Below are 113,315 nucleotides of genomic sequence, written 5' to 3'. Positions count from 1 at the left end.
CATGATGTCGGCGCCTGCCAAGACCTTGGTCGCGAAGAAGCCCGAACCGGCTCCCGTGGCCGATCCGAAGGCCGGCATCAAGGGCACGCTGCACAAGCCTGCCGGCACGCCCGGCAAACCCGCCACCACCGCAGCTGGCGCCGCCACGGCCGGTGTGGCCGGCAAAAAAGAGATCAAGTCCGAGAACCTGTCTTCCACCTGGAAAGACGACGCGGCCAAGAAGAAAGAAATCAAGACGCGTGGCGATACCAGTGCCGGGCGTTCCAACTGGCGCGGAGGCCCGCGTGGTCGCCGCGACTCGCGCGATTCCCGAGACACCGGCGCCAGCAATTTCGTGGCACCGACCGAAGTCAAGGTCATTGAAGTGCACGTGCCGGAGACCATCACGGTGGCCGAGCTCGCACACAAGATGAGCCTGAAGTCGTCCGAGGTCATCAAGCAGTTGATGAAGCTCGGTCAGATGGTCACCATCAACCAGCCGCTGGACCAGGACACCGCCATGATCGTGGTGGAAGAACTCGGCCACAAGGCTGTGGTGGCGGCGCTGGATGATCCGGAAGCTTTTGCCGACGACGAAACCTCGCAGCAGGAACACGAGTTGCTGCCGCGTGCACCGGTGGTCACCGTCATGGGCCACGTGGACCATGGCAAGACCTCGCTGCTGGATTACATCCGCCGTGCCAAGGTGGCTGCGGGCGAAGCCGGCGGCATCACGCAGCACATCGGGGCGTACCACGTCGAGACCGAGCGCGGCATGATTTCATTCCTCGACACCCCCGGTCACGAGGCCTTCACCGCCATGCGTGCCCGTGGTGCCCAGGCCACCGACATCGTCATCCTCGTCTGCGCGGCAGACGACGGCGTGATGCCGCAGACCAAGGAAGCCATCAAACACGCCAAGGCGGCGGGCGTTCCCATCGTCGTGGCGTTGACCAAGATCGACAAGCCCGGCATCAACCTGGAGAAGGTTCGCTCCGAACTCGTGGCCGAAGAAGTCGTGCCCGAAGAGTTCGGTGGTGACGTGCCCTTCGTGGGTGTGTCCGCCAAGACCGGCCAGGGCATCGACGCGCTGCTGGAGCAGGTGTTGTTGCAGGCCGAAGTGCTGGAACTGAAGGCGCCTGTGGATGCCATGGCCAAGGGCCTGGTGATCGAAGCCCGTCTGGACAAAGGCCGCGGTGCCGTGGCCACGGTGCTGGTGCAGAGCGGCACGCTCAAGACCGGTGACGTGGTGCTGGTCGGACAGACCTCTGGTCGTGTGCGTGCCATGCTGGACGAAAACGGCAAGCCGATCAAGGCCGCCGGGCCGTCCATCCCGGTTGAAATTCAAGGTCTGTCGGAAGTGCCCCAGGCCGGCGACGACTTCATGGTGATGACCGACGAGCGCCGTGCGCGCGAGATCGCCACCTACCGTGCCGGCAAGTTCCGCAACACCAAGCTGGCGCGCCAGCAGGCCGCCAAGCTGGAGAACATGTTCTCCGACATGTCGGCTGGCGAAGTCAAGCTGCTGCCCATCATTGTCAAGTCCGACGTGCAGGGTTCGCAGGAAGCGCTGGCCCAGTCGCTGCTCAAGCTCTCGACCGACGAGGTCAAGGTGCAACTGGTGTTCGCCGGGGTCGGCGGCATCAGCGAGTCCGACGTGAACCTGGCCATTGCCTCCAAGGCGGTGATCATCGGCTTCAACGTGCGTGCCGACGTGGGAGCCCGCAAGCTCGCCGAAGGCAACGACGTGGACCTGCGCTACTACAACATCATTTACGACGCCGTCGATGAGTTGAAAGCGGCCATGTCCGGCATGCTGGCGCCCGAGAAGCGCGAAGAAGTCATCGGCTCGGCCGAGATCCGCACCGTGTTCGTGGCCACCAAGATCGGCACCATTGCCGGTTGTATGGTCACGGCTGGCCAGGTCACCCGCAGCGCGCATTTCCGCCTGCTGCGCGACAACGTGGTCATCTACACCGGCGAGATCGACACCCTCAAGCGCCTCAAGGACGACGTGCGCGAAGTCAAGGAAGGCTTCGAGTGCGGTATCAAGCTGAAGAACTACAACGACATCAAGGAAGGCGACCAGCTCGAATTCTTCGAGGTCAAGGAAGTCGCGCGGACGCTGTAAACCATGCCTCGCAAAGCTTCATCCGTCCCCAACCGCGGTTTCCGCGTGGCCGACCAGATCCAGCGCGATCTGGCCGAGCTGATCGCGCGCGAGTTGAAAGATCGGCGGGTGGGCATGGTCACGATCAATGCGGTCGAGGTCACGCCCGACTACGCGCACGCCAAGGTGTTCTTCAGCCTGCTCACGGGTGATCCTGCGGAAACGCTGGAAGGCCTCAATGCCGCGGCGGGTTTCCTGCGCAGCGGTTTGTTCAAGCGGCTGCACATCCACACCGTGCCCACGCTGCACTTCGTGTTCGACCGCACCACCGAGCGCGCGGCCGACATGAACGCCTTGATTTCCAAGGCTGTCTCTTCTCGGTCAAAGGAAGAATAACGATGCACGCGCCACGCACGAGGGTGCAGCGGCGCCCTGTGCATGGGGTGCTGTTGCTCGACAAACCGCTGGGTCTCTCCAGCAACCAGGCTTTGCAGAAAGCCAAATGGTTGCTGCGAGCCGAGAAAGCAGGCCACACCGGCACGCTCGATCCGCTGGCCAGCGGTGTGTTGCCGTTGTGCTTTGGCGCGGCCACGAAATTCAGCCAGATCCACCTCGACGCCGACAAGACCTATGAGACCGTGGTGCGCCTGGGCGTGAAAACCAGCACTGGCGACGCAGAAGGCGAGGTGATCCTGACCCGCGACGTGGTTTGCACGCCGGGCCAGGTGGTTGAAGCGCTCGACGGTTTCATGGGTCCGATCGCCCAGGTGCCGCCGATGCACAGCGCCTTGAAGAAGGACGGCAAGCCGCTCTACGAATACGCGCGCCAGGGTGAGACGGTGGAGCGCGAGGCGCGCCACGTCACCATCCACGACCTCGACCTGCTGGACATGCAACTGCAGGGCGACGCGCCGTTTCTTCATCTGCGCGTGCGCTGCAGCAAGGGCACCTACATCCGCACCTTGGGTGAAGACATCGCCGAGGCCCTGGGCTGTGGCGGGCACCTGAGCATGTTGCGCCGCATCGAAACCGGCCCGTTCAACGCCTCGCAGTGCATCACGCTTGACGCCCTCGAAGCGCTGGACGAAAGCGAACGCATGGCGCTGTTGTTGCCGGTGCAGACCCTGCTGGAAGGCCACGAGGCCGTCACGCTGGACGCTGATGATGCGGGGCGTTTCCTCAGCGGCCTGCGCCGCCGTGGCGCCTGGGCCGACCAGGAAAGTGTGGCCGTGTTCGGTCCTGTTTCCACCGGCGATGAATCGTTTTCACAAGAAGCCGTGCTGCTGGGCAGCGCGCACACCCAAGCGGGTGAACTGATCCCGGGGCGGCTGCTGAGCCCCATCGAAATACAGCAAATCCTGGAAACCTCACCGGAACTCGCATCATGAGCAAACAAATCCGCAACATCGCCATCATTGCCCACGTTGACCATGGCAAAACCACCATGGTGGACCAGCTGCTTCGCCAGTCGGGCACCTTCGCCGAACACGAAAAGATCGTGGACACGGTGATGGACAACAACGCCATCGAACGCGAGCGCGGCATCACCATCCTGGCCAAGAACTGCGCCGTGAGCTGGGAAGGCACGCACATCAACATCGTCGACACCCCCGGCCACGCGGACTTCGGCGGTGAAGTCGAGCGCGCCCTGTCCATGGTGGACGGTGTGGTGCTTCTGATCGACGCGCAGGAAGGCCCGATGCCGCAGACGCGCTTCGTGACCAAGAAGGCGCTGGCCCTGGGTCTGAAGCCCATCGTGGTGGTTAACAAGGTCGACAAGCCGGGCGCGCGCCCGGACGCCGTGATCAACGCCGCGTTCGATCTGTTCGACAAGCTCGGTGCCAACGACGAACAGCTCGACTTCCCCGTGGTGTACGCCTCGGGCATCAACGGCTGGACCTCGCTGGTCGAAGGCGCACCGGGCGAGCAGTGGGGACCCGACATGTCGGCCCTGTTCAACACCGTGCTCAAGCACGTGAAGCCGCAGGACGGTGACCCGGCAGCGCCACTGCAGTTGCAGGTTTCCGCACTCGACTTTTCCACCTTCGTTGGCCGCATCGGCGTGGGCCGCATCAGCCAGGGCACGATCAAGCCCAACATGGACGTGGTCGTGATGGAAGGCGTGGACGGCAAGGTCGTCAAGGGTCGCGTCAACCAGGTGCTGAAGTTCCAGGGCCTGGACCGCGTGCAGGTGACCGAAGCCGGCCCGGGCGACATCGTGCTGATCAACGGCATTCCCGACATCGGCATCGGCGTGACCGTGACCGATCCGCTGACCCCCGCTCCGTTGCCCATGCTCAAGATCGACGAGCCGACGCTGACCATGAACTTCTGCGTGAACACCAGTCCGCTGGCCGGCCGCGAAGGCAAGTACGTGACCAGCCGCCAGATCTGGGACCGCCTGCAGAAAGAGCTGCAGCACAACGTGGCCCTGCGCGTGAAGGAAACCGACGAAGACGGCATCTTCGAAGTGATGGGCCGCGGTGAATTGCACCTGACCATCCTGCTGGAAAACATGCGCCGCGAAGGCTACGAACTCGCGGTGTCCAAGCCACGCGTGGTGTTCCGCGACATCGACGGTGTGCGCCACGAGCCCATCGAGATGGTGACGGCCGACATCGAAGAACAGCACCAGGGCGGCGTGATGCAGGCACTGGGCGAGCGCAAGGGCGAACTGGCCAACATGGAACCCGATGGCCGTGGCCGCGTGCGTCTGGAGTACCGCATTCCGGCGCGTGGCCTGATCGGTTTCACCAACGAGTTCCTGAACCTGACGCGCGGTTCCGGCCTGATCGCCAACATCTTCGACGGCTACGAGCCGCACAAGGGCGACATCGCCAGTCGCAAGAACGGCGTGCTGATCTCCATGGACGACGGTGAAATCTTCACCTACGCCCTGGGCAAGCTCGACGACCGCGGCCGCATGTTCGTGCGCGCCGGCGACCCGGTGTACGAAGGCATGATCGTCGGCATCCACAACCGCGACAACGACCTGATCGTCAACGCCACCCGCACCAAGCAGCTGACCAACTTCCGCGTCAGCGGCAAGGAAGACGCTATCAAGATCACGCCGCCCGTTGACCTCAACCTCGAGTACGGTGTGGAATTCATCGAAGACGACGAACTGGTCGAAATCACGCCCAAGAGCGTGCGTCTGCGCAAGCGCTTCCTGAAGGAAAGCGACCGCAAGCGAGCCTCCAAAAGCTGAGCCGGGCGGGCCGCGGCTCTGTGCTGCGGCTGCTGCGACCTGAACTGGCCATGCCTTTTCAAGCCCTCAACCGCCTGACGCACACCCAGGCGGTTTTTCTCATGCTGGCGGTCACACTGATGTGGTCGATCGCCGGTGTGGTGTCGCGCCAGCTGGAATCGGCGGCGCGGTTCGAGGTCACGTTCTGGCGCAGCGCCTTCACCGCGCTGTCCTTGCTGGTCATCCTGCCCGTCTGGCGGCAGGCCGACCGACGCCAAGGTCACCTGGTTGCGTCAACAGACGCACCCTCGCTGCGGATTTGGCTCAAACACCATTGGGGCCTGATTCCCGAATCGTCGGCCTTCTGGATCTCGGGCGTGTGCTGGTCGGTGATGTTCACCGCCTTCATGCTGGCCCTGACCTTCACCAGCGTGGCCAACGTGCTGGTGATCATGTCGGTGGGGCCGCTCTTCACCGCGCTGGTGGCGCGTATCTTCATCGGCCAACAGCTGGCCGCGCGCACCTGGTTGGCCATCCTGGCCGCCGGCGCCGGCATCGCCTACATGTACGGCAGCCAGTTCGTGCAGGCGCTGGCCCATCCCGAGATCGACACCGGTGGACTGGTGCTGGGTTCGCTCACCGCCTTGTGCGTGCCCGTCGCCGGCGCCATCAACTGGACGGTGGTGCAACGCAGCCAGACCCACGGCGAAAAGATCGATCTCGTGCCCTCGGTGCTGCTCGGTGCCGTGATCTCCTCCCTGCTCACGCTGCCGTTCGCGCTGCCTTTTGCAGCCACCGCGAGTGACGTGGCGTGGCTGGCCATGTTGGGTCTCGTGCAACTGGCGATTCCCTGCGCGCTGTCGGTGGTGTGCGCGCGCGTGCTCAAGGCGCCTGAAGTTTCGCTGCTGGCCCTGCTGGAAGTGATCTTCGGCATCCTGCTGGCCTGGATCTGGGCCAACGAAGTGCCGGGCGACGAGGTGCTGCGCGGCGGCAGCCTGGTGATCGGCGCCCTGGTGATCAACGAGTTGCTGGGCTGGCGTTCTCGGGCGGGGACGCCCCGCATCCAGACGGTCGACCAGCAACCCCAATGAACGATTTTTCGGAAGAACAACGATGAACGTCCCTGCGCCTGAAACCCTTGTCATCGCCGAAGTGCTGGGCCGCGTCGGCTGCATCACGCTCAACCGGCCCAAGGCCCTCAACGCCTTGTCGCTCGACATGATCCGCAGCATCACGCGGGCACTCGAGCGTTGGAGGGACGACGACGAGGTGCTGGCCGTTGCGATCCGCGGTGTCAACAAGGAAGGCCCGTTCGGCAGCTTCTGCGCCGGCGGCGACATCCGCTACTTCCACCAGGCCGCGCTCTCGGGCGACGCGTCGCTGGAGGCATTCTTCACCGAAGAGTACGCGCTCAACCACCTGATCCACACGTACCGCAAGCCCTACATCGCGTTCATGGACGGCATCGTCATGGGCGGCGGCATGGGCATCAGCCAGGGCGCGAGCCTGCGCATCGTCACCGAACGCAGCAAGCTCGCCATGCCCGAGACCCACATCGGCCTGTTTCCCGATGTGGGCGGCGGCTACTTCCTGAGCCGCTGCCCGGGCCGCCTGGGCGAGTACCTCGCACTCACCGGCCAGGTGCTCGGCGGGCGCGACGCCATGGCCGCTGGCCTGGCCGACGGCTTCATCGATTCGGGCCGCCTGGTCGGCTTGTGGAATTCACTGGCTCAAACGCCGTTCGAGAACGGGGCAGCGGTGGAGCGCTGGTGCGCCAGCCACCTGAGCATCACGGTGGCCGCGGGCAGTTGGCCTGCCAAAGAGATCGACCGGGTGTTCGGTTTGCCCGACGTGCACGCCATCATTTCCACGCTGGAGTCGGACGACAGCGAATGGGCCAAGGCCACGGCCGCCACGCTGCGCCACCGCTCACCGCTGATGCTGCATGTGGTGCTGGAGCAGGTGCGCCGTGCGCGTGGACTCGGCCTGGCCGACAACCTGCGCATGGAGCGCGGCATGGTGTACCGCTGCTTCCACCTGCGCCCGGGCGCGGCCAGCGAAACCGTGGAAGGCATCCGCGCGCTGGCGGTGGACAAGGACCACCAGCCGCGATGGAACCCCGAACGCATTGAAGAAGTGGGAAGAGGGCAGGTGGCCGCGTTCTTCGAGAGCCCGTGGGCTGCGGAGGTTCACCCGCTCGCGCACCTTCGCTGAACACGCCCGCGCAGAAGACGCTGCTGCGCCTCAGCGGTTGCGTGACTTCATGGCGCGATCGACCTCGCGCTTGCCTTCGCGGTCCTTGATGGTGTCGCGCTTGTCGTGTTCGGCCTTGCCCTTGGCGAGCGCCAGTTCACATTTGACCTTGCCGTTCTTCCAGTGCAGGTTGAGTGGCACCAGCGTGTAGCCCTTCTGCTCGACCTTGCCGATGAGACGGCGTATCTCGTCCTTGTGCAGCAGCAGTTTCTTGGTGCGCACCGAGTCCGGGCTGACATGGGTGGAGGCGGTGTACAGCGCGTTGATCTGGCAGCCGATCAGGAACAATTCGCCGCTGCGGATGACCACATAACCGTCGGTGAGCTGCACCTTGCCTTCGCGCAGGGCCTTCACCTCCCACCCTTCGAGCACCATGCCGGCTTCAAAACGTTCCTCGATGGCGTAATTGAAGAACGCCTTCTTGTTGTCGGCGATGCGGCTGTCGAGGCCTTTGGTGGGGGTTGCTTTGCTGTTTTTGGTGGCCATGACGCGCGAGGTGCGGCCGTTTCAGGCCAATACAATGAGTTCGATTGTATGAAAACGATTCACAAGTCTGTCTTGCTCTCCCACAGCGCCCATGAAATGTTCGCGCTGGTCACCAACATCGAGCACTACCCTCAGTTCCTCCCGTGGTGCGACCACGGCGAAGTGCTGGAACTCAACGACGACGGCATGCTGGCTCGCGTGGGCATGGCCATCAGTGGCCTGCGCCAGAGCTTCACCACCCGCAACACCCACGAGACCGACCGCAAGGTGCTCATGGAGCTGGTCGATGGACCCTTCTCACAGCTGGATGGCGTCTGGGCATTCACGCCTCTTGGTGACGGCACGCTGCGTGCCTGCAAGGTGGAGTTCACACTGAGCTACGGTTTCTCCAGTTCTGCCCTGGCCGCGCTGGTCGGCCCGGTGTTTGACAAGATCGCCGGCAACCTGGTGGATGCGTTCGTCAAACGTGCCGACCAGGTCTACGGCGCGGACTGAGCCCGGCATGCACATCACCCTGATGTTTTCGCCGGCACCGCGTGAGGTGCTGGAGCTAGATCTGCACGTGCCGGAGGGATGCACGGCCCATGGGGCGCTGGAACTGGCGGGATGGCTCAAGGCTTTCCCCGAACTCGCAACGCCCGCACTCACGCTGGGCGTGTGGGGTCGGCGTGTGGGTCGTGAACATGCTCTGCGCAATGGCGATCGGCTGGAGGTCTACCGGGCGTTGCGCGTGGACCCGAAGGTGGCTCGCCGGGAGCGTTTTGTGGGGCAGGGCGCGCGGGGAACAGGCTTGTTCGCGCGAAGAAAAGCCGGCTCCAAGGCCGGCTACTGAAGACTTGCCGCGCTGAGGCGGATCACTGTTTGGGCAGGGGCCCGCAGTCGTTGCGGATGATGCCTTCCATGCGCTGGGTCTCAGCGGCCTTGGCCTTGTCGTCCATGATCTCGCGCTCGCCCTTGGCGTTCGTGGTCGCCAGACGCACGCCGGAGTCCATCGTGATCTTGGCTTTGCGCGCACGTTCGCAGTTGTCGGCGCGCGCTTTGGCCACGTGCTCTGCTTCGGCCTTCTTCCTGGCCTCTTCGGCCTGCTCGGCCTGCTTCTTCTTCGCTTCGAGTTCGGTGTCGCGGGCGGGGATCTGTGGAGCGGCCGGTGCGGCGGTGGCCGCGGCGGTTGCAGCCGGCTCTGCGGTCACTGCCGGCGGGGCCATGCCCGAACCGGGCTTCTTGAGGATGCTCTTGTCCGGGATGCTGGCTGGTGGCGGGGTGTCGCTGAACACCTTGCGCCCGGTGCTGTCGACCCATTGCCACTGCGCCATGGCAACAGAGCTGCAGGCGAGCAGCAAGACCGTCAACAGGGGCGCGCGCCAGGGCAGTTGGGAGGTGGTGACTTGTGACATTTCGCGAGTTTAGCCCTGAGTTCCCAGGCTGCCTCACTCCATGCACGCAGGGCGGCGCACCAGCAGACGCAGCGGTGGTTTTTCCGCACTGAGCGGTCAAACCGGTGCGTTCCCACCTGCGGGTTTGCCCGCAGGGCGGGCGGCTACAATCGACGCTTTTGGAGCTTTCCCATGCGCCTACTCGGCAAAGCGCTCACCTTCGACGACGTGTTGCTGGTGCCAGCGTACTCCCAGGTCCTGCCCAAGGACACCTCTCTCGCCACCCAGTTTTCCCGCAACATCCAGCTCAACCTGCCCTTGGTCTCCGCGGCCATGGACACGGTCACTGAAGCCCGTCTGGCGATCGCCATCGCCCAGGAAGGCGGCATCGGCATCATCCACAAGAACCTCACACCGCAAGAGCAGGCGGCCCAGGTGGCCAAGGTCAAGCGCTACGAATCGGGCGTGCTGCGCGACCCGGTGGTGATCTCGCCGCAGACCACCATCCGCCAGGTCATGAAGCTCTCGGACGAGCTGGGCATCTCCGGCTTCCCGGTGGTCGAAGCAGGCCGCGTGGTCGGCATCGTCACCGGGCGCGACCTGCGCTTCGAGACCCGCTACGACCTGCCGGTCAGCGAGATCATGACGCCGCGCGAGCGCCTGATCACCATGCCCGACGGCACCACGCCGGCCGAAGCCAAGACCTTGCTGAACAAGCACAAGCTGGAGCGCCTGCTGCTGGTCAACGACGGTTTTGAGCTCAAGGGCCTGATCACGGTGAAAGACATCACCAAGCAGTTGAACTTTCCCAACGCCGCACGCGATCCGTCGGGCCGCTTGCGCGTGGGCGCCGCGGTGGGCGTGGGCGAAGGCACCGAAGAGCGCGTGGAGGCCCTGGTCAAGGCCGGCGTGGACGCCATCGTGGTCGACACCGCACACGGTCACAGCAAGGGCGTGATCGACCGCGTGCGCTGGGTCAAACAGAATTACCCGCAGATCGACGTGATCGGCGGCAACATCGCCACCGGTGGCGCGGCCATGGCGCTGGTGGAAGCCGGCGCGGACGCGGTCAAGGTCGGCATTGGCCCGGGCTCCATCTGCACCACCCGCATCGTGGCCGGTGTGGGCGTGCCGCAGATCATGGCCATCGACAGCGTGGCCACCGCGTTGCAAGGCACGGGCGTGCCCATGATCGCCGACGGCGGCATCCGCTACAGCGGCGACATCGCCAAGGCCATCGCCGCTGGCGCCAACACCGTGATGATGGGCGGCATGTTCGCCGGCACCGAAGAGTCGCCGGGCGAGATCGTGCTGTACCAGGGCCGCAGCTACAAGGGTTACCGCGGCATGGGCTCCATCGGTGCCATGCAGCAGGGCAGCGCCGACCGCTATTTCCAGGAAAGCAGCACCGGCAACCCCAACGCCGACAAGCTGGTGCCCGAAGGCATTGAAGGCCGTGTGCCCTACAAAGGTTCGGTCGTCTCCATCATTTTCCAGATGGCCGGCGGCCTGCGCGCGGCCATGGGCTACTGCGGCTGCCCGAGCATCGAGCACATGCGCCACAAGGCGGAGTTCGTCGAGATCACCTCGGCCGGCATCCGCGAGAGCCATGTGCACGACGTGCAGATCACCAAGGAAGCCCCGAACTACAGAGCTGAATAAGCGCCCATGCGCCAGTGGCCGTCCTGATGGACGGCCTTTTTGCTTTCTGAACAGTCCCGCCAGACAACGCCATGCAACACCAGAAAATCCTCATCCTCGATTTCGGTTCACAGGTCACCCAGCTGATTGCCCGCCGCGTGCGCGAAGCGCATGTGTACTGCGAAGTGCATCCGTGCGATGTCAGCAGCGACTGGATTCGTGAGTTCGCCGCCGATGGCCAGCTCAAGGGCGTGATCCTGTCCGGCAGCCACGCCAGCGTGTACGAGGTGGACGACAAGGCGCCTGATGTGGTCTACGAGTTGGGCATTCCGGTTCTGGGCATTTGCTACGGCATGCAGACCATGGCACAGCATCTTGGCGGCAAGGTCGAAGGTTCGAACTCGCGCGAGTTCGGCTACGCCGAGGTGCGCGCGCGCGGTCACACCGCGCTGCTCAAGGACATTGCCGACTTCCACACACCCGAAGGCCACGGCATGCTCAAGGTCTGGATGAGCCACGGCGACAAGGTCACCGAGCTGCCGCCCGGCTTCAAGCTCATGGCCAGCACCGACAGCTGCCCCATCGCCGGCATGGCCGACGAAGCGCGCCATTTCTACGCGGTGCAGTTCCACCCAGAGGTCACGCACACCGTGCAGGGCCGGGCGATGCTGGAGCGTTTCGTGCTCGACATCTGCGCGACCCGGGCCGACTGGGTGATGCGCGACCACATCGAAGAAGCGGTGCAGAAGATCCGCGAGCAGGTGGGCGACGAAGAAGTCATCCTCGGCCTGTCCGGTGGTGTCGATTCGTCGGTGGCCGCGGCTCTGATCCACCGCGCCATCGGCGACCAGCTGACCTGTGTGTTCGTCGACCATGGCCTGCTGCGCCTGAACGAAGGCGACATGGTGATGGACATGTTTGTCGGCAAGCTGCACGCCAAGGTGATCCGGGTGGACGCGGCCGACCAGTTCCTCGGTCACCTGGCCGGTGTGAACGAGCCGGAGGCCAAGCGCAAGATCATCGGCCGCGAATTCGTCGAGGTTTTCAAGGCCGAAGCCGCCAAGCTCATCTCAAGTGGTGCATCAACAAAAGGCGCCAAGTGGTTGGCACAAGGCACTATTTATCCGGACGTGATCGAATCGGGCGGCGCCAAGAGCAAGAAGGCCGTGACCATCAAGAGCCACCACAACGTGGGTGGCCTGCCTGAGCAACTGGGCCTGAAGCTGCTGGAGCCGCTGCGCGATCTGTTCAAGGACGAGGTGCGCGAACTTGGTGTTGCGCTCGGCCTGCCGCACGACATGGTCTACCGCCACCCGTTCCCGGGCCCGGGTCTGGGCGTGCGGATTCTGGGCGAGGTGAAGAAGGAATACGCCGATCTGCTGCGCCGGGCCGACGCCATCTTCATCGAAGAACTGCGCTCCACCATCGACCACCCCAGCGGCAAGAGCTGGTACGACCTCACCAGCCAGGCCTTCACCGTGTTCCTGCCGGTCAAAAGCGTGGGCGTGATGGGCGACGGCCGCACTTACGACTATGTGGTGGCCCTGCGTGCGGTGCAGACCAGCGACTTCATGACCGCCGACTGGGCCGAGCTGCCTTACGCGCTGCTCAAGAAGGTCAGCAGCCGCATCATCAACGAAGTGCGCGGCATCAACCGCGTGACCTACGACGTGAGCTCCAAGCCCCCCGCCACCATCGAGTGGGAATGAAAGAAGATCGGTTTGCACCATTCAAGTACGTTCTGCAAACCGGCGATTCTTCAAAAGAATCAACAACTTATCTGTCTGTGTCGATCAAGATCGTTCAACAGGTACAAAATTAGGCTGACGGTAAAACAGTCGGTAAATTTGCGGCGCCTCGACACCGCCCGAGAAAGTACCGTCAGGCTGTTCTGACGGTATCGGGCGTGCGCAAAAAGGAGCCGTCATGCTGTTTGAAACCACCACCGACGTCGCAGAATCCACTTCCGCAGTCAGGTCCCCGAACTTCATCTTCCATGTGTAGTACGTCGCCTCGGACACTCCGATTTGGCGGCACACGTCGACCACCGGTGTGCCTGACCCAGCCAGTCGCAGCGCGTAGGCGATTTGTTCCTCAGAAAATCTCGACCTCTTCATTGCTTCTCCTTGCGCCCCTTCGGGCTTGCCGGAAAGCAACCGTACCCCCTAGTTTTGAAAAGTCCGGAATTCGGGGGAGACGTCACGACTTACTGAGACAGTCGGACGTTGCTATGCGCTTTGATGACCGTAAGTCTTTTGCGCCGGGAGCAAAAGACCATCGAGCCAAGGCCGGTCAGCAGCAGCGCGAGTGTCTCGGGTTCTGAGACAGGTGTTGACGCATCAACGTTCAACCCGTCGAAAAACACAGAACCTGCGAGCGATGTGGTTGTCGTGCCCGTCCGAACGAAGTCGAGCGCCATCCTTCCGTCAAAAGTTGGCAGTGTGGCTGGAAGGGCTTCGTTGTCGAGGAAATCCGTAATTAGGTCGGGCACACTCTGATCCTCCAGCCAAAACAATCTCACATTCACCAGCGTGTAGTCCCCAATTGTGAATCCGACGAGGTTACGTGGACTGGTGCTGGTGAGTGAAGGGTCGGCAGAAAGCGCCAATGAATCAACGGGAACCGCGCCGGGAGCGGGTGATCTGTCATTGCCCACGATGACAACGCCTCGTTTGTCCGAGAAGGACAAGCCTGATACGGAACCGGACAGTTCACTAAAGCTAGCGGCATTGCCGGTTGTGGCGTTATGGCCGCCGTAAGAAAGTCCGGTTCCAACATCTTGTATGAAAGGAGCGGCTGAATCGAAGTCGAATGTTCCTGAGATTACCGCGTCGGAGCTAAAAAGACCTGCAATTGAAGTTGTCCCAAATGGGCTTGCACTCGTGGAAAAGCTGTAAGTCACTGGTGCCGCAGCGACACCACCACCGACGCAATGGAGCACCGCGATAAAGACAAATTTGCCAGCAAGTCGCCACATAAAGCCTCCGGTATCTAATATTGATGCGAATTGATTTTTGCAGGACAAACAAGTGAAGCGTTGAGAATAGTCAATTCGAGAGCGGAAGCGAGCCAGAACAGCGCCCAAAAGCTTTAGTCCATCGGCTGGGTGTCGCTCCTCGGGGCCGGCTTCGACGACGCCCAGCAAGATCTTCTGCGCGAGGGGTTGCTGAACCACATGTCGCCGGGCCGCTTCGCCCAGTACATCGAGTCGATGGCGCAGATGATCCCCGCCGAGCGCCCATCCTCGTGCTCGAAGAACCCGGCCAAACGGCCGTCCCAGCCGAGGAGCAGTCCACATTTACCGTCACTTCCAGCCAGATCGCCCCAGTTTTTACCGTCAGCTGATGCTTGCAGGCACCTGCAGTAGAGTCAACCGCATTGAGCGCGCTGCGCCCGGCGACCCACAACACGAGACTTCTAGAAATGGCGGTAAACATGACAGTATTCGCGTTCGCCGAGGCTCGGTTTTCTCCTCTGTACAGAGCGAAGAGCGCTGAGTTATTGACAATCGAGTTGGAGTGAGGTGTCCGCCTCATGGGCGAGCAGTTCGATCGCCAGTTCGGCCTGCTGCGCTCGCTGCTGGTCTACCGCGGCATTCCCTGGCGGGGCGCACAGCTGCGGCGCTTTTACCGGCGCTTCGTGCCCGCTGGCGGGCTCGCGTTTGATGTCGGCGCGCACGCCGGCAACCGGACGGCGGCATTTCGCCAGTTGGGGGCACGGGTGGTGGCGCTGGAGCCCCAACCTGCTTTCATTCGGCTGCTGCAACGCCGCTTCGGTGCAGATGCTCAAGTGACCTTGCTGCCTCAGGCGCTCGGTCGCGCACCGGGACAGGCGCGTTTGATGTCCAGCCCACGCACGCCCACGGTCGCCACGCTCTCGACCGACTTTGTCCAGCGCGCCGGCGCGGCGCCTTCGTTTCGCGGCGTGCATTGGCAAGACGGCCCGCTGGTGGACGTGACCACGCTGGACGCCTTGATCGCCGCGCACGGCAAGCCCGACTTCGTGAAGATCGATGTGGAGGGCTTCGAACTGGAGGTGCTCATGGGCCTGAGCCAGCCGGTTGGCGCCGTGTCGTTCGAGTTCCTGCCGGCCGTGCGCGATGTGGCCCTGGGCTGCATCGACCGGCTGGAAGTCCTGGCCGGGGAAGGGCGCTACCGCTACGCCGTGTCGCTGGGCGAACGGCTGAGTTTGTTGAAACCGGACGGTGAGTCGGCCGACGCCATGCGCGCCTGGCTGCGGGCCATGCCGCCCGATGGCCCGTCGGGCGACGTGCACGCGTGGTTGACACGCTGAGTTCAGGAGCCCGGCGGCGTTCGATGGTGTGAGCCGGCCGGATCGGGAGGGGTGACGACATGCGCTTCGCCCAGCGTCTCATGAGCACCCGGCGCGTCGAAGGCGTTGAGCAACACCGAGGTCAGTGCAGGCATGCTGCCCAGCGTTTTTGAGGTCGGCGTGAGGCCGGGGACAAAGCCGCTGCCCAGCAACCGTTGCAACAGCGCGGGATCGTCGCTGACCACATGCACGGGCACCTCCCAGGTCGCACCGCTGCCACTCACCAAGCCGGGCGGCTGGTGGTCGCCCACCACGATCATCACCACGGGCCGGGACGCCTGGCGCCGCAGGTGGTCGGTCATCCACGCATGCTGGTAGCGCATGCCTTCGAGGTACTGCGGGATGGCCTGTGCCAACGACCTGTCGGTGTGAGCTGTGGCGACCCCTGCATACGCGTGGGGGCCTGTCAACGAAGCCCAGTCGCTCACGAACGGCGCGATCGGGTGAAAGGGCGCATGGGTGCTGGTGGTGGCAAACACGGCAAAGCGCGGTGCTCGGGCGCGTGTCCGATCAAGCTCCTGCGCCTGCAGCAGCGCCATGGCGGCCTGGTCGGGAATGCGCCAGTAGCCGAAGTCCGGACCCTGGTAACCGATGCCGGCGTCGTCGGCCAGGCGGTCGAAGCCGTAGAACGCACCTTCGGGCCAGGGACGTTTGAGACCGGGCATCCAGCCCACCGTGCGGTAGCCGTGGCGCGCGAAGTGGCGCACCAGCGTGGGCCGGTCACTGGCCAGCAGCAGGTCGTGGTCGGCCGGGTCGCGGGTGTCCACGCCGGCGAGCAGCGCAGCGTGTGAGAGCCACGACGAGCCGCCGAAGGTGGGGGCGGTCACGCGCGCCGACACCACGAACCGGCCACCGTTTTCGATGGCCTGTGCCAGTTCGGCGCGTGGCCCGGCCAGAGCGGCGGCTTGCGCCGGGTCGTCGAAGGTGATGCTTCCGTAGGACTCGGCGAACACCAGCAGCACATCGGCTGGACCGTTGACGCCCACCAGACCTGACAGGTCGCCGTTGAAACCCGGGCCAGCACCAAGCGCCGCACGCGACTCACCGGGCAGCCACACACGCGCCAGCAGCTGACCCTGCAGCAGCAGGGTGGGCGTGATCGGCAGCGAGAAAAACCAGCGTGTGTCGCGCTGGTCCGGCACGTAGGCGGCGAAGCTCAAGGTGCAGGCGCCTGCGCCCGCCAGCAACCAGGGGCGGGGGGCTGGCCAGGCCACGGACAGCGCGAGCGCACCGACGACCCAGCGGACGAGCAGCGTGAGCAGCAGCACGCCGACCACCGCAGCGCCGATCGCTGCAGCCAGCTGCCAGCCCGGCATGGCCTGCACCGCGACCTTGAACAATTCCCCCGCATGGCGCCCGTCCCAATACACATTGACCGGTCGACCCATCACGGCGGGCGCGGTGACGTTGGCGTAGCGCACCACCACCAGGACCAGGAAGCCCGCGGTCCACGCCCAGGCTCCCCGCCGGGAAAGGCCGCCTCGCCACGCCACCCAGGCCATCAACGCCACCACGGCCAGGCAGAGCTCGAACGACAGACGCGGCATGTAGGCCACGCCGAAACCGGGCCAGCGGTTCTCAAACGTCAGCAGCGTGTTGAGCAGCCCGAAGGCCAGGACAAACCGCAGCAGCCAGCCCAGCGCCGGTGGCGGCGCCGACCTCACTTGCGCACGGCCTCGAATTCAATGATGAGCGGCACCTCGTCGCCGACCCAGCCGTTGGCCACTGCGTAGTTCATGCCGTAGGTGCTGCGCTTGAAGCTGCCGCGCGCCGACACGCCCATCACATAGGGCTTGCCCAGCGGGCCGCCCAGCGGGGACTCGGCACTCTTGTTCCAGGTGGCCTGCAGCGTGAGCGGCTGCGACTTGCCCAGCAGTTCCAGCTGGCCGCTGATGTCGAACGTCTTGTCGCCCGTGCGTTTGGCACCGCTGGCAGTGAACACCATCCGGGGAAACTCGCCGCTGTTCAGAAAATCCGGTCCCTTGAGGTGGTCATCGCGCTTGCGCTGGTTGGTGAACACGCTGCCCGTTTCCACCTCGATGCGCACCTCGGAGAGCGTGGCCGTGGCTTCGTCAAAACGGTAGCTGCCGCGCGCCGAGCGGAACATCCCGAGCACCTTGGCGTAGCCGATGTGGTCGACCAGAAAGGCCACGGTGATGTGGTCGGGGTCGAGTTCGTAGCGCGCGGCCTGGGCGTGGGCCGTGCTCATCCACAGTGGGGAACTGGCCGCGATGGCGGCCCAGACGAGGGCGGTTTTCAGGGGGTTGGCACGCATGGTTCACGTCTCCAGTGGGGTGGGGCGCTGCCGCGCCAGGGTTCGCACATCGGTGGCGAAAGACAGGGTCAACAAGGCCAGGCTGGCCGCGGCCAGGCCGGTGGCCAACATCGGCGGCACGGTGGGCCCGAGGCAGACGATGAGCGTCGTGATCTGAACCACGCACACGGTCTGGCGGCGTTTGCTCGGCGGCAAGGGTCCGTCCAACCAGGGCCAGGCCGAGGCCGCCGCCACGAAGCCATAGCGCATGAGTCCGCTGGCCAGGATCCACGGACCGGCCTGACCCGCCTGCACCACCAGCGCACACAGCACCAGGGTGAAAGCGGCGTCGGTCTCCATGTCGAATCGCGCGCCGAAGGCGCTCGCCATGCCGCTGCGCCGCGCCAGTGCGCCGTCCACCGCGTCGAGCAGCGCCGTCAACGTGGCTGCGACCACCAGCCACCACGCGGCAGTGGGCATGGCGCCCAGCGGCGCGCGGGGCAGGGCTTCACCGACCAGCGCGGCCATCAAGGCCATGGCCCCCAAGCGGACGAGCGTCACCCGGTTGGCGGGGCCAAAGCGCGCATGCGGATGGGCGCCAAGGCCACGCCAGAGCAGCCATGCAGCCGCCGCAAGCACCAACAGTGCCTTGGCGGTGTAGTCGAGACCCAGGCCCGCCACACCGGCCAAACCCAGGGCCGCAAGCAGCACCAGCGCAGCCACCGCCGCGAGGTCGCGCGCGGCGTCGCGTGCGAGGCCCTGGCGGTCTGCGATGTCCTGACGGGGCTGGGGCGTAAAGGGTGGGCTGCCTGCGGTTTTCATCGTCTGCAACATAAGATGGCCGTGCGGTCGCGGTGATCATGGCACGCACTCACCCTCTGACACGGCATATCCCTTTTCGTTCATGGCATCTCCTCCTTCCCCACCGAACACACCGGCCCAGGCCTGCTGGACCGTGGCGCCCGGCCGGGCCGAGGTCCGCAACCAAGCCTTGCCGGCCCTGGCCGATGGCGAGGTGCGCGTGCGCACCCTGCACACCGGCGTGAGCCGGGGCACCGAGGGACTGGTGTTTCGCGGTGAGGTGCCGGCCAGCGAGGCGCAGCGCATGCGCGCGCCGTTCCAGCAAGGCGACTTTCCAGGCCCGGTGAAATACGGCTACGTGAACGTGGGCGTGGTCGAGGCAGGGCCCGCCGAGCTATTGGGGCGGACTGTGTTCTGCCTGTACCCGCACCAGACCGTGTTCCAGGTGCCGGCCGACGCCGTGCTGCCGCTGCCGGCCGGGGTTCCACCCGCTCGCGCCGTGCTCGCCGCCAACCTGGAAACCGCCATCAACGCGCTGTGGGACGCATCACCGCGCCTGGGCGAGCGCATCGCGGTGGTGGGCGGCGGAACACTGGGCCTGCTGGTGGCCTGGCTCGCGGCGCGGCTGCCGGGCTGCGAGGTGCAGGTGGTCGACACCGAAGCGGGCCGCGCCGACGTGGCCCAGGCTCTCGGCGCCAGCTTCGCGCTGCCGGCGGATGCGCGACCTGACGCCGACCTGGTGGTGCACACTAGCGGGCAGGGCGCGGGACTGGCGACCGCGCTGCGGCTCGCCGCCTTCGAGGCCACCGTGCTGGAACTCAGCTGGTACGGCAACCGCGCGGTGAGCGTGCCGCTGGGCGAGGCGTTCCACTCGCAGCGCCTCACGCTCAAGAGTTCGCAGGTCGGGCATGTGGCCACAGCGCAGCGCGGTCGCTGGAGCCACCGCCGCCGCCTTGAGCTCGCGCTGTCGCTGCTCACCGATCCGGCGCTGGACTGCCTCATCACGCACAGTGCACCGTTTCACGAATTGCCGACCGTGCTGGAGCGCCTGGCCACCGGGGGTGGCGACACCCTCTGCCACCGCATCGATTACCCCGCTTGAAGAAAAGAGAACCCACCCATGTACGCCGTCAACGTCAGAGACCATTTCATGATCGCCCACAGCTTCCAGGGTGCCGTGTTCGGCCCCGCGCAGCGCATGCACGGCGCCACCTACGTGGTGGACCTGGAGCTGCGCCGCGAGGCGCTGGACGCCGACGGCATCGTGGTCGACATCGGCCTGGCCACCCAGGTGCTGCGTGAAGAGCTCGCTGCGCTCAATTTCCGCAACCTCGACGAAGAGCCCCAGTTCAATGGCCGCAACACCACCACCGAGTTTCTGGCCCGCCTGATCTTCGACCGCGTGGCCGCGCGCATGGCCGCGGGCGCGCTGGGCGCCAACGCCTTGCCGTCCGCCGGTTCGGCGGGTGTGCAACACATCCGCGTGACGCTCAACGAATCGCACGTGGCCTGGGCCTCGTACGAAGGTGCCGTGCCCGTGCGCGCCACCGCGTGAGCGCCATGCCCGGCCCGCGCGCCTGTTGCTTTCTGATCCCGGGCGACTGGAACCTGCCCACCGGCGGCTACACCTACGACCGCCGGCTGGTGCTGGCCTTGCGCGAGAGTGGCTGGTGGGTCGACGTGCTGTCGCTCACCGGCACCTGGCCGCACCCGGACCCGGCCGCGCTGGCGGCGGCCGGCGAGATGGTCGCCTCGCTGCCCGATGACACGCTGGTGGTGGCCGATGGCCTGGGCTTCGGTGCGCTCCATGAGCTGGCTGCGCAACACGCCGAGCGCCTGCGCTGGGTGGCGCTGGTGCACCACCCCCTGCACCTGGAAACCGGCTTGTCCGACAGCGTTCGCCAGCACCTGCTCGCTGGCGAAACGCAAGCGCTCAGGCATGTGCGTCGGGTCGTGGTGACCAGCACCAGCACCGCGGCCGACGTGGCGGCCATGGGCGTGCCGCAGGCCAGGATCGACGTGGTTCAACCCGGCACCGATCCCGTCCCGCTGCCCTCGACAAGGTCGCACAAGCCAGGTCCGGTGCGCCTGCTGTGCGTGGCCACGCTCACCGCCCGCAAAGGCCACGCGCTGCTGCTGCAGGCGCTGGCAGGATTGACGCATCTGGACTGGACGCTGCACAACGTGGGCAGCGCCACGCGCGACCCCGACACCGCGACCCAACTGCAGGCCCAGGCCGCGCCACTGGGTGAACGCGTGCAGTGGCACGGCGAGTTGGACGCGCGGGCACTGAGCGAACAATTTGCCGCGGCCGACGTGTTCGTCCTGGCCTCCTTGCACGAGGGCTTCGGCATGGTGGTCACCGAGGCCCTCGCGCACGGGCTGCCGGTGGTGGCCAGCGACGCCGGGGCTCTGGCGCAAACGCTGCCGGTCGACGCCGGCTTGCACGTGCCGGCCGGGGAGGTGGCTCCGCTGCAGGCCGCGCTGGCGCAGGTGCTGTCCGACGCCGCGCTGCGAGCGCGCCTGGCTGCCGGTGCACGCGCCGCTGCCGCAGGCTTGCCGACCTGGCCCATGCAGGCCGCGCAATTCGCAACCGTGCTGGAGGGCGTGGAATGAACGCAGCGCCGGGCCGTTCCCAATCAGGCGAGCACCACAGCCCGCAGGGCGAAGCTACGCCGGTGTGCACCGCCACCTTCAGCGCCGACTGGCTGCAACTGCGCGAGCCGTTTGACGCAACAGCGCGCGATGCAGCCGCGGATGAGCTCCAGTTGGTGCGTCGGCTGGCCTCGTTGCGGGCGGGTGCGTCACAACCCCTGCGTGTGATCGACCTGGCCTGTGGCACCGGCGCCAACCTGCGCTGGCTCGCGCCCCGGCTGGGCGGTGCACAGCAGTGGCTGGTGGTGGACCACGATGCGGATCTGCTGCGCTGCTGGCCCGAACGCTTGAACGCGGTGGAGGGCACACACACGGGCCCCGACAAGGGCCTGCATCAACCGCTTTCCTTTTCCGGTCCGGGGTTTGACGCCGACATCGTGCGGCAACAGATCGACCTGATGGCTCGGCTTGAAAGCTTGCCCTGGCACGCGGCCGACCTCGTCACCGCCTCGGCCTTGTTGGACCTGGTGGGCTCCACCTGGCTGCACCGGCTGGTGTCGGCCAGTGCCGCATCCGGCGTGGCCTTGCTCATGAGCTTGAATGTGGACGGCCGCCACGTGTGGGCGCCCGAGGACCCGGCGGACGCGACGGTGGATCGTTTGTTTGGCGAGCACCAGCGGCAAGACAAGGGCCTGGGTCCGGCGCTGGGCGCCGGAGCGGTGGCCGCACTGAAGCAGTCCCTGGAGGCGGCGGGCTACCGCGTGTTCACGGCCGCCAGCGACTGGTGGGTGGATGGCCGCACTTGCCCGCAGGCGCTGTCCATGCAATGCGCTTTGATCGAAGGCCTGGCGGCGGCCTGCGAGCAGAGCCCTGCAACGACAGCTTCCATCGAAGCCTGGCGTAAACGCCGCCTCGCCATCGCAGCCCACAGCCAACTGCGCGTGGGTCACCTCGACCTGCTGGCGCTGCCCGCTTAGGCAACAGGCGAACGCAACTCCAGATCCCAGAGCATGTCCTGCCCGAGAGGCAGGGTGTGCACCGTGGGGCGCGGGCAGTCGGCCATCACCGCGTGGGCGGGTGCCTGCAGGCCCCGGCGCCCGTTGCCGATCAGCACCGGTGCGACCACGAGGTGCAGGCGGTCCAGCGCGCCGGCGGTGAAAAAACGCGAGACGGTGATGCCGCCGCCCTCGACGAACAGGAGGTTCAATCCGCGTGCGGCCAGCGCAGCCACGGCACGTTGCGGGTGGTAACACGCGGTGGGCTCGGTGGCCAGCAAGCCGTCCACCGCCAGCACCTCGGCGCGCGCAGGCGATGACCCCAGGCGCGAGCGGGCCTGCGCCGCGTGGCGGCTGTCGCAGACCCACAGCGTGGATGCCTGGCCGTCGCGGAACACACGAGAAAGGCCGTCCAGCCGCGCAGCGGGGTCCATCACCACGCGCACCGGTTGCGGCCCGGGCACGCGCCGTGTGGTGAGCTGCGGGTTGTCGGTGGCCACCGTGCCGGCACCCACCAGCACCGCGTCACACAGCGCGCGCAGGCGGTGCAGGTGCAGGAGGCAGTGCGCGCCGTTGACGTAGTAGGAGTCGCCGGTGAGCGTGGCAACAAAACCGTCCAGGCTCTGGCCGAGCTGGGCCACCACCCAGGGGTTCGGACTGCGTACCCCGCGCTGGCGCGCACGTGCATCGAGCAGGGGTTTGTACAGGCCGAACAGGGCCGAGGCGCGCGCGCCGATGGATCCATCGATCGCCCAGCCGTGCTCGGGGCTGTGGGTCAGTTGCGGGGAGGGTGCACCGTCGCGTGCCCGCAGCAGCTGCAGCCACAAGCCCGGCCAGTCCTGCGGAACGTCCAGGACAAGATCACTGGCCGTTGAGGTGGGGTTTTGCACGGTGGTCAGCATCGAAACATCATCGCATCGAGCCCCCGCCAAGGCGCCAGAATCCGGCCAAAGCCCGGAATAGCCCTCGACTTGACGCCGCGCCCGTGCGAGGTCTACTTCCAGCTGGGCGTGTAGTACGGATCGTCGGCATCGACCCCTTCCGAAGCAGCAGCGCCTCCCACCGGCAGCCAGGCCAGGCACAGCGCGATGCCGAAGCCGGTGAGCAACAAGGGCAGCAACGACACAGGCGAAACGGAAGCCGCGCGCCAGGCCCACAACACCGCCACGGCGCAAACGGAGGCCAGCATCAAGGCCAGCTGGGCCAGCAGCAGCGAGCCACCCAGTGCACCCCAGCCGGCCAGCGCCATCGCAGCGAGCGTGAGCAGCACGGTGACCACCAGACCATGGCGACGTCCGACGGCGCGGGTGCCCGGCGCCTTCAGCGCAATGGCCAGGGCGGCCAGCAGCGTGCTGGCGAGGGCAAGCCAGGGCAGCATCTGCACGCGCGAAGTGGCTGGCCAGTCGAACCCGGGCCAGGCGGCCATGGTCAGCACGAGGCCGATCGCTGCACCCAGCGCGGCCCAGCGCAGGCCCAGGGGACGCATCAGCGCGCTGATGGCCAGCGCCAGCACGAAGGGCAGCACCAGGCTCTGGAACGCGGGGTGGTACAGGAATGACATGCGCGCATCATCCCACCGCGGCACGGCTTTGCAGTGCGGGAATACACTGCGGCTCCGCCAGAAACTTGTCCGTCCACCGCCCGAAAGAGGCCGCCATGTACCTGCCCCCGCAGTTCGCCGCCAAAGACCCCGCCATTGCCCGCGAACTCATGCGCGCGCACCCCTTCGCCAGCCTGGTGTCCACCGACGACGAGGGGTTCCCGTTCGTCACGCCACTGCCGCTGCACCTGGTGGAAGAAGACGCTGGCCTGACCTTGTTGGGGCATGTGGCGCGTCCCAATCCACACGCGGGCTTTCTGCGCCAGCGCAGCACCGCCCTGGTGGTGTTCCAGGGCCCGCAGGCCTACATGACACCGCGCGTCTACCCCGACCTCATCCGCGTGCCGACCTGGAGCTACCTGGCGGTGCATGCCCGGGTGCAGGTGAGCTTCATTGAGTCGTTCGAGGACAAGGATCGCTTGCTCAAGCACCTCATCCACGACCACGACCCGGCCTACGCCGCGCAGTGGCGCGCGCTGCCCGAGGACTGGCAGCACAAGATGATGGGCGGCATCCACGCATTCGAACTGCGCGTGGTCGATCTGCAGTGCAAGGTCAAGCTCAACCAGCACCGGCCGGAGTCTCATGCCGCGATGGTCGCGGCCTACGAAGCCGGCCATGAAAACGAGCGTGCCCTGGCCGGCTGGATGCGCCGCCTGGGCCTGACAGGGCAGGGCGCGTGAAACGCCGTGCATTGCTGCTGGCGGCGGCGCTGCTGCCGGCGTCGTTGTGGGCCCAGAGCTCGGCGACCGAACAGCGCTGGAAAAAGGAACTTGACGCCTTTGCCGCGGCAGACCGCCAGCAGATGCCGCCGCCCGGTGGCGTGTTGTTTGTCGGCAGCTCGTCGATCCGTTTCTGGACCGCTCTGGAAACCACCTTCGCCGACCAGGCCGTGGTGATCAAGCGCGGCTTTGGTGGCTCGCGCCTGTCCGAGAGTGCCGACCTGGTGCACCGGCTGGTGTTGCCCTACCAGCCTCGCCTGGTGGTGCTGTACGCGGGGGAAAACGACATTCACGAGGGCAGCACGCCACTGGAACTGCTGGGGCACTTCCAGCGTTTCGTGCAGCAGGTGCAAGGCGCCTTGCCGTCCACGCGCGTGGCCTTCATGGCGATCAAACCCAGCCCTTCACGCGTGGCGTTCATGGCCACCATGCGCGAAGCCAACCTGCTCATCCAGACCCATGTGCTGCAGCACGACAACCTGGACTACATCGACGTGCACACCGCCATGCTGGACAACGACGGCCGTCCCCGGCCCGAATTGTTCGTGCGCGACCAGCTGCACCTGAGCGCCGAGGGCTACGGCCTGTGGCGCCAGATCGTCTCAGCGCACCTGCGGCCCTGAACGCCGCGCGAGCACCTGGCGCCAACCGCTTTGCGCCTGTGCTTCCAGCGCCATCGCCACGGCAAAGAGCCCGGCGAATGCACCGGCCAACAGCGCCACGTCGGCGCTCCAGGGTCGCACCACCTGGGTGGAGCCGAAAAAGGCCAGCGTGAACAAGGCGATCACGATGTGGGCGCAGAACACCGACAGCGAATGCCGGCCCAGCAGCTCCAGCGGCAGAGGCCGCGGAAGCACCTGTTTCAACCACGGGCCAAATGTCACCAGCAGCACGAAGACACTGGCGAAATTGAGCACGCGCAACGGGCCCAGTGTCCATTTGTCGAGCAACATCGCAATCGCCGGCACGCCGGGCATCGGGTCCTGGCCCACGGTCTGACGCCACAGCAGCATGCCCGCCGCGTACACCGCGGCCGGGATCACCACCCACAGCGGGAAACGCGGCAACGGTTTGTCGCGGGCGCCCAGCCACAGGCCCGCCACCCACAGCGCCTGCCAGGCCAGCCAATGGAAAGCGCCCATGTCCTTGTAGGGGATGGGCAGGCCGGTGGCGCTCACGGCAAGTTCGTACAACACCTGGCCCAGGCCCCACTGCTCGGCCAGCCAGAGCAGGGCGCTGACCATGAGCACGCCTTGCCAACCCGTGCGCAAACCACGGCGCAACAGCCAGGGGCTCAGCAGCATCAGGGCGATGTACAGCGGCAGGATGTCCAGCAGCGGCGGGTTGTAGAGCAGCAGCGCCGCTCCCACCACCGCGGCTTGTGGATCGATGAAGAAGAACTCGAGCAGGCCCGTCACACCGCCCTGGCGGTTGTGCACGCCCAGCCAGGCGATCACCGTGAAGGCGAGCAGCAACAAGGCCAGCTGGCACAGGTAGAGCTTGAGCGCACGCTCATGGAACGCGCTCTGCATGGCCACCACACCGTCGCGCCGGGCGCGCTTGCCATAGACACGACCGGCCATGTAGGCGGAGAGGAACACAAACCCTTCAGCCGCCGATACGAAGCCGAAGGGCTGGCCCGACGGCAACGAGAAACTCGTCGGCATGTGGGTCAGCGTCATCAGCACGAGCATCAAACCCCGCAGGGCGTCGAGCTCCCAGCGGCGGTTGGAGGGGTGGAGGAGGGGCGTGGACATAGGGAAAACCAGAACAACCCGCGATGATGCCAGAGGGACGGCCGTCTCCAGGTGCAAAGGGGCGCTGTCCTACACTCGCCGGCATGCCCGCACTCACGCCGACCGACGAAGATTTCATGCGCCTGGCGCTGGCCCAGGCCAAGGCGGCAGCGGCCGACGGTGAGGTGCCGGTGGGTGCGGTGGTGGTGAAAGACGGTCAGGTGATCGCCATCGGCCGCAACGCCCCGATCGAAGGCCATGACCCCACGGCGCACGCCGAAGTCGTGGCCCTGCGCTCTGCAGCGCAGGCACTGGGCAATTACAGGCTGGAAGGTTGCACCCTGTATGTGACGCTGGAGCCCTGCGCCATGTGCAGTGGCGCCATGCTGCATGCGCGGCTGGCGCGCGTGGTGTTCGGCGCGGCGGACCCCAAGACCGGGGCCGCGGGTTCGGTGCTCAACCTCTTTGCACACGAACAACTCAACCACCAGACCGTTGTGCAAGGCGGCGTGCTCGCCGACGAGGCAGCGGAACTGCTGCGCGGATTTTTCAAGGAGCGACGTGTGAACCAGCATCCCCTGCGCGAAGACGCGCTGCGCGCGCCGGACGCCTGCTTTCAGGATCTCCCCGGCTACCCCTGGCAACCCCATTACCTGAGCGATCTGCCGACGTTGAACGGCTGGCGCATGCACTACCTGGACGAAGGTCCACCAGACGCGCCGCTGACCTGGCTGTGCCTGCACGGCAACCCGGCCTGGAGTTACCTCTACCGCAAGATGATCCCGGTGCTGCTGGCCAGCGGCGGCCGTGTGGTGGCGCCCGACATGATCGGTTTTGGTCGCAGCGACAAACCCAAGAAGGAGAGCGCACACAGCTTCAGCTGGCACCGGCAGGTGCTGCTCGAATTCATCGCACGGCTTGACCTGCGCAACGTGGTGCTGGTGGTGCAGGACTGGGGTGGCCTGCTGGGCCTCACGCTGCCCATGGAAGCACCCGAGCGCTACCGCGGCCTGCTGGTGATGAACACCACCCTGGCCACTGGCGAGACGCCTTTGTCGCCAGGTTTTCTGGCCTGGCGAACCATGTGCGCGCAGAACCCGGCGTTCGACGTGGCACGCCTGTTCGCGCGTGGCAATCCGCAGATGGGCGCTGACGAATGCGCCGCCTACAACGCACCGTTTCCCGACAAAGGGCACCGCGCGGCCCTGCGGGCATTTCCCGCCTTGGTTCCCGAGCACCTGGACGACGACGGTGCGGCCATCAGCCGCCAGGCGCAGGACTTCTGGTCCAGCCAGTGGACGGGGCAGAGTTTCATGGCCATCGGTCAGCAAGACCCGGTGCTGGGAGAGCCGGTGATGCGCGCCTTGCAACGGTCGATCCGCCACTGCCCCGAGCCGATGTTGCTGCCGCAGGCCGGGCATTTTTTGCAGGAACACGGCGAAGCCATTGCACAGGCCGCCGTGCGCCATTTCGGCGCCGCAGCGCCTCGATAATCGAGCTCTTTTGTCGCACCCGAACCCATGAGCCACATCTACATCTACTCCCCCTCCAGCGCTGTGCGCGACAAGGCCGCGTACCGCCGAGGTGTGGCGCGGCTCAAGGCCCTGGGGCACGAAGTCGAAATCGACGAAGCGGCGCTCACCAGCCACATGCGTTTTGCCGGTGACGACGAGACCCGGCTCGCGGCCATCGGCCGTGCCGCAGCCAGTGGCGCCCATGTGGCGCTCATTTCGCGCGGTGGTTACGGGCTCACCCGCATCCTGGGCGAGCTGCCATTCAAGAAGCTCACCAAAGCCATTGAGGGTGGCACGCAGTTCGTGGGTCTGAGCGACTTCACCGCCTTGCAGATGGCCCTGCTGGCCAAGACCGGCGCCTGCACCTGGGCGGGGCCGGCCTTGGGCGAAGACTTCGGTGCCGAGGCGCCGGACGACATCATGGAAGCGTGTTTTGACGACTTGCTGGCCGGGCATGGCGAAGGCGCGGGCTGGCGGCTGCCGGCTTCCGACCTGCCGTTCATGAAGCCTGCCAAAGCAGACGCGCAGCCCGAGCTGCGGGTGCGTTCGGCAACCCTGTGGGGTGGCAACCTCAACGTGATCTGCTCGCTGGTCGGAACGCCCCACCTGCCCGCCATCACCGGCGGCATCCTGTTTCTCGAAGACACCCACGAGCACCCCTACCGCATCGAGCGCCAGCTCACGCAGCTGCTCAACGCGGGCATCCTCGGGCGCCAGAAGGCGGTGCTGCTGGGATCGTTCAACCGCTTCAAGCTGGTGCCCGGTTACGACCGTGGCTTCAAACTGCAAACGGTGGTGGACTGGTTGCGCACGAAGACCAGGACCCCGGTGTTCACCGGCCTGCCGTTCGGGCATGTGGCCACCAAGGTGCTGTTGCCCGTGGGGCAAAAGGTCGACCTGATGGTGGAAGGGCGCGACGCCCTGATTTACTGGGGTTGAGGCAATCCGGGCGGCACGGCGCCGCCGGGTTGCCGGGTGCGGCTCAGCGGGTGCGCAGGCGCGAAGAGTCGATCAGGCTTTTGGGCACCAGGCCGGCAAACACGGGGGAAAGGCTTTGAACCCGGTGCACCGCGAGCGCTTCGCCATGCAACTGGCTCAACACGGCGACCATCTCGGCACGTGCGAACCACAGGGCGTGGGGGTCGTGCAGGTATTTGAGGCGACGCACCAATTGAGGATTGATCTGGGCGCCGTCGTCGCCAAGCACATCCAGCATCGCTTTTCGCACAGGCTCCAAGGCCTGACCGGGGTCCTTGTGAACCTCCGGACTGAGCAAAGCGGAAATGCTGTTTCGAATACTCGGTTTGAACCAGCGCATGGTGTGTCCTCAACGACTTTTTATGAATCCAGGCAAAGGATACGTTCTCTTACCGTGACCGTGCAATCCCGCACGTCGTTTGAGCGTGGAAAAACAACAAAGAAATCAAAGGTTTACGGCGGTGTTTTTATCTCATGCTTGAGGTATGTAATACCTTTGAGTCCATTTTTGGTGTCCGGAGGTGTCGGGGATTAATACCCGATCGGCGGCGGGTTGACGCGCGTGCGACACCCGGCAACCGGGTCATTGCAGCCGTGTTTTCTGGTGACAAAGAGCACCCTGGACCGTGTGCTCTAATCCAGCCGATATTCATCAGCTTTATGGCCGAACTGACAATTGCTTTCGTGGATCTGACCGGCAGCGTCTCGGTGTTTGAAACACTGGGTAACGACCGCGCCACGATGGTGGTGACCAAGCTCACCCAGTGGATCGGGGCCACCGGCATGGAGCACGGCGGGGTCGTCGTCAAGATGTTGGGCGACGGGGTGTTGCTCTCGTTCACCAGCAACCGCCTTGCCGTGGAAGCCATGGTCCAGATCCAGCAGGAGCACGCCAAACGGGTGGTCCAGTGGCCCAACCGCCTCAAGCTCATGATGCAGATCGGCATGGCCCGCGGCCAGGTCGTGGTGGTCGACGGCGACTGCTTTGGTGACGCTGTCAATCTGGCTTCTCGCCTGAGCGATCTGGCCGGTGGCGAACAGATCCTGGCCACCGACAACGTCGTGCGGGAGCTCGGTCCCCGCACCCCGGTTCGCAGCCGCAGCCTGGGTCCCATCCGCATCAAGGGCCGCACCGAGCCTTGCGAGGTGTTCCGCATCGAATGGCAGCAGGAAATGCTCTCCGAGTTCCTCACGCTGCCTGCCGACCTGCATTCGCTGACGCCACCGAAAGACGTGGGCATGGGTGGCATCGAACTGGCCTGGCTCGACAGCACCCGCAGCTTTGGCCTGACCGAACTTCCCCTGAAGATCGGCCGGGTGCCCGAGGCCGACTTTGTGGTGAGCGACCCGCGCGTCTCGCGCATGCACACCCGCATCGACATGCGCTCGGGCAATTACGTGCTCGAAGACATCAGCAGCTACGGCACCTGGGTGCGTTTTGCCGGTGGCGACAACGTGATTGCGCTGCGCCGCCAGGAGTGCATGTTGCACAGCGATGGTGAGATCGCGTTGGGTGCGCCCTTCACCGATTTCAGCGCGCCCACCGTGAGCTTCAAGCTGGTCAACGGCAACATGGTGCTGGGGCGCACGCCGCTTCGAAACTGACGGCGTCCCGCCGCGCCGCCGCGCTGTCAACGCGGGCGATGAACCGCTTTCCCAAAACACGCAGGAGACGCCATGCGCTGGATCAAACGTTTTTTCAAGCTGCTGGTGGTGTTGCTCGTGGCGGCCGTGGCCGCCGCTGCGTTTTACGCACAACGCAGCCTGCCGAAGATGGACGGGCGGTTGCAGCTCGGCGGCCTGGCCGCGCCTGTGGCGGTGCACCGGGATGCCAGCGACGTCACGCACATCCTGGCCAGCCGTGCAACCGATGCCTGGAAAGCCCTGGGCCATGTGCATGCGCAGGAGCGTGGCTGGCAACTGGAGTTCAATCGCCGCGTGATGCGCGGCGCTCTCTCGGAAGTGCTGGGTCCGGCCACGCTGGAGACCGACAAGCTCATGCGCACACTGGGCATCCGCGAAGCCGCCAGACGGCAGTGGGAGGGACTGCCGCCCGATGCGCGCCTGGCCCTGCAGGCGTACAGCGACGGGATCAACGCCTTCTTTGCCCACAGCTCGCAAGCGCTGTCGCCCGAGTTCGTGTTGCTCGGCACTGACCCGGGGCCCGAGGCCCGCGCCGGGCGCTACTGGGATCCGCTGGACAGCGTAGGCTGGTCCATCATGATGGCGCTGGACCTGGGCGGCAACTGGGGCAACGAGTTTGCGCGCCTCACGGCGCTGCAATCCATCGACACGCCGGCACTGTGGGAACTGTTCCCGCCGTACCCCGGCGAAACACCCGCGGCCACGGCCGACCTGGCCGGTCTTTACCGCGGCCTCGGCCTGTACCGGCCGGCGCCGGTGAGCACATCCAGCCACACACCCGAACCCAAGACCATGGCCGCGCTGATCGGCCGCGACATGGAGCGCTGGACCCGGGAGCTGGGCAACATCGAAGGCAAAGGATCGAACAACTGGGTGGTGTCGGGCGCGCGCAGCAAGACCGGCATGCCCTTGCTGGCCAACGACCCGCACCTGGGTTTGAGCGCACCCGCCATCTGGTACTTCGCGCGCTTGCAGGCGCCCGACGCAGACGGCGTCAAGGGCATGGACGTGATCGGCGCCACGCTGCCGGGCACGCCATTCGTGGTGCTGGGCCGCACTGCGCAGGTGGCCTGGGGTTTCACCAACACCGGCCCCGACGTGCAGGACCTTTACATCGAACAGATCAACCCGGCCAACCCGGCGCAGTACCGTGTGCCGGGCAGCACTGCCGAGCCTGTCTGGGCCGACTTCAGCCTGCGCATGGAAACCATCCGCGTGAAGAACCAGCCCGACGTGAGCCACATGGTGCGCAGCACGCGCCACGGCCCGGTGATCAGCGACGCGCAGGCGCGCCATGGCGAGGTCATCGACACCGGCAAGTTTGTGCTGGCCTTGCGCTGGACGGCCCTGGACGCCGACAACCGCAACGTGGTGGCCACGCTCGAATCGAACCGCGCGCAGTCGGTGGCCGATCTCACCAAAGCCTTTGCCGATTTCCACTCGCCCATGCAGAACGTGCTGATGGCCGACCGCAGTGGCGTGATTGCCTACAAGGCGGTGGGCCGGGTGCCGCTGCGATTGGCCGACAACGACATCCGCGGCGTGGCGCCTGCGCCGGGCTGGGAAGCGCGCTACGACTGGGTGGGCTGGCTCCCCTATGAAGACACGCCGCAGGACGCGGGCGAACGCGGCTGGATCGCCACCGCCAACCAGCGCATCCACGCCGCCGACTACCCCCACTTCATCACGCAGGACTGGGCCGCGCCGTACCGCCAGGAACGCATCGAAGCGTTGCTGGAAGCCACGCCGCAACACACGGTGGCGTCGTTCCAGGCCATGCACGGCGACCTGCAATCGGCCGCCACCGTGCGCCTGCTGCCGTACCTGCGGAAGACACCGTCGAGCCATGCGCTCGCTGCGGCCGCGCAAGCACAGCTCAAGGACTTCAGCGGCGAGATGCGGGGCAGCCTGGCGGCTCCATTGATCTACACGGCCTGGGTCGATGCCTTCACGCGCCAGGTGGTGGGCGAGCGCCTGGGGCAGGCGCGCTTCGAGACGCTGTACGGCAAACGGCTGTTTCGCAACGCGGTCGAAGGCATCCTGGAGCGCAACGACGCATCGTGGTGCGGTGCTGCCGGCTGCGAGGCAGCCAGCACGCGGGCCTTGGACCGTGCACTCGACCAATTGAGGCAGAAGCACGGCGACGACGTGACCGCCTGGCGCTGGGCCGAGGCCCACCCGGCGATCTCCATCCACCGGCCCCTGAGCAATGTGAAAGCGCTGGCGCCGTTCTTTGAGGTGCGCACGCCCACAGGCGGCGATCCGTTCACGGTCAACGTAGGCCAGTACCACCTGGACAAGGCCGATGCGCCATTCGCCAACCGGCATGCGGCCAGCCTGCGCGCCATCTACGACCTGGCCGACATGGACAACTCGCGCTTCATCTACCAGACCGGGCAGAGCGGCAACGTGTTTTCAGGCCGCTACCGCGACATGAGCAAGACCTGGGGCGCGGTGGAATACCGCGCCCTCTCGATGAAGCCCGGCGAGTGGGCCTCGACGCTGGAGCTCGTGCCCTGAGGGGCTTACTTCAGGTTGCCTGAGAGGAACTGGGCCAGGCGCTCGCTCTTGGGACGGGCCAGCACCTCGGCGGGCACACCTTGTTCTTCGATGCAGCCCTTGTGCAGGAAGATCAGGTGCGATGACACCTCGCGCGCAAAGCCCATTTCGTGCGTGACCACCACCATGGTGCGGCCTTCTTCGGCCAGCAGCTTCATCACGCGCAGCACCTCGCCCACCAGTTCCGGGTCGAGCGCGCTGGTGGGTTCGTCGAACAGCATCACGTCGGGTTCCACGGCCAACGCGCGGGCGATGGCCACACGCTGCTGCTGACCGCCACTCATGTGCGAGGGGTAGCGGTCTTCCACACCGCGCAGGCCCACGCGCTCCAGATAGCGCCGCGCGGTCTCCACCGCCTTGTCTTTCGGGATGCCCAACACATTCACCGGCGCTTCGATGATGTTCTGCAGCACCGTCATGTGGGCCCAGAGGTTGAAGTGCTGGAACACCATGGCGAGTTTGGTGCGCAGGCGCTGCAGTTGCGCGGCGTTGACCGCCCGCAACTCGCCGTGTTTGTCCGCCTTGAGCTGCAGCTCCTCGCCGTCCAGGACGATGCGACCGGTGTTGGGGTTCTCCAGCAGGTTGATGCAGCGCAGCAGCGTGCTCTTGCCCGAGCCGGAACTGCCGATGAGGCTGATCACGTCGCCGGCGCGCGCCTGCAGCGACACACCCTTGAGCACTTCGTTGGCGCCAAAGCGCTTGTGGATGTCGTGCACCTCCAGCAAGGGGCGGCCGGGCGTTCGGGTGGCGGTGGTTTCTGCAGTCATGGTCGATGCCCGATGGAATGAAAACTCAGGCGCCCAGCAGGTCGCCGGAGCGGAACGGTGTGGCGCCGGCGATCTTGCCGACCTCGCCGCCTGCAACGATGTAGCGTTCGCGCACGGTGGCGTACAGCACGCCCGGAACCTCGGCGCGCACCTCATGCACCCGGGCCTGCCCCGCGGCTGTGGGGTCGATCACCTCGGCCACCACGTCACCCACGTCCACACGACCGCCGGGTCTCACCAGAAACACCAGCACACCCGGCACCGGCGAGCGCAAGGTCTGCGAACCCGCCAGCGGCGTGGGCTTGCAGGCCAAGGGGGGCAAAGAGGGTGTTGCGGCAGCGGCCAGGGCGCCTGCATGTTCCAGGAACGAGAAGATGGCTTGGGCGTCTTTGCGCGCCAGGTCGTGCGACACATCGCCCTCGCCACGCAGTTCCACCGTGGCACTGGCGCAGCCTTGGGGCAGGGGAGCGTTGACACCCGATGCGCGCAGGGCGGCGGCCAACTGCCACCACAGGCCCGAGAGGCGTTCGTCAAAAGGCCCGCCACCCGACTCGCGCGCCAGCAGCACGGCCTGGCAGCCCAGCAGGCGCGCCAGCGGTTCAAGCGGAGGCCAGCAGGCGTCTTCGCTGTAGAGGTGCATCACCGCGTCGTTGTCGCAATGCAGGTCAAGCACGAGGTCAGCGTCGTGCGAGAGCAGCAGCAACTGCCGGCGCAGGCTGTCGAGTTCGCTGGCCGGTTGCCACTGGGTCAGCCACTGGCCGACCAGTTGGCGCACCGTGGCCAGATTGGCTTGGGCGTCGGGACCCAGCCGGGAGCGGGCATCGGCCAGCACCGCTTCAGCCATGTCCGGGTAGTGGCGGTTGAAGTTTTGTGCGGTGTCGAATTCGAACCGGCCCATGGCGCGGTGGTCCAGGCGTTGGCTCAGACCGATCGGATTGGCCGCAGGCACCAGGATCACCTCGCCGCGCAGCAGGCCTGCGGCGTCGGCCGCCTCCAGCCGCTGACGCAGGTGGTGCGCGACCAGCATGCCGGGCAACTCTTCGGCGTGCAGGCTGGCCTGGATGTAGACCTTGGGCCGTGCGCCGGGCGTACCGAAGTGAAAAGCCACCAGGGCTTTCTGGCTGCCCAGGCTCGGGCTCAGCAGAGGGTATTCGGTGCGTTGCATGGTTCGACGGAAGCCACGCGCCTCAATGGCCGCGCGGTGCCAGATGGGCCAGGAAACGCCGCTCGGCGAGCTTGAACAAGCCCACCAGGCTGAAGGTGATGGTCAGGTAGATCGCGGCGGCAAAGATGTAGGCCTCGAAGGGCAGGTAGAAGTCGGAATAGATGCGGCTGGCCGCAGCGGTCACGTCCAGCATGGCGGGCACGGTGCTGGCCAGGCTGGTGGCGTGCAGCATCATCACCACCTCGTTGCTGTAGGCCGGCAGCGTGCGGCGGATGGCGCTGGGCAGCACGATGCGGCGCATGGCGGTGGCCGGGCTCATGCCCATGGCCTGAGCCGCTTCAATTTCACCGGCCGAGGTTTCGCGGATCGCTCCCGCCAGCATCTCGGCGGTGTAGCCCGCGGTGTTCAGGCTGAAGGCCAGCAGCGCGCAGAAAAACGGCTCTTTGAAATGCGTCCAGGGCCACACATCGTTCCAGCGGTCCTGGATCCAGTCCAGTTGCGCCAGGCCGTAGTAAATGAGGTAGAGCTGGATCAGCAGTGGCGTGCCGCGGATGACGTAGGTGTAGGCGCCGACGAGCCAGCGCAGGGGTTTGATCGGGCTCGTCAAGGCCAGCGCAAACAGCACGGCGAGCACCGTACCCACGCCCAGCGACGAGAGCAGAAGCCACAAGGTGGTGATTAGCCCTTCGCCGTACATGGCCAAGGTGCTGGGGCGAAAAATGACTTCCCACTTCATGTGCAGCGGCTCAGGCGTTGGCGCGTTTCACGCCGAGGCTGAAGCGTCGGTCCAGCCAGCGCAGCGCCCACAGCGACACCGAGGTGTAGACCAGGAACAGCGCCGCGGCGAAGAGGAAGAAGGTGAAGGGCTCGCGCGTGGCAGCACTCGCCTGCTTGGCCAGGTAGGTCATTTCCTGCAGGCCGATCAGGCTGACGAGCGCGGTGGCCTTGATCAGGACCAGCCAGTTGTTGGTGAAGCCGGGGAGGGCATAACGGACCATCTGCGGTGCGGTGATGCGCAGAAACGTGCGCACAGGTCCCATGCCGAAGGCCCAGGCTGCTTCCATCTGGCCTTTGGGGATCGAGAGGATGGCGCCGCGGAAAGTCTCGGTCATGTAGGCGCCATAAATGAAGCCGATGGTGAGCACGCCGGCGAGAAACGGGTTGATGTCGACCGAAGCCTTGCTGCCCATCGCTTCGAGCAGGTTGTTCAGGCCGATCGTGCCGCCGTAATAGATGAGCAGCATGAGCACCAGCTCGGGCACACCCCGCACCAGCGTGGTGTAAACCGTGGCCAGCCCCACCAGGATGGGGCGGCCGGACAGTTTGGCCACAGCACCCAGCAGACCCAGCAGCACGGCCACCATCAAGGCGGCCAGTGATACGCCCACCGTGAGGAGGGCGCCCTGCAGGATCGAGCTGAAGTAGCCGGACAAAACGCGGCAGCTCAGTTGCCGTACACGTCGAAGTCGAAGTACTTCTTGCTGACCGTCTCGTAAACGCCGTTGGAGCGGATGGCCTTGATGGCCGCGTTCAGCTGTTCCTTGAGCGCCGTTTCGTCCTTGCGCAACGCCACACCCACGCCCGTGCCGAAGTACTTGGCATCGGCCAGCACCGGGCCTACGAAGCCGTAGCCAGCGCCTTCGGGCTTGCTCAGAAAGCCACCGTTGACTTCGACCTGGTCGGCCACAGTGCCGTCCAGACGGCCCGATTTGATGTCCAGATAAACCTGGTCTTGCGCTTCGTAAGGAACCACGTTCACGCCGACAGTTTTGAGTTCACCCATGGCGTATTTCTCTTGGGTGCTGCCCTTGAGCACGCCAAGCTTCTTGCCCTTGAGGGAGGCCAGGTCGGTGAACGCCGTGCCGGTTTTCACCACGATGCGACTGGGTGTGAAGTAGTACTTGTCGGAGAAATCCACCACTTGCTGACGTTCTTCGGTGACGGACATCGAGCTGATGATCACGTCGTATTTTTTGGCCTGCAGTCCGGGGATCATGCTGTCCCAGACTTGTTCCACATACACGCACTTGCGCTTGATTTCGTTGCACAGCGCTTCGGCGATGTCCACATCAAACCCGGTGGGCTTGCCGTCGGCGGTCTTGAAGGTGAACGGCTCGTAGGTGGGGTCGATCGCAACCTTGAGCTCGGGCAGTTCGGCCGGTGCAGGTGCGGCTGCGGGAGCGGCCACCGGGGCTGCAGCGGGTGCGGCTTCCGGAGCCGGGGTTTCGGTTTTTCCGCAGCCCACCAAGGCGGCGGCACCAATCAGGCTCAGGGACAAAAGGAGGTTTTTCATGGACATCTTTCAATGGCGGCTCGTTGATCGCCAAACAGGTTGAGACAAGCGTGTGAATTGTAGGTTGACGCCTCGGGGTGCACCGAAACCGGGCTGCTGGTGTTTCCCCGCATAGCAAGGAGGCAGTGCCTCCATAAGGGCAGATGATGCAAAGCAAGCTTCAAGCCCGAAAGGCGGTTTCAAATGCGATCACTTAACTATACATAATATACATCGTAGAATGTCATGAAGTGGATGTGTCACGGCAGAAAAGGAAAACCCGACTCACGGTCGGGCTTTCATGGCGGGCTGTCTGGACAGCGGTCAGTCCTCGACGAACGCTTCCTCACGCTTCTTCTTGATCGATGGCAAGAAAACGATGGCCAGCAGCAGCAACGCAGCCGCAAGCAATGAGGCGGAAATTGGACGGGTCACGAACACCGACCAGTCACCGCGCGAGATCAGCAAGGCGCGGCGCAGATACTCTTCCATCATGGGGCCGAGGATGAGTCCCAACAACAAAGGTGCTGGCTCGCAACCGAGCTTGATGAAGCTGTATCCGATCAGGCCGAACACGGCGACCATCCAGACGTCAAAGCTGTTGTTGTTGGTCGAATAAACACCGATCGCGCAGAACATCAGAATGGCCGGGAAGAGCCAACGGTAGGGCACCGACAGGAGTTTGACCCAGACGCCAATCAGCGGCAGGTTCAGAACGATCAGCATCAAGTTGCCGATCCACATCGAGGCAATCAGTCCCCAGAACAGTTCGGGGTTGGACGTCATGACCTGCGGGCCGGGCTGGATGTTGTGGATGGTCATGGCACCGACCATCAGCGCCATCACGGCATTGGGGGGAATGCCGAGCGTGAGCAGCGGGATGAACGAGGTTTGTGAACCCGCGTTGTTGGCCGATTCGGGGGCCGCCACGCCGCGTATGTTGCCCTGACCGAAAGGCACTTCGCCCGGCTTGAGCTTGGTCTTTTTCTCGATGGTGTACGCCGCGAACGATGACAGCAGCGCACCGCCACCGGGCAGGATGCCGAGCACCGATCCCAGTGCCGTCCCGCGCATGACGGCAGGCAACATGCGCTTGAAGTCTTCCTTCGTGGGCATGAGGCCATGCACCTTGCCAGTGAACACCTCGCGCTTGCTCTCGTCTTGCGACAGGTTGCTGATGATTTCGCCATAGCCAAAGATGCCCATGGCGATGACGACGAAGTTGATGCCGTCGGTCAATTCGGGGATGTCGAAACTGAAGCGGGCCACGCCGGAGTTCACGTCGGTGCCGACCAGGCCGATCAACAGGCCCAGCACGATCATGGCCAGCGCCTTGAGCAGCGAGCCCGAGGCCAGCACCACGGCACCGATGAGGCCCAGCACCATCAGCGCAAAGTACTCGGAAGGACCGAAGCTCAACGCCACTTCGGTCAGCGGCGGCGCAAACGCGGCCAGCACCAACGTGCCGACGCAGCCCGCAAAGAACGAGCCCATGCCAGCGGCGGCGAGTGCAGGCCCTGCCCTGCCCTTGCGCGCCATCTGGTAGCCGTCGATCACGGTCACCACCGACGAGGATTCACCGGGCAGGTTCACCAGAATGGCGGTGGTGGAGCCACCGTACTGCGCGCCGTAGTAGATGCCGGCCAGCATGATGAGCGCTGCCACGGGCTCAAGGCCGTAGGTCACAGGCAGCAACATGGCGATGGTGGCCAATGGGCCGATACCCGGCAACACGCCGATGAGCGTGCCGAGCAGGCAGCCCACAAATGCGTAGATCAGGTTCTGGAGAGTGAACGCGACACTGAAGCCCAGTGCGAGGTTGTCAAAAAGGTCCATGGGGGTTGTCTCCGGTCAGGCGGTCAGGAAGGCAGGCCACACCGGGAACTGCAGATTGAGCATGTAGACGAAGGCTCCGTAGCTGCCGATTGCGAGCAAGGTCGCCAGGATCAGGGATTCCTTGATGTCGCACTTCGGGCGGGCATAGCCGGCAATGATCACCAGGCCGAAGATGGCTACGATGAATCCCATGGCCGGAATGCCCAGCGAGGGCAAGCCCACCAGCAGTGCGCCGAAAGCCAGGTTGGCACCGAGCACGAAGCACAGCGGGCGCCAGGCGATCTTTCCGATCGGGTCACCGTCGGGTGCCTTGCTGCGAAAAGACTGGACCGTGATCAAAATGCCGAGGGCCGAGAGCAGGATGCCCAGCAGCAACGGGAAATAGCCGGGGCCCATGCGGGCCGCACTGCCCACGTCGAAGTTCGTTGCACCCACGGCGAACGACACGCCCACGATGGTGAACATCAAACCAGAGAAAAAGTCTTTTTGACTTGCCAGCTTCACAGTGTCTCCTCCAAATATTGGGTGTCGCGATTCTGATCCGGTCAAGGCAATCGCCCCATGTGGGTTACACCTACAAGATGGGCTTGGCGGGTACTTTCGATCCCCTGCGCGACACCGTTACCAGCGGCCTTTGGGTTGTCGGGCCCGCACAAACGAGGCAATGATCTCGGCCGATTCGGCTCGCTGGGCACGGTTGGCAAAGTCGATCGCCGACAGGCCCTGCTGATTCTTCAGCATGGGATCGGCGCCCTCTTCCAGCAGCAGCTTCACCACCGTGGGGTGGCCATAGTGCGCCGCCATCATCAAGGGCGTGCTGCCGTTGGGTGACTCGGCGTCGATGTAGGCGTGGTGCTCCAGCAGCAGGCGCACCATGGACACGCTCTGGGCATCGGCATTCGTGGCGGCGTAGTGCAGCGGCGTCCAGCCGGGCTTGTTCACCTCGGCCTTGCGTTCGATCAGGCGCTTGGCCACGCCCAGCCGGCCTTTGAGCGCGGCCATCATCAATGGGCTTTCGTCCTGGACGGTGCGCGCTTCGATCTGCACCGTGTCCTGCCCGATCAGGAAGCTGGAAACCTCGGGTGCATCGTCCCGCAACGCGAGGAACAGCGCGTGTTCGCCCGCTTCGTTGCGCGTGTTCAGGTCAAACCCACGCTGTACCAGCTGGCGCACTGTCCTCACGTCGTCGCGCTTGACGGCCGAAAAGAAGTCGTCAAACGAGTCGGCCCATGTGGCGGTCGAGACCACCAGCAAAAATGCCATGAATCCTTTTAAAACAATGTGTTTTTTAGGTTTTCTCATGTGTTTTCTCAATACTTGTGGCCGCCGGTGACACCACACGGTTGAACAAGGTGTCGAAATTGTCACTGGTGGCCTGCGCCACATCGGTCACCGGCAGGCCTTTGATCTGGGCGATCTGCTCGGCCACCCAGGGCACGTATGCCGGAGAGTTGGTTTTGCCGCGGTGGGGCACCGGCGCCAGATAAGGGCTGTCGGTCTCGATCAACATGCGGTCCAGCGGCACAAAGGCGGCCACTTCGCGGATGTCGCCGGCGCTGCGGAAAGTGAGGATGCCCGAGAACGAGATGTAAAACCCCAGGTCCAGCGCGGCGCGCGCCACTTCGGCCGTTTCGGTGAAGCAGTGAAACACGCCGCGGGCCACTGGCCGCGAGGCACTGTCCCCCTTGAAGCCACCCGCCTCCCGCAAGATGGCCAGGGTGTCGTCGGACGCACTGCGCGTGTGGATGACCAGGGGCAGATCGGTCCTGCGCGCAGCCTCGATGTGTGTGCGGTAGCGGGTGCGTTGCCATTCCATGTCGGCCACGCTGCGCTCGCCCAGGCGGTAGTAGTCGAGCCCGGTTTCGCCGATGCCCACCACCTTGGCCCGGGCAGCCCGCTCCAGCAAATCGTCCAGTGTGGGTTCCTGCACGCCTTCGTTGTCGGGGTGCACGCCCACGGTCGACCAGAGGTTGGCGTGGTCACGCGCGAGGCTGTGGACCTCCTCGAACTCCTCCAGGGTGGTGCAGATGCACAGGGCCCGGTCCACCTGCGCTTCGGCCATGGCGCTCAAGATCTCGGGCAAGCGGCTTTTCAGCTCGGCAAAACTCAGGTGGCAGTGGGAATCGGTGAACATGCGGACCCTGGAATGGGGGCAACGGCTTGAAGGCCTGCAATGGCCAGTTCAAACGTCGTGCGGGAGAGGCCGACTCAGAGCGTCTGGGTGGCGCGATCGGAGCCGAGGTTGGCACCGAGGATTTCTTCGATCTTCAGCTTGAGCATGCGCGACTTTTCGTCGGCCGGGAAACGGATACCGACGCCCTGGGTACGACCACCCGAAGCCTTGGCGGGCGTGACCCAGGCCACCTTGCCCGCGACGGGATAGCGTTGTGGATCGTCGGGCAGGCTGAGCAGCACGTACACGTCATCACCGAGACGGTATTCGCGCGAGGACGGGATGAAGATGCCTCCGTCGGCGAACAAGGGAATGTAGGCCGCATAGAGCGCAGCCTTCTCCTTGATGGAGAGCTGGATCACGCTCGGGCGCGCTGCGGCTGCCGAGGGAGAAGGGTTGGTGCTCATCGGGTCGAGTTTAGCGGCATTCACCCGCGATGGGCGCCTTGTTGCAGCACTGCAAACGCCGGTATGGCGGGGCTTTGGCCGCCTGTGGCACCGAACTCACTGCGGCCGCGCCGCCAGAACCTGGCGGGTGCGCGCCGCCCAGGCTTCCTGCATGAGGCCCGCGTTGTAGGGATGCTCCACCGAGCGCGCGGCCTGCATCAGTTCGCGGGACCAGGCAGCCAACGCGGTCCAGCGTGGCGCGGCAGGCAGTTCAGCGACCGGAAAAAAACGGGCCGGCGCACCGCAGGCGTGGGCCATCAGGTCGTGGCAGAGCTTTTGCAGCACCGCCAGCTGTTGGGCGGCCGGCCAGTCGGACAGCACCGACCAGTCGCCCCGCGCCAGCGCCTTGGGCAGACCCGACCAGGCCTGGGCGTTCAAACCACTCGCCGCCCAGGCTAGTGCGTCGTCGGGGCGTCCACCGGCTGCCTGCAGCCAGACAGCCGCCTGAGCCGGCGTGGGAGCCGTTGTTGCCGACTTGCCGGTCGCCTGCGCGGCGCTCACCTCGTCCACCAACCAGGCCAGAGCCTCCTGCTCCCGGGGCCAGACCATGGCGTGCGTCTGGCAACGGCTGCGGATGGTGGGCAACAGCAGGTGGGCCGACTCGCTGGCGAGGATGAAGCGCACCTCGCCCACCGGCTCTTCCAGCGTTTTGAGCAAGGTGTTGGCCGACTCCATGTTCATGCGCTCGGCCGGGTACACCAGGATCACCTTGGTGTTGCCGCGCGAGCGGGTGGTCTGGGTGAACGCCACCGCGTCGCGCGCGGCTTCCACCCGGATCAGCTTGCTGGGCTTGCGCTTCTTGTCGTCGATCTCTTTTTGCGCGCCCTCATCCAGCGGCCAGCCCAACTCCAGGCTGAGCACCTCGGGCATGAGCGCGCACAGGTCGGCGTGGGTGCGCACGTCAACGGCGTGGCAGCTCGCGCATTCACCGCAGGCGCCCTGCCCGGTGGGCCGCTCGCACAACCAGGCGCGCGCCAGCGCCAGGGCCAGGTCGTACTGGCCGAGCCCGGAGGGCCCGGCGAGCAGCAGCGCATGACCACGCTGGGCCAGCAGGCCGACCAGCTGGGCTTGCAGCCACGGCGCGAGCGCCCGGGCGCTCATGCGCCCACCCCGGCGCGCAGCCAGCCGCGTTGCTCGAAGGCCTGGCGCACATCGCGCCACACCGCGTCTTTGGCCTGATCGGACGGCACACGGGCGAACCGCGCCGGTTCCTGGCGCATGCGATCGGCGTAACCCGTGGCCACCCGTTCAAAAAAGGCCAATGGTTGGGACTCGAAACGGTCCGGCAAACGGGCGCCGGCCAGGCGTTCGGCGGCCACCGCAGGCGGCAGATCGAACCACACCGTCAGATCGGGCTGGCGCAGCCGGCCGCCCTGCTCCGGCATGGCTTGCACCCAGCGTTCGAGCTGGCCCAGCACGTCCAGATCAAAACCACGTCCCGCGCCCTGGTAGGCGAAGGTGGCGTCGGTGAAGCGGTCGCACAGCACCACGTCGCCCCGCGCCAGCGCGGGTTCGATCACCTGCTGCAGGTGGTCGCGCCGCGCGGCAAACATCAGCAGCGCTTCGCACAGCGGGTCCATGGGGTCGTTGAGCACGAGTTCACGCAGCTTTTCCGCCAGCGGCGTGCCACCGGGCTCGCGGGTGAGCGCAACAGCGCGGCCCTGAGCGCGAAAGGCCTCCGCGAGGCCGGCGATGTGGGTGGATTTGCCCGCGCCGTCGATGCCTTCAAAGGTGATGAAAAGTCCGGCGGTCTGCATGAAGGGTGATGAAGGTCGGCGAGGTTCAGCGGCCCAGGATGTAGCGCCGCACCGCGGCATTGTGCTCTTCGAGCGTGGCGCTGAACTGGCTGGAACCGTCACCACGGGCGACAAAGTAGATGGCGTTGGTCTCGCCCGGCTGCACGGCTGCGCGCAACGACGCGGCACCCGGCATGGCGATCGGAGTGGGCGGCAGCCCGGCGCGGGTGTAGGTGTTGTAAGGCGTGTCGTTCTGCAAGTCGCCGCGGCGCAGGTTGCCGTCAAATTTTTCCCCCAGGCCGTAGATGACCGACGGGTCGGTCTGCAGGCGCATGCCGATGCGCAGGCGGTTGGTGAACACACCACCGATGCGCCGGCGGTCGCTCTCCAGGCCCGTTTCCTTCTCGATGATGCTGGCCAGGATCAGGGCCTCTTCGGGCGTGCGCAGCGGCACGTTGCTGTCGCGCTGGGCCCAGGCATCGTTCACACGTTTGTCCATGGCCTGCGCCGCCTGGCGCAGCACGCTGGAGGCGGTGGCGCGTTTGGCCACGCGGTAGGTGTCGGGGAAAAAGCGGCCTTCGGGGTGGCGCCCGGGGTAGCCGATGAGCGCCATGATGTCGGCCGAACTCAGGCCTTCCAGGTCTTGCGTGAGGTCGGGCGAGGCGCGCAGCAATTCAAAGACCTGACGGTGGTTCCAGCCTTCGAGCAGCGTGACGCTGCGAACCGCCTGCTCGCCCCGAACGAGCTTGGACAGCAGCGAGCGCGGCGTGGTGCCGGGCGCGAATTCGTAGCTGCCCGCCTTGATGTCGCGCGCGCCGCCGGAGATGCGGAACCAGCCATAGAGCAAGACCCAGGGTGTCTGCACGCCGGAGGCCGACAGTTTTTCGGCCACGCCACGTGCCGATTGGCCCGATGGGATTTCGACGTCGAGCGGTTGCTGTTCGCTCACGCGGGCGGGAAAACGCAGGGGTTGATCGACCCACCACACACCGAAGGCGGCCGTGATCAGCAGGGCGACCAGGGGCAGCACGAACAGGAGTTTGAGAAGACGCAGCAAGGGAATGTGCTCAGCAGGGTGAAGGGGCAGACGGTGCGTCCGGCGGGGTGCAGACGATGATAATCGGGCACTCTTCAAGGACTGCCCGCCGCTCGCTCGCCCACCGGCGCCTTGCATCCTCTGCGGCGCCCGACATGAACACTTCCTTCTGACCCATGACCGCACTTGCAACACCCGTCGCCACCCCGGCCATCCACGGCGTCGCCCGCCTGACCCACCTCGGCGTGATCCAGGTGGACGGGGAAGACGCGGCGAAATTCCTTCACGGCCAGCTCACGCACGACTTTTCGCTGCTGGGTTTGTCCGAAGCGCGCCTGGCCGCGTTCTGTTCGGCCAAGGGCCGCATGCAGGCCAGCTTCGTCGGCTTCAAGCGCAGCCACGACCAGATCCTGCTGGTCTGCAGCCGCGACCTGCTGCCCGCCACGCTCAAGCGCTTGTCGATGTTTGTGTTGCGCGCCAAAGCCAAACTGAGCGACGCCAGCGACAACTACGCCCTCCGGGGTCTGGCCGGCAACGACGTGCCCGGCTCCCTGCCGGCCGCGCCGTGGTCGCAGGCGCGCGAGGGCGATGCCAGTGTGGTGCGTCTGTACCCGGCCAACGGAACCCCGCGAGCCTTGTGGGTGGCCCCCATCAATGCCACGGCGCCAGCCGGTGACGCCATGGCCGAAGACCTGTGGCACTGGCTGGACGTGAGGAGTGGCGTGGCCACACTCAGCCAGCCGGTGTTCGAGGCCTTCGTGCCGCAGATGGTCAACTACGAATCGGTCGGCGGTGTGAACTTCAAGAAGGGTTGCTACCCCGGCCAGGAGGTGGTGGCGCGCAGCCAGTTCCGCGGCACGCTCAAGCGCCGTGCCTATGTTGTGCACAGCGACGCGCCTTTGACGGTTGGCCAGGAGGTGTTCCACAGCAGCGACGCCGAACAGCCTTGCGGCACCGTGGTGCAAACCGCCGCCCATCCAGACGCTGGATTCGACGCCATCGTCTCCATGCAGACCAGCGCGGCCCTGGATGGCAGCCTGCACGCCGGCAGCGCCAGCGGCCCTTCGCTCCATCTGCTGCCCCTGCCCTACCCCTTGCTCGACGACATCTGACCAGGGCCTGGCCATGTGCCTGATTGCCTTTGCGCTGAACGCCGATCCGGCCTGCCCGTTGCTGATTGCTGCCAATCGCGACGAGTTTTTTGATCGGCCCACCGCGCCGCTGCACCGCTGGCGGCTGGACGACGGTACCGAGGTGCTCGGCGGGCGCGACCTGCGCGACCGCGGCACCTGGCTCGGCCTCAGCCCGCGAGGCCGCGTGGCCATGTTGACCAACGTGCGACAGCCGACGCAGGAACCCGCTGCACGCAGCCGCGGCGAACTGGTCACGCGCTGGCTGCAAAGCGACGGTGACGCCAAGCGGTTTGGCGCCGGCATCGCCCCGGCCGAGTACGGCGCGTTCAATCTGGTGGTGGGCGACTTTCATGCCGGTGCCTGGCACTGGCTGGGCAACCGCGACCCCGAGGCACCGCACAGCACCTCGGCCAGCGTGCTGCACCAGCGACCACTGGGCGCCGGCATCCACGGCCTGTCCAATGCGAGCCTGGACACGCCATGGCCCAAGACGCAACGGCTCAAGGCGGCGGTCGGCGAATCGCTGTCCAGCAGCTCGGACTGGCTTTCACCCTTGTCGCGCGCCCTGGTCCACGACCAGCCCGTGCCCGAGCCCGACCTGCCGCACACCGGCGTGCCGGTCGATCTGGAGCGGGCGCTGTCCAGCCCCTTCGTGCGCATGGCGGACCGCGCCTACGGCACACGCACCAGCCAGGTGGTCAGCGTGCGCGCCGCCGCGCAAGGCTTTGCCGTGACCATGCACGAATGGACGCACGATCCGGCCGCGCTGGTGTCCGGCCTGGCGCCCGAACGCGCCCGCGTCGAGACCCTGGTGTGGTGAACCTCAGAGGCGTTTGAACATGGTCACGTGCGGGATGCCGGCTTCTTCGAACGGCTCGCCCAGCACGGTGAAACCCAGCCGGTCGTAGAAGCCTTCGGCGCTGCGCTGCGCGTGCAGCACGACCTCGGCGTCACCGCGTTCGCGGGCGGCGTCCATCAGCGCGTACAACACATCGCGCCCCAGGCGCCCACCGCGCACGGTGCGGTCCACCGCCATGCGCCCCACCTTGGAACTGCCGGGCTCGTACGGCAGCAGCCGGCCGGTGGCCAGCGGGCGGCCCAGGCGGTTGTAGGCCACGGCGTGCACGGCCGTGGTGTCGGCGGTGTCCCACTCCAGTTCTTTCGGAATGCGCTGCTCTTCCACAAACACCGCGGTGCGCAGGCGCTGGGCGTCCGGCCCCAGTTCGCTCCAGGGGCCCACGCGCACCTCGGTCACGGCCTGACCCGCCTCGTAGCCTGTCAGGATGTTGCGCAGCGCTGCGGGCACCGGGCGCGAGGTTTGTGTGGCCGGATCGGCAAACACGTAGACGATCTCGCTGCTGATCAGGTGTTCGTCACCCCGAAAGATCGCGCCGGTGAAGGTGATGGACGAGTTGCCGATGCGGCTGCACTTCATGGCCACCTCGATCTGGTCGTCCGCCCGCGCCGAGGCGTGGAACTCCACCGTGGCCTTCACCACATACAGGTCGCCGCCGAGCTGCGCCATGCTTTCCTGGTACGGCAGGCCCAACGCGCGCCAGTAGTCGGTGATGGCGGTGTCGAAGTACATCAGGTAATGCGCGTTGAAGACGATCTTCTGCATGTCCACCTCGGCCCAGCGCACGCGCAGGCGGTGAAAGAAGCGGAAGTCGGAGCGTTTCAAGGTCATGTCAGTTCTCTGTGAACGCGTGGCGCAGCGCGCGCGCAGCGTCGTTGTGGGCGGTCAGCGCCTGGGGAATGGCCCGACCAAAGTTGATGAAGCCGTGCACCACACCGGCGTAGATCTCGATGTCCACCGGAACACCGGCGTGCCGCAAACGGTCGGCGTACATCACACCCTCGTCGACCAGCGGGTCGCATTCGGCCAGGCCGATCCAGGCCGGCGCCACGTCGTCGAGCTCGCGCACGTGTCCCTGCTCGTCCACGCCATCCAGCGGTGCAAAGCGCCAGTCGTCGCGGTCGGCCGCGCTGCGCAGGTAGTGGCCGAAGAAGTAGCCGATGTGTGGCTCCTCCAGCAGGAAGCCGTGGGCATAGGTCTTGTGCGAGGCGGTGTCCTGATGGCCAACACAACCGGGGTAGAAAAGCAGCTGCAGCGCCAGCGGCACACCCGCATCGCGCGCGGCAATCGCCGTTACCGCGGCCAGCGTGCCGCCGGCGCTGTCACCACCCACCGCAATGCGGTTCGCATCCAGCCCAAGTGCGCTGCACTGGGCCCGCAAGCCCAGCAGGCTGTCCCAGGCGTCAAACACCGCGGTCGGAAATGTCCATTCGGGCGCCAGCCGGTAGTCCACCGACACCACCGCGCAGTGCGCGAGGTGCGCCAGGTGCCGGCACAAGGCGGCATGGGTGGCCACGCTGCCCACGGTGAAACCGCCGCCATGAAAGTACAGCAGCACCGGCAACGCCGTGTCGCTGGCCGGTGCGAACAGCTGCGCGCTCAACCCGGCACCATCACGCGCCGTGAAACGCAGGTCTTCCACCCGTGCCAGTTTGTGCGAGGGAATCTCCAGCACACCGGCACCGGCCTCGTAGGCCAGCTTAGCCTGGGCCGGCGTGAGCGCGTGCAGCGGCACATGCCCGGCGCGTGCGATGCGCTCCAGCACGTGGCGCATGGCGGGCGTGAGCAGCGAGCGGGGATCGGGTTGGTGGGACATGGTTGTGGATTGTCGCGGTCCTCGGGACCGGTCCGCACACCACGGTCATGGAGAGCTGTCTTGTGGGTGACGGCGCACGGGTTGTCGCCATAGGTGGAATGCGGTGTCCACCGTATAGTTTTCCAGCCCCCACAACACGCACCGGAGACCGCCTTGGCCCAGATCCTCTACATCACCAACATCCTGATCGACTTCGGTGTGCTCTCGCAGTTGCAGGCCGAGTGCGAGCGCGTGGGCATTCGCCGCCCGCTCATCGTGACCGACGCCGGCGTGAAGGCCGCCGGCCTGCTGGACAAGGCCACCGCCGCCCTGCCCGGCTTGCAGCCCGCGGTGTTCGACCAGACGCCGTCGAACCCGACCGAGGCGGCCGTGCGCGCTGCCGTGGCGGTGTACCAGTCGCAGGGTTGTGACGGGCTCATCGCCCTGGGTGGCGGCAGCGCCATCGACTGCGCCAAAGGTGTGGCGATTGCCTGCACCCACGAAGGCCCGCTCAAGACCTACGCCACCATCGAAGGCGGCTCTCTCAAGATCACCGACCGGGTCCCTCCGCTGATTGCCGTGCCCACGACGGCGGGCACCGGCAGCGAGGTGGCACGCGGTGCCATCGTGATCGTGGACGACGGCCGCAAGCTCGGTTTCCACAGCTGGCACCTCGTGCCGAAAACCGCCCTGCTCGACCCCGAACTCACGCTCGGCCTGCCGCCCATGCTCACCGCGGCCACCGGCATGGACGCCATCGCCCACTGCATGGAAACCTTCATGGCGCCGCCGTTCAACCCACCGGCCGACGGCATTGGTCTCGATGGCCTGGCGCGTGGCTGGGCGCACATCGAGCGCGCCACCAAAGACGGCCAGGACCGCGACGCGCGCCTGAACATGATGAGCGCCAGCATGCAGGGCGCCATGGCGTTTCAAAAGGGCCTGGGCTGCGTGCATTCGCTCAGCCACAGCCTGGGCGGCGTCAACCCGCGCCTGCACCACGGCACGCTCAACGCGGTGTTCCTGCCCGCCGTGATCCGCTTCAACGCCGAGGCCGAGTCGATGAAGAAGGACAAGCGCCTGCAGCGCATGGCCCACGCCATGGGACTGGGCAGCGGGAGTGATGTGGCCGAAGCCGTGACCGACATGAACGCCCGGCTGGGCCTGCCCACCGGCCTGGCCGCCATGGGTGTGACGCCCGACCTGTTCGACAAGGTCATTGAAGGCGCGATGGCCGACCACTGCCACAAGACCAACCCCCGCCTGGCCAGCGCCGAGGACTACCGCGCGATGCTGCAGGCCGCCTTGTAAGCCCGGGCCCCACGGGCCTCGCACCCCTTTCTTCGGGTCTTTTTCCGGCCCCGGACGCACCAAGCGTCCGGGGCCGTCGGCGTTTGGAAAGCCCCTTTTCGAACCGCGCGTGCGCTCCCTTTTGGTTCACGTCTGCAGTCATCGATTCATGAGCGTTTCATAACCCGTTCATCAATCCTCCAACGGGTGATTCCACCAGACTGGCCCCACTGAATTTGCTGCCTCCAACGACCGGAATCAACCTCCGCACGGAAGGTCTCCCGGATGGGTCGCGTGAGCTTCAGCCCAGACCACTTTCAACCAGGGATGCCCATGACTCTCTCCAATGTGTTCCACGCTTCCGACACCCCATTGACCGCGCGCGAGAGCGAAATCCTCGACTTCATCGCGCGCGGATTCACCTCCAAACAGATCGCCCGTGAACTCAACATCAGCCCCTACACCGTGAACACGCATCGCGACAACCTGCGCCGCAAGCTGGGTGCGCACAACGGCGCGCAACTGGCCTCCTGCCGGGCCACGCTGCACGCCGGTGATGCGCCGCAGGCGGCCATGGGCAGCAAGTTCTGACCCTCACCCCAACCTCCCCCCCGTCATTCAGGAGTCCCCATGTCGACCACCATTCCCTACTCGCCCTCCCTTGTGCTGGGCAGCATCGTCGAACCCGCTGTCATGGACAACCTGCTGGCCATCTCGGCTGCACAGACCCCCATCGACGCCGCGCAGGAAACGCTCAACTCCTTCATCTCCATGAAGCGCAGCCTGGAGATGACGGTGCAGGAACTCATCAACATGGGCCTGGACCCCAAGGACCTGTTGAAGAAGGTCCAGGAAGTGGGCGTTGATGTCGACAAGGCCGCCACCGCCTACGCCACGGTCCGGCTGGAACAGGAGCTCAAACTGCAGCCCCTGCGCGCCAAGATGCAGATCGTCAACGCCAATGTGGAGAGCCCGATCGACTACAACCGCACGCAGATCAAGACCCTGGCGCTGGCGGCCGATTCCCTGAAGATGATGGCCACGCCGAGGCGTTGGAAGTCTCCCGGCTGCTGGGCATGACCCCCATGGGGGCGTGGGTCCGGATTTTTTGCGGTCTGCAGGCCTGTGCTCGCGGGGGATTCGATGCGTGCCGCAGCCATCTTGAAGCGGCTGTGCGGACGGCCGATCAGGCGGGCGCCCCGCTGGCCCGCCTGCATGCCCGACTCCAGTGGGGCACCTTTCTGGCCCGGTGTGGCGACCAGACCGGGCTGGAGGCCTGCGTCGCAGGCCTTGCCCTGGGTGACGAGCGCCAGACGCCACTCGGCATGGCGGTGTGGCGCTGGTTGCGAGCGCGGCAGTTGCACCTGCAGGGCGACGCCAGATCGGCCTTGACTCTGGCCGAACAGGCCATGGCCGATCTCGCGGATTTGGCCCTCTGGTGGCCTGAAGACCACTGGCTGTTCGTGCTGCAGGTCGCATTGGTGGCGAACAGCCGCGGCGCGGCTCAGGCCATTGTGCAGCGCTTGCAGGCGAGGCAGGAGCATGGTGGCCAGCCGCTGCGCCAGTGCACCGCGTTGGCGGCACAAGGCATGCTCGAGTACGCGCAAGGCAATGCAGGCAAGGCTCTCGCACATTTTGAGCAGACGCGGCGACTGGCCCGCGACACCGTCATGGCCAGCATCCTGCTGCTGGGCCACACCTGGCTCACCTTGATCGATGGCCGCAATCCGTCTCTGGGCCATCTGGCACCCGCCGGTCAGTGGGTCGAGTGCACGCTGGAAGGCCGCTACCTCCGCTCGATGCTGATCCACAAGCCCTACTGGGCGCTGGCGCAGCACCGGGAAACCGCCCGCGTGGGCACGGCCTCCGAATTGCTGTCGCACGAGGTGGCGGAGGCGCAGGGCATCCGCGGCGGACACTACGCCACCCACCTGCCGATGCCGGTCTGATGGGCACGCTCGAAACCCGACCCGTGGGCGCGGCCGACCGCGCGGCGCTGGCCAACTTTGAACGTGCCAACCGCCAGGCTTTTGAAGCGTTCAACGAACCCAGACACAGCGCCCACTACACCCAGGCGGGCATCGCGCGGGCGTTCGACAGACTCAGGGAAGAACAGCCGGGAGGCGCGGTGCTCACCCGGGTGGTGGTCGCCAGCGGCGAGGCAGGCTGGCTTGCCAAGGGCAGCCTGACGGTGCACGGCGCTGGCAGCGAGACGCACGCACTGCTGGACTACCAGACCGACCGGCTGCACTGGAGGCGCGGCGTGGCGACCCGGCTGGTGAAAGAGCTGATCCGGGAGGCGGGACAGTTGGGTGCACCCAAACTGGTCGCCCAGGTGGCCATCGACAACCTGGTGTCCCTGCACCTGCTGCGGCGCGCAGGCTTCCGGGCCGCGGGTTGGGCCGAGCCGGCCCGCCTGCGCCGGGGAACGGTGGACTGCCTGGAGCTAAGCCGGCTCTTGCGGACCGTCGACGGGTCGGACCTGGCGCGCGCCCACGTGCAGCTGCCCGCGTGACTCGGCCAACTCCACCTGCCGCTGGCGCTCGGCGAGTCGGTCTTTTTCCTGCTCGCTGCGCTGGTCGTGGCAATGGGGGCAGCTCACGCCTTTGACGTAGTGCGGTGATGCCTTCTCCGCGGCACTCAGCGGCCAGCGGCACGAGCGGCACAGCTCGTGGGGCCCGGGCTGCAAACCGTGGCCCACGCTCACACGCTCGTCAAACACGAAACAGTCGCCCTGCCAGGTGCTTTGCTCCGGCGCAATCTCTTCGAGGTACTTGAGGATGCCGCCTTCAAGGTGGTAGACCTCGTCGAAGCCACGCATCTTCATGAGCGCGGTGGATTTTTCGCAGCGGATGCCGCCGGTGCAGAACATCGCCACCTTGGGCTTCTTGCCATCCTGCAAAGCCGGCTGCGCGTCCAGCCAGGCAGGCAGTTCGGTGAAGGTCTTGATGTTCGGGTTGACCGCGCCGGCAAAGGTGCCAATGGCCACCTCGTAGTCGTTGCGGGTGTCGATCACCAGCACGTCCGGGTCGGCCAGCAAGGCGTTCCAGTCTTGCGGTTTCACGTATTGGCCCACGGTCTTGTTCGGGTCCAGACCGGGCACGCGCAGGGTGACGATCTCGTTCTTGAGCCGCACCTTCATGCGGTGAAACGGTGGGTGATCGCTCCACGATTCCTTGTGGGGCAGGCGGGCCAGACGCGCATCGGCCCGCAGGTGCGCCAGCACGGCGCGCACACCCGCTTCTGGCCCGGCGATGGTGCCGTTGATGCCTTCGCGCGCGATCAGCAGCGTGCCTTTCACGCCATTCGACTCGCAGCACGCCTGCAGCGGTGCGCACAGGTCGGCGAAGTCGGGCAGATCGACAAACTGGTAGAGGGCGGCGGTGAGGTACATGGGGACGGAAGGCTCGGCGGACATGGCCGCAATTATCCCCCTGCCCCGCCCCCTTCACAGCGGTTGCAACCGGGCCGGGTCGGGCTGCCGCAGCCACTGCGCGAACTCGTCGGACAGCTGCTGGCTGGCCGCGGTCGCACCGTTCCACGCCTTCATGCGCCCGGCCAGGTCGGGGCCATAGCGGGTGAAGTCCTGGCGGTCCGGCAAGCGGGCGTTGGGCAAGGTCTTCACCCAGGCGGGATCGGGCGCGAGCACCAGCATGTTGTCCAGCGCCGCGCTGCTGCGGTGCCGGCCCTTCCAGGCCTTGTCGAGCCAGCCCGGCACCACCGCTTGCTGGAAATGCGGGTACAGCACGATGGGCGCGGTGGCGGGCGGCTGGTAGCGCAGGTGCAGGTGGTAGTCGGTGATGCCGCCGTCCCAGTAGGCGCCCGGGGGCGCGCCGGCAATGCCGTGCACCGGGCGCAGCACAAACGGAATGGAGCAGCTGGCCTGCAGTGCGTCCATGAAGTTGGCTTCACTCAGCGGGACCTGGCGGGTGCGGAAATCGTCGGTGCCGAACGGCAGATCGGGCGCGGTGGAGAACACCACGCGTTCGAGCCACGCACCCAGTGCCTTGCGGTGCAGCGCGTTGGCGGCAAAGGCGCCCAGGTAGCCCAGGGGCGTGCGCACGCGGCCATCGCGCCCCAGCAAGTGGCGCCCGCGCGATGTGACGATGTGCAAGCGGTATCGCGGGTGCCTGAGCACCTCGGCCATGCGACCGCCGTAGAAGAGCTGCAGGTTGCCCGCGAACTGCTCGCTGACCTGCTCGGGCGTGGGGCGCTTCTGGCCGGGGGGCAAGGCGTAGTGCTGGGCGATGTAGTCGCGCTCCAGCCTTTCAAAGGCGACCGCAGGCGTCTCAAGGCAGGCCGTGGCCATGCGCCAGGCGCCGATGGAGGCACCCACCAGGTGCACGGGCTGCGCACTTTGCGGCAACCACTGGCCAAACAGGAAACGGTCCAGTGGTCCCAGGATCAGGCCTTTGGGTCCGCCGGCGGCTGCGGGGATCACACCCACGTCCTGCGGGCGCAGGCCGTGTTGCGCGATGTGTTGCCGGGCGCGGGGGCCGGCGTAAAGACGGAGGGCTTTCATGGGCTGCGATTGTGTCGCAGCCAGCCTTCACGACGTGACCTGGTCGCCCGGGGTCTCCTCGGCTTCGGTGATCTCGGTGTGGCGCGAGATGGAGGGAATCTCTTCGGCCACCACGGTGTCCGGGTCAATGCCCAGCACCAGGCCCACCGGGTCGGGGTAGGTGTTGATGAGCAGTTCGGAGCGCATGGCCTGCTCTTCCGCCCGGGCGCGCCAGGAGCCGATGTGGATCACGCCGGCGATGGGCTCGTAAACCTCGTTCTCGAACGGCGCCGTCTGGTGTTCGATGGCGTTGATCATGCGGCGCGGAAAATTCCACTCGCGTGCCAGCGCAGCGCCCACCTCGGCATAGCTGTAGCCAAACAGGCCACGCTCGGCGGTGGATCGTTTGAGGTCGAGCATGGGCACGCTGCGGTCCAGATCGATCATGGCCTCGGGCATGCCCACGTGCATCACAAGTTCACCAACGCCGTGGATCAGGCCGGCGGTGAAGGCGGTGTTCTCGTCGATGCGGATCGGCAGCGCGATGTAGCGCGAGAGGTTGGCGGTGTTGAGGCTGTAGCGCCAGAACTGGTTGAGGTTGACGCCACCCACGGCGTGAAAACCTTCGCCCAGCGAGGCGGCAATCACCAGCGCCCGCACCTTGATGAGCCCCAGCACCTGGATCGCTTCACGCGCGTTGGACACCGAGCGGTGCAGGCCGAAGAAGGCCGAGTTGGCGGTCTTGAGCAGCTTGGCGGTGAGCACCGGGTCGTCTTCGATGTAGGACGCAGCCTGCATCGCGTCGACGTCTTCCTGGTCGAAGGTTTCGATCAGTTTGCGCACCACCTTGGGGGCGGACGGCAGGGCATCGGGCCGTTTCAGGAGCTTTTCGAGTTGCATGTCTTTTCCCCGCCTTGTGCGCCCACCCGAATCGGGTCTGCTGCCTTTTGTATCGCCTGAAAGCTTGCGCACTTGAGGTCTTTTCAGTCAATGAAAGCGCCCAGCGCCTGGCTGAACGACCACTCCGAGGGGTCCTTGCCGAGCACGCTGTCCAGGTCCAGGCCGAGCGAAAGACCGACCAGGTCGGGGAAGGTGGCGACCAGCCCGTTTTCATCCAGCTGGATCTCTTCGGCGCGTGCGCGCCACGAGGCGATGTGCAGCACCCCACCCAGCGGGTCGTAGGCCTCGCCTTCAAAGGGGCTGATCTGGTTGTTGAGGGCCGAGACGATGTTGGTGGGGAACTGCCACTTTTCCGCCATGCCTGCACCCACTTGGGCGTAGGTATAGCCGAACACCGACATTTCGGCCTTCGCCCGGTTCAGGTCCAGCGGAGGTGTGCCCATGTCCAGCGGACCAATCAGGTCGGGCATGGCAATGTGCATGATCAGGTCGCCGATGGCGTGGATGAGGCCGGCGGTGAAGGCGTTGCTCTCGTTCTGGCGCAGCACACCCGCCAGCGACTTGGAAATGTCCGCCACCCGCAGGCTGTAGCGCCAGAACTGCGGCAGGTTGACACCGGGCACGTTCTTGAAGCTCGATCCCAGGGCCGCGGCCATCACCAACGAGCGCACATGGGTCATGCCCAGCATGGCCACGGCCTCTTCGGCGCTGCCGATCTTGCGGCTGACCCGGAAAAAAGCCGAGTTGGACAGGCGCAGCACCCGGGTGGTGAGCGACGGGTCCTGGGAGATCAGGTCGGACACCCGCTTGGGGTTCGGGTCGTCCTTGTTCATCTCCGCCAGCAGGTCGGACACGGTGCGCGACATGGCGGGCAGCGCGCGGGGGAAGTTCAGCAGGGCTTCGAGTTGCATAAGGTGAAGTCCGGTGGCGGCAGATGGTCGTTGCGGGCAATGACCTGATGATTGCCCGTCCCATGGTGTATCGGCACCCATGCTCCCAACTTGAGCCCCTTCCCGGCTCCGAACTGGTCGGTTTCAACCGGCCGGTTTCAACCCTTGCGGTCTTTGCCCGAACCCTGCAGCCGGGCAAACGCGGACGCCATGGCCGAAGGGGCGGCTGCCCCCGAGCCACCAGGCGCACTCCGGGTGTCGGAGCGTCCGGTGCGCACCGGCTCGAACCGGTTGTCGCGCGCTCCGGCACCCTGCCCTGCACCGCGCCCAGGCGCATCGCCCAGTTTCATCGACAGGCCGATGCGTTTGCGCGCCACATCCACTTCCATCACCTTGACCTTGACGATGTCGCCGGTCTTGACGATCTCGCGCGCATCGTTCACGAACTTGTGCGCCAGCTGGCTCACGTGCACCAGGCCGTCCTGGTGCACGCCCAGGTCGATGAAGGCGCCGAACTGGGCCACGTTGCTCACCGTCCCCTCCAGGATCATGCCCTCGCGCAGGTCGCTGATGTCGTCCACGCCGTCGTTGAAGCGCGCCACCTGGAAATCCGGGCGCGGGTCGCGGCCCGGCTTTTCCAGTTCGCCCAGGATGTCCTTGACCGTGATCACACCGAAGCGCTCGTTGGCAAACAGCTCCGGGCGCAAGGTCTTGAGCATGTCGGCGCGGCCCATGAGCTCGGCCACCGGTTTGCCGGTGGTCTTCATGATCTGCTCGACCACCGGGTAGGTCTCGGGGTGCACGCCGGTCATGTCCAGCGGGTTGTCGCCACCGCGGATGCGCAGGAAGCCCGCGCTCTGCTCGAAGGTCTTGGCGCCCAGGCCCGCCACCTCCATGAGCTGCTGGCGGCTTTTGAAAGCGCCGTGCGCCTCGCGCCAGCGCACCACGGCCTTGGCCACGCTGCCCGAGAGGCCCGACACCTTGGAAAGCAAGGGCACGCTGGCGGTGTTGAGGTCCACACCCACACCGTTCACGCAGTCCTCCACCACCGCGTCCAGCGTGCGCGCGAGTTCGCTCTGGTTCACGTCGTGCTGGTACTGCCCCACGCCGATGCTCTTGGGGTCGATCTTCACCAGCTCGGCCAGCGGATCCTGCAGGCGGCGCGCAATGCTCGCCGCGCCACGCAGGCTCACGTCCACGTCGGGCATTTCCAGTGAGGCGAATTCGCTGGCGGAGTAGACCGAAGCACCTGCCTCGCTCACCACCACCTTCTGGATCTCGGGCCGGGCCAGCTGCTTCATCAGGTCGGCCGCCAGCTTGTCGGTCTCGCGGCTCGCGGTGCCGTTGCCGATGGCGATCAGGTTCACGCCGTGTTTTTCACTCAGCAGGCGCAGCGTGTGCAAGGCGCCGTCCCAGTCGCGCCGGGGTTCGTGCGGGTAGACCGTGGCGGTGTCGACCAGCTTGCCGGTGGCGTCGACCACCGCCACCTTCACGCCGGTGCGGATGCCCGGGTCCAGGCCCATCACCACCTTGGGGCCGGCAGGTGCGGCCAGCAGCAGGTCGCGCAGGTTGTCGGCGAACACCTTGATCGCCACCGCCTCGGCGCTTTCGCGCAGGCGGGCGAACAGGTCGCGCTCGCTGGAAAGCGAGAGCTTGACGCGCCAGGTCCAGGCCACGCACTTGCGCAGCAGGTCGTCGGCCGCGCGGCCCTTGTGGCTCCAGCCCAGGTGCAGGGCGATGCGGCCTTCGGCGAGCGACGGCACCACCGTTCGGGCTGAGCCCGTCGAAGCCGGCGTGTCCACAGGCTCCGGCAACACCAGCTTCGCGTCCAGTAATTCCAGCGAACGACCGCGGAACACCGCCAGCGCGCGGTGCGACGGCACGCGTGCGATCGGCTCGTCGTAGTCGAAGTAGTCGCGAAACTTCGCCACCTCGGGTGCGTTCTCGTCCTTGCCCGCCACCAACGTGCTCTTGAGCAAGCCTTCGGCCCAGAGCCATTCGCGCAGGTTCTGCAGCAGCGCGGCGTCTTCGGCCCAGCGCTCGCTCAGGATGTCGCGCACACCGTCCAGCACGGCCGGCACGGTCGAGAAGTCGGCGCCCGGTTTGCCGTCGTCCAGCACCTCGGGCGGGCGCGTGAACGCGGCGGCCTCGGCGGCGGGGTCCAGCGTGGGATCGGCCCAGAGCTTGTCGGCCAGGGGTTCGATGCCGAACTCGCGCGCGATCAGGCCTTTGGTGCGCCGGCGCTGTTTGAACGGCAGGTACAGGTCTTCCAGTTCCTGCTTGGTGGCGGCCAGCAGCACGGCGGCACGCAGTTCGGGGGTCAGCTTGCCCTGCTCGTCGATGCTCTTGAGGATGGTCTCGCGGCGGGCTTCGAGTTCACGCAGGTATTCCAGGCGAAACGCCAGTTCGCGCAGTTGAATGTCGTCCAGCCCGCCGGTGGCTTCCTTGCGGTAACGCGCGATGAAGGGCACGGTGGCGCCGCCGTCGATGAGGTCGACGGCTGCCTGAACCTGGTGGACACCCACCCGGATTTCCTGCGCGATTTGCGCAACGATGTTCTGCATCTGAGCTCTGTTCGCCTCTGGGGCGTCTGGTCTGGGGGTTGAAAAAGGCGGGGGGAGTGTGCCACATGGCGCCAGCGCCCCTCGGGCCGCAACGCCGGCCTCCAGCGCCACACGTATGTCAGCCGGTCATGACATATGTCACCGAACTCTCGGGGTTCCCTCACGAAATACTCCAGCTGCAGTATGGGCCGTTTTGATACCCCTACCTAGCATCCCTCCCAGCCCAACGACGCCGTCGGCCTGCGAGCCCTCCTGGCCCCCTTTGTACGTTGGCCCCGGTTTCAACGTTCCCGCTGGAGATCCCATGACCCATTACTTTCGCCTGACCCGTTATTTCACCGCCACCAGCCTGGTGGCCTTTGGTGTGGTTGCCGCCACACTGATGTATTTCGAGCACCGCCAGTCCAGTTTTTTCCAGAACGTGCAGACCAGCGGAGCACAGATGCTCACCGGCATTCAGAGCGACTTCGTGACCCGAGCCGATGCCGTGGCTCGGCGCGACCTGCTCGCCGTGAACGAACAGGGCAACGTCAACCTGACGCGCCTGTTCTCCAACGCCTTGTGGGCCAGCGACATCTCCCCTTACCTGGCCGAGACCGGCACGGTCGACTTTTCGACTTGCAAGGCCATGCCGGATGTTGTGGATGCGCAGGGCAAAGCCAGTGCCACCCCTGAAAAGAAGGACTGCTTCAAGAGCGCCGGTGGCCAGTTGCAGGCCTTGGCGACGTTTGCATCGCTGGATGCGCGGGTGCGCGAAGCCATGCAGGGCGGCACCATCTTCAAGATCAAGGTGTACGACCTGAGCGGCATCACCGTTTATTCGACCGAGTTGGCACAGATCGGCGAAGACAAGTCGGGCAGCGCGGGTTGGAAAAGCGCACGCGACGGCAAGGCGATCAGCGAGCTCACCTTTCGCGACAAGTTCAGCGCACTGCAGGGTGTGGTGGAAAACCGCAACCTGATCGCCAGTTATTTGCCGGTGATCGAACCCGGCAGCCAGTCGGTGGTCGGGGTTTTCGAGGTGTACGCGGACGTGACGCCGTTCCTGAGTCAGATCCAGGCCACATCGGAAGAATTCAAGCTGGTGGCACTCAACAACGAGAGCCGACTTGCCCATCAGGCTGCCTCCGACCAGCAACAGGTGCAAAGCAGCTCCAACCGGCAATTGCTGATCGTGGCAGGCTTGCTCGCCTTGCTCTACATCGTTCTGTTGAGCATCGTGCAGCGCGCACAGACCGTCATCGAGCGCCAGGCCCGCGAAAGCGATGCCACCAAACAACGACTGGCCCAGTCGGAAAAAATGACCTCGCTGGGGCAGATGGTGGCGGGTGTGGCCCACCAGTTGAACACCCCGCTGGCGTTCTCCAAGAACAACGTGCAGATGTCGATCCAGGCGCTGGACCAGCTCGAAGGCGCTGTCCACCGGCAGATCCGCCATTCCAGCTACCGGGCCGAGGCCTTGCACGTCGGATCGGACGCCGTGACCGACTCCGCCAGCGACGCCCAGGTGGCGCAAGGCCTTGCCGGCGCCATGCTGGAAGTGCGTGAAGCGCGCGAGATGCTGAACGACGTGCTCATGGGCATGGGTCAGATGAACGAACTGGTGGACAACCTGCGCAGCTTCACCCGCCTGGACCGGGCCCAGACCGCGTCGGTGAACCTCAACACCGCGCTGGGCACGGTGTGCTACATCGCCAAGACGGTGATCTCGACCAAGGTGCGTCTGGAGCAGGCCTTCGAGCCCCTGCCCGCCATCGAGTGCAACGTGTCGCAACTCAACCAGGTGTTCCTCAACCTGATCAACAACGCTGCTCAGGCCATCCAGGACACCGGATCGATCACCGTGGCCACGCGGGCCGACGCTCGCTTCATCACCGTGAGCATCCGTGACACGGGCTCCGGCATTTCGGCCGATGTGCTGCCCCACATCTTCGAGGCCTACTTCACCACCAAAGCCGTCGGCGAAGGCACCGGCCTGGGATTGGCGATCGCACGCGACATCGTGCGCGAGCACGGCGGTGACATCGAGGTCAGCAGCGAAGTGGGTGTCGGCACCGAGTTCCGGGTCCGATTGCCTCTGGACAAGGTGGCATGACCATGAATCAGGTTTCACTTCCCAAGGTGCTGTGCGTCGACGACGAACCCGGTCTGCTGCGCTCACTGCGCTGGTTGTTGCGCGGCCAGTACGAGGTGGCCGTGGCCAGCAGCGGGTTCGACGGCTTGGCCCTGCTGAGCGCGGAGGACTTCGACGTGGTCATCAGCGATCAACGCATGCCCGGCATGACAGGTACCGAATTTCTGGAGCGTGCCAGAGAGGTGTCGCCGCGCAGCATCCGGCTCTTGCTCACGGGCTATTCCGACTTCAACGCGGTGCTGAGCTCGGTCAACGACAGCGAGGTTTTCCGCTTCGTGGCCAAACCCTGGGACAACCAGAAGCTGCTGGAGACCGTGGGTGATGCGGCCAAAGTGGTCCGCATGACGCAGGCGTCCTGGGTCGATTTCCAGGACACCGTGAGCGCCGACGGCTCCGAAGCGTTTCATGAAAGTGTCCTGGTGTTCGACAACGACGCCAGTGCAGGCGCGCAATGGCAGGCCTCGGTCAAGGGTGCCGGCAAGCTGCTGTGCACGAACGACATCGGCGAGGCCGTCAGCCACCTGACGCGTCAGAAGGTGGCCGTGCTGATCACCGACATCCAGGGTGCGCAATCGCAGCAGATGGACCTGATCCGAGCCGTGCGCCGCAACCAGCCGCAAGTGGTGGTGCTGGTCTACAGCCAGGAGCGCGACAGCGTGGTCATTGGCCGCCTGATCAACGAGGGCCAGATCTACCGTTTCATCGCCAAACCGGCCGGTCCCGAGTACTTGAACCGCACGCTGCGCTCTGCCTTGACCCGGCACCGGCAGTTGCTGGCGATGCCCGAGCGCGCCTCACGCCACCAGGCGCAGGTGTCGGAGGACCTCGACTTCGAGCTGGACTTCGCATCGGCTTCGAGCCAGATACCCACCGCCGCGCGAAAGCCGATCTCCGGCGCGCGCTCCTGGCTGCAACGCCTGTTCGGCTGAGCGTCCAGACCCGGGTGCGCGCCGGTCTCAGCGACCCGCGCGCACCCGCAGGGAACTGCTCACCCCGGCGAGCAAGGCACAAGCCGCGGCAAGAAACAACGCAATCGTTTCGCCCCGCCCGTCGTGCTGGTTCCACACCGCGTAAATCGCCGCCAGCATCACCGCCCCCAGGGTCTGCCCGGTGAGCCGGGCCGTGCCCAGCATGCCGCTGGCCGCGCCGCTGCGCTGCAGGGGTGCGCTGGTCACGATGGTGTGGTTGTTGGGCGACTGGAAGAGCGCAAAACCGGCGCCGCACAGCGCCAGGCGCCAGGCCATGTCCAGGCTGGTGGCGTGCTCGGGCCGCAGACCCACGAGCAGCAGGCCACAGGCAAACACCACCATGCCGATGCCGCCCAGCCAGCCGGCCGGGTAGCGCCCGATCAGCCGCCCCGCGATGGGCGCCACCAGCACGGTGGCCAGCGGCCACGCCGTGAGGATCAGGCCGGCCGCCATGTGGGTGCGGCCCTGCACTTCGAGCAGCAGAAACGGCAGACTCAAAAACGCCAACATCTGCGCACAGAACGCGCCCAGCGACGAACCCATGGACAACGCGAACACGGGAATGCGCAGCAGGTCCAGCGGAAACAGCGGCGCGGCCAGGTGCCACTGCCGGCGCAGGTAAACCACCCCCACCGCCACCCCGGCCACCAACAAAGCCCAGCCCAGCGGCGCCGCGCTCTGTGCCGCGGCCCCGCGCACGCCCAGCTGCTCGGCGCCGATGAACACCAGTGTGAACATGAGCACATTGAGCAGCACGTCGATCAAGGAGAACTGCGGAGCCGCTTCGGTGCGCGGCGGGTTGGCGGGCAAGTCACGGCGGCCCATCCACAGCGTGAGCAGGCCGAGCGGCAGGTTCAGGGCAAACAGCCACGGCCAGGAGCCGACCGACAGGATGGCCGCGGCCACCGCCGGCCCGGCCATGGCCGAGGTGGCCACCACCATGGAATTGAGCGCCATGCCGCGCCCCAGCCGCGCGCTCGGGTAGATCAGGCGAACCAGCGCGGTGTTCACGCTCATGATGCCGGCGGCACCCAGCCCCTGCAGTGCGCGTGCAGCGGTCAACATCAACAGCGAGTCGGCCAGCATGGCCAGCACCGACGACAGCACGAACAGCAGCATGCCCACCAGGTAGACACGCCGGTAGCCCAAACGGTCGCCCAGCGCGGCCAATGGCAGCAGCATCACGAGTGATGCGATCTGGTAGGCATTGACCACCCAGATCGCCTGCGAGGCGGGGGCGCTGAGTTCGCGCGCGATGCCCGGCAGGGCCAGGTTGACGATGCTGCCGTCCATCACCGCCATGGCGATGCCCGACACGATCACCAGCACGGCCCGCCCGCGCTGGGGTTGTGACAGACCGTCTTGCAGGTTCACCCGCGCGCCTCGGCCGCCAGGTGCGACCGGACGTCACCACCCAGCGTGATCCAGGTCAGCGCCACACCGATCAGCGCGCCCGAAGCCATGCCCACCACCATGGGCAGGGGCTTGCCGTTGGCGAACAGGCTCACGATGGCCATGGCCGCTGCGCCGCCCAGCATCTGCAGCGTGCCCAGCAAGGCCGAAGCGGTGCCGGCGATGGCGCCGTGTTTTTCCAGTGCGAGCACCGAGGTGGTGGGAATGACCAGGCCCATGAAGCCGCTGGCCACGAAGTACAAGGCAATCAACACGGCGAGCTGGTCACCTCCGGCGAGGTAGTACACCAGCAGCAACGACATGGCCAGCCCAGAGGCGCTGGCCGCGGCCTTGACCAGCCGCACCAGTCCAAAGCGCCGGCCCAGCAGCCCGGTGAACTGCGATGCGCCGATGAAGGCCATGGCGTTGAACGAAAACGCCAGGCTGTACTGCACGGGCGTGAGGCCGTAGTGGTGGATGAGCACAAACGGCGAACCCGCCAGGTAGACAAAGAAGCCCGCCATGGCGGTGCTGCCGATGCCCACAAGGCCCAGGTAATGCCAGTCGCGCAGCAGCAGACCATAGGCACGCAAGGCGCTGCCCAGGCTGCTCTCCACACGGTCGGCAGCGCTGCGGGTTTCCTGCAGAGCGCCATGCACCAGCGCCAACCCGGCCACCGAGGCCAGGGCCACGGCCCAGAACACCCCGCGCCAGCCGGTCAGCGCAATCACCCCGCTGCCCACCAGCGGCGCCAGGATGGGTGAGACGCTGAACACCAGCATCAGCAGCGACATGAGGCGCGCAGCGTCGGCCCCGGTGTGCAGGTCGCGCACGACGGCGCGCGGAATCGCCATGCCGGCGGCCGCGCCGAGCCCTTGCAGAAAACGAAGAAACACCAGGGTTTCAATGTCGGTGGCCAGCGCGCAGCCGATGCTGGCCAGCGTGAACAGGCCCAGACCAAAGTACAGCGGCGGCTTGCGGCCCACCATGTCGGAGACCGGGCCGTAGAGCAACTGGCCCACGCCGAGGGCCAGGAAAAAGGCCGTCAGGCTGAATTGAACCGGACCGACGTCGGCCCCCAGGCTGCGCCCGATGTCGGGCAGCGCGGGCAGGTACATGTCGATCGCAAAGGGACCAATGGCGGAGAGCAGGCCCAGGATCAGGGCCATCTTGAGGTAGCGGGAAATGAACATAGCCACGTATTGTCTCTGCCGGCCGATGGCATTGCCTGTGCACGGGCGGCACGCTCTGGTGCAGGCGGCGGGCGCGTGCGTCACAATTTCGCTTTTCGTCGAACCACCCACCCGGAGTTCCCCATGGCCGTTGAAGGCAGTGCAGGCGATCTGCTCAAAGTTGTGACCCTGCTCGGCGCTGCCGTGGTGGCCGTGCCCCTGTTCAAACGCCTGGGCCTGGGCTCGGTGCTGGGTTACCTGGCCGCAGGCCTGGCCATCGGACCGTTCGGCCTTGCACTCATCAGCGACCCCGCGACCATCCTGCACACGGCCGAGCTGGGCGTGGTCATGTACCTGTTTGTCATCGGGCTGGAAATGCAGCCTTCGCACCTGTGGAGCCTGCGCCGCGCGATCTTCGGCCTGGGCAGCCTGCAGGTGGTGGTGTGCGGCCTGCTGCTCACCGGCGTGGGTCTGGCCTTCGGCTTCTCGCTGCCGGTGTCGTTCGTGAGTGCCATGGGCTTTGTGCTCACCTCCACGGCCGTGGTGATGCAGCTGTTGGGTGAACGCGGCGACATGGCACAGCCGCGCGGGCAGAAGATCGTGGCCATCCTGCTGTTTGAAGACCTGCTGATCGTGCCGCTGCTCGCCGTGGTGACCTTCATGGCGCCGCCCGATCTGGCGGGCACGGTCGCCGCCACCTCGTCGCGCTGGGCCACCATCGGCCTGGCGCTGGGTTCGCTGGTTGCGCTCGTGGCTGCGGGCGTGTGGCTGCTCAACCCCCTCTTCCGTGTGTTGGCCAACGCCAAGGCGCGCGAGGTCATGACCGCCGCCGCCCTGCTGGTGGTGCTGGGCGCGGCACTGCTCATGCAGGTGGGTGGCCTGTCCATGGCCATGGGTGCGTTTCTGGCCGGTGTGCTGTTGTCGGAATCGACCTTCCGCCACCAACTCGAAGCCGACATCGAGCCCTTCCGCGGGCTCTTGCTGGGTCTGTTCTTCCTGAGCGTGGGCATGTCGCTGGACCTCGCCGCCGTGGCCAGCAACTGGCCGCTGATCGTGGCCGGTGTGGTGGCCATGATGGTGGTCAAGGCGCTGTGCATCTACGGTGTGGCGCGCTTCGCGAAAAGCTCACACGCCGACGCGCTGGACCGAGCCGTGCTCATGGCGCAGGGCGGCGAGTTCGCATTTGTGCTGTTTGCAGCGGCCTTGGGCGCGAAAGTGATCGACCCGGTGGTCAACGCCAACATGACCGCCATCGTGGTGCTGTCCATGGCGCTCACGCCGCTGGTGGTGCTGGTGCACCGGCGCCTGGCCACGAAGCCCGGCGTGTCCATGGAGGGCATCGAGGCGGTGAATGGCCAGGCCGCCAGCGTGCTGGTGATCGGCTTCGGCCGTTTCGGCCAGATCGCCAGCCAGGGCGTGATCGCGCGCGGCGCCAGCATCACCATCATCGACAACAACGTGCAGATGATCCGCGACGCCGAGGCCTATGGCTTCAAGGTCTATTACGGTGACGGTTGCCGCGCCGATGTGTTGCACGCCGCAGGCGCGCACTCGGCCAGCGCCATCCTGGTCTGCCTGGACAGCAAGGAAGCCGCCACCCGCATCGCCGAACTGGCCAGAACCGATTTCCCCCAGGCCGAACTGCTGGTGCGCGCCTTCGACCGCGAGCACGTGCTGGAGTTGCGCAAGGCCGATGTGGGCTACCTCGTGCGCGAAACCTTCGAGTCCGCCATGGCCATGGGGCGCCAGGCTGTGTTGACGCTGGGTGCCGCGGAGGAAGAAGCCGACGAGGTGATGGAGCATTTGCGTCGGCGCGACGCCGAACGCATGGACATGGAAGCCGCGGGTGGTCTGTTTGCCGGTCGCGCGCTGGTGCTGGGCAACCAGGTGAAGAAGGCCGCCGCGCACCAGACGGCCCAGGACCCGGCCTGACCGCTCAGGTGTCGTCGAACAACGACGCCGTGCCCGAAGGCCGCGCGCCCTCGATTGCCAGCATGCGCAGCTTGGTGATCGCACCCCCACTGGCCGAGAAACCGCCCGGCCGGTTGCCCGCCGCGAGCACGCGGTGGCAGGGAACGATGGGCGCGAACGGGTTGTGGCCCAGCGCCTGACCCACGGCGCGCGACAAGCCCACATCGCCCAGTTCGCGCGCAAGTTCACCGTAGGTGCGGGTCCGGCCGGGTGGAATGGCTCGGGCCAGGGCGTAAACCTCGCGCTGGAACGGGGTGAGGCGCGACATGTCGAGTGCCACCTCGCACAGGTCGCGTGATTCGCCTTTGAGCAATGCCTGCACGCCGTCGATGGCGGCTTGCACCGCTGGGGGCGGCATGGCCACCTCGGGCAGCAACGGCAAGCCGGTCAGCAAGCGGGCGCGCGTGCGCCGGTCATCGGATTCGGGCAGCTGCACCGCCACCACGCCACCCAGCCCCCACGCGATGCCGCAGACACCGAGGGCGGTGTCGAACAGCGCGTGACCGCCCTCACCCATCGCAGGTTCAGGCTGCGCGCAGCGCCGCGCGCAAGGCCACGCCGATTTCCGGCCGCTCATGAAACGGGTCGGCCGGGTTGGTGATGTTCACGATGCCTTCCATGCGCGCACGCACATTGCCCAGTGCACGCGGGTGGCTGAAGATGTAGAACTGGTCGGCGGTGATGGCGTCGAACACCAGCTGCGCCACCTGCGCGGCGGTGACCTTGCCGGAGCTCACAGCCTTGTCGCTCTGGGCCTGGCCGATCAGCTGGCTTTGCGTGGCCTTCTCGTCGGCCAGTTCGGCCGGCTTGTTGCGGTGGCTCTGGCTGATGCCGGTGGGCACGAAGTACGGACACAGCACGCTCGCACTCACCTGGTCGCTCACCAGCTTCAGGTCCTGGTACAGCGTTTCGGTGAGGCTCACCACCGCGTGTTTGCTCACGTTGTAGATGCCCATGTTGGGCGGCGTGAGCAGGCCGGCCATGCTGGCGGTGTTCACGATGTGGCCGCGCCAGGCCGGGTCTTTTTTCGCGGCGGCCAGCATCATGGGGGTGAACAGGCGCACGCCGTGCACCACGCCCCAGAGGTTCACGCCCAGCACCCACTCCCAGTCTTTCACCGAGTTTTCCCAGATCAGGCCACCCGAGCCCACACCGGCGTTGTTGAAGACGAAGTGCGGTGCGCCGAAGGTCTTCTCCACATCGGCGGCCAGTGCTTCCATCTGCTCGGTGCTCGACACGTCGACCTTGCGCGACAGCACCTTGACGCCCGTGGCCTCGATCTCGGCGGTCGCTGCGTCGAGTGCGTCCTGTTGCACGTCGACCAGCACCAGGTTCATGCCGAGCTTTGCGCCGATGCGCGCGCATTCGAGCCCGAAACCCGAGCCCGCGCCGGTGAGCACGGCGCTTTTGCCTTGGAAGTCTTGAATCATGGATGTCTCCTGTGTGTGAAAAATTCAGGCGGCTCGCACCATCTCGATGTGGTCGATGCCGTCTTCAAGGTAAACCGGTCCGTCGGGCTCGAAGCCGTGTTGTGCGTAGAAGCCCTGCAGGTGCGCCTGCGCGCCGATGCGGATGGGCTGCACGCCCCACAGGCCGTACAGCATCTGCACCGACTGGCGTACCAGCACATGCCCGATGCCGCTGCCACGTGTGACGGGACTCGTGACCACGCGGCCGATGCTGGCCTCGGCGTACTTCAGTCCCGCAGGCACCAGCCGCGCGTATGCCATCAGCTCGATGCCGCCAGGCTGGTGGGATTCGGCGAGCACGTGCATGCACTGCGCATCGGCGCCGTCCATGTCCTGAAACACACAGGCCTGTTCGACAACAAACACCTGGCTGCGCAGCTCGAGCAGGCGGTAGAGCGCGCGGGCCGAAAGCGCATCGAACGGGAGGCAGCGCCAGTGCGTGGGTCCTTCGGGTCTCAAGCGCGCACTTCCCTCAGCACAAAACCGATGCGCGGAAAGTGCACGTGCAGCAAGCCCGCGCGCTCGTCGGTGCGCTCCAGCGTGTAGCGGGTGCGGGTGGCGGCGCGCAGGATGCCTTCGGTGGGTTCCTGGCCAAAGGTCTCGGCGCTGATGGTCACCCGGCTGCCCAGCGCGATGCCGTGATCGTCCTGGAAGGTGTCGTCGGCGTGTGGTGCGGGTTGCGCCGCTGCGGCGATGGCAATGGCCTCGGTGGCCGTGAGCTTGCTCATCTGGCCGTGGCCGATGGCGGCCATGCGGTCCATCCACTCGACGACATGTGGCGTGGCCTCCAGGATGCCCGCCATGGCGGGGTTGACCACGCGGCTGAACCACAGCGGGTGGTAGGCGGCGAAGTCGGCCACGCAGGGCGCATCACCCAACAGGAAGGGGTGCATTTCCACCATGGTCGAGAGGCGGCGCAAATAGCTCTTGTAGGCGGCGGTGGCGTCGCCCGGGCGCAGGCTGGTCATGCCGGTTCGCATCGCGCCACGGTCGGCCGCGAAGGCCTGGGCAGCTTCGGGCGGCTGACCGGCAAACAGCGCGGCCGCGCCCTTGGGGCTGAGGTTGTATCCCATGGCGGCCCAGAACAGCGTGCTGTCGGCCCACTGCGCGAGCACCCGCGCCATGCCCTTGAGGTGCTCGGGGTAGAGCGTGGGCTCGGGCTGGTGGTGTTCGAGCACGTCGCAGATGAGGGCGGTGTCGCAATAGATGTCGGCTCCGATCTGGAGAAAGGGCGTGCGGCGGTAGCCGCCCGTGAGGGTGATCACATCGGGCTTGGGCATGATGCGCGGGATGTTCACGCTCTGCCAGCCGAGCTTCTTGTGGCCCAGGATCAGGCGCACCTTTTCCGAGAACGGGGACGTGGGGTAGTGGTGCAGGATGAGGTCGGACATGGTGTCTCCGGGGTCGTTGTTCAGTGCGGCAAGGCGCGGGTGAGTATGGCGTCGAAGTCGACACCGGCGCCCAGCGAGCCGAAGCTGTGGCCCCACTCGCCGCCGATGCGCGAATCGCAGAAGGCGCCGAACACGGCGGCGGGCGCGGTCTGCGCGAGCAGCGCGGCCTGCACGGCCAGCGCCACGTCCTGCGCGAGGCGGCGGGCTTCCATTTCGGTGGCCATCTCTTCCACACGGATGGGCAGTTGCGCGGCGAGGCGGTCCAGCGCGGGGTGCATGCCGCGTGCCGGGGCGAGCTCGTGGGCCAGCGCGGCAGCCGCGTCGGCCTTGCGCAGCGCGCGCAGCAAGTCGATGGCCATGATGTTGCCGGCTCCCTCCCAAATGGAGTTCAGCGGCATCTCGCGGTAGATGCGCGCCATCACGCCTTCACCGCCCTCTTCCACATAGCCGTTGCCACCCAGGCATTCCATGGCCTCCTGCGCAAAGTGGCTGCCGCGCTTGCAGATCCAGAACTTGGCCACCGGCGTGAGCAGGCGGTTCATCACCTGCTCGTGGGCATCGTCGGTGCGGTCGAAGCTGCGTGCCAGGCGCAGGGCCAGCGCGGTCGCGGCTTCCGATTCGAGGGCCAGGTCGGCCAGCACGTTCTTCATCAGCGGCTGGTCGATCAGTGTTTTGCCGAAGGCCTTGCGCTGGGCCGTGTGGTTGAGCGCAAGGCTCAGCGCCTGGCGCATCAGGCCGCTGGTGCCCAGCGCGCAGTCCAGCCGCGTCATGGTGCCCATGGCCAGGATCTGCGGGATGCCCCGACCCTCCTCGCCCACCAGCCAGGCACTGGCACCGACGAACTCCACTTCGGAGCTCGCGTTGGCCTTGTTGCCCAGCTTGTCCTTCAGACGCTGGATGAAGAGCTGGTTCATCGAGCCGTCGGGCAGCACGCGCGGCAAAAACAGGCAGCTCAGACCGCTGGCGGTTTGCGCCAGGATCAGGAAGGCGTCGCACATGGGCGCCGAGAAGAACCACTTGTGGCCGGTGACGCTGAAGCGCTGGCCCCAGGCGTCCGTGCCGGCGGGTTCGGCGCGCGTGGTGTTCGCGCGCACGTCGGAGCCGCCCTGCTTCTCCGTCATGCCCATGCCCATGGTCAGCCCGGTCTTGTCGAGCCAGACCTTGAGTTGCGGGTCGTAGGCGCGGCTGGTGAGGCCCGCTTCCCAGTCCTTGTAGATGGCCGGGTTGTCCTTGAGCGCGGGGGCCACCGCATAGCTCATGGAGATGGGGCACAGCATGGAAGGTTCGAGCTCGGTGAAGAGCATGAAGCCGGCGGCGCGCAACTGGTGGGCATGGCCGGTGGCCTGCTGCTCGGCGGAAAACGCTGTGCCGTGCAGACCTGCTGCCACCGCCTCGGTCATCAGCGCGTGGTAACTCGGGTGAAACTCCACCTGGTCGATGCGCTGCCCAAAGCGGTTGTGCGTCTTGAGCTGCGGCGTGTGCACGTTGGCCAGCCGCGCATGCGTCTGCATCTCGCCGCTGCCCACCACAGCGCCCAGCGCGTGCAGCGGCGCCGTGTCAAGCGCGGGTGCATTGAACGCCAGCGCGGCCTGCATGGCCCGGTTGGCGCTGAACAGGTTGGTGTCGACCAGCGGCGCGGGCTGGTTGAACACTTCATGCGTGGTCACCATGCCGGCCTCCGGGTGGTCAGATCAGTTTGACCAGTTGCTTGCCGAAGTTTTTGCCCTTGAGCAAACCCATGAAGGCTTCGGGTGCAGCGGCCAAACCCTCTGCCACGGTCTCACGCGGGCGCAGCTTGCCAGTGGCCACCAGCGTACCCAGTTCGGTCAAGGCCTCGGGCCAGACTTCCATATGCTCGCTGACGATGAAGCCTTCGATCTTGAGGCGGTTCACCAGGATCAGCGCGGGGTTCGCCAACGGCAGTGGCTGGCCGTCGTAGCCGGCGATCATGCCGCACACCGCGATGCGGCCAAACGCGTTCATGCGCAGCAGAACCGCGTCCAGCACCATGCCACCGACGTTTTCAAAATAACCGTCGATGCCTTTGGGGCACACGTCCTTGAGCGCCTTGGCGAGCGAGTACGCGTCCTTGTGCAGCTTGTAGTCGATGCAGGCGTCGAAGCCGAGTTCTTCCACCGCGTACTTGCACTTGTCGGGGCCGCCGGCGATGCCCACCGCGCGGCAGCCACGCGCCTTGGCCAGCGCGCCAAATGCACTGCCCACGGCACCCGTGGCCGCGCTCACCACCACGGTGTCGCCGGCCTTGGGGTTGATGATTTTCACCAGGCCGTACCAGGCGGTCACGCCGGGCATGCCGACTGCGCCCAGGTAGTAGGACAGCGGCACGTGCGTGGTGTCGACCTTGCGCAGCGCGCCGGGCTGCGCGGCGTCGACCACGCTGAACTGCTGCCAGCCGCCCATGCCCACGACCTTGTCGCCGGGCTGGAACTTGGGGTGCTTCGATTCGACCACCTCGCCCACGGTGCCGCCGATCATCACCTCGCCCAGGGGCTGCGAGGCCGCGTAGCTCTTGCTGTCGTTCATGCGGCCGCGCATGTACGGGTCCAGGCTCAGGAAATGGTGGCGCACCAGCACCTGGTTCTCGGTGAGGGCGGGCGTGTCGGTGGACACGAGCTTGAAGTTGTCGACGGTGGCTTCGCCCTGTGGGCGGTTGTCGAGCACGATCTGTTGGTTGGTGGGCATGGTGTGTCTCCTGAAAGGTCAGTCAGTGGAAATGCGGTTGAAGGCCTGAACGCTGCCCGCGCCCACGGGCAGCCGGGCGACGAACTTGAAGGTGCCAGTGGCGTGCGCGCAGAGCTTGCCCGCTGCGTCGAAAATGCTGCCTTCGGTGAAGGCCATGGTGGCGGTGCGGTGCAGCAGCTTGCCTTTGGCGGTGAGCGGCCCCTTGGCTGCGCGCATGAAACTGGTCTTCATCTCGATGGTCACGCAGCCCATGTCGACTTCGACCGAGCGCGCGGCGTGCGCCATCACCACGTCGAGCAGCGTCATGCTCGCGCCGCCGTGCACCACGTCGAAGGAATTCAAGTGGTCGTCGGAGGGCTTGAACGTGATCTCCGCCTCACCACTCTCGAACTTGTGCAGTTCAAAGCCGAGCAGTTCGACGAAGGGGATGCGGACGGAAAACTCCATGCTCACCCGCCCGTGATGACACTGACGCCGCCATCGACAGCCAGCCACTGACCCGTGATGTGCTTGCCGGCATCCGATGCGTACAACACGGTCAGGCCCTTCAGGTCTTCGTCGTCGCCCAGCCGACGCAGGGGAGCGTGCGAAGCCAGCTTCTCTTCGCCCATGGCCTTGAGCGTGCCCACCGTCATCTTGCTCGGGAAAAAGCCCGGGCAGATGGCGTTCACCGTGATGCCGTACTTGCCCCACTCGGCGGCCAGCGCGCGGGTGAAGTTGATCACCGCACCCTTGGAGGTGTTGTAGGCGATGGTGTTCATGCCCGACGGGTTGCCACCCAGGCCGGCGATGGAGGCGGTGTTGATGATGCGGCCGCTCTTGCGCCCGATCATGCTGCGCTTGGCCACGATCTGGCTCAGGATGAAGTAGCTGCGCACGTTGAGGTTCATCACCTTGTCCCAGGCTTCCACCGGGTGGTCTTCGGCCGGCGCGCCCCAGGCGGCACCGGCGTTGTTGACCAGGATGTCGATGTGGCCCAGGCGCTGCAGGCTCTCGTCGGCCAGGCGCTGAATTTCCTCTTCCTTCGAGCAGTCGGCGGCGATCCAGCTGGCGTCGATACCGGCCGCCTTCAGCTCGGCCGTGGCGGCCTCGAGGTCTTCGGCCTTGCGCGAGCTCACCAGCACGCGGGCGCCGGCTTCGCCCAGCGCATGGGCCATCTGCAGGCCCAGGCCACGCGAGCCACCGGTGATCAGGGCGGTCTTGCCCTTGAGGTCAAAAAGTTGAGGAACGGTGCGGGTCATGTGTGTCTCCTTGTGGTGTGTTGCTCCCTCCCCCGCTGGGGGAGGGTTGGGGTGGGGGCAGATCCGTCAGGTCTCGTAGTCCATGCACTGGCGTTCAAGAACCACTCTTCTCATGAAGGGCTTGAGCGCCACGTGCGACGGGTGCGTCTGGTAGGCCGCCAGTGCGGCGCGGTCGGTGAACGTGCTGTTGAGCACGAGGTCGTAGGTGCTCTCCAGGCCGGGCTGTGCGGTGGCCACGTCGAAGCGTTCAATGCCGGGCACCAGCTGTGCACAGGCGTCGAGCAAGGCCTTGGCCTGCGCAACGTTGCTGGCCTTGTCGCCCTCGGTGCCCAGGTCCTTGATCTTCCACATGACGATGTGGTGCAGCATCAGAACGCCTCTTCGGGCAGGGTTGCACAGGTCTGGTCTCGGTTGCTCACCACCTGCAACCAGGCACCGATCTTGGGCAGCTCGTAGTGGAAGAAGAAGCGCATGGCGGCCAGGCGCCCGGTGCGCGCGTTCGATTCGGGCGCGGCGTGCGCGGCCAATGCCACGTCCAGCCAGACCCAGGCCAGCACCGTGTGGCCAAAGGCCTGCAGATACGGCACGGCGTTTGCCAAAGCGTCGGTGGGCTCGCCGGTGGCCCAGGCGGCTTTGGTGGCCGCACCCACCTGCGCGAGTGCCTGCCCCAGCGCGTTGGCGTGTGCCGCGAACTCGGGCACGGTAACAGCGCGCTGGATGGTGGCGTTGATGCGCCCGGCCAGCAGGCTTAGGCCCTTGCCGCCTTCCATCAGCACCTTGCGCCCCAGCAGGTCCATGGCCTGGATGCCGTGCGTGCCTTCGTGGATCATGTTCAGGCGGTTGTCACGCCAGTACTGCTCCACCGGGAAATCGCGCGTGTAGCCGTAGCCGCCATGAATCTGGATGGCCAGGCTGTTCGCTTCCAGGCACCACTCGCTGGGCCAGCTCTTGGCGATGGGGGTGAGCACCTCGAGCAGCAGGCGCGCGTCATCGGCCACGGCGGCTTCGGCCGTGTGTTGCTCGTCCACCAGGCGCGCGCAATAGAGTTCGAGCGCGAGCGCGCCTTCGCAATACGACTTCTGCGCCAGCAGCATGCGTTTCACATCCGCGTGTTCGATGATGCGCACCGGTGGCTGAGCCGGGTCTTTGCCGGCCGGGCCCATGGGGCGACCCTGCGGGCGGTTTTTCGCGTAATCCAGACTGGCGAGGTAGCCGGCCATGCCCAGCATGGTCGCGGCCATGCCCACACCGATGCGGGCCTCGTTCATCATGTGGAACATGCAGTGCAGGCCCTTGCCCGCCTGACCCACGAGGTAGCCCACGGCACCGGCTTCACCACCGACCGGGTACTTGCCTTCGCCGAAATTGAGCAGCGTGTTGGTGGTGCCGCGCCAGCCGCACTTGTGGTTGAGCCCGGCCAGCGCCACGTCGTTGCGCACGCCGGTCAACTCACCAGCGGGGTTCACCATCTTCTTGGGCACGATGAAGAGCGAAATGCCACGCGTGCCGGGCACCAGCTTGCCGTGTTCATCCGGAATCTTGGCCAGCACCAGGTGGATGATGTTCTCGGTCAACTCGTGCTCGCCGGCCGAGATCCACATCTTGTTGCCCTTGAGCCGGTAGCGCGGGCCCAGCGGATCGTCCGCGAACTCGGCGCCGTCGGGCACGGCGCGCGTGGATACGTCGCTCAGGCTCGAACCCGCCTGCGGCTCGGACAAACACATGGTTCCCGAGAAACGACCACTGAACTCGTTGAGCGCGAACACCTGCTTCTGCGCCTCGGTGCCGTGCACCATGAGCAGGTTGGCGTTGCCGGTGGTGAGCATGCCGCTGCCGATGCTGACCGAAGCCATGGCAAAGAAGGCGTTGGCCGCGGCCTCGACCGTGTAGGGCAACTGCATGCCACCGACGTCGTAGTCCTGCGCGGCGCTCAGCATGCCGCTGGCGGCGTAGGCCTTCTGCGCATCGTGCGTGGCCTGCGGCAGGATCACGCGCTCGCCGTCGAAATGCGGCTCCTGCGTGTCCACCAGCCGGTTGAAGGGTGCGTACTTCTCGCGCGCGATGCGCTCACAGGTGTCGAGCACCGCGTCAAACGTCTCGCGGCTGTGGTCCGCAAAACGCTCACGCTGCTGCAGCGTCTCGACGTGCAGCCAGTCGTGCAGCAGGAAGTCGACGGTCGGGCGCAAAGTCATGGTGCGCCCCGGTGTCAGAGAACTTCAAAAATGCCGGCCGCGCCCATGCCGCCGCCAATGCACATCGTCACGCAAACGCGCTTGGCGCCACGGCGCTTGCCTTCGATCAGCGCGTGGCCGGTCAGGCGCTGGCCGGACACGCCATAGGGGTGACCCACCGCGATGGCGCCGCCGTTGACGTTGAGCCTGTCACCCGGGATGCCCAGCTTGTCGCGGCAGTAGATCACCTGCACCGCGAAGGCTTCGTTGAGTTCCCACAGGTCGATGTCGCTCACCTTCAGACCCAGGCGCGCGAGCACCTTGGGAATGGCGAACACCGGGCCGATGCCCATCTCGTCGGGCTCGCAGCCGGCCACGGCAAAGCCGAGGAAACGGCCCAGCGGGGTCAGGCCGCGCTTCTCGGCCAGGGTTTCGTTCATCAGCACGCAGGCGCCGCCGCCATCGCTGAACTGGCTGGCGTTGCCGGCCGAAACCAGGCCGCCCGGCAGCGCCGAACGCAGGCCGTGGATGCCTTCAAAGGTGGTGCCGGCGCGGATGCCTTCGTCGTTCTCCACCGTCACCTGCTTGGTCGTGAGGCCCATGACCTTGTCTGCCACGCCGGCGGTCACGGTGATGGGGGCGATCTCGGCCTTGAAGAGGCCGGCTTCCAGCGCGGCCGTGGCCTTCTGCTGGCTGGCAGCGCCGTACTCGTCCATGGCGTCGCGGCCAATGCCGTAACGCTTGGCCACCTGCTCGGCGGTCTGCAGCATGTTCCAGTAGATCTCGGGCTTGTTCTTGGCGAGCCACGGGTCGGCCAGCATGTGGGTGTTCATCTCTTGCTGCACGCACGAAATGCTTTCCACGCCACCGGCCACATACACGTCGCCTTCGCCCGCGATGATGCGTTGGGCGGCCATGGCGATGGTCTGCAGACCCGACGAGCAGAAGCGGTTGACGGTCATGCCCGAGGTGGTGATGGGCAGGCCGGCGCGCAGCGCGATCTGGCGCGCGATGTTGGCACCGGTGGCGCCCTCGGGGTTGGCGCAACCCATGATGACGTCGTCCACTTCGGCGGCTTCGATGCCGGCGCGGGCAACCGCGTGCTGCACCGCGTGGCCACCCAGGGTGGCTCCGTGGGTCATGTTGAAGGCGCCCTTCCAGCTCTTGGCCAGGGGTGTGCGGGCGGTGGAAACGATGACGGCGTTGGTCATGAAATGTTCTCCTGTTCGGTCTTGTGCTGTGGGGTCAGGCGTTGAAGGTTTTGCCTTCTGCAACCAACCTGGCCAGCAGCGGGGCTGGCTCCCAGAATTTCGCGTCGTCCAGCGGGTTCTTGGCAAAGCGCTTCATGCTCTGCACCACGTTGAACAGGCCCACGGTGTCGGCGTAAATCATCGGGCCGCCGCGGTGTGCGGGGAAGCCGTAGCCGAAGATGTAGACCACGTCGATGTCGCTGGCCTTGTTGGCAATGCCCTCTTCCAGGATGTGCGCGGCTTCGTTCACCAGCGAATACACCAGGCGCTGCACGATCTCCTCGTCGGAAATCTTGCGCGGCGTGATGCCCAGCGACTTGCGGTGGTCCTCGATCATCTTCACCACCTCGGCGTTCGGGATCGCGTCGCGCTTGCCCGGCACGTAGTCGTACCAGCCGGCGCCGGTCTTCTGGCCGTAGCGGCCCTTCTCGCACAGCAAGTCAGCGGTCTTGCTGTACTTCATGTCCGGCTTTTCCTGGTAGCGGCGCTTGCGGATCGCCCAGCCGATGTCGTTGCCGGCCAGGTCGCCCATGCGGAACGGGCCCATGGCCATGCCGAACTTCTCCATCGCCTTGTCGACCTGCTCGGGCGTGCAGCCCTCGTCGAGCAAAAAGCCGCCCTGGCGGCCGTACTGCTCGATCATGCGGTTGCCGATGAAGCCGTCGCACACGCCGGAGACCACCGCCGTCTTCTTGATCTTCTTGGCCACGGTCATGACGGTGGCCATCACGTCCTTGGCGGTCTTTTCGCCACGCACCACTTCCAGCAGCTTCATCACGTTGGCCGGGCTGAAGAAGTGCAGGCCCACCACGTCCTGCGGCCGCTTGGTGAAGCTGGCGATCTTGTTGACGTCCAGTGTCGAGGTGTTGGAGGCCAGGATCGCGCCGGGCTTCATCACGCGGTCGAGTTCCTTGAACACGGCTTCCTTGACGCCGATCTCTTCAAACACCGCCTCGATCACGAGGTCGGCCGCGCTCAGGTCGTCGTAGCTCAGCGTGGTGCTCAAGAGCGCCATGCGCTGCTCGTACTTGTCCTGCTTGAGCTTGCCCTTTTTCACCTGGGCTTCGTAGTTCTTGCGGATGGTCGCCAGGCCACGGTCCAGCGCTTCCTGCTTCATCTCCAGCATCTTCACCGGGATGCCGGCGTTGAGGAAGTTCATGGCGATGCCGCCACCCATGGTGCCGGCGCCGATGACGGCCACCGAGGCGATCTCGCGCTTGGGCGTGTCTTCGGGCACATCCGGAATCTTGCTCGCGGCGCGCTCGGCGGTGAACAGGTGGCGCAGCGCGCGGCACTCGGGTGTCCACATCAGGTTGATGAAGATCTCGCGCTCGAAGGCCATGCCGTCGTCGAATTTCTTCCTGGTGGCGGCTTCCACCGCGTCCACGCACTTGGCGGGTGCGGGGAAGTTCTTCGACATGCCCTTGACCATGTTGCGGGCGAAGGCGAAGTACGCGTCGCCCAGCGGGTGCTTGCACGGCAGGTTGCGGACCTTGGGCAGCGCGCTGCCGTCGGCGTGTTTGGCGGCCATCTCGCGGGCCAGGGCCAGCGCTTCTTCGGCCAGGCTGTCGGCAGAGGCTGCCATCTTGTCGAACAGCTTCTGGCCCGGCAGCATGGCCAGCATCTCGCTCTTCACCGGCTCGCCACTCACGATCATGTTGAGCGCGGGCTCCACGCCCAGGGCGCGCGGCAGGCGCTGCGTGCCGCCGGCACCAGGGATCAGGCCGAGCTTGACCTCGGGCAGCGCCACGCTGGTACCGGGCGCGGCAATGCGGTAGTGGCAACCCAGCGCCAGTTCCAGGCCACCGCCCATGCACACGCTGTGGATGGCCGCAATCACGGGCTTGGATGTGTTTTCCACCGCGAGGATGACGGAGAGCAGGTTGGGTTCGGCCAGGGCCTTGGGTGAACCGAATTCGCGGATGTCGGCGCCGCCGGAAAACGCCTTGCCCGCGCCCGTGATCACGATGGACTTCACGGCCGGATCGGCCTCTGCCTTCTCCAGACCGGCGGCAATGCCCTGGCGGGTGGAGAGACCCAGACCGTTGACCGGCGGGTTGTTCATGGTGATGACGGCGACATCGCCGTGGACCTGGTACTCAGCGGTCATGGAATCTCCTTCGTTGTTGGCGGAAAACGGGTGCCCTGAGGCATTGACTGTGATGTTCTTCCCGGAAAAGAACGATCGTTCGATTCTAGGAACTTGCTGCGCTGCCGCAAGGGCCGGGTGTCGCGTGGAAGACCGAACCCTCTCCGGCGCGCGTGCCCAAACCCAGGATGCCGTGGGTCCGGCTCCGCCGGCCCACAGGCATCGCCCCCCAGTGGGGGGTGACGCCGAAGGCGGCGCGGGGGGCGTTCACACCTCAAGCCACTCTTTGCGAATCTGGGCGTCTGCGCGAAGTGTCTCGGGGGTTCCCTCGAACACGATGCTGCCGTGCCCCATCACCAGCACACGGTCCGAAATGCTCAGCGCGATGGTGAGCTTCTGCTCGATCAGCAGCACCGACACGCCCCGGCTCTTGAGCTTTTGCAGGTACTCGGCCACCAGTTCCACGATCTTGGGCGCGAGGCCCTCGGTGGGTTCGTCGATGATGATCAGGTCGGGGTCGCCCATGAGGGTGCGGCACAGCGTGAGCATCTGCTGCTCACCGCCGGAGAGCACGCCGGCCTCGGTGTGCTCACGCTCCTTGAGGCGCGGGAACATGGCGTACATGTCGTCGAAGCTCCAGCGCGCACCCAGCCCCTTGCCCTTCTGGCCGAGCAGCAGGTTCTGGTGCACGGTGAGCTTGGGGAAGATGTCGCGGTTCTCCGGTACATGGCCGATGCCGAGGTGTGCAATCTCAAAAGGCTTCTTGCCCAGGATGGGCTTGCCCTGCCAGGCGACGCTGCCGGTGGCCTCCACCAGGCCCATGATGGCTTTGGCGGTGGTGGAGCGGCCCGAGCCGTTGCGCCCAAGTAGCGCCACGATCTCGCCCTTGCCCACCGAAAACTGCACCCCGTGCAGCACATGGCTCTTGCCGTAGTAGGCGTGTAGGTCTTGTATCTCAAGCATGGTGTGTCCTCAGTGGCCTGCCGCCTGTTGATCTGCGAGCACCGAGCCCAGATAAGCTTCTTGAACGCGCGGGTTGGCGCGCACGGCTTCGGGCACGTCAAAGGCAATCACCTCGCCGTACACCACCACCGCGATGCGGTCGGCCAGGCCGAACACCACGCCCATGTCGTGTTCCACGGTGAGCAGTGTCTTGCCCACCGTCACCTCGCGGATCAGGTCGATGAAGCGGCTGGTTTCGCTCTTGCTCATGCCGGCCGTGGGTTCGTCCAGCAGGATCACCTGCGCACCACCGGCAATGGTGATGCCGATCTCCAGCGCACGCTGCTCGGCGTAGGTGAGGTTCATGGCCAGCGTGTCGTGCTTGCGCTCCAGGTGGATCATGCGCATGAGCTCCTCGGCCCGGTCGTTCGCGTCCTTCAGGTTCGCCAGGAACTTCAGGAACGTGTACTTGTAGCCCAGGCTCCAGAGCACGCCGCAGCGCAGGTTCTCGAACACGCTGAGCTTGGGGAAGATGTTGGTGATCTGGAAGCTGCGCGAGAGACCCAGCCGGTTGATCTCGAACGGCTTCAAGCCGTTGATGCGGTGGCCGCCCAGCATCACGTCGCCGCTGCTGGGCTCGAAACGGCCGGAGATCAGGTTGAACAGCGTGGACTTGCCCGCGCCGTTGGGGCCGATGATGGCCACGCGTTCACCGGGGTTCACCACCAGATTCACGCCGCGGATGATGTCGGTCTTGCCGAAGCTCTTGCGCAGGTCGCGAAGCTCCAGCGCCGGCGTCGATGTGTTGCCGCTCATGCAGCCTCCCGTTGCTGGATGTGTTTTTCAATCGTCACCTGAATGTCGTTCCACTGGACCATGAAGCGTCGACGGGCCCACTCGAACAGACCGAATCCCACCACCAGCACAACCACGGAACCCACCCAGCTCGCGGCACGCTTGGCGTCGAGATCCACGCCCATGAAGCGCAGCAGCGTGTCCTGCCCGGCATTGAGCTGCAGGTGGTACATCATCTCGATCATGGCGCCCGCTCCGGCGAAGATGACCACGCCAAACAGCGCCAGCAGCACATAGCTGCCCAGCACTCGCCTGAGCAAACCGTAGGCCGCCACCCTCACGTTCATCATGATCAGGCTGGCCACCCCCCCGGGCGCATACATCACCATGAACAGGAAGATCAGGCCCAGATAAAGCAGCCAGGCTTTGGTGAGCTCGGAGAGCAGCACCGAGGCCAGCACCATCAGGACGCCGCCGATGATGGGGCCGAAGAAAATGGTGGCGCCACCCAGGAAGGTGAACAGCAGATAGGCGCCCGAGCGCCCGGCGCCCACCACCTCCGCCGTGACGATCTCAAAAACGATCGCCCCCAGACCGCCTGCGATGCCGGCGAAGAAGCCGGCGATCATGAAGGACAGGTAGCGCACCTTTTGCGTGTTGTAGCCAATGAACTCCACCCGCTCCGGGTTGTCGCGCACGGCGTTGAGGATGCGGCCCAGCGGGGTGCGGGTGAAGGCAAACATGAGCCCCACACAGACGAAGGTGTAGACCGCGACCAGAAAATACACCTGCCGCGGCGGCCCGAAGGTGATGCCGAAGAAGGCCTCGCCCACCACCCGGTTGCCCGACACCCCCGCTTCACCGCCGAAGAATTCGGAGAACATCAGCGACATGGCGAACACCAGTTCGGCCATGCCGAGCGTGATCATCGCAAAGGTGGTTCCAGCCTTCTTGGTGGTCACATATCCAAACAGGATCGCGAAGAACAGCCCGGCCACGCCGCCCACCAGAGGCAACAGGGTCACAGGAATCGGAAACTGTCCATCCGTGATGGCATTGAGCGCGTGCATGGCCACATAGGAGCCCAGCCCGGTGTAGACCGCGTGGCCAAAGCTCAGCATGCCGCCCTGTCCCAGCAGGATGTTGTAGGACAGGCACGCGATGATCGCAATGCCCATCTGCGAGAGCATGCTGGTCGAGAGGCTGCTGGTGAATACAAAAGGCGCTGCCAGCAGCAACGCGGCAAAGAGGGACCAGACGGTCCGGCGGCCTTTGTTGAAGCCGTTTGAAGTGTGTTGCATGGTGGTCATGTCGGGTCAGCCTTCGCGCGTGCCGAGGAGGCCCTTGGGGCGGAAGATCAGGATCAGCACCAGGAACAGGTAGGGCAGGATGGGCGCCACCTGAGACAGGGTCAGCTTGATCACCGAGTTTTCCTTCGTGGCGTCCGAGAGTTCGATGCCGAGCTGCTGCGCCAGGCTGATGAAGGAGTAGTCGAAGGCCACGGCAAAGGTCTGGATCACACCGATGAGCAGCGACGCGAGGAACGCGCCCGAGAGCGAGCCCATGCCGCCGACGACCACCACCACGAAGATCACCGACCCCACCGTGGCGGCCATGGCCGGCTCGGTGACGAAGGTGCTGCCGCCAATGACACCGGCGAGGCCGGCCAGACCGGTACCCGCGCCGAACACCAGCATGAACACCCGCGGCACGTTGTGCCCCAGGCTCTCCACCGTCTCGGGGTGGGTGAGCGCGGCCTGGATCACCAGACCGATGCGGGTGCGCGTGAGCAGCAGCCACAGGGCCAGCAGCATCAGCAGGGCCACCAGCATCATGAAACCGCGCGTGGCGGGGAACGGGGAGCAGATCACGTTCGCAGCGGAACACACCTCGCTGGATGCCGCGCCCCAGACCATCTGCAGCGAATCGTCGGCCAGGTGCACCAGCGTGAAGGCCGGACCGCGCAGGGCTTCGGGTGGTGCGAAATCGAGTGCTGTGCGGCCCCAGATCAGCTGCACCACCTCGAGCAGGATGTAGGAAAACCCGAAGGTCACGAGCAGTTCGGGCACGTGGCCGAACTTGTGCACCTTGCGCAGCGTGAGGCGCTCGAACACCGCGCCCATGGCACCCACCAGCACCGGAGCCACGATGAGCGCGGGCCAGAAACCGATCCAGTTGGACAGCGTGTAGCCCATGTAGGCACCCACCATGTAGAAACTGGCGTGGGCAAAATTGAGGACGCCCATCATGCTGAAGATGAGGGTCAGCCCCGAGCTCAACATGAACAGCAACAGACCGTAGCTGATGCCGTTGAGCATGGAGATGATGAAGAACTCCATGAGTTCGCCTTTCGTGGCTGGTGTGTCAGCCGTCGGAGCACCGTGAAAACAAACCAGCGCCTGAAACGGCGCTGGTTCTACCCAAGGCAACCACCGTGCACGAAACAGGATTCGTGCGCGGCGGTGCTGTCGATCAGCCTGGACGTTTCATCTGGCAGCTGGTGGGCGTGCTGGACACGTAGGAGGGGTACTCCTTCACCGGTGCCAGCGTCATGCCGGTGTTCTCGGGGCTGTAGGGGTACTTCTTGTCGGCTTTCTGCCAGACCGCAACGAACAGCGGCTGCTGCAACTGGTGGTCCAGCTTGCGCACTTCCACTTCGCCATTGAAGCCCTTGAACTTGAGGCCTTCCATGGCAGCGGCCACTTTCACCGGGTCGGTGGACTTGGCCTTGGCCATGGCTTCGGACACGGCGGCATAAGCCAGCGGGATGGCGCCGGTGTACATGTCGTCCTTGTACTTGGCCTTGAACTCGTCGGCCCACTTGCCCATCTGGCCACCCATGTTGTAGTGCTGGTAGGCCACCTGGTACACGCGGCCTTCGCCACCCGTTCCGAGAGCGGTCGGGGTGCCCGTCACGCCGGTGTAGTAGGTGTAGAACTTGCCGGTGTAGCCGCCTTCGTTGGCCGCCTTCACCAGCAGCGCGAGGTCGGAGCCCCAGTTGCCGGTGATCACGGTGTCGGCGCCCGAAGCCTTGATCTTCGCCACATAGGGCGCGAAGTCGCGCACCTGCGCCAGCGGGTGCAGGTCTTCGCCGACGATCTTCACGTCGGGGCGCTTGCGGGCCAGGTTTTCCTTGGCGAAGCGCGCGACCTGCTGGCCGTGCGAGTAGTTCTGGTTCAGCAGGTAGACGTTCTTCACATCCGGCTGGTCCTTCATGAAGGTCGTCATGGCCTCCATCTTCATGGAGGTATCGGCGTCAAAACGGAAGTGCCAGTAGTTGCACTTGCTGTTGGTGAAGTCGGGGTCGACCGCGGCGTAGTTCAGGAAGATCACTTCCTTGCCGGGGTTGCGTTCGTTGTGCTTGCTCACGGCATCGATCAGCGCGCCGGCCACCGACGAGCCGTTGCCCTGGGCGATGTAGCGCACGCCCTGGTCGAGCGCGGCCTTGAAGTTGTTCAGGCTCTCGGCGGGGCTGAGCTTGTTGTCGAAACCGACCACCTCGAACTTCACACCAGCCGGGTTGGACTGGGTGAACTTCTCCGCGAAGAACTGCCAGCTCTTGAGCTGGTTGTTGCCCACCGGACCCATCAGGCCGGTCTGCGGGTCGATCAGGGCGATCTTGACGGTCTCGCCCTTCTGGGCGTGTGCGCCGAGTGCGCAAGCGAGCAGCGTGGCTGCGGTGAGGCTCTTGATGGCGAAATGCATTGTTTGTCTCCAATGGGTTGGTGTGGTCGCGCATGCAGCTTACAAGCCTGTTGCGGTGCAGCACTCAGGGATACCCCCTAGGGGGTATCGCACTGGCGACTTTCATCGAAGAAACCATGCCTCCGCGGGACTCAGACGCCGGGCAACACGTAGTCCTTGAGCTGTTGACGCAATGTCATTTTTTGCATCTTGCCGGTCGCGCCCAGCGGGATCGCGTCGACAAACACCACATCGTCCGGGATTTGCCATTTGGCGGTCTTGCCCTCGAAGAAGGCCAGCAATTCCTCGCGCGTGACCTCGGCGCCCGGTTTCTTGACCACCACCACGATGGGCCGCTCGTCCCATTTGGGGTGGCGCATGCCCACGCAGGCCGCCATGGCCACGGCCGGGTGGGCCATGGCGATGTTTTCCACGTCGATCGAGCTGATCCACTCGCCGCCCGACTTGATCACGTCCTTGCTGCGGTCGGTGATCTGCATGAAGCCGTCGGGGTCGATGGTGGCCACGTCGCCGGTGGGGAACCAGCCCTGGCCCTGTGCGTCATAGCGCAGCGGGTCGCCGCCCTCGCCTTTGTAATAACTCGAAATGATCCACGGGCCGCGCACCAGCAGGTCGCCGTAGCTCTTGCCGTCCCAGGGCAGTTCTTCGCCGCTCTCGTCGACGATCTTCATGTCCACGCCGTAGACCGCGCGGCCCTGCTTGAGCAGGATCTTGTGCTGCTCTTCGGGCGGCAGCGCCAACTGTGCGTTTTTCAGCGAGCACACCGTGCCCAGGGGCGACATCTCGGTCATGCCCCAGGCGTGGATCACGGCCACGCCGTACTGGTCGTTGAAAGCCTTCATCATGGCCGGCGGGCAGGCCGAGCCACCGATCACGGTGCCTTTGAGCGTGCTGAACTTGAGGTTGTTGGCCTGCAAGTGGCCCAGCAGCATCTGCCAGACCGTGGGCACGCCTGCGGCCATGGTCACCTTCTCGCTTTCCAGCAGCTCGTAGATGGACTTGCCGTCCATCGCAGGCCCGGGGAACACCAGTTTGCAGCCGGTGGCCGCCGCCGAGTACGGCAGTCCCCAGGCGTTGACGTGGAACATGGGCACCACCGGCAGCACGCTGTCGCGCGCGCTCAGGCTCAGGGCGTCGGGCAGCGCCGCGGTGAACGCATGCAGGATGGTGGAGCGGTGCGAGTACAGCGCGGCCTTGGGGTTGCCGGTGGTGCCGCTCGTGTAGCACATGCTGGACGCCGAGTTCTCGTCGAACGTGGGCCAGTGGTAGGTATCGGGCTGGTTGGCGATCCAGGCCTCGTAGCTCTGCAGACCCGGCAGGCCGCTGTCGGCGGGCAGCTTGTCGGCGTCGCACAGCGCGATCCAGTGTTGGACGGTGGGGCACTTGGCCGCCACCGCCTTGACCAGCGGCAGGAAGGTCAAGTCGAAACAGACCACCTTGTCTTCGGCGTGGTTGACGATCCAGGTGAGTTGCTCGGGGTGCAGGCGCGGGTTGAGCGTGTGCAGCACATGGCCGGTGCCGCTGACACCGAAATACAGCTCCAGGTGGCGATAGCCGTTCCAGGCCAGCGTGGCCACGCGGTCGCCAAAGCTCAGGTTCATCGCGTTCAGCGCGTTGGCCACCTTGCGCGAGCGCACGGCGATCTGGCCCCAGTTGCTGCGGTGGATGTCGCCCTCGACGCGACGGGAGACGATCTCGCCGCTGGCGTGGTGCCGCTCGGCGTGCACGATCAGCGTTGAAATCAAAAGCGGTTGGCTTTGCATCTGGCCCAGCATGGGAATCTCCTGTGTGGTTTTGGTGGTTCTGGCGGTTTTGGACAGTCGACGGATCATGCCGCAGACACCACCAACACCCCACCCGGGTTGGCCCGGATAGCCCGCCCGGCAGTGGGTGCAAGTCGTCTCGGTGACAATGGTCCGCATGAGTTTCCCCCTGGCCTGGACCCACCGCTTCGCCGACCTCGGCCCCGATTTCCACACCGAACTGCAGCCCACCCCCCTGCCCGATCCGCACTGGGTTGGCCAGAGCCGCGCGGTGACAGAGGAGCTCGGACTCGACGATGCCTGGATGCAGGGCATGGAGGCCCTGCAGGCCTTCACCGGCAATGCGGTGCTGCCCGGCATGCGGCCCCTGGCCAGCGTGTACAGCGGCCACCAGTTCGGCCACTGGGCGGGTCAGTTGGGGGACGGCCGCGCCATCCTGCTGGGTGAGTTGCCCGGGCCCTCCGGTCCGCTGGAAGTGCAGCTCAAGGGCGCCGGTCTCACGCCCTATTCGCGCATGGGCGACGGCCGCGCCGTGCTGCGCAGCTCCATCCGCGAATTCCTGTGCAGCGAAGCCATGCACGCGCTGGGCATCCCCACCAGCCGGGCGCTCTGTGTCACCGGCTCACCCGGCAAGGTGCGGCGTGAGGAGATCGAGACCGCTGCGGTCGTGACGCGTGTGGCACCCAGCTTCATCCGCTTCGGCCACTTCGAACACTTCTCGCACAGCGGTCAACACGCGCAGTTGCGCATCCTGGCCGACTTCGTCATCGACCACTTCTACCCGGCCTGCCGGCAAGCACCAGGCAACCCGTATGCCGCGCTGCTCGAAGCCGTGAGCGCGCGCACCGCCGACATGGTGGCGCAATGGCAGGCCGTGGGCTTCTGCCACGGCGTGATGAACACCGACAACATGAGCATCCTGGGCCTGACCATCGACTACGGCCCGTTCCAGTTCCTCGATGCCTTCGTCCCCGGCCACATCTGCAACCACAGCGACACCGGCGGTCGCTACGCCTACAACCGCCAGCCCAACATCGCGTACTGGAACCTGTTCGCGCTGGGCCAGGCGCTGCTGCCGCTGATGGACGAGCAGCAGCAGGCGCTGGATGCGCTGGAGCCCTACAAGGCGCTCATGCCGGCCGCGTTGCAGCGGCGCATGAACGCCAAGCTGGGCCTGGAGCGTGTGCAGGACGGCGATGCCGAACTGACCGAAGCGCTGATGAAACTGCTGGCGGCCGACGCAGTGGACTTCACCATCTTCTGGCGCCGGCTGAGCCACGTGGTGGCGGGTGACCTGGATCCCGTGCGCGACCTGTTCCTGCAGCGCGAGGCCTTCGATGCCTGGGCCGTGCAGTGGCAAGAGCGTCTGCAGGCGCAGCCTGGCTTTGACGCCGCTGCCACTCAGGCGCAGATGCTGCGCACCAACCCCCATGTGGTGCTGCGCAACCACCTGGGCGAAGTCGCCATCCAGCGTGCGAAACAGGGCGACTTCAGCGAGGTTGCCAGGTTGCAAAACGCGCTGGAGCACCCATTTGAAGAAGTCGCCGGTCGAGAAGACCTGGCCGCTTTCCCCCCCGACTGGGCTAGCCAGATCGAGATCAGCTGCTCGTCATGAAGGACACCCCATGAACTTCCCCATTCAGAAAACCGACGCCGAGTGGCGCGAACTGCTGGCCGCCAAAGGCGCCGAGCCACGCGCTTTCGACGTGACCCGCCACGCCCACACCGAACGGCCCTACACCGGCAAATACGAGCAGGTGTGGGCCGACGGCAGCTACCACTGCGTCTGCTGCGGCAACACGCTGTTCGACGCCAAGACCAAGTTCGACGCCGGTTGCGGCTGGCCGAGCTTCTCGCAGGCACTGCCCGGCGCCATCACCGAAATCACCGACCGAACGCACGGCATGGTGCGGGTGGAAACCGTGTGCAGCCAGTGCGGCGCCCACCTGGGCCACGTGTTCGACGACGGCCCAACCGACACCGGCTTGCGTTACTGCATGAACTCGGCTTCACTGGAACACTCACCCAAGAAGGACACGCCATGAAAGCCAGCACCATCCTGCAGACCATCGGGAACACGCCGCACATCCGCATCCAGCGGCTGTTTGGAGACGCCACACAACAGGTGTGGATCAAGTCCGAGCGCAGCAATCCGGGCGGCTCCATCAAGGACCGCATTGCCTTGGCCATGGTGGAAGCGGCCGAACAGACCGGTGCGCTCAAGCCGGGCGGCACCATCGTTGAACCCACCTCGGGCAACACCGGCATCGGCCTGGCCATGGTGGCTGCGGTCAAGGGCTACAAGATCATTCTGGTGATGCCCGACAGCATGTCGGTCGAGCGTCGCCGCCTCATGCTGGCCTATGGCGCCAGCTTCGACCTCACGCCCCGCGAGAAGGGCATGAAAGGCTCGATCGCGCGCGCCGAAGAAATCGTGGCCAGCACGCCCGGCGCCTGGATGCCGCAGCAGTTCAACAACCCGGCCAACGTGGCGGTGCACGTGCAGACCACGGCCGAGGAGATCGCCGCCGATTTCCCCGAAGGTCTGGACGCCATCATCACCGGCGTGGGCACCGGCGGCCACATCACCGGCGTGGCCCGTGTGCTCAAGGCGCGCTGGCCCCAGCTCAAGGTGTTCGCGGTGGAGCCTGCCGCTTCGCCGGTGATCTCCGGCGGTGCGCCCTCGCCCCACCCCATCCAGGGCATCGGCGCGGGCTTCATTCCGAACAACCTCGACGTGAGCGTGCTCGACGGCGTGATCCAGGTCGAGGCCGAGCCAGCGCGCGACATGGCCCGCCGATGCGCGCGTGAAGAAGGCATGCTGGTCGGCATTTCTTCGGGCGCCACGCTGGCTGCCATCGCACAAAAACTCCCCGAGCTGCCGGCCAACGCCGTGGTGCTGGGCTTCAACTACGACACCGGCGAGCGTTACTTGTCGGTGGACGGTTTCCTTCCCGCCTGACCCCATGAAACACCTGAACGACATCCGCCTCTCCATGCTCGACCTGGTCGCCGTGCGCGAAGGGGGCACGGTGGCCGACGCGCTCAAAGTGGCCCTGCGCACCGCACAACATGCCGAATCGCTGGGCTTCACCCGCTACTGGCTGGCCGAGCACCACAACATGAGCGGCATCGCCTGCTCGGCCACGGCCGTGCTGGTGGGCCACATCGCGGGTGGCACCCAGCGCATGCGCGTGGGCTCGGGCGGCGTGATGCTGCCCAACCACGCGCCGCTGGTGGTGGCCGAGGCCTTCGGCACGCTGGCCGAGCTCTACCCCGACCGCATCGACCTGGGCCTGGGCCGCGCGCCCGGCACCGACCCCATGACCATGCGCGCCCTGCGCCGCAACCGAACCGAAAGCGAAGACGACTTTCCGCGCGACGTGGCCGAACTGCAGCACCTGCTGGGCCCGGTGCAACCGGGCCAACGCGTGATCGCCAACCCCGGCAGTGGCACCAACGTGCCGATCTGGCTGCTCGGCTCCAGTCTGTTCTCGGCGCGCCTGGCGGCCGAGCGCGGGTTGCCGTTTGCATTTGCCTCGCACTTTGCGCCACGCATGTTGCTGCAGGCACTCGACGTGTACCGCAGCCACTTCAAACCCTCGGCCCAGTTGGCAAAGCCCTACGTGATCATCGGCGTGCCGCTGATCGCCGCCCCCACCGACGACGAAGCCGAGTTCCTCGCCACCAGTACCTACCAGCGCGTGCTGGGCATCCTCACGGGCCAGCGCGGCCAGCTGCCGCCGCCGGTGCAGGGCTTCATGCAGCGCCTGCACCCCCAGGAGCAAGCCGGCATCGCCGACTTCCTGGCCGCCGCCGTGATCGGCGGGCCGGAGACGGTGCGAGAAGGTCTGCAGGCGCTGGCCCAGGCCACGGACGCCGACGAGTTCATGATCGTGAGCGACCTGTTCGACCCGGCGCTTCGCCTGCGCTCGCTCACCATCACGGCCGAGGCGATGGCAGAGCAGACCGTCAGCGTCCCCGAACCATCTGCATGATCTGCCCTGCGTCCAGCGTCGCAGCCTTCTGGCGGATCTGCGGCAGGTAATGCGTCTGCATCTGCTTGGCCGGACCCAGCAGGTTTTGAAAGGTTTCCTGCAACAGCGCGGTGCTCATGACGCGCCCACCCGCGTAGTAGCGCTTGGCCACCTGACCCAGGGCGTAGGTGGTGGCAAACGAAAACGCCATGCCGGTGGCCGCACCACCGATGCCGCCGATGGCCCGGCCCGCCACCTTGCCGAGCAAACCGCCCAGCAGCTTGCGACCGAATTGCTCGAGGTACTGCGAGGTCAGGCCCACGCCCACCGCTGCGATGAACTCGCGGATGTGGCCCTGGTCCAGCTCCACGCCGTGCGCCTTGCCGATGGCGTAGACCATCTTCACCTGCAGCGGAATGATGGCCATGGACGCCCAGGACTGCGGCAGCAGCTCCAGCGCGCCGTTGAGCAGCGCGTAATTGAGAATGGACTTGTCGAGGTCGGCACCCGACGCGGCGCTGGCCGCCACCACCGGGCCTGCTGCAACGGCAGCGGGTAGCGCCACCGGCACCGCCTTCTCCGCCGCATCCACGATGGCATCCGCCTCACGCTCGAACGCGGCGGCCACCACAGGATCGAGCTTCAGGTGGGCCTTCAGTTCGGCCAGAAAAACCCGCTCGGCATCACTTTGCCGGCCGTCCGCATCACACACGCACACCGCCATCTCGTACGCCAACTGGCGCTGCCCCGCGTCTTCCAGGCTGGACGCCGCATCCAGCAGCGAGACGCGCTTGAGCAGCACGTCCTGCACCACCCGCGCCAGCGCCTGGCCCTCGCTGCCACCCAGCGAGGTCGCCAACTGGCGCACGGTGTCGCGTTCGGTATCGGCCTGGTGCCCATCGGCATAGGCCGCCATCAAGGCAATGGAGAGGATGGCGTGTTGGGAATCGGTGGACATGCGTTTTTTTCCTTGCGACAGATGACAACCCCCATGGAGCTGCGCGGCCACTGAAAAGTTCAGACGCACTGGGCTGCCGGGCGGATCGACGCCTGCGGATCGGCGTCCTAGCCTCGGTGTTCCTCAACCGACTCTGAAGGATCACCATGCCCGGCGCCTACGCACACATCACCCTGGTCCACAGCTGCATCGACGCCACCGCCCGCCATGGCGGCTTGAGCCCGGCCACGGCGCGTGCCGTGACGACCTCGCGCAGCCACGCCGAGTTGGGGGCCGTGAGCCCGGACTACCCCTACCTGGCGGGCCACACCGGGTGGGCCGACCTGATGCATCACGAGGCCACCAACGCCTTGTTGCACGCCGCGCTGCAATCGATCCAGACGCTCGCGGGCGAACCGCGCGACCGGGCGGTGGCGTGGCTGTTGGGCTATGCGTCGCACATGGTGGCGGACATGACGATCCACCCGGTCATCAACGCACTGGTCGGACCCTACGAACAGAACAAGGCCGCGCACCGGGCCTGCGAGATGAACATGGACGCCCAGGCCTTCAAACGGATGGGCCTGGGCGACGTCGGACTGAGCGACCATTTGCTCAGCAACCTGGCCGCCTGCTGCGCGCCCGCCGACCCCACCGAGCTCGACGCGGTGGTTGCCGAGGTGTGGACGCGCGCGCTGTGCCAGGCCCACCCGCAAACCGCGGCCCGCGACACCCCGGCGCCGCGCCTGTGGCACCACGGTTTTCTGCGCGTCATGTCCGCCATTCGCGAAGCCAACCACCTGCTGCCGTTCGCGCGCCACCTGGGTGTGGACGCCGAACTCGACTACCCCGACCCCAAAGACATCGACCCCCGGTACGTGCAGGCGCTGCCGACACCGCTCGGCCCGATGGACTACGACCCGCTGCTGGACCGGGCCATCGACAACGCGAGCCGGTTCTGGGGCGAACTTGACGCCGTGCTCAGCGGCGCCGACCCCCACCGCCTGGATGCCCTGCCGTCGTGGAACCTGGACACCGGCCTGAGCACGGGCGCCATGCCCCAAAAGGTCTACTGGCGCGAGGGGTGAGCGCAGAGCCGATAATCCGTCGATGCGTTTCCTCATCGACTTCTTTCCCATCGCCCTGTTCGTCATCGCCTACAAGATGGCCGACATCTACACCGCCACCGCGGTGTTGATGGCAGCCACGGTGGTGCAAAGCAGCATCATCTACGGCATTGACCGCAAACTGCAGACGCTGCAGAAGGTCACGCTGGTGCTCATCCTGGTGTTCGGCTCCCTCACCCTCTTCCTGCAGGACGAGCGCTTCATCAAGTGGAAACCCACCGTGCTCTACGCGAGCATGGCCATCGTGCTGGCTGCCGCGTTGTGGATCTGGAAGAAGAATTTCCTCAAGCTCCTGCTGGGCAGCCAACTGAGCCTGCCCGACGGCGTGTGGGCCCGGCTCACGGTGGCGTGGGTGGGTTACTTCCTGTTCATGGCGGCCATCAACGCCTATGTGGCGGCCTACTACTCCACCGAAGACTGGGTCAACTTCAAGCTCTGGGGCTATGTCTTCCCGGTGGTCTTCATCGTTGGCCAGGGGCTGTACATCTCGCGCTTCCTCAAGGACGACCCGGTGGAGAAATCGTGAACGACGCTTGCACACCCACCGCGGCGGCCATCGAAGCGCAATTGCGCGCCGTGCTCACCCCCACCGAACTGGAGGTGCTGGACGAAAGTGCGTCCCACGCGGGGCATTCGGGGTCCAACGGTTTGGGCTTTGGCACCCACTTCCGCGTGCGCATCGCAGCGCCCGGTTTTGCCGGCCTGAGCCGGGTCGCCAGGCACCGCCTTGTGTATGATGCGCTGCAAAAATTCACCGACGCGGGACTGCACGCACTGGCCATTGAAATCAAGGCTTGACGCGGTTTTCCAGCCACGGGCTACGTTCTGATACGAGTCTGCCGAACCGAACCGGAACCCGCAGCTCCAACCCTTTTTCAATCCCGAGGAACACCATGAAATTTTCCCGCTCAGCCCTAACCGTGGCCGTGCTTGTTGCCGCTTCCTTTGGCGCTTCCGCCCAGAACATCGCCATCGTCAACGGCAAGGCTGTGCCGACCGCGCGCCTGGACGTGCTGGCGCAGCAAATTGCCGCCAGCGGCCGTCCGGTGGACGACAACGTGCGCGCCCAGCTCAAGGAAGAAGTGGTGCTGCGCGAGGTGTTCATGCAGGAAGCGCAGAAGCGCGGCATCGGCGCCACCGACGAGTTCAAGAACCAGCTTGAGCTGGCCCGCCAGACCATCATGATCCGCGCGCTGTTCGCCGATTTCCAGGCCAAGAACCCGGTGACCGACGCCGACATCAAGGCCGAGTACGACAAGTTCGTCGCGGCCAACGGCGGCAAGGAATACCGCGCCCGCCACATCCTGGTCGAGAAGGAAGAAGAAGCCAAGGCCATCATTGCCTCGCTCAAGGGCAAGGGCAAGTTCGAGGACATCGCCAAGAAGCAGTCCAAGGACCCAGGGTCTGGTGCCAACGGTGGTGACCTGGACTGGGCCGCCGCGGCCAGCTACGTCCCCGAGTTCTCAGAGGCCATGGTCAAGCTCGAAAAAGGCCAGACCACCCCGGTGCCGGTGAAGACCCAGTTCGGCTGGCACATCATCCGCGTGGACGACGTCCGCCAGGCCGAGCTGCCCAAGATGGAAGACATCAAACCGCAGATCGCCCAACAGATGCAACAGCAAAAACTCACCGAGTTCCAGAAGACCCTGCGCGAGAAGGCAAAGATCGAATAACCCGGCCTGTCGGGTTCTGAAGAAAAGCGCGGACCTCCGCGCTTTTTTCGTTTCAGGCCAGCTGCATTCCCAGCCAGATCAGCGCCATCAACACAGGCTGGTGCAGCAGGTAGTAGCTCAGGCTCCAGCGCCCCAGGAACACCAGCATTTTGTGTCCACCCCTGGCCGGCGCAACGCTGCCCAGCCAATGCGGTCGTTCACGAACGGCCCAACGCCCGGCGGCCATGCCCCACCACATGACGCCCAACCAGGGCAACAGGGGAACGTAGTCCTCGGTCTCCGGCTTGCGGCTGATGAGGCCCAGCCAGTTGAGCCAGGGTGTGTTGAGCACCTCCAGCGCGGGAACTGCCTGGATCAAGGCCGGAGCTGCGAATTTGAGTCCGATGGCCAGGCCGCTCAGCAGCCACAGCCACGCGCCCCACCCCGCGGTCAGGCGAACGACGATGAGCATGAGCGCGATGCCGTGCAGCACGCCGAAGTAGATGAAGCTGTTCGGGAAGACCAGCAGCGAACCGGCGGTCACCAGCACCGCCGCGCCGGCCACCTGCAGCCAGCGGCGCCAGAAGCGCGCCCAGGTCTGCCCCTGGTGCACCGCCACCGCCTGGGAGAGGCCGGCGGTGAACAAGAACAGGCTCACGATGGCAGTGCGCTGCCAGGTCCAGAACGGGTCACGGTAGAAGTCTTCGCGGATCAGGCGAAAGAAGTTGAGGTCGAAGCAGAAGTGGTACGCCGTCATCCACAGCATGGCGACGGCGCGCAGCAGGTCGATGCGGTCCAGGCGTTGCGTCATGGTCGCGTTCGTGGACACGTCAGGCACGGCGCTGGATGTCCAGCAGGATCTGGCTGAGCGCCGCTGGCTCGCTGACCATGGGATCGTGGCCGGTGGCCATCTCCACCACGTTCCACCCGGGCTCGGCGCGCACCCGCACCCGCGAGGGCGCGATGGTGGCCAGCGCCGGCTGGGTGCAGTCGATGAAGGTGCGCGGCACGGCCGCCACCCGCTCGGCGTCGAACGGCAGCGGCTGCTGGTACAGCTTGAAGGGCTGGGGTGTCTGGCGTCGGTTGACCCAGTCGCGGTCGGCGCCGCTCAGGCCGAACAGGCTGGCATCGGGCGGCGGAAAACTCAGGCCACCGCTGGCCTGCGATGCCGCGATGCGGGCCTGTTTCGTTTCCTCCGAGTGGTGGCTGCTCCAGCTGTCACCGGGGTACGGCAACGCGGCGTCCAGGTACACCAGGTGCGCCAGCAGCCCGGGGTGGCTGGCTTGCAGGCGATCGGCCACGCCGGTGATCACCATGCCCGCGTAGCTGTGCCCCACCAACACCACTCGCTGCAGTTCCTCGGCTTCGACCAGACCGATGACGTCCTGAACGTGGGTGTGCAGATCGATGGTGGGCGCCATCAGGTGGGCGCGTTCACCCACCCCGGTCAGCGTGACGGCGTGGCAGTCCACGCCCGCACTGCGCAGCAGCGGCAGCACCCGACTCCAGCACCAGGCACCGTGCCAGGCGCCGTGCACAAGCACGATGGAGGTCTGTGTGGGGTTGGCGGCTTCGGTCAAGGCTGGTCTCCGGTGGTGGTGATCGCCACCGGATTCTGCCCTGAGGGCGGTGCGCCGTCAGATGTAGGCGTTCGGCTGAGGCACGTGCCGCATGTGCAGCGACAAACCGAGCGCAGCCATGTGGTTGCTGTTGCGGCCCAGAATGGTTTCGGACAGCGGCAGGAACTCTGCTTCCTCAAAGCCGGCGTGGGCCGCATACGCGGCCACAAGCTGGTGCAGATCCTCCACATCGAGGTCGGCGTCTTGCCCCTTGCCCACGCGCTTGAGTGCCTTTTCGAGACTTTTCCAGAGCGTCTCGATGGCGCGGTGTTCGTTGGTCAACCGCTCGGTCATGGCCCGCACACGCTCACGCTCGGCGCCGGGCTGGGCGCTGGCGAGCACGGCCGGAAACAGGTCGCGCTCTTCGTCCAGGTGGTGCTCAAAGATCGCTTCGCGGAAGAACGACAGCGAGTCCGCTGCGATCTGGCGCGCCTGGGCCGCGGGCGCCAGCAGCGCAGGCAGCGCATCCAGCGATTGCAGGCGTTTGAGGATGCCGACGTGGCAATCGGTGAAGGTGGTCAGGGGCGCGTCGGCCTGTGTGGGGGCGTCTGTGCCTGGGAGTGTGGTGGTGCTCATGCGGTCTCCTCGCGGTTCACCGGGCAGTGCCCGGCGGGTGCCGCCAGTCTAGGCAGACCACAACCGCGTGCCTTGACACAGGTCAAGCGCTGCGGGATCAGCGGTGCGCCACCAGCTCGAAGAGGTCTTTCTCGATCTCCCGGCTGTTCGCACTGATCACGCGCCGCTGCATCTTCACGTAACGCTTGACCTCGGGCGCGTACCAGACCAGGTAGTGGATGCGCACCGGCTCGATGGAGGCCAAGGTCGAGCCCCCGGTGGCACTGCGGCTGCTCCAGACCTCGACCTTGAAGGCCTCGAAGCGGCCACCCGGCACATTCACCGTCTCGCGCCCGAGCACCTTGGCCTGCGAGTACCACTGACCCCAGGTGTCCACGTCCGGGGTGGCGAAATCGCTCAGCGGACCCAGGGTGCCCAGGTCGCGGAAGGCGCCCAGATAGGGGCTGTACTCCAGACCGATCTGTTCCCATTTCAGGAACGCGGGGCGGCTGCCGATGGCGCGGCGCGAGTCGCCCAGGACGCGCGCCTCGGCGTCGGCGCGCAGGACGTCGGTCACCAACCCGTCGCGCACCGACTGCACCGAAATCACGATGTCGCGGCGCGGGCTGGTGGGCCATTTGCCGCTGGTGCGGTAGGTCCAGCTCTCACCGGGGCGGGGCAAGGCGGCGTTGACTTCGCGCGCCACCTCGGGTGCACGCTCCGGCACCGCAGCGACCGTGGCAGGCGCCGGCGCCGCTACTTCCATCGGCTGTGGACGTGTCACAGCGACCTGCTGGGTGGGCCGGGGGGTCGACGGTGGAGCCGCTGTGGCCGGGTTCGCGGCGGGGCGCGGACGGGTCGGTGTGGCGGCCACGGTTTCCGGGGCTGTCACCACCGGCGTCGCCGCCAGCACAGCAGGCTTCGCTGGAGGCGCCGCCGCGGTCACAAGAGCCGGCGCGGCAGCGGGTGCAGGTGCAGGCGACGGCACCGGTGCGGCGGCGACCACCACCGGCGCTCCGGGCGCCCGGGCAGCCTCGGCGGTGAGCAGGGTCGTGGAGGCGACCGCGGGCGCGGGGTCTTCATCACCGGGCCAGACGGCCCAAAGACCGAGTGCGAGCGCGCCGGCGCCCAGCCCCTCCCAGCGCAACCGCCCGTCGCTGCGGGTCGGGGTCACGGCGGTTGAGTGGGTCGAGCCCACAAGTGCCTGGGTTTCGCGGGGCGTGTCCACCGTGGCAGCGGGCCGCGTGATGCCGGCGTCCGCGCGTTTGCCCAGCATGGTGGTGAGCGCCAGGATCAGTTCGCGCGTGGACGCCTCCCACTGTTTGTGGCTGATCTCGATGGCCTGGCGCCGCGCCAGCGGCTTGAGTTCGGCGGGCAGTTCTTCACTTCGCGGCATGAGGGCGCCACCCACGAGCACCGGCACCACGCGGATCTCGCGCTCCAGTGCCACGCTGGTTTCCAGGCGCACAAAGTCGTGGGGGTCGTCGAGCCGCCGGCGCGCGGCGGCATCGGTGGTGCTGAGCCATTCGTCTCCGATGACAACAATGAGCACCTTGCAGGAGCCCACCGCCTGTTCGATGGCGGTGACGAAGTCGGTGCCGAGTTCGATCCCCGCCACATCCATGAACACCTGGTCGGCGCCGAAGTGGGCCGAAAGCCGGTCGTACAGCCGTCCGGCGTAACCGGCCGAGTCGTCCCTGCGGTAGCTGATGAAGATCCCGTCCATGTGGCGAAGACCCCAGGTTTCACCGCCAATCGGAGCGGTGTCCAGTGCCGGACCTGCAAGCACCAGGATCCGACCGGATCATTCTAGGACGCTGCCCCGGCGTGTGCCATCCCCACCCGGGGGATCCGCGCCTCAGGCGGGCTGGGGCTTCTTGCCGCGCAGGCGTCCGATGAAACCCACCACCAGCAGCACCACCGCACCGGCCACCACACCCACCAGCGCACCGGCCAGGCTGGTCACCACCGGCGCCACCCAGCCCAGCGTGGCGGCGAAGTCCTCGATGCCGTGGCCCACTGCGGGCACGCCATGCACCAGGATGCCACCGCCCACCAGGAACATGGCGGCGGTACCGACCACCGAGAGTGTTTTCATGAGCCAGGGCGCAGCGGTGAGAATGCCGCGGCCGATCGCCTGCTTCCAGCTGGCCACCTGCTGGTTCAGGTACAGGCCCAGATCGTCCAGCTTGACGATGCCGGCCACGAGACCATACACGCCCACCGTCATGAGCAGTGAAATGCCCACGAGCACCGCGACACGCTGGCCCATGCTGGCCGCGGCCACCGTGCCCAGGCTGATCACGATGATCTCGGCCGAGAGGATGAAATCGGTGCGCACGGCACCCTTGATCTTCTCTTTCTCGAAGGCCACCAGATCCACGTTTTTGTCGGCCACGGCCTGCAGCAGCTTCGCGTGCTCGGCCTCGTCTTCGGCCTTGTGGGCGCCGAACGCGTGCACGAGTTTTTCAACGCCTTCGTAGCAGAGGAAGAGTCCACCGAGCATGAGCAGCGGTGTGATGGCCCAGGGCGCGACCACGCTGATGAGCAGCGCCGCCGGCACCAGGATGGCCTTGTTGATCATCGAGCCCTTGGCCACCGCCCACACCACCGGCAGCTCGCGGTCGGCCTTCACGCCGGTGACCTGCTGGGCGTTGAGCGCCAGGTCGTCACCCAGCACACCGGCCGTCTTCTTCACGGCCAGTTTGGTCATCACGGCCACATCATCCGCGGCGGCAACCCCCTGACGCGCGGCCACCTTGGTCATCACCGCAACGTCATCGAGGATGGCGGCAATGTCGTCGATCAACAAAAGCAAGCTGCTGGCGGCCATGGGTAGGTTCCTTGGGAGTGGGTGGTGTCAGCGCACAGGCCAGACGGATGGGAAAAGGGGATCGTCGAGCGTGGCGCCCTCGGGCAGACGCCCGGCCAGGCCGGGAAACTGAGGCGAGGTGCGCCAGGGCCGCGGCGCGTGGCGCGCGTCGTCACCCAGGTAGCGGGCGGAAAAAACGCGCCGCCGCTGCCCCGGACCGACGCCGCTGGAAGCGTGCAGGCTGAGCATGTGAAAGGCCACGCAGTCGCCGGGCTCCAGCGCCCACGCCAGCTGGCCAAAACGCTCGGGCTCGGCTTCGATCGCGGGCAACTCGGCGAGCGCGCCTTCAGGAAACCACTTCGCCTGCTGGTCGCGGAAGGTGCGCGGCATGTACCAAATGCCGGCGTGCGAGCCTGCGACGAAGCGCAGCGTGCTCGCCATCGGCACCGGGTCGACCGGAATCCAGAAGCTCACGTTCTGGCGACCACTCACGTTGTAGTAAGGCTGGTCCTGGTGCCAGGGCGTGGGCTGACGCGTGCCCGGCTCTTTCACCAGCAGGTGGTCGTGGTAGATCCGCGCGCCGCGGCTCTGCATGAGCTGGGCGGCGATGTGCGGCAGAGCGGAATCGCACAGGATATGCTGGTACGCCGGGTTGTCCTGCCAGGTGCAGAAGTCTTCAACGAAGCGCCCCGGGTCATCTGTCTCACTGGCCACCAGTGCGAGCGGACTCAGGTGCGCCAGGTTGTGTTCGATGCCGCGTTCGAGCTGGGCGAGCTCGCTGGCGTTGAACACGCCGCGCAACACCACGGCGCCGTCTGCCGTGTAGGCCTCGACCGTCGCGGCGTCCAGTGCGTGCGTGCGCGCCATCTCACCCCACCCACCGGCGCGCATTGCGCCAAAGCTGCATCCAGGCGCTGTGAGCCGACGGGTCCTGGTCCGTCCAGCTCATCTGGATGTTGCGGAACACGCGCTCGGGGTGCGGCATCATGGCCGTGAAGCGGCCATCCAGCGTGGTCACGGCCGTGAGGCCGCCCGGGCTGCCGTTGGGGTTGAACGGGTAGGCCTCGGTGGCCGCACCCGTGTTGTCGGTGAAGCGCATGGCGGCGATCGCCTTCGCCGCATCGCCGCGGTGATGGAAGTTGGCGTAGCCCTCGCCGTGGGCCACCGCAATCGGCAGGCGGCTGCCCGCCATGCCTTGCAGGAACAGGCTGGGCGATTCAAGCACTTCCACCATCGACAGACGTGCTTCAAAGCGCTCGCTCTGGTTGGTGGTGAAACGCGGCCAGGCCTCGGCGCCGGGAATGATGTCGGCCAGCTCGGCAAACATCTGGCAGCCGTTGCACACGCCCAGGCCAAAGGTGTCGTTGCGGGCGAAGAAGGCTTTGAACTGGTCGGACAGCGCCGGGTTGAAGGTGATGCTGCGCGCCCAGCCGATGCCCGCGCCCAGCGTGTCGCCGTAGCTGAAGCCGCCGCAGGCGACCACGCCCTTGAAGTCGGTCAATTTCGCGCGGCCGCTCTGCAGATCGGTCATGTGCACGTCGTAGGCCTCGAAGCCGGCCTGGGTGAAGGCATAGGCCATCTCCACATGCGAGTTCACGCCCTGCTCGCGCAGGATGGCGACCTTGGGGCGGGAGAGATGCAAGGCGGGTGCGGAGAGGCCCTCACCCCTGCCCTCTGCCAGGGTGGGAGAGAGGAAGACATGCAGGCCCGGGTCGTCGGGGCGCCCGGCGGCCGCGTGTTCGGCGTCGGCGCAGGCCGGGTTGTCGCGCTGCTGGTTGATCTTCCAGCTCACGCTGTCCCAGACCTGGTGCAAATCAAAAAGGCTGGCCGAGAACACGGCCTTGGTATCGCGCCAGACCTGCAGCTGGCCTTTGCCGGCATCCATGGCAGAGGACGCGGGACGGGTCTTGCCGATGAAGTGGCTGTGTTTGCTCAATCCATGCTCGCGCAAGGTCTGCATCACCGCGTTGCGGTCTTCGGTTTTCACCTGCAGCAGCACGCCCAGCTCTTCGCTGAACAGGGCCTTGAGCGTGAGCTCCTCGCGCCGCGCGCTCACCTGGCCGGCCCAGTTCTTGGCGTCGCCCATCTCGGCGCGGCTGTCGCTGATGCCGTCGCCTTCGGTCACCAGCAGGTCCACGTTGAGCGCCACGCCCACGTGGCCGGCAAAGGCCATTTCGGCGGCAGCGGCCAGCAGGCCGCCGTCACTGCGGTCGTGGTAGGCCAGGACCTTGCCTTCGGCGCGCAGCGCGTTCACGGCCTTGACCAGGCTGATGAGGTCCTGCGCTTCGTCGAGGTCGGGCGCTTCGCCACCGCCCTGCCCCAGCACCTGGGCCAGCACGCTGCCACCCATGCGGTGGCGGCCTTTGCCGAGGTCGACCAGCACCAGCGTGGTGTCTTCCAGCGTGTTGTTCAACTGCGGCGTGAGCGTGCCGCGCACGTCGCCCAGCGTGGCGAAGGCGCTCACGATCAGGCTGACCGGCGAGGTCACCTTTTTCGTGTCAGCACCCTCTTTCCACTGCGTGCGCATGGACAGGCTGTCCTTGCCCACGGGAATCGAAATGCCCAGCGCGGGGCAGAGTTCCATGCCCACGGCTTTCACGGTTTCGTACAGCGCGGCGTCTTCGCCCGGCTCGCCGCACGCGGCCATCCAGTTGGCGGAAAGCTTCACGCGCGGGAGTTCGATCGGCGCGGCCAGCAGGTTGGTGATGGCCTCGGCCACCGCCATGCGTCCGGAGGCCGCAGCGTCCAGCGCGGCCAGCGGCGTGCGCTCGCCCATGCTCATGGCCTCGCCCGCAAAGCCCTGGAAGTCGGCGAGGGTCACGGCGCAATCGGCCACCGGCACCTGCCAGGGGCCAACCATCTGGTCGCGGTGGCTCAGGCCGCCCACGGTGCGGTCGCCGATGGTGATCAGGAACCGCTTGGAGGCCACGGTGGGGTGGCTGAGCACGTCGATCACGGCCTTCTGCAGGTCCACGCCGGTGAGGTCCAGCGGTGCGGGTGCGCGCGCCACGGTCTTCACGTCGCGGTGCATCTTGGGTGGCTTGCCGAGCAACACGTTCATCGGCATGTCGACGGGGCTCTGCCGGCCTTCGTCGGCCAGCACCAGCTGGCGCTCCTCGGTGGCCACACCGATCACGGCAAACGGGCAGCGTTCGCGCTCGCAGAAACCCGTGAAGACCGGCAGCGATTCGGGCGCAATCGCCAGCACATAACGCTCCTGGCTTTCGTTGCACCAGATTTCCTTGGGCGCGAGGCCACTTTCTTCCAGCGGCACGGCACGCAAATCAAAGCGCGCACCGCGGCCCGCGTCGTTGGTCAATTCGGGAAAGGCGTTCGAAAGGCCGCCCGCACCCACGTCGTGGATCGCCAGGATGGGGTTGTTCGCGCCTTGCTGCCAGCAGTGGTTGATGACCTCCTGCGCCCGGCGCTCGATTTCGGGGTTGCCACGCTGCACGGAATCGAAGTCGAGCGAGGCGGCGTTGGTGCCGGTGGCCATGGAGCTGGCCGCGCTGCCGCCCATGCCGATCTTCATGCCCGGGCCGCCGAGCTGGATCAGCAGCGAGCCGGCGGGGAACTCGATCTTCTGTGTCTGCGTCGCGTCGATCACGCCGACACCGCCGGCGATCATGATGGGCTTGTGATACCCGCGCTGCACGCCGTCCACCTGCAACTCGTACTCGCGGAAATAGCCCAGCAGGTTGGGCCTGCCAAACTCGTTGTTGAAGGCCGCGCCACCGAGCGGGCCCTCGGTCATGATCTGCAGCGGGCTGGCGATGTGTTCGGGCTTGCCGCCGGGTTGGTCGCTCAGGCCGCCCCAGAGCTTGCCGACGGTGAAACCGGTCAGGCCCGCCTTGGGCTTCGAGCCCCGGCCCGTGGCGCCCTCGTCGCGGATTTCACCGCCCGCGCCGGTGGAGGCGCCAGGGAATGGGGAGATGGCGGTGGGGTGGTTGTGGGTCTCCACCTTCATCAGCACGTGGTGGGTGGCGGTCTCCGCCACATACGCCGGCGACGCATCGCCACCGGAGCGCGCCACGAAGCGTTCAACCACGCTGCCTTCCATGATGGAAGCGTTGTCGGAATACGCCACCACCGTGTGCTGGGGTGCCAGCTGGTGCGTGTGGCGGATCATGCCGAACAGGCTCTTGTCCTGCGCCACCCCGTCGACGGTGAACTGCGCGTTGAAGATCTTGTGGCGGCAATGCTCGCTGTTGGCCTGCGCGAACATCATGAGCTCGACGTCGGTCGGGTTGCGCTTCAAACCGGTGAACGCAGCGACCAGGTAGTCGATCTCATCATCGGCCAGGGCCAGGCCCCAGTCGGTGTTGGCCCGCTCCAGCGCACCACGGCCACCGCCGAGCACATCGACCTGCTCCATGGGAGACGCGTGCAGCTCGGTGAACAAGGCCTGGGCCTGCGTGCGGTCGAGCGAGACGTTTTCCGTCATGCGGTCGTGCAGCAGGTCGGCCACGGCTTGCAGTTGCTCCGTGGACAGGCTGGCCTTGCCCAGCAGGCCGCTCTTGAGCTGCAGGCGGAATTCGACCAGGCGCTCCACCCGGTGCAGCGCCAGGCCGCAGTTGTGGGCGATGTCGGTGGCCTTGGAAGCCCAGGGCGAGACCGTGCCCAGGCGCGGCATCACCAGCAGGGCCGGGGCGCCGGCGGCTTCGAGCTTGAGGTGGGCCCCGGTGGCGGGCTCACCATAGGTCAGCAGTTCACCCACGCGCGCCACGGTGGCCGCGTCGGGCTCGCCGTCGAAGGCGGCAAGGTGCACGAAGCGGGCCGAGAGGCCGGTGATCTTGTCTGAGAGGGCTGCCAGGCGGGGCAGGAATTGCTGGACTTTGAAGTCGCTGATGGCATTGCCGCCATCGAAAGTGCGCAGGTGCAGGGACACGTTGGGAGCCTGAGGTGCGTAGACCCGGGGGGTGGGCGGAGTGGCGATTTTACCCGCGCGGCCCGCCCAGTCATCGCCACCGATACCCTGCGCCGCAGGGGCCGGTGGGATAATCTGCGCCCATGAGCATCACCTACAAAGACGAAGCGGGCATCGAAGGCATGCGGGTGGCTTGCCGCCTGGCCTCCGAAGTGCTGGATTACCTCACGCCGCTGATCCAGCCCGGCGTGACCACACTCGAGATCGACCGCCTCGCGGCCGAGTTCATGAAGCAGCAGGGCACGGTCTCGGCCACCATCGGCTACCAGCCCAGCGGTTATCCGCCCTACCCCGGTCACCTGTGCACCTCCATCAACCACGTGGTGTGCCACGGCATCCCGAACGAGAAACCGCTCAAGAAGGGCGACATCCTCAACGTGGACGTGACCGTCATCAAGGACGGCTGGTTTGGCGACAACAGCCGCATGTACATGATCGGTGGCGAAGCCGCCTGTTCGGTGCAGGCGCGCCGGCTGACCCAGGTGACGTACGAGGCCATGTGGAAAGGCATCGTGATGGTCAAGCCCGGCATCCGCCTGGGCGACATCGGCCACGCCATCCAGACCTTTGCCGAAAGCAATGGCTTCTCGGTGGTGCGCGAGTTCTGCGGACACGGCATCGGCCAGAAGTTCCACGAAGACCCACAGGTGCTGCACTACGGCCGCCCGGGCACACTCGAAGAGCTCAAGCCCGGCATGACCTTCACGATCGAGCCCATGATCAACGCGGGCAAGCGCGACATCAAGGAAGCCGGCGACGGCTGGACCATCGTCACGCGCGACCGTTCGCTCTCGGCCCAGTGGGAACACACGGTGCTCGTGACCGAAACGGGCTACGAGGTGCTCACACTTTCAGCCGGCAGCCTGGCGCCGCCGGCGTTTGTGACGCAGACCGCCGCCGTGGCCGCCTGAGCCGATGGACCCGCTCCTGGCGCCTGCGGGCGACATCGGCGCGCTGCGCCAGCGCTACCGTGACGACAAAACCGCTCTCTTCGCGCTGCTGCGCGACCAGGGTGCCTCCACCCGGGGCGTGCGCCAGGCGCTGCAGCAGCTCTCGCGCCTGACCGACCAGACCCTGCGCGAACTCTGGAACCAAGCCGGCTTCGGCACCGGTTTTTCGCTGATTGCCGTGGGCGGCTATGGCCGCGGTGAGCTGTTCCCCTTCTCCGACGTGGATGTGCTGGTGCTGCTGCCCGACGGTGCCTTGCCCGACGAAGACGCCGAATTGAAGAAGCAGCTCGAAAGCTTCATCGGTGCCTGCTGGGACCTGGGCCTGGAGATCGGCTCCAGCGTGCGCTCGGTGTCCGACTGCGTGGAAGAGGCGGCCAAGGACGTGACGGTGCAGACCTCCATGCTGGAGAGCCGGCTGATCTGCGGCAGCAAGAACGCCTTCAACCGTCTGGTGACGCAGCTCGGCGAGGCCATGGACCCCAAGGCCTTCTTCGTCGCCAAGACGCTGGAGATGCGCCAGCGCCACACCAAGTACGAGAACACGCCGTATTCGCTGGAGCCCAACTGCAAGGAATCGCCCGGTGGCCTGCGCGACCTGCAGATCATCCTGTGGGTCTCCAAGGCCGCCGGCCTGGGGCGCAGCTGGGACGACCTGGCCCGCAAAGGCCTGGCCACGCCGCTGGAGGCGCGCCAGATCAAGGCGAACGAAGCCCTGCTCAGCCTGATCCGCGCCCGCCTGCACCTGCTGGCCAACCGGCGCGAAGACCGCCTGGTGTTCGACCTGCAGACCGCCGTGGCCGAGTCGTTCGGTTTCAAGGCGCAGGTGCCAGCCGTCATCACGGCTGGCCCGCCCGGGGCGCCGCATGTGGCCCCCACGGCCAAGGGCACACGCCGCGCGAGCGAAGCGCTCATGAAGCGCTACTACTGGGCCGCCAAGGCCGTGACCCAGCTCAACCAGATCCTGCTGCTCAACATCCAGGAACGCCTGCAGGACGACATGGCCGGCGTGGACCGCCTGCGTCCCTTGAATGCGCGTTTCTTCGACAAGGGCGGCATGCTGGAGGTGGCCAGCGACGACCTGTACGTGCAGCAACCCCACGCCATCCTGGAAACCTTTCACATCTACCAGACCACGGTGGGCATCAAGGGTTTTTCAGCACGCACGCTGCGCGCGCTCTACAACGCCCGGCCGGTCATGAACGCGAAGTTCCGCGCCGATCCGGTGAACCGCGCGCAGTTCTTGCAGATCCTGCAGGAGCCCGAAGGCATTACGCATGCGCTGCGCATGATGAACGAAACCTCGGTGCTGGGGCGCTACCTCTGGGTGTTCCGCCACATCGTGGGCCAGATGCAGCACGACCTGTTCCACGTGTACACGGTGGACCAGCACATCCTGATGGTGCTGCGCAATGTGCGCCGCTTCTTCATCGCCGAGCACTCGCACGAGTATCCGTTCTGCTCACAGCTGGCGGCCGGCTGGGACAAGCCCTGGATCTTCTACATCGCGGCCATCTTCCACGACATTGCCAAGGGCCGCGGCGGTGACCACTCCGACCTGGGTGCCAGGGACGTGCGCACCTTTTGCCGCCAGCACGGCATCGACCGCGAAGACAGCAAGCTGATCGAATTCCTGGTGTCCGAACACCTGACCATGAGCCGCATGGCGCAGAAGGAAGACCTGAGCGACCCCGACGTGATCGCCGCCTTTGCCCAACGCGTGGGCAACGAACGCTACCTCACCGCGCTGTACCTGCTCACCGTGGCCGACATCCGCGGCACCAGCCCCAAGGTGTGGAACGCCTGGAAGGGCAAGCTGCTGGAAGACCTGTACCGCTACACGCTGCGCGCCCTGGGTGGCCGGGCGCCGGACCCGGGTGCGGTGATCGAGGCCCGCAAGCGCGAAGCGCTGTCCATGCTGGCGCTGCACGCCCTGCCACACATGGCGCACAAGGCGCTGTGGGACACGCTGGACGTGAGCTACTTCATGCGCCACCAGGCCGACGAGATCGCCTGGCACACCCGTGTTCTCACGCGCCAGATCAACCAGACGGCCACCAAGGCCGCCGGCAAGCCGGCGCCCGAAGGCGAAGCCGCCGTGGACCGCTGCATCGTGCGTGCCCGCCTCTCACCCGAAGGCGAAGGCCTGCAGGTGCTGGTGTATGCGCCCGACCAGAACGACCTGTTCGCCCGCATCTGCGGCTACTTCGACAGCTCGAACTTCAGCATCCTGGATGCGCGGGTGCACACCACGCTCACCGGCCATGCGCTCGACACCTTCCAGGTGGTGGCGCCTTCGCTCTCCGACCACTACCGCGAGCTGATCGCCATGGTCGAGAACAATCTGGCGCAGACCATCGACGAGTGCGGACCCTTGCCCGCCCCCATGAAAGGCCGTCTCTCGCGCCGGGTGAAGAGCTTTCCCGTGACACCCCGCGTGGATCTGCGGCCCGACGAGAAAGCCCAGCGCTGGCTGCTCTCGGTCTCGGCGAGCGACCGGGCCGGCCTGCTGTATGGCATTTCACGCGTGCTCGCGCGCTACGACATCAACGTGCAGTTGGCCAAGATCACCACCCTGGGTGAAAGGGTGGAAGACACCTTTCTCATCTGCGGCGCCCAGCTGCAGATGAACAAGCGTCAGATCGAGATCGAGACGGAACTGCTGGAAACGCTCGAGGGTTGAGGTTCTCAGCACCGCACCGGGTTGCGGCAGTACTGATCCAGTTCACGAACGGTGGATTGACGCAGAACGGCCTGCTTCGCATGCGGCCCCACTTCCAGGCTCAGCTTCATTTCGTACTTCTTGAAGAAGTCGTCGAACAACTCGCCTCCCAGTGTGCCGGTGGCAGTGAGCTGATCGGACTTCGCGTCGTGCTCCAGCAGCACGGCGCACAGCGGCTGCTCGGCCGGCCCACTGAGCACCTGGGCACCGCGCGCCGGGTCGTACTGGCTGTGGTCGGCGCAGCAGTGGATGAGGTCGTTGCCCTTGCTTGGCGTCTGCGGGTTCACCGCCGCACCCTTGCGAAAGCTGATGAAGCTCAGGTCTTTGGTGGGATACACCAGCTTGTGCGCGCAGATGGCAGAAAACGCCACCAGGCTGCGCCGGGGCCCCACGCCGCCAGGCCACTCGTAGGGCTGTTTGTCGCGCGTGACCAGTTGGGTGGCTGCAGCAGCCTTGCCCAGATCGAGCAGGAACACCGGCGTGGCCTCGAACGGGTAGTGAAAAACGTAGTTGGTCTGAGCCCGCAGGCTCGCGGCCTTGAGCGGTTTGCCCAGCGCGTCGACCAGCAGCACGCGGCCATGGCTGCGGGCTTGGGCGTCAAGCGCCCAGGTGTTGCCGGCCAGCGTGGCGGCCAGCGAGCCGGCACCCAGAGCGCAACTTTCCACAAATTCACGACGATCCATCGGTAGACCCCGCTGCGTTGAAAGACGAGCCACAACCGTGACTGGTTGAACAGTGAAACGCATCGGCGGGCGCGGTGTCAACCGCTGCGGACATGTCCCAGCCCACCCAGGGGACAAGCCAACCTGACACACAGGCTCCCTGTGTGCGACTTCGTTCACGGAATTCCGTCACTGCGGGCTTGTTTGCCCGGGGGCTGCATCCGATACAGGTTGGTTAGCGTAGTTACAGTCAGGATCGCTTAAGTTTTCTCCAACCGTCCTCCATCTCGAGAAGGTCGCTCATGTTTTCGTCAGCCGTATCGCTCCCCTTCCCCGCCGCCCGTTTTTCACGTCCGTTTGTGCGCCATGCTGTGGGACTTTTGCTGCTCGGCGCAGGTCTGTGGGCCAGCCAGGGGACCGCTCGCGCCGCGACCACCGGCACCGTGGTCGAGGCGATCCAGTTGCCCGCCTGGGTCGAGCGCAACGGCCAGCGACGTGCGGCAGAGCCCGGCGTGCAATTGCGCGCCACCGACAAAGCCATCACCGCCGGCAACGCCCGCATGCTGCTGCGCATGTCCGACCGCAGCACGATCAAGCTCGGCGAGAACTCCGAATTTGTGATCGAGAGCCTGGCGGTGCGCCAGCCACAGGCGGCAGGCCCCTCCGAACTTTCGGCCACGCTGCGCCTGGTCACCGGCGTGTTCCGCTACGCCACCGACTACAGCAGCAAGGCGCTGGGCAACAAACGCGACATCAACCTGAAGATGGCCACCGCCACCGTGGGCATTCGCGGCACCGATTTCTGGAGCATGTCCGACGCGGCGCACGACGCCGTGTGCATGTTTGAAGGCAAGGTCGAGGTGGTGCGTGACGCCAAGCCCGGTGTCATGCTGGAGAAACCGGGTGCGTTCTGGGTTTCCTTCACCGGTGAGCCCGAAAAACCCGCGGGTCAGGCCACGCCGGACCAACTGGCCAAGTTCATTGGCCAGGCGGAGATGCAGCCCGGCCAGGGCATCGTGTTGCAAGGTGGTCAATGGCGCGCCGTGGCGGGCCTGATGCCCAGCGGCGTTGCGGCCAACGCACTGCGCACCAACTTGCAGGCCGCTGGCTATCCCGCCGAGGTGATGGCCAAGGACGGCAAATTCGAAGTCCGCATCAACCAGCTCGCCACGCGTGAAGACGCGGAAGTGGTGTTGAAGCGGTTGCAGGCCAACGCCGCGCTGGGCGTGACCGACGGCCGGGTGGCTTTGGCCACGCGCTGAAATTCACAGCTGGAGCTGCGCCCAGGCCTTGTCCAGCCGTTTCACGCTGACGGGTTGGGGCGTGCGCAACTCCTGCGCAAAGAAGCTCACGCGCAGCTCTTCGAGCAGCCAGCGCAGCTCCTGCAGGCGCGCGTCCTGCACCCCCTTGCGCTCTGCGACGAGGCGCCAGAAACGCTGGTCTTGCGGGCGCAACTCGGCGAGCCGTGAAGCATCGCGCGCCGGGTCGGCACGCAGTTTGTCCAGCCGCAACTGCACCGCCTTGAGGTAGCGCGGCAGATGCTGCAACTGGGCATAAGGCGTTTGCAGCAAAAACTTCCTGGGCACCAGCCGCGCCAGCTGCTGACCCACGTCGGTGGCCACATCGGCCGCCGGTTTGCTGTCCTTGAGCTTGCGCGCAGCGGCAGCGTATTCGGTGAGGATGGTGCCCGCACTGCGCGAGATCTCGCTGGCAATCAGTGTGAGCCGCCCTCTTCCTTCGTCCACGCGCTGTTTGAACGCGGCTTCGTTGGTGGGCAACGGCTCGGCGAGAAAGGCGCGGTCCAGCGCGAGTTCGAGGATCTGCGTGCGCAGTTCTTCCAGCGTGCCGCCGCCGCCCGACTCCTTGCCCACCTGCATGTAGGACGCGGCCATGGTTTGCAGCCCGGGCAGGTTTTTCTCCAGGTATTTGAGCGCATCGCGGATCTGCAGCGCGCACAGGCGGCGCAGGCCTTCGCGGTGGCGGGCCTTGGCCACGTCGGGTTCGTCGAACACTTCCAGGCGCACCGCATCACCGTCGTCGATGAGCGCGGGAAAACCGATCAGCGATTGCTGGCCCTTGCGGATCTCCATGAGTTCGGGCAATTCGCCGAAGTCCCAGGTGGTGTGGCGCTGTGCGGCGCTTGCGAGCTTGGCCCCGTCTCCCTTTGGGAGAGAGTTGGGGTGAGGGCTTTGTGGGCGCGCCGAGCCCTCAACCTGCCCTCTCCCAGAGGGAGAGGGTGAAGACCGGTCGCCGGCAGCGGACAGCGAGCCCAACTTGAGCGACGCCAATGCCTGAAACGCCCCCCGCGCCTGGCTGCCCAGCTCGGCCTTCAGCGCTGCCAGGCTGCGGCCCTGGCCCAGCTGGCGGCCGTGCTCGTCCACCACACGCAGGTGCATGAAGTGGTGCGGGCTGAGCATGTCGACCTTGATGTCGTTGCGCTGGATGTCCAGCTGCGTGGCCTCGCGCACCAGTTTCAACAGCGCGTCCATCAGGTTGCCGGCACCGAACGCGGCGGGTTCGCACAGCGACTGCGCAAACCGCTCGGCCGTGGCCGGCAGCGGCACCAGGCGCGAACGTGGGCGCTGGTGCAGCGTCTTGAGCAGCGCCAGCAGCTTGTCCTTGAGCATGCCGGGCACCAGCCAGTCGCAGCGGTCGTCGCTGGCCTGGTTGAGCGCGAAGATCGGCAGCGTCACCGACAGGCCGTCGCGCGGGTCGCCGGGCACGTGCAGATACTCGCAGGCGCAGTCCACACCGCCCAGACGCAACGTCTTGGGAAAGGCCTGCGTGGTGATGCCCGCCGCCTCGTGGCGCATGAGCTCTTCGCGCGTGAGCAGCAGCAGCTTCGGGTTGCGACGCACCTCGTCCTGGTACCAGCGCTCAAACGCGGCGCCGTTGCAGACGTGCGCGGGGAGCTGCTGGTCGTAGAAGGCGTAGATGAGTTCGTCGTCGACCAACACGTCTTGCCGGCGCGACTTGTGTTCCAGCTCGGCCACCTGTTTCACCAGCTTCTGGTTGGCGCCGAGAAACGGCAGGCGTGTCTCCCAGTCCCCGGCCACCAGCGCTTCGCGTATGAAGATGGCGCGTGCACCCACCGGGTCCACCCGACCGTAGTCGGTGCGCCGGTTGCTGTAAACCACCAGGCCATAGAGGGTGGCGCGCTCCAGCGCCGTCACCTGGGCCGATTTTTTTTCCCAGTGTGGATCGAGCAGCTGCTTCTTGAGCAGGTGCGGGCCCACCTGCTCCAGCCACAGCGGTTCGATGGCGGCGATGCCGCGGCCAAACAGGCGCGTGGTCTCCACCAGCTCGGCGCAGACGATCCAGCGCCCGGGCTTCTTGCTGAGGTTGGCGCCCGGGTGACGGTAGAACTTGATGCCGCGCGCACCCAGGTACCAGTCTTCCGCTTCGCTCTTCTGGCCCACGTTGCCCAGCAGACCGGCCAGCATGGCCAGGTGCAGCTGTTCGTAGCTCGCGGGCGCGGTGTTGATCTGCCACTTGTGCTCGGCCACCACGGTGTGCAGCTGGGTGTGGATGTCGCGCCACTCGCGCACGCGGCGCACGTTGACGAAGTTCTCGCGCAGCAGGTTCTCGTACTGGCGGTGGCTGAGCTTGTGGTCCTTGCCGTGGCCGCCCTTGCTGTCTTCCAGCCATTTCCAGAGCTTGAGCGTGCCGCTGAACTCGCTTTTCTCGTCGTCGAACTTGGCGTGCGCCTGGTCGGCCTGGGCCTGTTTGTCCAGGGGGCGGTCGCGCACGTCCTGCACGCTCAGGGCAGAAGCGATCACCATCACCTCGTCGAGCGCACCGCGCTGCTGCGCTTCCAGGATCATGCGACCCACGCGCGGGTCCAGCGGCAGGCGCGAGAGCGTCTGGCCGATCGGCGTGAGCTCGTTGTTGTCGTCCACCGCGCCGAGCTCGGCCAGCAACTGGTAACCATCAACGATGGCCCGCTTTTGCGGCGCCTCGATGAAGGCGAACTCTTCCACCGCGCCCAGGCGCAGCGCCTTCATGCGCAGGATCACGCCCGCCAGCGAACTGCGCAGGATCTCTGGGTCGGTGAACCTGGGGCGGGCGTTGAAACCGGCCTCGTCGTACAGGCGGATGCAGATGCCGTCGGCCACGCGGCCACAGCGCCCGGCGCGCTGGTTGGCCGCCGCCTGGCTGATGGGCTCCACCATGAGCTGCTCCACCTTCTGGCGGAAGCTGTAGCGCTTCACACGCGCGGTGCCCACGTCGATCACGTTGCGGATGCCGGGCACCGTGAGCGAAGTCTCGGCCACGTTGGTCGAGAGCACGATGCGCCGCCCGCCGTGCTCCTGGAAGATGCGGTCCTGCTCGGCTTGCGAGAGCCGCGCGAACAGCGGCAACACCTCGGCGTTGCGCAGCGTGGGGATGTGGCTCAGGTGCTTGCGCAGGTGGTCGGCGGCTTCGCGGATTTCGCGCTCACCAGGCAGGAACACCAGAATGTCGCCGCCAGCGGGACCGCGCCAGAGTTCGTCCACGGCATCGGTGATCGCGCTGTTGAGGTCGTAATCGCGGCTCTCTTCAAACGGGCGCCAGCGCACCTCCACCGGAAAGGTGCGGCCCGAGACCATGAGCACCGGCGCCGGGCCGTTTTTTGAGGCGAAGTACTGCGCGAAGCGGTCGGCGTCGATGGTGGCCGAGGTGACCACCACCTTGAGGTCGGGCCTGCGCGGCAGCAGCTGGCGCAGGTAGCCCAGCAGGAAGTCGATGTTCAGGCTGCGCTCGTGCGCCTCGTCGATGATGATGGTGTCGTAGGCGCGCAGGTCGGGGTCGGTCTGCGTCTCGGCCAGCAAGATGCCGTCGGTCATGAGCTTGACGGAGGCGTCCTTGGAGAGCCGGTCCTGGAAACGCACCTTGAAGCCGACCACATCGCCCAGCGGGGTCTTCAGTTCTTCGGCGATGCGCTTGGCCACGCTGGAGGCGGCAATGCGCCGTGGCTGCGTGTGGCCGATCATCTGGCCGCGCTGGCCTGGCTTCGCATTGCATTTGCCGCGCCCCATCGCGAGCGCAATTTTCGGAATCTGGGTGGTCTTGCCGGAGCCGGTCTCACCACAGACGATGACCACCTGGTGCTCGCGCATGGCGGCCTCGATCTCGTGCCGGCGCGCCGAAACAGGCAGCGCGTCGGGAAATTCGATGCGCAGTGGCTGGGCCGGCCGGGGGGCGATGGGGGAATTGACAGCGTCGTTCACGGCGGTATTATCGCAGGGCACAGGTTCACGTGCAGCACGTGTTTTCGTGTTGCAAGGCCGGGAGTTTGCACATGACCAATCTGACCATTTCCATCGACGAAGCCGTGGTGCGGCAGGCGCGGGTGCGCGCCATCCAGGAAGGCACTTCGGTGAGCGCCAAGGTGCGTGACTTCCTTGCGGTCTACGCCCAGGGCGGAATGCCTCAGCAAACCGCAGCTCAGGAGTTCATCGCCGCCGCCCGCAGCAGCGAAGCCAACCGGTCCGGCCAGCGCTGGAGCCGGGCAGATGCGCACGATCGGCCCTACCCGGGCGCGGCCGGAAAAGCGCCGGGCCGTTGATGATCTGTTTCTTCGACACCAACGTCCTCGTCTACTGCATGGACGCCGGTGATCCGGACCGGCAGGCCCGGGCCATCGAACGATTTGCACGCGCCTGCGAACAAGACACGGTTGTGCTCAGCGCCCAGGTGTTGCAGGAGTTCTACGCCGTCACCACCAAAAAGCTCCAGCCCCCACTGTCGCCCGCGGCCGCCCAGGCTCAGGTCGAACGTCTGGCCAGCTTCGAGGTGGTGGGCAGCTCGGCCATGAGCGTGCTTGAAGCCACCCGGCTCGCCGAACGGCACCAGTTGCAATGGTGGGACGCCCTCATTCTGGAAGCCGCGTTGCGCGCCCAGGCCGATGTGCTGGTGAGCGAAGACGGTCAGCACGGTCAACGCTTCGGCAAACTCACCGTCGAAAATCCGTTTCTCTAGAGTCCCCAACATGTCCACCGTCTTCAATTTCACCTTCGTCCCCTGGTTCCGCTCCGTCGCGCCCTACATCCACAAACACCGCGGCAACACGCTGGTGGTGGGCATCGCGGGCGAAGCCATCGAGGCCGGCAAGCTGCAGAAC

105 protein-coding genes and 1 pseudogene (2 of these 106 running past the window's edge) are annotated in these 113,315 nt (G+C 66.1%); 45 read left to right on the top strand and 61 right to left on the bottom strand.

Annotation, left to right across the window (positions count from 1 at the left end):
- The 6 genes in view from infB to BSY239_RS08630 are tightly spaced (at most 50 nt apart) and all read left to right on the top strand, a layout consistent with a single transcriptional unit that may run on beyond the window.
- Positions 1 to 2,110, top strand: the 3' portion of a protein-coding gene (gene infB, locus BSY239_RS08655) for a translation initiation factor IF-2 (protein ID WP_069046490.1). 764 nt of this gene lie to the left of the window's left edge; 2,110 of the gene's 2,874 nt are visible here — the last part of the coding sequence; its start codon lies beyond the left edge, outside the window; its stop codon occupies positions 2,108 to 2,110.
- A gap of 3 nt (positions 2,111 to 2,113) precedes the next feature.
- A complete protein-coding gene (rbfA, locus tag BSY239_RS08650; RefSeq protein WP_069046489.1) occupies positions 2,114 to 2,485 on the top strand; it encodes a 30S ribosome-binding factor RbfA in 372 nt (123 codons plus the stop codon).
- Between the two features lie 2 nt (positions 2,486 to 2,487).
- On the top strand, positions 2,488 to 3,477 hold the full coding sequence (gene truB, locus BSY239_RS08645) for a tRNA pseudouridine(55) synthase TruB (protein WP_069046488.1): 990 nt from the start codon (positions 2,488 to 2,490) through the stop codon (positions 3,475 to 3,477).
- Entirely contained in the window at positions 3,474 to 5,297 is a 1,824-nt protein-coding gene (gene typA, locus BSY239_RS08640; RefSeq protein WP_069046487.1) for a translational GTPase TypA, read from the top strand. Before truB ends, typA begins: the two co-directional genes overlap by 4 nt.
- A gap of 50 nt (positions 5,298 to 5,347) precedes the next feature.
- Complete coding sequence (locus tag BSY239_RS08635) at positions 5,348 to 6,367, top strand: DMT family transporter (RefSeq protein WP_069048879.1); 1,020 nt, start codon at positions 5,348 to 5,350, stop codon at positions 6,365 to 6,367.
- A gap of 22 nt (positions 6,368 to 6,389) precedes the next feature.
- Positions 6,390 to 7,490 carry an enoyl-CoA hydratase/isomerase family protein gene (locus BSY239_RS08630; RefSeq protein ID WP_069046486.1) on the top strand — a complete coding sequence of 367 codons (1,101 nt, stop codon included), beginning with the start codon at positions 6,390 to 6,392 and terminating at the stop codon, positions 7,488 to 7,490.
- Positions 7,491 to 7,520: 30 nt separating this feature from the next.
- Here the strand turns inward: BSY239_RS08630 and smpB are convergent, their stop codons facing one another.
- Entirely contained in the window at positions 7,521 to 8,015 is a 495-nt protein-coding gene (gene smpB / locus BSY239_RS08625) for an SsrA-binding protein SmpB (RefSeq protein ID WP_069046485.1), read from the bottom strand.
- Positions 8,016 to 8,063: 48 nt separating this feature from the next.
- On the opposite strand from smpB, the gene BSY239_RS08620 reads away from it, so the two are divergent.
- Together BSY239_RS08620 and BSY239_RS08615 are read left to right on the top strand one after the other, a co-directional pair.
- Positions 8,064 to 8,510, top strand: a complete 447-nt coding sequence (locus tag BSY239_RS08620) for a type II toxin-antitoxin system RatA family toxin (RefSeq protein WP_069046484.1) — start codon at positions 8,064 to 8,066, stop codon at positions 8,508 to 8,510.
- Between the two features lie 7 nt (positions 8,511 to 8,517).
- Positions 8,518 to 8,847, top strand: a complete 330-nt coding sequence (locus BSY239_RS08615) for an RnfH family protein (RefSeq protein ID WP_069046483.1) — start codon at positions 8,518 to 8,520, stop codon at positions 8,845 to 8,847.
- Positions 8,848 to 8,869: 22 nt separating this feature from the next.
- Here BSY239_RS08615 and BSY239_RS08610 read toward each other — a convergent pair whose 3' ends face one another.
- A complete protein-coding gene (locus BSY239_RS08610; protein WP_069046482.1) occupies positions 8,870 to 9,409 on the bottom strand; it encodes a DUF4124 domain-containing protein in 540 nt (179 codons plus the stop codon).
- Positions 9,410 to 9,580: 171 nt separating this feature from the next.
- Between BSY239_RS08610 and guaB the strand changes: the two genes are divergently transcribed.
- The gene (guaB, locus tag BSY239_RS08605) at positions 9,581 to 11,050 is read left to right on the top strand and encodes an IMP dehydrogenase (RefSeq protein ID WP_069046481.1); all 1,470 of its coding nucleotides are present in this window, start codon (positions 9,581 to 9,583) and stop codon (positions 11,048 to 11,050) included.
- Positions 11,051 to 11,121: 71 nt separating this feature from the next.
- Positions 11,122 to 12,738: a glutamine-hydrolyzing GMP synthase gene (gene guaA, locus BSY239_RS08600; RefSeq protein ID WP_069046480.1), complete on the top strand. Its 1,617-nt coding sequence runs from the start codon at positions 11,122 to 11,124 to the stop codon at positions 12,736 to 12,738.
- 258 nt (positions 12,739 to 12,996) lie between these two features.
- Here guaA and BSY239_RS22825 read toward each other — a convergent pair.
- Positions 12,997 to 13,146, bottom strand: a pseudogene (locus tag BSY239_RS22825) (transposase); the annotation flags it as partial.
- A gap of 89 nt (positions 13,147 to 13,235) precedes the next feature.
- A complete protein-coding gene (locus tag BSY239_RS22405; protein WP_172823090.1) occupies positions 13,236 to 14,174 on the bottom strand; it encodes a PEP-CTERM sorting domain-containing protein in 939 nt (312 codons plus the stop codon).
- A 389-nt stretch (positions 14,175 to 14,563) separates the two neighbouring features.
- Here BSY239_RS22405 and BSY239_RS08590 point away from each other — a divergent pair, with 389 nt between their 5' ends.
- Positions 14,564 to 15,322 carry an FkbM family methyltransferase gene (locus BSY239_RS08590; protein WP_069046478.1) on the top strand — a complete coding sequence of 253 codons (759 nt, stop codon included), beginning with the start codon at positions 14,564 to 14,566 and terminating at the stop codon, positions 15,320 to 15,322.
- Between the two features lie 2 nt (positions 15,323 to 15,324).
- Here BSY239_RS08590 and BSY239_RS08585 read toward each other — a convergent pair whose 3' ends face one another.
- Genes BSY239_RS08585 through BSY239_RS08575 form a run of 3 tightly spaced genes read right to left on the bottom strand, consistent with a single transcriptional unit; the run spans position 15,325 to position 18,437 of the window.
- Positions 15,325 to 17,025 (bottom strand): sulfatase-like hydrolase/transferase, encoded by a 1,701-nt coding sequence (locus BSY239_RS08585; RefSeq protein WP_069046477.1) that lies wholly within the window; start codon positions 17,023 to 17,025, stop codon positions 15,325 to 15,327.
- Positions 17,022 to 17,636, bottom strand: coding sequence for a YceI family protein (locus BSY239_RS08580; protein ID WP_069046476.1), 615 nt, complete (start codon positions 17,634 to 17,636; stop codon positions 17,022 to 17,024). Before BSY239_RS08580 ends, BSY239_RS08585 begins: the two co-directional genes overlap by 4 nt.
- A 3-nt stretch (positions 17,637 to 17,639) precedes the next feature.
- A complete protein-coding gene (locus BSY239_RS08575) occupies positions 17,640 to 18,437 on the bottom strand; it encodes a CDP-alcohol phosphatidyltransferase family protein (protein WP_069048878.1) in 798 nt (265 codons plus the stop codon).
- 82 nt (positions 18,438 to 18,519) lie between these two features.
- Between BSY239_RS08575 and BSY239_RS08570 the strand changes: the two genes are divergently transcribed.
- The 4 genes from BSY239_RS08570 to BSY239_RS08555 are packed head-to-tail and all read left to right on the top strand — an operon-like array spanning position 18,520 to position 21,988.
- A complete protein-coding gene (locus BSY239_RS08570; RefSeq protein ID WP_069046475.1) occupies positions 18,520 to 19,518 on the top strand; it encodes a zinc-dependent alcohol dehydrogenase in 999 nt (332 codons plus the stop codon).
- Positions 19,519 to 19,536: 18 nt separating this feature from the next.
- Complete coding sequence (locus BSY239_RS08565) at positions 19,537 to 19,971, top strand: 6-pyruvoyl trahydropterin synthase family protein (protein ID WP_069046474.1); 435 nt, start codon at positions 19,537 to 19,539, stop codon at positions 19,969 to 19,971.
- Positions 19,972 to 19,976: 5 nt separating this feature from the next.
- Positions 19,977 to 21,032 (top strand): glycosyltransferase family 4 protein, encoded by a 1,056-nt coding sequence (locus BSY239_RS22820; protein ID WP_069046473.1) that lies wholly within the window; start codon positions 19,977 to 19,979, stop codon positions 21,030 to 21,032.
- Positions 21,029 to 21,988 (top strand): class I SAM-dependent methyltransferase, encoded by a 960-nt coding sequence (locus BSY239_RS08555; protein WP_083239889.1) that lies wholly within the window; start codon positions 21,029 to 21,031, stop codon positions 21,986 to 21,988. Before BSY239_RS22820 ends, BSY239_RS08555 begins: the two co-directional genes overlap by 4 nt.
- Here BSY239_RS08555 and BSY239_RS08550 read toward each other — a convergent pair.
- Together BSY239_RS08550 and BSY239_RS08545 are read right to left on the bottom strand one after the other, a co-directional pair.
- Positions 21,985 to 22,896: a RibD family protein gene (locus BSY239_RS08550; protein WP_216637510.1), complete on the bottom strand. Its 912-nt coding sequence runs from the start codon at positions 22,894 to 22,896 to the stop codon at positions 21,985 to 21,987. The two genes, BSY239_RS08555 and BSY239_RS08550, sit on opposite strands and share 4 nt — an antisense overlap.
- A gap of 104 nt (positions 22,897 to 23,000) precedes the next feature.
- Positions 23,001 to 23,567: a hypothetical protein gene (locus BSY239_RS08545; RefSeq protein WP_069046471.1), complete on the bottom strand. Its 567-nt coding sequence runs from the start codon at positions 23,565 to 23,567 to the stop codon at positions 23,001 to 23,003.
- Positions 23,568 to 23,662: 95 nt separating this feature from the next.
- On the opposite strand from BSY239_RS08545, the gene BSY239_RS08540 reads away from it, so the two are divergent.
- Both BSY239_RS08540 and BSY239_RS08535 read left to right on the top strand, forming a co-directional pair.
- The gene (locus tag BSY239_RS08540) at positions 23,663 to 24,289 is read left to right on the top strand and encodes an FMN-binding negative transcriptional regulator (RefSeq protein ID WP_069048876.1); all 627 of its coding nucleotides are present in this window, start codon (positions 23,663 to 23,665) and stop codon (positions 24,287 to 24,289) included.
- A complete protein-coding gene (locus tag BSY239_RS08535) occupies positions 24,286 to 24,951 on the top strand; it encodes a GDSL-type esterase/lipase family protein (protein WP_069046470.1) in 666 nt (221 codons plus the stop codon). The genes BSY239_RS08540 and BSY239_RS08535 overlap by 4 nt, the downstream gene beginning before the upstream one ends.
- On the opposite strand, the gene opgC is transcribed toward BSY239_RS08535, so the two are convergent.
- Positions 24,931 to 26,085, bottom strand: a complete 1,155-nt coding sequence (gene opgC / locus BSY239_RS08530) for an OpgC domain-containing protein (RefSeq protein ID WP_069046469.1) — start codon at positions 26,083 to 26,085, stop codon at positions 24,931 to 24,933. The genes BSY239_RS08535 and opgC overlap by 21 nt on opposite strands.
- Before the next feature lie 83 nt (positions 26,086 to 26,168).
- Between opgC and tadA the strand changes: the two genes are divergently transcribed.
- Both tadA and BSY239_RS08520 read left to right on the top strand, forming a co-directional pair.
- Positions 26,169 to 27,557, top strand: coding sequence for a tRNA adenosine(34) deaminase TadA (gene tadA / locus BSY239_RS08525; protein ID WP_069046468.1), 1,389 nt, complete (start codon positions 26,169 to 26,171; stop codon positions 27,555 to 27,557).
- 27 nt (positions 27,558 to 27,584) lie between these two features.
- Positions 27,585 to 28,517 carry an LD-carboxypeptidase gene (locus tag BSY239_RS08520; RefSeq protein WP_069046467.1) on the top strand — a complete coding sequence of 311 codons (933 nt, stop codon included), beginning with the start codon at positions 27,585 to 27,587 and terminating at the stop codon, positions 28,515 to 28,517.
- 43 nt (positions 28,518 to 28,560) lie between these two features.
- Here the strand turns inward: BSY239_RS08520 and BSY239_RS08515 are convergent, their stop codons facing one another.
- Positions 28,561 to 28,896, bottom strand: a complete 336-nt coding sequence (locus BSY239_RS08515) for a hypothetical protein (protein ID WP_069046466.1) — start codon at positions 28,894 to 28,896, stop codon at positions 28,561 to 28,563.
- A gap of 320 nt (positions 28,897 to 29,216) precedes the next feature.
- Here BSY239_RS08515 and BSY239_RS08510 point away from each other — a divergent pair, with 320 nt between their 5' ends.
- A complete protein-coding gene (locus tag BSY239_RS08510) occupies positions 29,217 to 30,161 on the top strand; it encodes an adenylate/guanylate cyclase domain-containing protein (protein ID WP_069046465.1) in 945 nt (314 codons plus the stop codon).
- Positions 30,162 to 30,233: 72 nt separating this feature from the next.
- Positions 30,234 to 32,720 (top strand): penicillin acylase family protein, encoded by a 2,487-nt coding sequence (locus BSY239_RS08505; RefSeq protein WP_069046464.1) that lies wholly within the window; start codon positions 30,234 to 30,236, stop codon positions 32,718 to 32,720.
- A gap of 5 nt (positions 32,721 to 32,725) precedes the next feature.
- On the opposite strand, the gene BSY239_RS08500 is transcribed toward BSY239_RS08505, so the two are convergent.
- The 13 genes from BSY239_RS08500 to mltG form a co-directional block, all read right to left on the bottom strand.
- Positions 32,726 to 33,526 (bottom strand): ABC transporter ATP-binding protein, encoded by an 801-nt coding sequence (locus BSY239_RS08500; protein ID WP_069046463.1) that lies wholly within the window; start codon positions 33,524 to 33,526, stop codon positions 32,726 to 32,728.
- A 25-nt stretch (positions 33,527 to 33,551) separates the two neighbouring features.
- On the bottom strand, positions 33,552 to 34,691 hold the full coding sequence (locus tag BSY239_RS08495) for a M14 family metallopeptidase (protein ID WP_069046462.1): 1,140 nt from the start codon (positions 34,689 to 34,691) through the stop codon (positions 33,552 to 33,554).
- Between the two features lie 22 nt (positions 34,692 to 34,713).
- Positions 34,714 to 35,427, bottom strand: a complete 714-nt coding sequence (locus BSY239_RS08490; protein ID WP_069046461.1) for an ABC transporter permease — start codon at positions 35,425 to 35,427, stop codon at positions 34,714 to 34,716.
- 10 nt (positions 35,428 to 35,437) lie between these two features.
- Positions 35,438 to 36,124: an ABC transporter permease gene (locus tag BSY239_RS08485; RefSeq protein ID WP_083239886.1), complete on the bottom strand. Its 687-nt coding sequence runs from the start codon at positions 36,122 to 36,124 to the stop codon at positions 35,438 to 35,440.
- A gap of 11 nt (positions 36,125 to 36,135) precedes the next feature.
- On the bottom strand, positions 36,136 to 36,984 hold the full coding sequence (locus BSY239_RS08480; protein ID WP_083239885.1) for an ABC transporter substrate-binding protein: 849 nt from the start codon (positions 36,982 to 36,984) through the stop codon (positions 36,136 to 36,138).
- Between the two features lie 303 nt (positions 36,985 to 37,287).
- A complete protein-coding gene (locus tag BSY239_RS08475; RefSeq protein ID WP_069046459.1) occupies positions 37,288 to 38,799 on the bottom strand; it encodes a tripartite tricarboxylate transporter permease in 1,512 nt (503 codons plus the stop codon).
- Positions 38,800 to 38,814: 15 nt separating this feature from the next.
- Positions 38,815 to 39,303: a tripartite tricarboxylate transporter TctB family protein gene (locus BSY239_RS08470; RefSeq protein WP_069046458.1), complete on the bottom strand. Its 489-nt coding sequence runs from the start codon at positions 39,301 to 39,303 to the stop codon at positions 38,815 to 38,817.
- A gap of 117 nt (positions 39,304 to 39,420) precedes the next feature.
- Positions 39,421 to 40,062, bottom strand: a complete 642-nt coding sequence (locus BSY239_RS08465) for an ankyrin repeat domain-containing protein (protein ID WP_236944163.1) — start codon at positions 40,060 to 40,062, stop codon at positions 39,421 to 39,423.
- A gap of 25 nt (positions 40,063 to 40,087) precedes the next feature.
- A complete protein-coding gene (locus BSY239_RS08460; RefSeq protein ID WP_069046456.1) occupies positions 40,088 to 40,933 on the bottom strand; it encodes a TatD family hydrolase in 846 nt (281 codons plus the stop codon).
- A gap of 74 nt (positions 40,934 to 41,007) precedes the next feature.
- A complete protein-coding gene (locus BSY239_RS08455) occupies positions 41,008 to 41,379 on the bottom strand; it encodes a PilZ domain-containing protein (RefSeq protein ID WP_069046455.1) in 372 nt (123 codons plus the stop codon).
- 96 nt (positions 41,380 to 41,475) lie between these two features.
- Positions 41,476 to 42,519: a DNA polymerase III subunit delta' gene (locus tag BSY239_RS08450; protein ID WP_069046454.1), complete on the bottom strand. Its 1,044-nt coding sequence runs from the start codon at positions 42,517 to 42,519 to the stop codon at positions 41,476 to 41,478.
- A complete protein-coding gene (gene tmk / locus BSY239_RS08445) occupies positions 42,516 to 43,175 on the bottom strand; it encodes a dTMP kinase (RefSeq protein ID WP_069046453.1) in 660 nt (219 codons plus the stop codon). Before tmk ends, BSY239_RS08450 begins: the two co-directional genes overlap by 4 nt.
- A gap of 25 nt (positions 43,176 to 43,200) precedes the next feature.
- Positions 43,201 to 44,208, bottom strand: a complete 1,008-nt coding sequence (gene mltG, locus BSY239_RS08440; RefSeq protein WP_236944192.1) for an endolytic transglycosylase MltG — start codon at positions 44,206 to 44,208, stop codon at positions 43,201 to 43,203.
- A 158-nt stretch (positions 44,209 to 44,366) separates the two neighbouring features.
- On the opposite strand from mltG, the gene ygfZ reads away from it, so the two are divergent.
- Complete coding sequence (ygfZ, locus tag BSY239_RS08435; RefSeq protein ID WP_069046452.1) at positions 44,367 to 45,302, top strand: CAF17-like 4Fe-4S cluster assembly/insertion protein YgfZ; 936 nt, start codon at positions 44,367 to 44,369, stop codon at positions 45,300 to 45,302.
- A gap of 13 nt (positions 45,303 to 45,315) precedes the next feature.
- Positions 45,316 to 46,143 carry an NRDE family protein gene (locus BSY239_RS08430; protein ID WP_069046451.1) on the top strand — a complete coding sequence of 276 codons (828 nt, stop codon included), beginning with the start codon at positions 45,316 to 45,318 and terminating at the stop codon, positions 46,141 to 46,143.
- Positions 46,144 to 46,146: 3 nt separating this feature from the next.
- Here BSY239_RS08430 and BSY239_RS08425 read toward each other — a convergent pair whose 3' ends face one another.
- Together BSY239_RS08425 and BSY239_RS08420 are read right to left on the bottom strand one after the other, a co-directional pair.
- Positions 46,147 to 47,010, bottom strand: coding sequence for a YbgC/FadM family acyl-CoA thioesterase (locus tag BSY239_RS08425; protein ID WP_069046450.1), 864 nt, complete (start codon positions 47,008 to 47,010; stop codon positions 46,147 to 46,149).
- Between the two features lies 1 nt (position 47,011).
- Complete coding sequence (locus tag BSY239_RS08420; protein WP_069046449.1) at positions 47,012 to 47,995, bottom strand: alpha/beta hydrolase; 984 nt, start codon at positions 47,993 to 47,995, stop codon at positions 47,012 to 47,014.
- A 153-nt stretch (positions 47,996 to 48,148) separates the two neighbouring features.
- Between BSY239_RS08420 and BSY239_RS08415 the strand changes: the two genes are divergently transcribed.
- The 5 genes from BSY239_RS08415 (at position 48,149) to BSY239_RS08395 (ending at position 51,779) form a co-directional block, all read left to right on the top strand.
- On the top strand, positions 48,149 to 49,285 hold the full coding sequence (locus tag BSY239_RS08415; RefSeq protein ID WP_069046448.1) for an iron-containing alcohol dehydrogenase: 1,137 nt from the start codon (positions 48,149 to 48,151) through the stop codon (positions 49,283 to 49,285).
- A gap of 312 nt (positions 49,286 to 49,597) precedes the next feature.
- On the top strand, positions 49,598 to 49,855 hold the full coding sequence (locus BSY239_RS08410) for a response regulator transcription factor (protein WP_236944162.1): 258 nt from the start codon (positions 49,598 to 49,600) through the stop codon (positions 49,853 to 49,855).
- 39 nt (positions 49,856 to 49,894) lie between these two features.
- Positions 49,895 to 50,344: a hypothetical protein gene (locus BSY239_RS08405; RefSeq protein ID WP_069046446.1), complete on the top strand. Its 450-nt coding sequence runs from the start codon at positions 49,895 to 49,897 to the stop codon at positions 50,342 to 50,344.
- A 92-nt stretch (positions 50,345 to 50,436) separates the two neighbouring features.
- The gene (locus BSY239_RS08400) at positions 50,437 to 51,213 is read left to right on the top strand and encodes a hypothetical protein (RefSeq protein ID WP_069046445.1); all 777 of its coding nucleotides are present in this window, start codon (positions 50,437 to 50,439) and stop codon (positions 51,211 to 51,213) included.
- The gene (locus BSY239_RS08395; protein WP_069046444.1) at positions 51,213 to 51,779 is read left to right on the top strand and encodes a GNAT family N-acetyltransferase; all 567 of its coding nucleotides are present in this window, start codon (positions 51,213 to 51,215) and stop codon (positions 51,777 to 51,779) included. Before BSY239_RS08400 ends, BSY239_RS08395 begins: the two co-directional genes overlap by 1 nt.
- On the opposite strand, the gene trhO is transcribed toward BSY239_RS08395, so the two are convergent.
- The 5 genes from trhO to BSY239_RS08370 form a co-directional block, all read right to left on the bottom strand.
- Positions 51,711 to 52,682 (bottom strand): oxygen-dependent tRNA uridine(34) hydroxylase TrhO, encoded by a 972-nt coding sequence (gene trhO, locus BSY239_RS08390; protein WP_069046443.1) that lies wholly within the window; start codon positions 52,680 to 52,682, stop codon positions 51,711 to 51,713. The genes BSY239_RS08395 and trhO overlap by 69 nt on opposite strands.
- A 30-nt stretch (positions 52,683 to 52,712) precedes the next feature.
- Positions 52,713 to 53,786, bottom strand: a complete 1,074-nt coding sequence (locus BSY239_RS08385; protein WP_069046442.1) for a patatin-like phospholipase family protein — start codon at positions 53,784 to 53,786, stop codon at positions 52,713 to 52,715.
- 27 nt (positions 53,787 to 53,813) lie between these two features.
- Entirely contained in the window at positions 53,814 to 54,665 is an 852-nt protein-coding gene (locus BSY239_RS08380; protein WP_069046441.1) for an HDOD domain-containing protein, read from the bottom strand.
- An 83-nt stretch (positions 54,666 to 54,748) separates the two neighbouring features.
- Positions 54,749 to 55,576, bottom strand: coding sequence for an HDOD domain-containing protein (locus tag BSY239_RS08375; protein WP_069046440.1), 828 nt, complete (start codon positions 55,574 to 55,576; stop codon positions 54,749 to 54,751).
- Positions 55,577 to 55,713: 137 nt separating this feature from the next.
- Positions 55,714 to 58,119, bottom strand: a complete 2,406-nt coding sequence (locus tag BSY239_RS08370) for a Tex family protein (protein WP_069046439.1) — start codon at positions 58,117 to 58,119, stop codon at positions 55,714 to 55,716.
- Between the two features lie 304 nt (positions 58,120 to 58,423).
- On the opposite strand from BSY239_RS08370, the gene BSY239_RS08365 reads away from it, so the two are divergent.
- Both BSY239_RS08365 and BSY239_RS08360 read left to right on the top strand, forming a co-directional pair.
- Positions 58,424 to 60,214, top strand: a complete 1,791-nt coding sequence (locus BSY239_RS08365) for a sensor histidine kinase (RefSeq protein ID WP_069046438.1) — start codon at positions 58,424 to 58,426, stop codon at positions 60,212 to 60,214.
- Positions 60,211 to 61,182 carry a response regulator gene (locus tag BSY239_RS08360; RefSeq protein WP_069046437.1) on the top strand — a complete coding sequence of 324 codons (972 nt, stop codon included), beginning with the start codon at positions 60,211 to 60,213 and terminating at the stop codon, positions 61,180 to 61,182. The genes BSY239_RS08365 and BSY239_RS08360 overlap by 4 nt, the downstream gene beginning before the upstream one ends.
- A gap of 27 nt (positions 61,183 to 61,209) precedes the next feature.
- Here BSY239_RS08360 and BSY239_RS08355 read toward each other — a convergent pair whose 3' ends face one another.
- Positions 61,210 to 62,595, bottom strand: coding sequence for an MFS transporter (locus tag BSY239_RS08355; RefSeq protein WP_069046436.1), 1,386 nt, complete (start codon positions 62,593 to 62,595; stop codon positions 61,210 to 61,212).
- Positions 62,592 to 63,806 (bottom strand): multidrug effflux MFS transporter, encoded by a 1,215-nt coding sequence (locus tag BSY239_RS08350; RefSeq protein ID WP_069046435.1) that lies wholly within the window; start codon positions 63,804 to 63,806, stop codon positions 62,592 to 62,594. Before BSY239_RS08350 ends, BSY239_RS08355 begins: the two co-directional genes overlap by 4 nt.
- Positions 63,807 to 63,929: 123 nt before the next feature.
- On the opposite strand from BSY239_RS08350, the gene BSY239_RS08345 reads away from it, so the two are divergent.
- Complete coding sequence (locus BSY239_RS08345; RefSeq protein ID WP_069046434.1) at positions 63,930 to 65,717, top strand: monovalent cation:proton antiporter-2 (CPA2) family protein; 1,788 nt, start codon at positions 63,930 to 63,932, stop codon at positions 65,715 to 65,717.
- Between the two features lie 4 nt (positions 65,718 to 65,721).
- Here BSY239_RS08345 and BSY239_RS08340 read toward each other — a convergent pair whose 3' ends face one another.
- From BSY239_RS08340 to BSY239_RS08255, 18 genes are all read right to left on the bottom strand, one after another.
- Positions 65,722 to 66,273, bottom strand: coding sequence for a methylated-DNA--[protein]-cysteine S-methyltransferase (locus BSY239_RS08340; protein ID WP_069046433.1), 552 nt, complete (start codon positions 66,271 to 66,273; stop codon positions 65,722 to 65,724).
- Positions 66,274 to 66,280: 7 nt separating this feature from the next.
- Complete coding sequence (locus BSY239_RS08335) at positions 66,281 to 67,186, bottom strand: SDR family oxidoreductase (protein ID WP_069046432.1); 906 nt, start codon at positions 67,184 to 67,186, stop codon at positions 66,281 to 66,283.
- Positions 67,187 to 67,210: 24 nt separating this feature from the next.
- Positions 67,211 to 67,684, bottom strand: coding sequence for a GNAT family N-acetyltransferase (locus BSY239_RS08330; RefSeq protein WP_069046431.1), 474 nt, complete (start codon positions 67,682 to 67,684; stop codon positions 67,211 to 67,213).
- The gene (locus tag BSY239_RS08325) at positions 67,681 to 68,616 is read right to left on the bottom strand and encodes a glutathione S-transferase family protein (protein ID WP_069046430.1); all 936 of its coding nucleotides are present in this window, start codon (positions 68,614 to 68,616) and stop codon (positions 67,681 to 67,683) included. The genes BSY239_RS08330 and BSY239_RS08325 overlap by 4 nt, the downstream gene beginning before the upstream one ends.
- Before the next feature lie 20 nt (positions 68,617 to 68,636).
- Entirely contained in the window at positions 68,637 to 70,286 is a 1,650-nt protein-coding gene (locus BSY239_RS08320) for an isovaleryl-CoA dehydrogenase (RefSeq protein WP_069046429.1), read from the bottom strand.
- 16 nt (positions 70,287 to 70,302) lie between these two features.
- Positions 70,303 to 71,319 (bottom strand): NADP-dependent oxidoreductase, encoded by a 1,017-nt coding sequence (locus BSY239_RS08315; RefSeq protein ID WP_069046428.1) that lies wholly within the window; start codon positions 71,317 to 71,319, stop codon positions 70,303 to 70,305.
- An 18-nt stretch (positions 71,320 to 71,337) separates the two neighbouring features.
- Positions 71,338 to 71,766, bottom strand: coding sequence for a PaaI family thioesterase (locus tag BSY239_RS08310; RefSeq protein WP_069046427.1), 429 nt, complete (start codon positions 71,764 to 71,766; stop codon positions 71,338 to 71,340).
- 2 nt (positions 71,767 to 71,768) lie between these two features.
- A complete protein-coding gene (locus tag BSY239_RS08305; RefSeq protein WP_069046426.1) occupies positions 71,769 to 72,560 on the bottom strand; it encodes an SDR family oxidoreductase in 792 nt (263 codons plus the stop codon).
- A 66-nt stretch (positions 72,561 to 72,626) separates the two neighbouring features.
- Positions 72,627 to 72,929 carry a Dabb family protein gene (locus tag BSY239_RS08300; protein WP_069046425.1) on the bottom strand — a complete coding sequence of 101 codons (303 nt, stop codon included), beginning with the start codon at positions 72,927 to 72,929 and terminating at the stop codon, positions 72,627 to 72,629.
- A complete protein-coding gene (locus BSY239_RS08295) occupies positions 72,929 to 74,752 on the bottom strand; it encodes an acyl-CoA dehydrogenase (RefSeq protein WP_069046424.1) in 1,824 nt (607 codons plus the stop codon). Before BSY239_RS08295 ends, BSY239_RS08300 begins: the two co-directional genes overlap by 1 nt.
- Before the next feature lie 14 nt (positions 74,753 to 74,766).
- Entirely contained in the window at positions 74,767 to 75,942 is a 1,176-nt protein-coding gene (locus BSY239_RS08290; RefSeq protein ID WP_069046423.1) for an acetyl-CoA C-acyltransferase, read from the bottom strand.
- Positions 75,943 to 75,976: 34 nt separating this feature from the next.
- Entirely contained in the window at positions 75,977 to 78,091 is a 2,115-nt protein-coding gene (locus tag BSY239_RS08285; protein WP_069046422.1) for a 3-hydroxyacyl-CoA dehydrogenase NAD-binding domain-containing protein, read from the bottom strand.
- Between the two features lie 246 nt (positions 78,092 to 78,337).
- Positions 78,338 to 79,033 (bottom strand): ABC transporter ATP-binding protein, encoded by a 696-nt coding sequence (locus BSY239_RS08280; RefSeq protein WP_069046421.1) that lies wholly within the window; start codon positions 79,031 to 79,033, stop codon positions 78,338 to 78,340.
- Between the two features lie 9 nt (positions 79,034 to 79,042).
- Positions 79,043 to 79,828 carry an ABC transporter ATP-binding protein gene (locus tag BSY239_RS08275; protein WP_069046420.1) on the bottom strand — a complete coding sequence of 262 codons (786 nt, stop codon included), beginning with the start codon at positions 79,826 to 79,828 and terminating at the stop codon, positions 79,043 to 79,045.
- Positions 79,825 to 81,117, bottom strand: coding sequence for a branched-chain amino acid ABC transporter permease (locus BSY239_RS08270; protein WP_083239882.1), 1,293 nt, complete (start codon positions 81,115 to 81,117; stop codon positions 79,825 to 79,827). Before BSY239_RS08270 ends, BSY239_RS08275 begins: the two co-directional genes overlap by 4 nt.
- Positions 81,118 to 81,123: 6 nt before the next feature.
- Entirely contained in the window at positions 81,124 to 82,146 is a 1,023-nt protein-coding gene (locus BSY239_RS08265; RefSeq protein WP_069046419.1) for a branched-chain amino acid ABC transporter permease, read from the bottom strand.
- A gap of 133 nt (positions 82,147 to 82,279) precedes the next feature.
- The gene (locus BSY239_RS08260; protein WP_069046418.1) at positions 82,280 to 83,512 is read right to left on the bottom strand and encodes a branched-chain amino acid ABC transporter substrate-binding protein; all 1,233 of its coding nucleotides are present in this window, start codon (positions 83,510 to 83,512) and stop codon (positions 82,280 to 82,282) included.
- A 131-nt stretch (positions 83,513 to 83,643) separates the two neighbouring features.
- The gene (locus BSY239_RS08255) at positions 83,644 to 85,287 is read right to left on the bottom strand and encodes a 3-(methylthio)propionyl-CoA ligase (protein ID WP_069046417.1); all 1,644 of its coding nucleotides are present in this window, start codon (positions 85,285 to 85,287) and stop codon (positions 83,644 to 83,646) included.
- A gap of 145 nt (positions 85,288 to 85,432) precedes the next feature.
- Between BSY239_RS08255 and BSY239_RS08250 the strand changes: the two genes are divergently transcribed.
- Genes BSY239_RS08250 through BSY239_RS08235 form a run of 4 tightly spaced genes read left to right on the top strand, consistent with a single transcriptional unit; the run spans position 85,433 to position 89,273 of the window.
- Complete coding sequence (locus BSY239_RS08250; RefSeq protein WP_236944161.1) at positions 85,433 to 86,890, top strand: protein adenylyltransferase SelO; 1,458 nt, start codon at positions 85,433 to 85,435, stop codon at positions 86,888 to 86,890.
- Between the two features lie 10 nt (positions 86,891 to 86,900).
- A complete protein-coding gene (gene msrB, locus BSY239_RS08245; RefSeq protein ID WP_069046415.1) occupies positions 86,901 to 87,320 on the top strand; it encodes a peptide-methionine (R)-S-oxide reductase MsrB in 420 nt (139 codons plus the stop codon).
- Positions 87,317 to 88,237 (top strand): cysteine synthase A, encoded by a 921-nt coding sequence (gene cysK, locus BSY239_RS08240; protein WP_069046414.1) that lies wholly within the window; start codon positions 87,317 to 87,319, stop codon positions 88,235 to 88,237. Before msrB ends, cysK begins: the two co-directional genes overlap by 4 nt.
- A 4-nt stretch (positions 88,238 to 88,241) precedes the next feature.
- Entirely contained in the window at positions 88,242 to 89,273 is a 1,032-nt protein-coding gene (locus BSY239_RS08235; RefSeq protein WP_069046413.1) for an LLM class flavin-dependent oxidoreductase, read from the top strand.
- Here BSY239_RS08235 and BSY239_RS08230 read toward each other — a convergent pair.
- Positions 89,248 to 90,210: a YcjF family protein gene (locus BSY239_RS08230; RefSeq protein ID WP_069046412.1), complete on the bottom strand. Its 963-nt coding sequence runs from the start codon at positions 90,208 to 90,210 to the stop codon at positions 89,248 to 89,250. The two genes, BSY239_RS08235 and BSY239_RS08230, sit on opposite strands and share 26 nt — an antisense overlap.
- 146 nt (positions 90,211 to 90,356) lie before the next feature.
- On the opposite strand from BSY239_RS08230, the gene BSY239_RS08225 reads away from it, so the two are divergent.
- From BSY239_RS08225 to BSY239_RS08210, 4 genes are all read left to right on the top strand, one after another.
- On the top strand, positions 90,357 to 91,277 hold the full coding sequence (locus BSY239_RS08225) for a zinc dependent phospholipase C family protein (protein ID WP_069046411.1): 921 nt from the start codon (positions 90,357 to 90,359) through the stop codon (positions 91,275 to 91,277).
- Between the two features lie 22 nt (positions 91,278 to 91,299).
- A complete protein-coding gene (locus BSY239_RS08220; RefSeq protein WP_069046410.1) occupies positions 91,300 to 91,842 on the top strand; it encodes a septation protein A in 543 nt (180 codons plus the stop codon).
- The gene (locus tag BSY239_RS08215) at positions 91,839 to 92,114 is read left to right on the top strand and encodes a BolA family protein (RefSeq protein WP_083239881.1); all 276 of its coding nucleotides are present in this window, start codon (positions 91,839 to 91,841) and stop codon (positions 92,112 to 92,114) included. Before BSY239_RS08220 ends, BSY239_RS08215 begins: the two co-directional genes overlap by 4 nt.
- Before the next feature lie 95 nt (positions 92,115 to 92,209).
- Positions 92,210 to 92,989, top strand: coding sequence for a foldase protein PrsA (locus BSY239_RS08210; RefSeq protein ID WP_069046409.1), 780 nt, complete (start codon positions 92,210 to 92,212; stop codon positions 92,987 to 92,989).
- Positions 92,990 to 93,041: 52 nt separating this feature from the next.
- Here the strand turns inward: BSY239_RS08210 and BSY239_RS08205 are convergent, their stop codons facing one another.
- The 7 genes from BSY239_RS08205 to purL all read right to left on the bottom strand — a co-directional run bounded on the left by BSY239_RS08205 (position 93,042) and on the right by purL (position 102,842).
- A complete protein-coding gene (locus BSY239_RS08205; RefSeq protein WP_069048871.1) occupies positions 93,042 to 93,779 on the bottom strand; it encodes a DUF1624 domain-containing protein in 738 nt (245 codons plus the stop codon).
- Positions 93,780 to 93,798: 19 nt separating this feature from the next.
- Positions 93,799 to 94,548, bottom strand: coding sequence for an alpha/beta fold hydrolase (locus BSY239_RS08200; protein WP_069046408.1), 750 nt, complete (start codon positions 94,546 to 94,548; stop codon positions 93,799 to 93,801).
- Between the two features lie 57 nt (positions 94,549 to 94,605).
- Positions 94,606 to 95,163, bottom strand: a complete 558-nt coding sequence (locus BSY239_RS08195) for a hemerythrin domain-containing protein (RefSeq protein WP_069046407.1) — start codon at positions 95,161 to 95,163, stop codon at positions 94,606 to 94,608.
- Between the two features lie 97 nt (positions 95,164 to 95,260).
- Complete coding sequence (locus tag BSY239_RS22700; protein ID WP_069046406.1) at positions 95,261 to 96,868, bottom strand: toll/interleukin-1 receptor domain-containing protein; 1,608 nt, start codon at positions 96,866 to 96,868, stop codon at positions 95,261 to 95,263.
- A gap of 132 nt (positions 96,869 to 97,000) precedes the next feature.
- Entirely contained in the window at positions 97,001 to 97,975 is a 975-nt protein-coding gene (locus tag BSY239_RS08185) for a DUF808 domain-containing protein (RefSeq protein ID WP_069046405.1), read from the bottom strand.
- Positions 97,976 to 98,002: 27 nt separating this feature from the next.
- Positions 98,003 to 98,821 (bottom strand): phytanoyl-CoA dioxygenase family protein, encoded by an 819-nt coding sequence (locus BSY239_RS08180; protein WP_069048870.1) that lies wholly within the window; start codon positions 98,819 to 98,821, stop codon positions 98,003 to 98,005.
- A 1-nt stretch (position 98,822) separates the two neighbouring features.
- Positions 98,823 to 102,842: a phosphoribosylformylglycinamidine synthase gene (purL, locus tag BSY239_RS08175; protein ID WP_069046404.1), complete on the bottom strand. Its 4,020-nt coding sequence runs from the start codon at positions 102,840 to 102,842 to the stop codon at positions 98,823 to 98,825.
- Between the two features lie 122 nt (positions 102,843 to 102,964).
- On the opposite strand from purL, the gene map reads away from it, so the two are divergent.
- Together map and BSY239_RS08165 are read left to right on the top strand one after the other, a co-directional pair.
- Positions 102,965 to 103,792 carry a type I methionyl aminopeptidase gene (gene map, locus BSY239_RS08170; RefSeq protein ID WP_069046403.1) on the top strand — a complete coding sequence of 276 codons (828 nt, stop codon included), beginning with the start codon at positions 102,965 to 102,967 and terminating at the stop codon, positions 103,790 to 103,792.
- Positions 103,793 to 103,796: 4 nt separating this feature from the next.
- Positions 103,797 to 106,511: a [protein-PII] uridylyltransferase gene (locus BSY239_RS08165; protein ID WP_069046402.1), complete on the top strand. Its 2,715-nt coding sequence runs from the start codon at positions 103,797 to 103,799 to the stop codon at positions 106,509 to 106,511.
- 5 nt (positions 106,512 to 106,516) lie between these two features.
- Here BSY239_RS08165 and BSY239_RS08160 read toward each other — a convergent pair whose 3' ends face one another.
- Positions 106,517 to 107,233, bottom strand: coding sequence for a (2Fe-2S)-binding protein (locus BSY239_RS08160; RefSeq protein WP_083239880.1), 717 nt, complete (start codon positions 107,231 to 107,233; stop codon positions 106,517 to 106,519).
- 281 nt (positions 107,234 to 107,514) lie between these two features.
- Between BSY239_RS08160 and BSY239_RS08155 the strand changes: the two genes are divergently transcribed.
- Positions 107,515 to 108,474, top strand: coding sequence for a FecR family protein (locus BSY239_RS08155; RefSeq protein WP_083239879.1), 960 nt, complete (start codon positions 107,515 to 107,517; stop codon positions 108,472 to 108,474).
- Between the two features lie 3 nt (positions 108,475 to 108,477).
- Here BSY239_RS08155 and hrpA read toward each other — a convergent pair whose 3' ends face one another.
- Positions 108,478 to 112,422 (bottom strand): ATP-dependent RNA helicase HrpA, encoded by a 3,945-nt coding sequence (hrpA, locus tag BSY239_RS08150; protein ID WP_236944160.1) that lies wholly within the window; start codon positions 112,420 to 112,422, stop codon positions 108,478 to 108,480.
- 71 nt (positions 112,423 to 112,493) lie between these two features.
- Here hrpA and BSY239_RS08145 point away from each other — a divergent pair, with 71 nt between their 5' ends.
- The 3 genes in view from BSY239_RS08145 to argA are tightly spaced (at most 10 nt apart) and all read left to right on the top strand, a layout consistent with a single transcriptional unit that may run on beyond the window.
- Positions 112,494 to 112,760, top strand: coding sequence for a DUF6364 family protein (locus tag BSY239_RS08145; protein WP_069046400.1), 267 nt, complete (start codon positions 112,494 to 112,496; stop codon positions 112,758 to 112,760).
- Entirely contained in the window at positions 112,760 to 113,173 is a 414-nt protein-coding gene (locus BSY239_RS08140) for a PIN domain-containing protein (protein ID WP_069046399.1), read from the top strand. Before BSY239_RS08145 ends, BSY239_RS08140 begins: the two co-directional genes overlap by 1 nt.
- Before the next feature lie 10 nt (positions 113,174 to 113,183).
- Positions 113,184 to 113,315 carry the 5' portion of an amino-acid N-acetyltransferase gene (gene argA / locus BSY239_RS08135; RefSeq protein WP_069046398.1) on the top strand. Its footprint extends 1,209 nt past the window's final position, so the window shows 132 of its 1,341 coding nt (coding positions 1–132); it begins with the start codon at positions 113,184 to 113,186; its stop codon lies off the right edge, out of view.

Source organism: Hydrogenophaga sp. RAC07 (assembly GCF_001713375.1).
Classification (GTDB): domain Bacteria; phylum Pseudomonadota; class Gammaproteobacteria; order Burkholderiales; family Burkholderiaceae_C; genus Hydrogenophaga.
The sequence above is the reverse complement of the archived record's forward strand: the minus strand, read 5'-3'. Positions and strand labels throughout refer to the sequence as shown.

Bases quoted from the DNA above. Each gene is read 5' to 3' on its own strand.
- rbfA (WP_069046489.1), top strand. From the start codon at position 2,114: ATGCCTCGCAAAGCTTCATCCGTCCCCAACCGCGGTTTCCGCGTGGCC.
- truB (WP_069046488.1), top strand. From the start codon at position 2,488: ATGCACGCGCCACGCACGAGGGTGCAGCGGCGCCCTGTGCATGGGGTG.
- typA (WP_069046487.1), top strand. From the start codon at position 3,474: ATGAGCAAACAAATCCGCAACATCGCCATCATTGCCCACGTTGACCAT.
- BSY239_RS08635 (WP_069048879.1), top strand. From the start codon at position 5,348: ATGCCTTTTCAAGCCCTCAACCGCCTGACGCACACCCAGGCGGTTTTT.
- BSY239_RS08630 (WP_069046486.1), top strand. From the start codon at position 6,390: ATGAACGTCCCTGCGCCTGAAACCCTTGTCATCGCCGAAGTGCTGGGC.
- smpB (WP_069046485.1), bottom strand. From the start codon at position 8,015: ATGGCCACCAAAAACAGCAAAGCAACCCCCACCAAAGGCCTCGACAGC.
- BSY239_RS08620 (WP_069046484.1), top strand. From the start codon at position 8,064: ATGAAAACGATTCACAAGTCTGTCTTGCTCTCCCACAGCGCCCATGAA.
- BSY239_RS08615 (WP_069046483.1), top strand. From the start codon at position 8,518: ATGCACATCACCCTGATGTTTTCGCCGGCACCGCGTGAGGTGCTGGAG.
- BSY239_RS08610 (WP_069046482.1), bottom strand. From the start codon at position 9,409: ATGTCACAAGTCACCACCTCCCAACTGCCCTGGCGCGCGCCCCTGTTG.
- guaB (WP_069046481.1), top strand. From the start codon at position 9,581: ATGCGCCTACTCGGCAAAGCGCTCACCTTCGACGACGTGTTGCTGGTG.
- guaA (WP_069046480.1), top strand. From the start codon at position 11,122: ATGCAACACCAGAAAATCCTCATCCTCGATTTCGGTTCACAGGTCACC.
- BSY239_RS08590 (WP_069046478.1), top strand. From the start codon at position 14,564: ATGGGCGAGCAGTTCGATCGCCAGTTCGGCCTGCTGCGCTCGCTGCTG.
- BSY239_RS08580 (WP_069046476.1), bottom strand. From the start codon at position 17,636: ATGCGTGCCAACCCCCTGAAAACCGCCCTCGTCTGGGCCGCCATCGCG.
- BSY239_RS08575 (WP_069048878.1), bottom strand. From the start codon at position 18,437: ATGAAAACCGCAGGCAGCCCACCCTTTACGCCCCAGCCCCGTCAGGAC.
- BSY239_RS08570 (WP_069046475.1), top strand. From the start codon at position 18,520: ATGGCATCTCCTCCTTCCCCACCGAACACACCGGCCCAGGCCTGCTGG.
- BSY239_RS08565 (WP_069046474.1), top strand. From the start codon at position 19,537: ATGTACGCCGTCAACGTCAGAGACCATTTCATGATCGCCCACAGCTTC.
- BSY239_RS22820 (WP_069046473.1), top strand. From the start codon at position 19,977: ATGCCCGGCCCGCGCGCCTGTTGCTTTCTGATCCCGGGCGACTGGAAC.
- BSY239_RS08555 (WP_083239889.1), top strand. From the start codon at position 21,029: ATGAACGCAGCGCCGGGCCGTTCCCAATCAGGCGAGCACCACAGCCCG.
- BSY239_RS08545 (WP_069046471.1), bottom strand. From the start codon at position 23,567: ATGTCATTCCTGTACCACCCCGCGTTCCAGAGCCTGGTGCTGCCCTTC.
- BSY239_RS08540 (WP_069048876.1), top strand. From the start codon at position 23,663: ATGTACCTGCCCCCGCAGTTCGCCGCCAAAGACCCCGCCATTGCCCGC.
- opgC (WP_069046469.1), bottom strand. From the start codon at position 26,085: ATGTCCACGCCCCTCCTCCACCCCTCCAACCGCCGCTGGGAGCTCGAC.
- tadA (WP_069046468.1), top strand. From the start codon at position 26,169: ATGCCCGCACTCACGCCGACCGACGAAGATTTCATGCGCCTGGCGCTG.
- BSY239_RS08520 (WP_069046467.1), top strand. From the start codon at position 27,585: ATGAGCCACATCTACATCTACTCCCCCTCCAGCGCTGTGCGCGACAAG.
- BSY239_RS08515 (WP_069046466.1), bottom strand. From the start codon at position 28,896: ATGCGCTGGTTCAAACCGAGTATTCGAAACAGCATTTCCGCTTTGCTC.
- BSY239_RS08510 (WP_069046465.1), top strand. From the start codon at position 29,217: ATGGCCGAACTGACAATTGCTTTCGTGGATCTGACCGGCAGCGTCTCG.
- BSY239_RS08505 (WP_069046464.1), top strand. From the start codon at position 30,234: ATGCGCTGGATCAAACGTTTTTTCAAGCTGCTGGTGGTGTTGCTCGTG.
- BSY239_RS08500 (WP_069046463.1), bottom strand. From the start codon at position 33,526: ATGACTGCAGAAACCACCGCCACCCGAACGCCCGGCCGCCCCTTGCTG.
- BSY239_RS08495 (WP_069046462.1), bottom strand. From the start codon at position 34,691: ATGCAACGCACCGAATACCCTCTGCTGAGCCCGAGCCTGGGCAGCCAG.
- BSY239_RS08490 (WP_069046461.1), bottom strand. From the start codon at position 35,427: ATGAAGTGGGAAGTCATTTTTCGCCCCAGCACCTTGGCCATGTACGGC.
- BSY239_RS08480 (WP_083239885.1), bottom strand. From the start codon at position 36,984: ATGAAAAACCTCCTTTTGTCCCTGAGCCTGATTGGTGCCGCCGCCTTG.
- BSY239_RS08475 (WP_069046459.1), bottom strand. From the start codon at position 38,799: ATGGACCTTTTTGACAACCTCGCACTGGGCTTCAGTGTCGCGTTCACT.
- BSY239_RS08465 (WP_236944163.1), bottom strand. From the start codon at position 40,062: ATGGCATTTTTGCTGGTGGTCTCGACCGCCACATGGGCCGACTCGTTT.
- BSY239_RS08460 (WP_069046456.1), bottom strand. From the start codon at position 40,933: ATGTTCACCGATTCCCACTGCCACCTGAGTTTTGCCGAGCTGAAAAGC.
- BSY239_RS08455 (WP_069046455.1), bottom strand. From the start codon at position 41,379: ATGAGCACCAACCCTTCTCCCTCGGCAGCCGCAGCGCGCCCGAGCGTG.
- BSY239_RS08450 (WP_069046454.1), bottom strand. From the start codon at position 42,519: ATGAGCGCCCGGGCGCTCGCGCCGTGGCTGCAAGCCCAGCTGGTCGGC.
- tmk (WP_069046453.1), bottom strand. From the start codon at position 43,175: ATGCAGACCGCCGGACTTTTCATCACCTTTGAAGGCATCGACGGCGCG.
- ygfZ (WP_069046452.1), top strand. From the start codon at position 44,367: ATGACCGCACTTGCAACACCCGTCGCCACCCCGGCCATCCACGGCGTC.
- BSY239_RS08430 (WP_069046451.1), top strand. From the start codon at position 45,316: ATGTGCCTGATTGCCTTTGCGCTGAACGCCGATCCGGCCTGCCCGTTG.
- BSY239_RS08425 (WP_069046450.1), bottom strand. From the start codon at position 47,010: ATGACCTTGAAACGCTCCGACTTCCGCTTCTTTCACCGCCTGCGCGTG.
- BSY239_RS08420 (WP_069046449.1), bottom strand. From the start codon at position 47,995: ATGTCCCACCAACCCGATCCCCGCTCGCTGCTCACGCCCGCCATGCGC.
- BSY239_RS08410 (WP_236944162.1), top strand. From the start codon at position 49,598: ATGACTCTCTCCAATGTGTTCCACGCTTCCGACACCCCATTGACCGCG.
- BSY239_RS08405 (WP_069046446.1), top strand. From the start codon at position 49,895: ATGTCGACCACCATTCCCTACTCGCCCTCCCTTGTGCTGGGCAGCATC.
- BSY239_RS08395 (WP_069046444.1), top strand. From the start codon at position 51,213: ATGGGCACGCTCGAAACCCGACCCGTGGGCGCGGCCGACCGCGCGGCG.
- trhO (WP_069046443.1), bottom strand. From the start codon at position 52,682: ATGTCCGCCGAGCCTTCCGTCCCCATGTACCTCACCGCCGCCCTCTAC.
- BSY239_RS08385 (WP_069046442.1), bottom strand. From the start codon at position 53,786: ATGAAAGCCCTCCGTCTTTACGCCGGCCCCCGCGCCCGGCAACACATC.
- BSY239_RS08380 (WP_069046441.1), bottom strand. From the start codon at position 54,665: ATGCAACTCGAAAAGCTCCTGAAACGGCCCGATGCCCTGCCGTCCGCC.
- BSY239_RS08375 (WP_069046440.1), bottom strand. From the start codon at position 55,576: ATGCAACTCGAAGCCCTGCTGAACTTCCCCCGCGCGCTGCCCGCCATG.
- BSY239_RS08370 (WP_069046439.1), bottom strand. From the start codon at position 58,119: ATGCAGAACATCGTTGCGCAAATCGCGCAGGAAATCCGGGTGGGTGTC.
- BSY239_RS08365 (WP_069046438.1), top strand. From the start codon at position 58,424: ATGACCCATTACTTTCGCCTGACCCGTTATTTCACCGCCACCAGCCTG.
- BSY239_RS08360 (WP_069046437.1), top strand. From the start codon at position 60,211: ATGACCATGAATCAGGTTTCACTTCCCAAGGTGCTGTGCGTCGACGAC.
- BSY239_RS08350 (WP_069046435.1), bottom strand. From the start codon at position 63,806: ATGTTCATTTCCCGCTACCTCAAGATGGCCCTGATCCTGGGCCTGCTC.
- BSY239_RS08345 (WP_069046434.1), top strand. From the start codon at position 63,930: ATGGCCGTTGAAGGCAGTGCAGGCGATCTGCTCAAAGTTGTGACCCTG.
- BSY239_RS08340 (WP_069046433.1), bottom strand. From the start codon at position 66,273: ATGGGTGAGGGCGGTCACGCGCTGTTCGACACCGCCCTCGGTGTCTGC.
- BSY239_RS08335 (WP_069046432.1), bottom strand. From the start codon at position 67,186: ATGATTCAAGACTTCCAAGGCAAAAGCGCCGTGCTCACCGGCGCGGGC.
- BSY239_RS08325 (WP_069046430.1), bottom strand. From the start codon at position 68,616: ATGTCCGACCTCATCCTGCACCACTACCCCACGTCCCCGTTCTCGGAA.
- BSY239_RS08320 (WP_069046429.1), bottom strand. From the start codon at position 70,286: ATGGTGACCACGCATGAAGTGTTCAACCAGCCCGCGCCGCTGGTCGAC.
- BSY239_RS08315 (WP_069046428.1), bottom strand. From the start codon at position 71,319: ATGCCCACCAACCAACAGATCGTGCTCGACAACCGCCCACAGGGCGAA.
- BSY239_RS08310 (WP_069046427.1), bottom strand. From the start codon at position 71,766: ATGGAGTTTTCCGTCCGCATCCCCTTCGTCGAACTGCTCGGCTTTGAA.
- BSY239_RS08305 (WP_069046426.1), bottom strand. From the start codon at position 72,560: ATGACCCGCACCGTTCCTCAACTTTTTGACCTCAAGGGCAAGACCGCC.
- BSY239_RS08300 (WP_069046425.1), bottom strand. From the start codon at position 72,929: ATGCTGCACCACATCGTCATGTGGAAGATCAAGGACCTGGGCACCGAG.
- BSY239_RS08295 (WP_069046424.1), bottom strand. From the start codon at position 74,752: ATGACTTTGCGCCCGACCGTCGACTTCCTGCTGCACGACTGGCTGCAC.
- BSY239_RS08290 (WP_069046423.1), bottom strand. From the start codon at position 75,942: ATGACCAACGCCGTCATCGTTTCCACCGCCCGCACACCCCTGGCCAAG.
- BSY239_RS08285 (WP_069046422.1), bottom strand. From the start codon at position 78,091: ATGACCGCTGAGTACCAGGTCCACGGCGATGTCGCCGTCATCACCATG.
- BSY239_RS08280 (WP_069046421.1), bottom strand. From the start codon at position 79,033: ATGCTTGAGATACAAGACCTACACGCCTACTACGGCAAGAGCCATGTG.
- BSY239_RS08275 (WP_069046420.1), bottom strand. From the start codon at position 79,828: ATGAGCGGCAACACATCGACGCCGGCGCTGGAGCTTCGCGACCTGCGC.
- BSY239_RS08270 (WP_083239882.1), bottom strand. From the start codon at position 81,117: ATGACCACCATGCAACACACTTCAAACGGCTTCAACAAAGGCCGCCGG.
- BSY239_RS08265 (WP_069046419.1), bottom strand. From the start codon at position 82,146: ATGGAGTTCTTCATCATCTCCATGCTCAACGGCATCAGCTACGGTCTG.
- BSY239_RS08260 (WP_069046418.1), bottom strand. From the start codon at position 83,512: ATGCATTTCGCCATCAAGAGCCTCACCGCAGCCACGCTGCTCGCTTGC.
- BSY239_RS08255 (WP_069046417.1), bottom strand. From the start codon at position 85,287: ATGCTGGGCCAGATGCAAAGCCAACCGCTTTTGATTTCAACGCTGATC.
- BSY239_RS08250 (WP_236944161.1), top strand. From the start codon at position 85,433: ATGAGTTTCCCCCTGGCCTGGACCCACCGCTTCGCCGACCTCGGCCCC.
- msrB (WP_069046415.1), top strand. From the start codon at position 86,901: ATGAACTTCCCCATTCAGAAAACCGACGCCGAGTGGCGCGAACTGCTG.
- cysK (WP_069046414.1), top strand. From the start codon at position 87,317: ATGAAAGCCAGCACCATCCTGCAGACCATCGGGAACACGCCGCACATC.
- BSY239_RS08235 (WP_069046413.1), top strand. From the start codon at position 88,242: ATGAAACACCTGAACGACATCCGCCTCTCCATGCTCGACCTGGTCGCC.
- BSY239_RS08230 (WP_069046412.1), bottom strand. From the start codon at position 90,210: ATGTCCACCGATTCCCAACACGCCATCCTCTCCATTGCCTTGATGGCG.
- BSY239_RS08225 (WP_069046411.1), top strand. From the start codon at position 90,357: ATGCCCGGCGCCTACGCACACATCACCCTGGTCCACAGCTGCATCGAC.
- BSY239_RS08220 (WP_069046410.1), top strand. From the start codon at position 91,300: ATGCGTTTCCTCATCGACTTCTTTCCCATCGCCCTGTTCGTCATCGCC.
- BSY239_RS08210 (WP_069046409.1), top strand. From the start codon at position 92,210: ATGAAATTTTCCCGCTCAGCCCTAACCGTGGCCGTGCTTGTTGCCGCT.
- BSY239_RS08205 (WP_069048871.1), bottom strand. From the start codon at position 93,779: ATGACGCAACGCCTGGACCGCATCGACCTGCTGCGCGCCGTCGCCATG.
- BSY239_RS08195 (WP_069046407.1), bottom strand. From the start codon at position 95,163: ATGAGCACCACCACACTCCCAGGCACAGACGCCCCCACACAGGCCGAC.
- BSY239_RS22700 (WP_069046406.1), bottom strand. From the start codon at position 96,868: ATGGACGGGATCTTCATCAGCTACCGCAGGGACGACTCGGCCGGTTAC.
- BSY239_RS08185 (WP_069046405.1), bottom strand. From the start codon at position 97,975: ATGGCCGCCAGCAGCTTGCTTTTGTTGATCGACGACATTGCCGCCATC.
- BSY239_RS08180 (WP_069048870.1), bottom strand. From the start codon at position 98,821: ATGGCGCGCACGCACGCACTGGACGCCGCGACGGTCGAGGCCTACACG.
- map (WP_069046403.1), top strand. From the start codon at position 102,965: ATGAGCATCACCTACAAAGACGAAGCGGGCATCGAAGGCATGCGGGTG.
- BSY239_RS08165 (WP_069046402.1), top strand. From the start codon at position 103,797: ATGGACCCGCTCCTGGCGCCTGCGGGCGACATCGGCGCGCTGCGCCAG.
- BSY239_RS08160 (WP_083239880.1), bottom strand. From the start codon at position 107,233: ATGGATCGTCGTGAATTTGTGGAAAGTTGCGCTCTGGGTGCCGGCTCG.
- BSY239_RS08155 (WP_083239879.1), top strand. From the start codon at position 107,515: ATGTTTTCGTCAGCCGTATCGCTCCCCTTCCCCGCCGCCCGTTTTTCA.
- BSY239_RS08145 (WP_069046400.1), top strand. From the start codon at position 112,494: ATGACCAATCTGACCATTTCCATCGACGAAGCCGTGGTGCGGCAGGCG.
- BSY239_RS08140 (WP_069046399.1), top strand. From the start codon at position 112,760: ATGATCTGTTTCTTCGACACCAACGTCCTCGTCTACTGCATGGACGCC.